This window comes from Ramlibacter albus (assembly GCF_014297445.1).
GTDB classification, from domain to species: domain Bacteria; phylum Pseudomonadota; class Gammaproteobacteria; order Burkholderiales; family Burkholderiaceae_C; genus Ramlibacter; species Ramlibacter albus.
In genome coordinates this window covers 224,251-334,826 of sequence record NZ_JACORU010000004.1, presented here as the reverse complement: position 1 = coordinate 334,826, position 110,576 = coordinate 224,251, and the positions used below count along the sequence as shown (strand labels likewise).

The following is a 110,576-nucleotide window of genomic DNA, read 5'->3' as shown; positions in this document are numbered from 1 at the left end:
CCTCCGCCGGCGTGCCCGCGATGTCGAAGCGCAGCGTGTCGCCGAGCTTCAGGCCCAGCGTGGTCGCAATGCCTTCTTCCACGCTGACCGCGCCGCTTTCTTCCGGCGTCCAGCGCCCCGCCACCACCTCGTTGTGCGGCGGCTTGTCGGCGGCGAACGAGAGGTTGAACTCGCGGTCCACGAGGCGCCGCGCCCGGTCCTCGGCGAAGTCGTCGGGCGTGACGGTGCGCCCGTTCACCGCGACGAGGCGGCCCCGGAACATCGGGTACCAGTCGAGGCGCTGCACGCCGGCCTCGCGCAGTGCCTTCACGAACGCCTCGCTCTGCTCGGGCATCACGTTGATCACGAAGCGGTTGGGCGCATCCGGCGGCGTGGCCTGCCGCCAGCTCGCGATGAGGTCGGTGCGCAGCAGCACGAGCAGCACCAGAGCGAGCAGGCCCACGGCCAGCGCGCTCGATTGCACGACGGTGTAGGAAGGCTTGGCCGAGACCTGGCGCGTGGCCAGCACCAGCCAGCGCGGCGCGGTCGACTCGTTCACCGACGCACGCAGCACTTTCACCGCGAGCCAGCTCAGTCCCGCGAACACCAGCACGGCCCCCGCGAAGCCGCCGACGGCGATGAGCCCCAGCTTCAAGTCGCTGCTCGCCGCGAGCAGCAGCGCGGCAAACCCGGCCACGCCGATCGCCAGCACCGCGATGGACGCCGGCTTGAGGTTGCCCACGTCGCGCCGGATGACGCGCAGCGGCGGAACCTGCGCCAGCTGCAGCACGGGCGGCAGGCCGAACGCCAGCAGCAGCGTGAGCCCCATGCCGAGCCCGAACAGCACCGGCCACGCGCTCGCGGCCGGCAGCGACGTCTCGACCAGGCTGCCCAGCAGCATGACAAACACGAAGTGCACGCCGAACCCGATCGCCACGCCGAGCAGGCTGGCGAACAGGCCCACCATCGTGAACTCGAACGCGTACGACCACGCGATCGTGCGCTGGCTCTGCCCCAGCACGCGCAGCATCGCGCAGTCGTCGAGGTGGTTGGCCGCGAAGCCGCGCGCCGCGAGCGCCACCGCAACGGCGCTGAGCAGCGCCGCGAGCAGCGCGACGAGGTTGAGGAATTTCTCCGCGCGGTCCAGCGTCTGCCGCATCTCGGGCCGGCCGCCTTCGAGCGATTCGATGCGCACGCCCCGCACGTCCGGCTTCTTCGCTTCCTGCACGGCCCAGTCGGCGAAGCGCGCGACGTCGCGGTCCGCGCCGGCGACCGCGAGGCGCCAGCTGATGCGGCTGGCGGGCTGCACGAGGCGCGTGGCCGGGATGTCGGCCTCGTTGAGCATCACGCGCGGCGCGAAGTTCATGAAGCCGGCGCCGCGGTCCGGCTCCAGCGTGATCACGCGCGCGATGCGCATTTGCGCGTCGCCCAGCAGCAGCGCGTCGCCCATGCCCAGGCCCAGCGCCTCCAGCAGGGGCGCCTCGACCCACGCTTCGCCGCGCGCCGGCACGTCGCGCGTGACGGCGCCCGTCGCTTCGGGTGACGCGGCCACCTGCAGGCTGCCGCGCAAGGGATAGCCGGGCGGCACGGCCTTCAATGCAACGAGCCGCGACGCGCCGCCTTGCGCATCGGGCGCGCGCGCCATCGTCGGGAAAACCATCGTCGACACGGTGGCCAGCCCGAGCGAACGGGCTTGCTGCGCGAAAGCCTTAGGCGTCGGGTTGTCGCTCACCACCACCGCGTCGCCCCCGAGCAGCTGGCGCGCATCCCGAGCGAGGCCGCCCTTCAGCCGGTCCGCGAAGAAGCCCACGGCCGTCAGCGCGGCCACCGCCAGCGTCACCGCGACGATCACGAGCCGCAGTTCGCCGGCGCGCAGGTCGCGCCACAGGCTGCGCCAGGCCAGGCGCGACACGGAGGTTTCCATGGTGGCGACGGTACCGCAGAAATGTGAGGGCGGAATGAGCATGGCACCCCACCGGGATGTAGACTTTCGCGTACACGAGGTTGGAAGGGGTCGACATGCCAGTCTTCAACGGCACGGCGCTCGCCGAGACGCTCACCGGCAGCACGGGCGACGACACACTGCTGGGCGCTGGCGGCAACGACCGCCTCATCACGCGCGACGGCAACGACTCGGTCGAAGGCGGCGACGGCGACGACGAGATCAACGGCTTCGGCACCATCGCCAGCTACAACTTCTTCAACTCCTCGGGCAACAAGATCGCCCGCGGCGGCAACGGCAACGACTTCGTCTTCGGCGGCCGCGGCAACGACACGCTGTACGGCGACGCGGGCAACGACGTGCTCGTGGGCGACTCGGGCGACGACACGCTCGATGGCGGCGCGGGCGTGGACGCGATGAGCGGCGGCGCGGGCAATGACACCTTCTACGTCCGCGACCTCACCGACTTCATCTCCGATACGTCCGGCACCGACCGCGCGATCGTGTCCGTGAATTTCGCGAAGCTGCCCACGAGCGTCGAGTCCGTCACCTATGTCGACGGCGCCCTGCCGATCCCGTACTGGCTCGATGCGCTGCTGCACGACAACTCCAACGGCGGGCGCTACCTCGACATCCTCGGCGCCGCGCGCACGCTGGGCTACGCCTTTCCGACCGCGATGCCCACGTACCTGACGGAGGCGCAGGACACGCGGGGCTGGACGCCGTTCACCGCGGCGGAACAGGCGGCGGCACGGCTGGCCCTGGACTACATCAGCACCGTGATCGACGTGCGGTTCGTGCCGGTGACCGACACCGACACCACCAACGTCATCTCGTTCAGCAACAACCTCCACGACGGCACCTTCGGCACCAACGGCCATGGCTACACGCCCGCGACGGTGCCGCGCGGCAACGACGTGTTCATGAACACGGGGCTCATCGCGGCGGCGCTGGCGGACAACACCTTCGGTGCAGTGGTGCTGATCCACGAACTCGGCCACGCGCTGGGCCTGAAGCATCCGCACGACGAGGGCTCCACGCCCTCCGAGCCGCCGTACCTGCCCGACGCCGAGGACACGCGGCTGTGGACGGTGATGTCGTACACCGACAACCGGGTCTCGTGGCACTACGCCTACCGCGACCTCGACATCGCGGCGCTGCAATACATGTACGGCCCCAGCCGCACGTCGCGCACCGGCAACGACACGTACACGCTCAGCGAGACGGCACCCAACTTCATCTGGGACGGCGCGGGCACGGACACGATCGACGGCTCCGGCCTGTCGCGCGGCCTGACGCTCTACCTCGCGCCCGGGTACTGGGGTTTCGTGGGCGCGTCGAAATCCTCGCTCATCACCTCGGCGGGGCAGGTCACGGTGAATTTCGGCACGACCATCGAGAACGCGACCGGCAGCGCGTTCGCGGACACGATCACCGGCAACGACGCCGCCAACGTTCTGCAAGGCCGCGGCGGGGACGACACGCTCTCGGGCGGCGCCGGCACGGACACGGCGGTGTACCGCGGCGCGCGCAGCGACTACACCATCACGTACAGCAACGCCGCGTCGGGCTACGTCGTGCAGGACAACGTGGCCGGCCGCGACGGGCGCGACCTCGTGCGGGACATCGAACAGCTGCAGTTTTTCGATCGCACCATCAACACCTCGGCCGGCGACGGCGCGGCGCGCGGCGACCTCCTGCTTGCCGTCGGCGTGTACCGCGGCTTGTACGGCGCCGCGCCGCCGCGTGCGGCCTTCGACGACGCGGTGCGCAGTGTCGCCATCTCGAGCGTGCCGGGCTATGCGTCGGCCGTCGCTTCGAGCTTCGTCGCGCAGGCCACCGACGCGTTCACCGGCAGCGTGATGTCGAACTTCGGCATCACCGCGAACGCGCTCGGCGGTGCGACGCCGTCGGCGAGTTTCGACGCACTGCGCGGGGCGCTGTCGCAGATCTTCGAGCTCTTCGCGCTCGCCCGCGGGCAGGTCGTGCTGAACATGGCGACGCTGCTGCGCGGGCTGGAGGCGGACGCCGTCTTCGGCGGCGTCGCACGCACATGGAATGCGCGCGTGGGCGCCGACCTGGACACGCTTGCGCCGCTTGCCCTTGTCGGCGTGCACGAAGATCCTCCACCAGTTTGAGGGCGCGCAAACCCTGAGCGTGCACGCGTGCGCGGGGCGGCTACACTCGGCCGCGCAACACGACAACAATGCAGTAGCAGTATGCCTTTGATCAACGGCACTGCCGGGGCGGACACGCTCACCGGCGGGCCCGGCGAGGACGTCATCGACGCCGGGGACGGGAACGACACCATCGATGCGGGCGCCGGCCCGGACAGCATCCGCACCGGGGACGGCATCGACACCGTGCAGGGCGGCGACGGCGACGACGACATCAACGGGTACTGGGGCGCGGACGGGCCCTACATGTACCCGGTCACCGGCTCCAAGGTCATCGACGGCGGCAACGGGGACGACCTGGTCGTCGGCGGGACGTCGGCCGACACGCTCCTGGGCGGCGCCGGCGACGACTACATCGTCGGGCGCGACGCCAACGACTCGATCTCCGGCGGCGCGGGCGACGACATGCTGGCGGGCGACGCCGGCGACGACACGCTGTCCGGCGGCGCCGGCGTCGACCTGGTCAGCGGCGGCCTCGGCAACGACACCTACTACATCACGGACCTCACCGACTTCGTGTGGGACACCGGGGGCACCGACCGCGCGATCGTCTCGGCCAGTTTCGTGAAAGTGCCGTCGATGATCGAGAGCGTCACGTATGTGGACGGGGCCCTGGCATTGCCGTACTGGATCGACGCACTGGTCGACGACCTGGGCAACGGCGGCCTGTTCGGCACGCTGCTCGAAGGGTCCGGGACCTACTCGTACGCCTTCCCCGCGTCGCAGCCTTCGTACGACACGCACCCGGAGAACGCGGTGGGCTGGCAGTCGTTCGGGCCGACGGAGATCGCATCGGCCACCGCGGCGCTCGCATACATCAGCAGCGTGGTCGACCTGCGGTTCTTGAGGACGGCGGACCCCGCGACGTACAACACGATCGCTTTCGCGAACAACTCGCAGCCCGACTCCAGCGGGTGGGCATCGCCGCCGAACACCCACTACCTCGGCAGCGACGTATTCATCAGCCTCGAAGCCGCGGCGACGGGCCTCACCGAGGGCACGGCCGCGGCCGCAACGCTGATCCACGAGCTGGGGCACGCGCTGGGCCTGAAGCATCCGCACGGCACCGGCACCGGGGCCGCCGAGCCGCCTTTCCTGGGTGCGACCGAGGACCTGCGCACGTGGACGATCATGTCGTACAACGGCCTCGCGGACCGCACGCTCTGGAAGGCGCAGTTCCGCGACCTCGACATCGCCGCGCTGCAGTACCTGTACGGGCCGAGCCGCACCGCGCGCGCCGGCAACGACACCTACACGCTGAGCGAGTCCCGCCCCAACTTCATCTGGGACGGCGCCGGCACCGACACCATCGACGCGTCGTCGCTCACCAAGTCGCTGACGCTTTATCTCGCGCCCGGCTACTGGGGCTACACCGGCGCCGCGAAGTCGTCGTTGATCACCGCTGCCGGCCAGGTGACGGTGAACTTCGGCACGACGATCGAGAACGCGATCGGCACCGCGCAGGCCGACACGATCACCGGCAACGAAGTGGCCAACGTCCTCGAAGGCCGCGGCGGCAACGACACGCTCGTCGGCGGCGCCGGTTCGGACACGGCGGCCTATCGCGGGGCGCGCGGCGACTACACGATCGCGTACGACACCGCGACTTCCTCGTTCACCGTCACCGACAGGACCGCGGGCCGCGACGGCGTCGACCAGCTGCGCGACATCGAGTCGCTTCGCTTCTCCGACCGCACGGTGTCCGCGACGACCCTTGCCGTCGAAGCGGGGCAGCGCAGCGACCTGCTGCTGGCGATGGGCGTTTACCGCGGCCTCAACGGCGCCGCGCCTTCGTCGTCCGCGTACACGCAAGTGGCCTCCAGCCTCGCGGGCAATACGCCCGCGTCCTATGCGGCCGGTGCGGCGGGAGGCTTTGCGTCGATGGGCGGCGAAGCCTTCACCACCGCGGTGATGGCCAACTTCGGCATCACCGCTTCGGCGCTCGCAGGCCCCAGCCCGGCGGCCAGCTACGACGCGCTGAAGGAGGCGCTCACGCTGATCTTCACGCTCTTCGCGCCCGCGCGCGGGCAGGTGGTGCTGAACATGACGACGCTGCTGCGCGGGCTCGAAAGCGACGCTGTGTTCGGCGGCATGGCGCGCACGTGGAATGCGCGCGTCACGTCGGACCTGGACCTGCTCTCCGGCTCCGCTTCCGCCGATGACGGCGGCCTGGTCGCGCTCGTGGGCGTGGCCGACGCCGCCTAGCGCTGCGCCAGTTCCGGCTGCAGCAGCAGCCGGTGCGGCGCGGTGTAGCAATAGAAATGCTTGCCCGTCGCGCGGCCGATCGCGCAGACGCCCACGCGCTGCGCGACGTCGAAACCCATCTGCGTGATGCCGCTGCGAGAGACCACGATGGGCACGCCCATCTGCGCCGACTTGATCACCATCTCGCTCGTGAGCCGGCCCGTCGTGTAGAACACCTTGTCGGCGCCCGCCTCGCCCTGCAGCCACATCCAGCCCGCGATGGTGTCGATGGCGTTGTGGCGGCCGACGTCCTCCACGAACAGCAGCATCTCCTGCCCGCGGAACAGCGCGCAGCCGTGCACCGAGCCGGCGGATTTGTACGTGGTCTCCTGCACGCGGATGGTGTTGACGATGCCGTAAAGGTCCGCCTGCGTGATGCACGCTTCGGGCAGTGCGACAGCATCGATCTCGTCCATCAGGTTGCCGAACACGCTGCCCTGCCCGCACCCGGTCGTGACCACGCGCTTCGCGGTGCGCTCCTCGATGCGGTCGATGCCGCCGCGCGTCTTCACGGCGGCCGCGCCGACCTCCCAGTCGACCGTGATCGACTCGACGTCATCGAGGGTTTGCACGAGGCGCTGGTTGCGCAGGTAGCCGAGCGCCAGCCACTCCGGGTGCGCGCCCAGCGTCATCAGCGTGACGAGCTCGCGCTTGTCGACGTAGATCGTGAGGTCCCGCTCCGCGGGGATAGCCAGCGGCTGCGCCTCGCCCTTCTCGTTGAGGGCGGTGACTTCGCGCGTGAGCGGGGCGCTGGCGTGGGAGAGTTGCGGAAGCGGCATCTTCGGTGGGGGTGTCGCGCGGACACCGCCACCCTACAGCAAAACTACTTCTTCGCGGCGGACGCCGGCGGCTTGCCGGAGGAGCCGGGCGTCATCTGCGCGGCTTCCGGGCGCACGCTCGGCGGGCTCGCGGCCGTGCCGGCGGGCGAGTGCGCGCCGGAGGTCTCCAGCGGCTTCTGCTCGGGCGGGCTGTAGGCGAACGGGCCGGGGTCCATGCAGGACGCCGGGGGCGCGTAAGCCACGGGCGTGGTGGGTGCCGCGCTCGCGGCTGCCGTCGCGGACATCGCCGTCGGAGTGGCCGCGGAAGCGGCCGCCACGGGCTTGGCCGCGGATGCCGCAGGCGCGGCCTTGCCGCCACCCTTGCGGTACGCGGCCGCCACCTTGTCCTGCGCCTTGCACAGCTGGAACGCGTCCACCTTGGCCTGCCACGCGGCCCTGGCGGTCGTCTCCGCGGCCTTGGCCTTGGCGGCATCGTCCAGAGGCGGCAGCTTCGCGCTGGCGGCGCCGCCGATTGCAAGTGCCGCCAGTGCGAGCAAGGTCTTCGTCATCTGCATGTCCTCCTCAGGCGGGCTTCACGGTTTCGGCGGGCGGCGCCATCCCGTCGCTGCTGCGCTGCGCGGGGATGCGGCCGGCCTGGATGTCCTCGAGCCAGTAGGCGTGGTGCTCTTTCGCCCACGCCTCGTCGACGTAGCCGTCGCGCATGGCGCGATACGCGCCCTTCACGCCGATGGTGCCGAGGTAGATGTGCAGGCCGGTGATGCAGAGCATCAGCACGCCCGCGGTCGCATGGACCATGTGCGACACCTGCATGGTCTCGCGCACGTACACGAGGCTTGGCACCAGCTTGTCCAGCACGAGGCCGGAGGCGACCAGCACCAGGCCCAGGACGAACGCGCCGATCCAGAACACCACCTTCTCGCCCGCGTTGAAGCGGTGCGTCGGGGGCTCATCGCCGGACTTGCTGAACACGCCGCCCAGCTTGAGCAGCCAGCCCAGGTCGCCCTTGCGCGGGAACTCGTCCTTGATGAAGGTCACGATGATGACCACCAGCGACACGGCGAACAGCGGCCCGAAGAAGTTGTGCAGGTTCTTCAGCACGTACGTGAGCCAGCCGTTCAGTTGCAGCCCGAGCACGGGCAGCAGGAAGTGGCGGCCGAACGCCATCACGATGCCCGAGATACCCAGCACGCAGAACGCCACCGCGTTGCTCCAGTGCGCCGCGCGCTCGAACGGCGTGAAGCGCTCGATGCGCCGCCCGCCGCCGCCCACCGCCGGGTTGTGGCCGATGGTGCCGCGCGTGAAGTAGAAGATCGCGAACGCGAGGATGGAGATGAGCAGCAGCGAGCCGCCGTAAGGCACGATCCAGTTGTTGCGCACCTGGCGCCACGCTTCACCGGCGGTGGTCATGCGCGAGCCGGGGTACTGCACCGGCCCCTGGATCAGCACGCCCGCTTCGGGCGCCTCGCTCTTCGGCAGGCTGGTGTAGCCTTCCACGCCCTTCTGCACGCCGCGCCACATCGGCGCGTTGTTGCCCGGCTGCACGCGGTTGCGCTGGCCGTTGTTCTGCTCCATGTACCCCGGGTCCGCGGGCGCATCGCGCTTGACCTCGGGCTTCACGTCGAAGATGTTCTGGCCCTGGATGCCGCCTTGCTGCTGCCCGGCAGGCGCCGGATCGTCCGGCACCTGGCGCATCGAGCCCGCTTGCGTGCTCGGGCTGCCCGGGCTGCTGCCCTGCACGGCCTGCGCCGCGGCGAAGCCCGCCGCGCCTGCGAGGACCAGCGCCGCGAGGGCCTTAGTTGACCTTGACATAGTCGTTCTGCCCCTGCTGCGCGCGCACCTTCAGCTGCTGCTCCCAGCTGTTGCGGTCGCCCTGCTTCCAGCCCGCGGCCTGGTACGGCTTGCCGGTGCCGGTGAAGTGCTGCGAGTCGCTCTTGATGCCGCTCGCGGTCTGCGGCGTGTCGCCGCATGCGGCGAGACCGCCCATGCAAGCGAGGATGATGACGATGCGGTGCGGCTTGTTCATCATGACTTCGCCTGGTTCGGTTGGCCGGCCTGCTTGGAGCCGTAAGCCGTGCCCCAGCCCCACACTTCGGCGCCCTTGCCGCGCTTGAGCACGCGGGTGCGGAAGATGTCCGCCACCACGTCGCCGTCGCCGCCCAGCAGGGCCTTGGTCGAGCACATCTCGGCGCACGCCGGCAGCTTGCCTTCGGCGAGGCGGTTGCGGCCGTACTTCTCGAACTCGGCCTGCGAGCCATTCGCTTCCGGGCCGCCGGCGCAGAAGGTGCACTTGTCCATCTTGCCGCGTACACCGAACGTGCCGGCGGACGGGAACTGCGGCGCGCCGAATGGGCAGGCATAGCTGCAGTAACCGCAGCCGATGCACACGTCCTTGTCGTGCAGCACCACACCCTCTTCGGTGCGGTAGAAGCAGTTGACCGGGCACACCGCCATGCAGGGCGCGTCGGAGCAGTGCATGCATGCCACCGACACCGAGCGCTCGCCCGGGATGCCGTCGTTGAGCGTGACCACGCGGCGGCGGTTCACGCCCCACGGGATCTCGTGCTCGTTCTTGCAGGCCGTCACGCAGCTGTTGCACTCGATGCAACGCTCCGTGTCGCAGATGAACTTCATTCTTGCCATCGTGTTCTCCTCAGGCCCGCTCGACTTGGCAAATCGTGGTCTTGGTCTCTTGCATCATCGTCACGCTGTCGTAGCCGTAGGTCGTGGCGGTGTTCACCGCCTCGCCGCGCACCACCGGCGCCGCGCCGTTGGGGTAGTAAGGCAGCATGTCGTTGCCCTGCCAGCGCCCCGCGAAGTGGAACGGCATCCAGCAGGTGTCCGGCCCCACGCGCTCGGTGACGAGCGCCTGCACGTTCAGCTGCGCGCCCGTGGGCGTCCTCAGCCACACGCGGTCGCCGTTGCGGATGTTGCGCTGCGCGGCGGCCTGCGGGTTGATCTCGACGAAGGCCTCCTGCTGCAGCTCGGCCAGCCACGGGTTGGACCGCGTCTCGTCGCCGCCGCCTTCGTACTCGGTCAGGCGCCCGGACGTGAGGATCAGCGGGAACTTCTCGTGCACCTTGTCGGCCACGTTCTTCTGCTGGATCGTCTTGTACAGCGTGGGCAGCCGCCAGAACGCCTTCTTGTCGTCGTGCGTCGGGTACTTGGCCACCAGGTCCGGCCGCGTGCTGTAGAGCGCCTCGCGGTGCTGCGGGATCGGGTCGGGGAAGTTCCACACCACCGCGCGCGCCTTCGCGTTGCCGAAGACGTGGCAGCCGTGGTTCTTCATCGTCACGCGGATGATGCCGCCCGACGGGTCGGTCTTCCAGTTCTTGCCTTCGGCCGCGGCCTTCTCGGTGTCGGTGAGCTCGTCCCACCAGCCGAGCTTCTTGAGCAGCACGTGGTCGAACTCGGGGTAGCCCGTCTGGATGTCGGCGCCCTTGGACGCGCTGCCGTCCTCGGCCAGCAGGTTCACGCCGTCCTTCTCCACGCCGAAGTTCGCGCGGAAGTTGCCGCCGCCGTCCATCACGTGCTTGCTCGTGTCGTACAGGTTGGGCGAGCCGGGGTGCTTGAGCTCCGGGTTGCCGAAGCAGGGCCACGGCAGGCCGAAGTAGTCGCCGGTGAGGTCGTAGCCGGTGGCCTTGTCCTTCACGCCGTCCTTGGCCTTGAGCGTCTTGACGTCGAAGGCGGCCATGTTCTTCATGTGCGCCTTCAGCCGCTCGGGGCTCTGGCCCGTGTAGCCGATGGTCCAGACCGACTTGTTGATCTCGCGCAGGATGTCCTCGGGGATGGGTTCGTCCCGCCCCTTGATCTTCTGCATCTTGAAGTTCTTGACCAGCTCCTTGCCGAAGCCGAGCTTGTCCGCCAGCTCGTACATGATCATGTGGTCGCTGCGGCTTTCCCACAGCGGGTCGATCACCTTCTCGCGCCACTGGATCGAACGGTTCGACGCCGTGCAGGAGCCGCTCGTCTCGAACTGGGTCGCGGCCGGCAGCAGGTAGACCGCACGGTTCGGGTTCGCGTCCTTCGGGTCACCGGGCATCGCGGCCATCGCCGCCGTGGCCGACGGATACGGGTCCACGACCACCAGCAGGTCCAGCTTGTCCATGGCCTTCTTCATCTCGAGGCCACGGGTCTGCGAGTTGGGCGCGTGGCCCCAGTAGAAGACGCCGCGCAGGTTGGGGTCCTGGTCGATCAGCTCGTTCTTCTCCAGCACGCCGTCGATCCAGCGCGACACGGTCATGCCGGGCTTGGTCATCATGCCCGGCGCGGAGAAGCGGCCCTTGATCCAGTCGTAATCGACGCCCCACACCTTGGCGAAGTGGCGCCACGAGCCTTCGACGATGCCGTAGTAGCCGGGCAGCGAGTCGGGGTTGGGGCCGACGTCGGTGGCGCCCTGCACGTTGTCGTGGCCGCGGAAGATGTTGGCGCCGCCGCCGGACACGCCGATGTTGCCCAGCGCCAGCTGCAGGATGCACGAGGCGCGCACCATCGCGTTGCCGATCGTGTGCTGCGTCTGGCCCATGCACCACACGATGGTGGAGGGGCGGTTCTTCGCCATCATCTCGGCGACCTTGGCCACCTGCGCCTCGGGCACGCCGCAGGCTTCCTGCACCTTGTCCGGCGTCCACTTGGCCATCACGTCGGCCTTGACCTTGTCCATGCCGTAGACGCGGTCGTTGATGTACTTCTTGTCCTCCCAGCCGTTCTTGAACACGTGGTAGAGGATGCCGAAGAGGAACGGGATGTCGCTGCCCGAGCGGATGCGGCAGTACTCGTCGGCCTTGGCGGCCGTGCGCGTGAAGCGCGGGTCGGCCACGATCATCTTGCAGCCGCCCTCCTTGCTGTGCAGCATGTGCAGCATGGAGACCGGGTGCGCCTCGGCGGCGTTGGAGCCGATGTACAACGCGCACTTGCTGTTCTGCATGTCGTTGTACGAGTTGGTCATGGCGCCGTAGCCCCACGTGTTCGCCACGCCGGCGACGGTGGTGCTGTGGCAGATGCGTGCCTGGTGGTCGCAGTTGTTGCTGCCCCAGAGGCTGACGAACTTGCGCATCAGGTACGACTGCTCGTTCGAGTGCTTGGACGAGCCGATCCAGAACACCGACTCGGGGCCGCTCGCCTTGCGCAGCTCCTGCAGGCGCGCGGCGATCTCGTTGTAGGCCGTGTCCCAGCTGATGCGCTCGTACTTGCCGCCCACCAGCTTCATCGGGTAACGCAGGCGGTACTCGCCGTGGCCGTGCTCGCGCACCGACGCGCCCTTGGCGCAGTGCGCGCCGAGGTTGATCGGCGAGTCGAACACCGGCTCCTGGCGCACCCACACGCCGTTCTCGACGACCGCGTCGATCGCGCAGCCCACCGAGCAATGCGTGCAGACGGTGCGCCTGACTTCGATCTTGCCGTCGCCGATGGCGGGGACGCGCTGGTCGGCGGCCTGCGCCTTCTTGACGAGCGACAGCTGCGACGCGGCAATGCCGACACCCACGCCGAGGCCGCTGCGGCGCAGGAACGCGCGGCGGTCCATGGTGGGGATGGCACCGGCCAGCCCGCGCTGCAGGCTGTGCACGAAAGGCGAACGGGCGGCCGTCTGGCCGCCTGCGGACTTCTTGGTCAGCAACATGGATGTCTCCTGCGCGCGCGCTTCAGATGCGCGTGGTCTTGTAGTAGTTCTGGACGTGTTCGCTCAGGCGGTAGCCGCCGCCGCGCTCGGGCTTGGGCAGCGGCTCGGCAACGGGGGCCTGGAGATCGGGCTGCACCTTCGGCAGCGTGGCGACCGCAGTGGCTGCGGCACCGGTGGCGGCGGCGCCCCAGAGGAAGCCGCGACGGGAGGACTTGGAGCGCTCTGACATGCTTGTCTCCTCGGTATGTACTTCTCTTCATACTGTAGACCAGCGACGCACCATTTGCATGCAAACGATGCCCGCCACCCCTCAGGGAAAACGCGAAGAGAGGTTGGACAAGGCTTTGTTCGTCTCAAATTGAGACGGCGGAAGTACTCAGTCCAGCATGTCGAAGCCTTGCGCTTCGACCGAGAAGAAGGCGCGCGTGAATGCGGCGAGCGCGGCGTAGAACTTCGCCGAAGGGTGCGCGCCGAGCGCGTCGCACAGGGCATTCACCCACGGCTGCAGGTGGGCGGCGAAGAACTCGCGCTGCTTCGTGAGGTTCGCGACCGCGACGTCGTCGCCGGCGATCAGATAGCGCATCACCTCGCACAGGTACGCGATGTGGTCTTCCGTTTCGGGCATGGCTTCGTCGCGGGCGAGGCCCAGCGCCGCGAGTTCGTCGCGCAGCCGCGCGAGCGGCTTTTCGTTCAGGAAGCCCGAGAGGTAATGCGATGCGAAAAGGTACACCTCCGGCTTACCTACGCCGCCGAAGAGCGCGTCGTACTCGTCCCGGATCTCGCCGTCGGACATCTCGCGCGCAACGCCGATGAACGCACGCCAGGGCTCCTCGAGGAACGCTCCCTGCGCCGGGGCGTCGGTGACCGCGACGCGCAACGCCACCATCAATTCCTCCGGCGGCGGCGCGTAGTAGAGCTGCGCCAGCAGGCCGTAGATCTCGGCCCGCGCGGTTTCCTCGTCGAGCGCGGAGGTCATGCGTCGGTGATCTTCCGTTCGTCGCTCGCCGTGTAGATGTCGACGACGCGGCAGTCGCCGCACATCTTCAGCCGCTCGAGCGCGGCGCCCTGGAACATCGCGTGGCCGGCGAGCTTGCCGATCATCGCCTCCACCGCCTTGAGCGTGCCGAACGGCTTGCCGCAGCGCACGCAGCCATAAGGCTTCGTTTCGTTCAGCACGCGCGGCTGCCTGCGCTCGGGCGCAACCAGGAAGCGCGGTTCGAGCGACATCGCCTTCTCGGGGCAGGTGCCGACGCAAAGGCCACACTGCACGCAGTTGCTTTCGATGAAGCGCAGCTGCGGCAGCTGCGGGTTGTCCTGCAGCGCGCTGGCCGGGCAGGCGCTCACGCAGCTCAGGCACAGCGTGCACTTGTCCTTGTCGACCGCGACAGCGCCGAAGGGCGAGCCCGCGGGCAGCGCGATCGACGCGGGTTTTGCCTTCGCCTGCTCGACGAGGTGGTCGATCGCGAGGTCGAGCGTCGCGCGCTTGTCGCGGGCCACGGCGAACTTCGCTGGCGCCACGGGCGTTGCGCCGCCGCGCGCGGCCAGCAGTTTCAGCTCCTGGTCGAGGTCCGTCGGGTGCTTGGCAGTGAACAGGCTGAAATGCGAGCCTTCGTAGCCGAGGCCGTTCAGCAGCGCCTGCGCGATCGCCATCTGCGCGCGCAACGCGTCCATGTACTGCGGCGCCTCGTCGCCGGCCGACAGCACTGCGACGTGGCCTGCGCCGCTCGCAACGGCCGTGAGCCACAGGTCGATGCCGGTGCTCGCCGTGTGCCACAGCGCCATCGGGAGGACGTTCGCGGGCACGCCTTGCGCCGCACCGACACGCGCCGCGCGGCCGAGCTCCTCCACCAGCACCTGCCCACGCTCCTGCGAGTGCAGCAGCAGCACGGGCTTCGCGCCCCCGGCGCGCGCGTAGGTGGAAAGGAGCGTGCGGATCTTGCGGCCCTGCTCCGGCGTTTGCGGGTAGCCGTAGCCGAGGGCGCCCGTGGGGCACACCGTCGTGCACGCGCCGCAGCCCACGCACAGGTGCGGGTTCACCTTGACCTGCTGGCGATGCTTGTCGCTGGAGATGGCCTCCGCCGAGCAGATGTCGATGCAAGCCGTGCAACCGGCCTTCTCGTTGCGGCTGTGCGCGCACAGCTTCTGCGTGTACGTGAAGAACTTCGGCTTCTCGAACTCACCGACCATCTCGCGCAGCTTGAGCAGCGTGTCGAGTGCATCGCGCCCGCCGGGCAGGTGGAAGTAACCCTGTGGCGGCGCGTGCTGCACGAACGCGGGTTGCTGGCGCAGGTCCAGCACGAGGTCGAAATCGTCGGTGTGCGCCACCGGCTCGCGCGTGAAGTCGATGGCGCCGACGTCGCACACCTTCACGCACGCGCGATGCGACTTGCACGCGGCCGCGTCCACCTGGTAATCGAAACCGATCGCATCCTCGGGGCAGGCGGCCAGGCAGGCATTGCAGCGCGTGCACAGGTCCAGGTCGATCGGGTTGTCCTTCAGCCACGTCAGCTTGAAGGCGCCGAACCAGCCGGTGATGCCGTCGATGCGCCCGCCGACGACCGGCCAGCGGCGCTCCTGCGCGCCGGAGCCGCCGCGCGAGAAGATGGTGACGTCGAGCACGTCGCCCACCACGGCGGCCATGCGCTCGGCGTCTTCGAGCGCGCCGACGATCAACAGACGGCCCGCGCTCTTGTAGGTGACGGTGGGCACCGGCTCCGGCTCGGGCAGCTTCGCCATCGCGAGCAGCGCGGCCAGTTTGGGCATCGCGCCCTTCGCATCGCGGCTCCAGCCGCCGGTTTCGCGGATGTTGACGAAGCGGATGGGCGCGACGGCGCCCTCGGTCTGCTCCGCGACTTCGGCGAACAGCCGCTTTTCCTGCGTGCACGCGACCACGACGTCGCCGCTGCCCTTGATGGCCTGCTGGAAGCTGCCGGCCTCGCGGCGGCACAGGGTGGAGTGGAGCTTCAGCTCCTCATTCAGGGCGCTCCCCAGGGCCTGCGGGTCCAGGGGCATCGTCTTGTTGCAATCGCAGATCAGGGTCGGCATCGGGGGGTACTGCTGTCTCGGCCTGCGGGGACTGTGCCACGGATTGGTCCGTGGGGTCATCGGCAGCTTCCCTGCCCTCTTCGTCTTCCTGTTCCTTTTTCTTCTTTTCGTCGAAGAGGTCGAGGAACTGCGCGCTCGCCAACTGCCTCAGCATCGCAGGCGGGATGGGGTCGGGTTTCGAGTAATCGTCGATGTAGACGTCCAGGCCGTCCTGCACGTTGAAGCGCGGGTCGGCGAAAAGCTTTTTCAGGGCGGTGTTCCTGACGTCGTGCGGCACGTCGCCGGCGACGAAGCGGCGGAAGTCGGACTCGGGGGTGAGGGCTTGCGCGTCGTCGAGCGTGGGTAGGGGTTCGGCGGGTGCGGGCAGTTCTTCGGCGATGGGCGCATTGGCCACGACGGGCGCGGCAGGTGGCGCTGTCGGCTCAGGCTCGACCTCGCGCCCGGCCTTCACCTCCTGCTTGCGCTTCGACCACCGGCTGAAGAAACCGTCGTCGCTCATTTCTTCTCGGTTGTGATGGTCACCGGGTTGCCGAAGCGGTCCTGCAAGCCCTTGAAGCTGTCCGGGCGCTTGCGGCGCCGCGGCTCGGGGACGTAATGTTCCTCGGCAAAGGTTCGCATCCACTCGATGACCTCGGCCGGCGCGGGCACCTGCTCCACCGTCTCCTGCGCGTCGAGCCAGCGCGCCGCTTCGTTGTAGCTCAGCGTCACGATCTCGGGCTTAGGCTTTTCGTCCTCGAGCCGCCAGAGCACGAACCACGCGGGGGCCGGCGTCGTCGCGTTGAGGTAGTAGCCTTCCGCCTCGTCACGGAACAGCTCCACCGTGAAGCCGGGGTAGAGCCAGCGCTCGTCGTCACCTTCCCGGAGCAGGAGGCGCGGCTCGCTGCCGAAGCCGGGCTCCTGCGCAACGACGTCGGCCAACTCCCAGCGCCACGGCTGCCACGGGCTGGCCTGCCTGACGCGGCGCATCACCACGGCGACTTCGATGCTGGGGCGCTGGACCATCCGCCGATCATCGCACCGAGGGCCCGAATCCTCGTTTTCCCTGATCACACGCGCCACAGGGAGATTCAGGATATTCGATATGAGTCATAACATTCTGCCGTTCGGCGAACCCGGCGCCCTCGCGCCGCGCGAGGTGCTGCGCGAAGACCTTCCCGGCGGCGGTTTCGTGCTGCGCCACCCCCGCCCGCTGCAGCCGCACGCGCGCTGCATCGGCGACTGGCTGGAGCACTGGGCGCGCACCACGCCCGACGCCGTGTTCCTGGCCGAGCGCGATGCCGCGGGCGCATGGCGCAAGCTCACTTACCGGCAAACGCGCGACGCTGTCGGGCGAATCGCGCAGTCGCTGCTGGACCTGCAATTGCCGGCCGCGCAGCCGGTGGTCACGCTCTCCGACAACTCGGTGGATTCGGCGCTGCTCGGCCTGGCCGCGATGCACGTGGGCCGCGCGAGCTGCACCGTATCGAGCGCGTACTGCCGGCTGACGAAGGACTACACCAAGATCAAGGGCATCCTCGACGCGCTCGGGCCGGCGCTCGTGTACGCAAGCGATGCGGCCGTGTACGGCCCCGCGGTGCAGGCGTGGAACGGCAAGGCGCCGGTCGTCTTCGGCAGCGGTTCGACCGCGGGTTCGCATGCGTTCTCGCTGCTGCTGGAGCCCGCCGAAACGCCCGCGGTCGCGCAGGCCTTCAGCCGGATCACGCCCGACGACCACGCCAAGTACCTGCTCACGAGCGGCTCGACGGGCCTGCCCAAGGTGGTGATCAACACGCACCGCATGCTCACCGCCAACCAGCAGCAGGTGGCGCAGGTGTGGCCCTTCCTCACGCGGCACCCGCTGACGCTGGTGGACTGGTTGCCCTGGAGCCACACCTTCGGCGCCAACCACAACTTCAACATGGTGCTGGCGCACGGCGGCTCGCTCTATGTCGACGAAGGGCGGCCTGCGCCGGGGCTGGTGGAGAAGACGCTGCGCAACCTGCGCGACGTGCAGCCCACGTTCTGGTTCAACGTCCCGCGCGGCTTCGACATGCTGCTGCCCTTCCTCGAAGCGGACGAAGCGGCGGCGCGCGACGTGTTCGCGCGGCTCGAAGGCGTGTTCTATGCGGGTGCCGCGTTGCCGCAAAGCCTGTGGCAGCGGCTCGATGCCGTCGCGGCGAAGGTGCGCGAGCGGCCGGTGTGGTTCACATCCGCGTGGGGCTCCACCGAGACGTCGCCCGCGGCAACCGAAGTTCACTGGGGCCTCGAACGCGCGGGCTGCATCGGGCTGCCGTTGCCGGGCGTCCATCTCAAGTTCGTGCCCAACGCCGGCAAGCTGGAGATGCGCGTGCGCGGGCCCAACGTGTTCCCGGGCTACCGCAACGCGCCGGAGCTGACCGCGAAGGCATTCGACGAAGACGGCTACTACCTGATCGGCGATGCCGGCAAGCTGGTGGATGCGGCCGATCCGTCGCAAGGCGTTGCCTTCGACGGCCGCGTGGCCGAGGACTTCAAGCTGATGTCCGGCACCTGGGTGAGCGTGGGCACTCTGCGCATCAAGGTGGTCACCGCCCTGGCGCCGCATGCGGCCGACGTCGTGATCACCGGGCATGACCGCGAGGAAGTCGGCCTGCTCGTGTTCCCCACGCCGCAGGCGAAGGCGCTGCCGGCGGACGAACTGCGTGCGCACATCCGCGGTGGATTGCAAAAGCTGGCTGCTGAAGGCCTCGGCTCGTCGCAGACACCGGCCTGCGCGATCGTGCAGGACGAGCCGCCGAGCGCCGATGCCGGCGAGATCACGGACAAGGGCTACATCAACCAGCGCGCTGTGCTCGTGCGGCGCAGCGCCGATGTCGAAGCGCTCCATTCGCGCGGCGATGCGCGCGTGATCCGCGCCTGAGGCCTCAGGCCGGCACGCCCGCGAGCTTGGCGAGCAGCTCCATCAGCATCGCCTGCTCGGCGCGCGACAGGCGCGCGAGCCACTCCTTGTCCATCGTCTTGCTCACCGCCGCGGCTTCGCGCACGACCTTGCGGCCCTTGGCGGTGAGCTCGATGAACTGCACGCGCCGGTCGGTCTCGGCGCGCACGCGCTCGACCAGGCCGCGGCCTTCGAGGCGATGCAGGATGCCCGTCATGTTGGGCGCCGCCACCCCCAGCGTCTGCGCGAGCTGGTTCTGCGCGACGTTCTCGTTCGTGTCCAGCAGGATGAGGATGGAGTACTCCACCGGCCGCAGCTCGTAGGGCCCGCCGATGTGCCGCGCGAAGTTGCGGAACGCCTGGAAGCGCGTGAGCGCGAGCAGGTACCCCGCGTGGCGGCGCAGCTCTTCCTGTTTCAGGGGTTCGGTGGGGCGTGGCATCGCGGATACTTATAGAGTATCAGCGTTCCGGCCGCAACCGGCTCAGGTGTTCTTGGAGATCGTGATCGTCGGGAACTTGGCCGAGAAGTCCTTCGCCCTCGACGCGATCTTCACCGCCACCTGGCGCGCAACGGCCATGTAGATGCCGGCTGCCTCGCCTTCGGGATCGGACACCACCGTGGGGCGGCCGCTGTCGGCCTGCTCGCGGATCCTGATGTCCAGCGGCAGCGCGCCGAGGTAGTCGATGCCCTTCTCGGCCGCGTAGCGCTTGCCGCCGCCCTCGCCGAAGATGTGCTCGGCGTGGCCGCAGTTGCTGCACACGTGCACGGCCATGTTCTCGACGATGCCGAGGATGGGCACGCCCACCTTCTCGAACATCGCCACGGCCTTGCGCGCGTCGAGCAGCGCGATGTCCTGCGGCGTGGTCACGATCACCGCGCCCGTCATCGGCACGCGCTGCGACAGCGTGAGCTGGATGTCGCCGGTGCCGGGCGGCAGGTCGACGATGAGGTAGTCGAGGTCCTGCCAGTTCGTTTGCCGCAGCAACTGCTCCAGCGCCTGCGTGGCCATCGGGCCGCGCCAGATCATCGCCTCGTCGGGATTGACGAGGAAACCGATCGACATGACCTGCACGCCGTGGTTCTCCAGCGGCTCCATGGTCTGGCCGTCCTCGCTTTCGGGGCGGCGCGAGATGCCCATCATCATGGGCTGGCTGGGGCCGTAGATGTCGGCGTCGAGCAGGCCGACCTTCGCGCCTTCGGCGGCCAGCGCCAGCGCGAGGTTGACGGCGGTGGTGCTCTTGCCGACGCCACCCTTGCCCGAAGCGACGGCGATGATGTTCTTGACGTTGGGCATCAGCTGCACGCCGCGCTGCACGGCGTGGGCGATGACCTTGCTGGTGATGTTCACCGACACGTTGCCCGCCCCGGCGTTCTTCGCCGCGGCGATCAGCGCCTGGCGCAGTTGCGGCACCTGGCTTTTCGCCGGGTAACCGAGCTCGACGTCGAAGGCGACGTCGTTGCCGGTGACCTGCACGTTGCGGACCGCCTTGGTGCTGACGAGGTCCTTGCCGGTGTTGGGGTCGGTGACGGCGGAAAGGGCGGCTAGAAGCTGGTCGGTGGTGGGCATGGGACTACTCTCTTGATGGGAGAGTGTAGCGACCGGCCCTTGCCCTTCAGGAACGCAGGCGTTCGTCGTCGGGGTCCAGTTCGAGAACCTCGCCGTTGTCGTAGATGACGAGCTTTGTTCCGGTCTGCCTGGCGACTTCGCGAGCACGCTGCGCCGCACGAAGCAAGGCAGCATAGGCACCCCGGACCGATTCGGGCGCGTCAGGCGGCAGGCCCGCGTATGCGGGCTGGTGCTCGCGGAGCAGGTTACGTGGCTCCATCGGGTCTTTCCAGTCGAGGACCTGGGGGGTGTCTCCGGAATTGTCGTAGAAGAACCATGCGTCCGCCAGGTCGCGATAAACCGTTTCGAAGAGGCGCAGCCCCGAAGTGAATCGACGGCGGATCACATCCTCGGGAATGTCGTGGCCCCCTTGCTGAACGCGCCGCGCAACCCGCCTGATGCATTCCTCGACCGCCGGGATCGACAGGAAGTGCAGGTCAACGCGATAGCCAGCGCCGCGCCAGCCTGCCATTTGCCTTGCGTACCCCAAGCCCGAGAGCGTCGTCTCTAACGCGAAGCTCTCGCGCCGCGCGACATGCTCATCGATCGCCTGCAGCATCAGCCGCCCCGCCCTCACCGCCGCCTTCTCCGGCGCGAACGGCGACAAGCCTGCCGCGATCAGGTCGGCATTCACGAATTGGCGGCAATCGCCCTCTCGCAGCAGGAACTCCCGCGCGAACGTGGTCTTCCCCGCCCCGTTGGGGCCCGCGATGATGATGATCTTCGGCTGGTCCAAGGCGCAACATTCTAGGCACCCCCGTCCCCGTAAAATGAACGGTTCCCCCTTGAGAAAACCATGACCCAGCGCAAGCTCTTCGTCACCACCGCCCTGCCGTACGCCAACGGCAAGTTCCACATCGGCCACATCATGGAATACATCCAGGCCGACATCTGGGTGCGGCACCAGCGCATGGGCGGGCACATGGTGCACTTCGTGGGCGCCGACGACGCGCACGGCGCGCCGATCATGATCGCGGCCGAGAAGGCCGGCAAGACGCCGCAGCAGTTCGTGGCCGAGATCGCCGCGGGCCGCAAGGAATACCTCGACGGCTTCCACATCCGCTTCGACAACTGGCACTCCACCGACAGCCCGGAGAACACCGAGCTTGCCCAGGGCATCTACAAGCGCCTGAAGGAAGGCGGCCTCGTCACCTCGCGCACCATCGAGCAGTTCTACGACCCGGTCAAGGGCATGTTCCTGCCCGACCGCTACATCAAGGGCGAATGCCCCAACTGCCACTCGCCGGACCAGTACGGCGACAGCTGCGAGAACTGCAGCGCGGTCTACTCGCCCACGCAGCTGATCAAGCCCTACTCCGTGCTCACGGGCGCGACGCCCGAGCTGCGCTCGTCCGAGCACTTCTTCTTCAAGCTCTCGGAGCCCAAGGTCGTCGACTTCCTCAAGTCGTGGACGCAGGACGGCAAGCTGCAGCCGGAGGTGGCCAACAAGGCCAGCGAATGGTTCGAGGCCGGCATGGCCGACTGGGACATCTCGCGCGACGCGCCCTACTTCGGCATCGAGATCCCGGACGCACCCGGCAAGTACTTCTACGTCTGGCTCGACGCGCCCATCGGCTACCTCGCCAGCCTGAAGAACCACTTCGACAAGGGCCAGGCGAAGAACCACTGGGACCCCGCGTCGCGCACCGACGCGAGCTTCGAGCAGTTCGTGGCCGACCCCGGCGTGGAGCAGGTGCACTTCATCGGCAAGGACATCGTGTACTTCCACACGCTGTTCTGGCCCGCGATGCTGCAGTTCAGCGGCCGCAAGGTGCCCAGCCAGGTCAACGTGCACGGCTTCATCACCGTCAGCGGCGCCAAGATGTCCAAGAGCCGCGGCACGGGCATCGACCCGCTGAAATACCTCTCGCTCGGCATGAACCCCGAGTGGCTGCGCTACTACATCGCGGCCAAGCTCAATGCCAAGGTGGAGGACGTCGACTTCAACCCGGAAGACTTCGTCGCCCGCGTCAACTCCGACCTCATCGGCAAGTACGTCAACATCGCCAGCCGCGCGGTGAAGTTCATCCCCGGCGGCAAGCTGGTGGCAAGCGACGTCTCGCGCTTCGCGCCGCAGAAGCTGCTCGAAAGCGTGAAGCTGCTGTACGAGACGCGGGAGTACGGCAAGGCGCTGCGCGAGGTGATGGCGTTTGCCGACGAGGTGAACCTGCGCTTCGACTCCGCCGCACCGTGGAAGCTGGTGAAGGAAGACAAGCGCGATGAAGCTGCCGCGGTGTGCTCGGAGTGCATCGAAGCGTTCAAGGTGCTCACGGCTTGCCTCAAGCCCGTTCTGCCCGAACTCGCCGCCCAGGCCGAGGCGTTCCTGAAGTGCCAGCCGCTGGCCTGGGACAACGCCGCCGCGCCGCTGGGCGCCGGCCACCAGGTGGGCGACTACAAGCACCTCATGCAGCGCGTGGACGCGAAGCAGCTGGAAGCGCTGCTCGAGGCGCCGGCCGAAGAAGCCGCGCCCGCCGCGGCGCCCGGTGGCGAAGAGATCGCCCCGTCGATCAACATCGACGAGTTCGCCAAAGTCGACATGCGCATCGCCAAGGTCGTCGACTGCAAGACCGTGGAAGGCTCCACCAAGCTGTTGCAGCTCACGCTCGACGTCGGCGAAGGCAAGACGCGCAACGTGTTCTCCGGTATCGCCTCGGCCTACAAGCCCGAGGACCTGAAGGACAAGTTGGTCGTCGTCGTGGCCAACCTGGCGCCGCGCAAGATGAAGTTCGGCGTGAGCGAGGGCATGGTGCTGTCGGCCAGCCACGGCGACGAGAAGGCCGAGCCCGGCATCTTCGTGCTGGGCGCGTGGCCCGGCGCGAAACCGGGCATGCGCGTGCGCTGAAGGGCGCGCTCAGTAGAAGCGCACTTCGCCGGTCTTCACGTCCAGCATCGCGCCCACCACGCGCAGCTGGCCCTTGTCGGCCATCTCGCGCAGCACGGCGCTGCGGTTGAGGATATCCAGCACCGTGCGGCGGACATTGGCCTCGGCGACCATCTCGACGAACTGCTCGTTCTTGCTGCTGCGCTCGCCGGCGTAGGCAACGCTCTGCACGGCGGGCTTGATCTTGCCCAGCATGCCGGTGAGGTTGCCCAGGGCCACGTCGTCGCATGCGCCCTTGATGGCGCCGCAGCTCGTGTGGCCGAGCACCACGATGAGCTTCGCGCCCGCGACCTTGGACGCGAATTCCAGGCTGCCCAGCATGTCCTCGTTGACGAAGTTGCCGGCGATGCGTACGCCGAACACGTCGCCGATGCCCTGGTCGAAGACGAGTTCCGGCGCCGAACGGGAGTCGATGCAGCTAACGATGGACGCCATCGGGTACTGGCCGTAGCCCGTCGCCTTGATCTGCATCTTCAGGTCACGCGGCGCCTGGCGGCCGGTGGTGAAGCGCTGGTTGCCCTCCTGCAGCCGCTGCAGCACGGCGTCGGGGGTGAGCGCAGCCTGGGCTTCGCGCGTGAGCGCGGCGGGCGCCGCGGGAACGGGCTGCGAGGCGCAGCCGCCAAGCAGGGCCGCGGCCAGGCCGAGCGCCGCGAGATGGGTCAGGTGTCGGTTCATGGGTTCTCCTCGCCCAGGCCATCCCGGGGCAGGCCCATGCTAGGCATTCAGGACGTGCCGGTAACCAGCCTTTCGGATAGTGCCGCCTGCCCTTTCCGCGAGACGAGATGCGCCGTCGCGCGTTCGTTGAAGCTTTACATGGGCTGGTTAGGATGCCGCGCATGAAGATCCTGGCCGCAGCCACCCTTGCTCTCCTCCTTTGCGGCTGCGCCGTCGTCACGGTGGCCGACATGGCCGTCGGCGCGGCGGTGGGCGCGGTCAAGCTCACCGGGGCCGCCGTCGGCGCCGTCGTCGACGTGGTCACCCCGTCGAAGGACGAGAAGAAGTAAGCCGGGTTTACACTGGGGCGATGGCGACACCGCCTATGCCCCTTTCGCGCCGCAAGCGCTTCATCACGCGCCTGCACCACTGCGGGCCTCCGGAGCCGGGCTGAACGTTCCCACGTTGCAGTTCATCCCGGAGAGTCCATGCCTTTTTCCCTCGTCTTCCGCCCGCGGCTCGTCGAAGCATTGCGCGGGTACGACCGCGACCGCTTCGTGCACGACGCCGGCGCGGGCATCACGGTCGGAATCGTCGCCCTGCCGCTGGCGATGGCGTTCGCCATCGCGTCGGGCCTCACCCCGCAGGCCGGCCTGTGGACCGCCATCATCGCCGGCCTGCTGATCGCGGGCCTCGGCGGCTCCAACGTGCAGATCGGCGGGCCGGCCGGCGCGTTCATCGTCATCGTCTACGGCATCCTGGAGCGCTACGGCCTGGCGAACCTGATGATCGCCACCAGCTGCGCGGGCGTGCTGCTGTTCGTGCTCGGCTTCCTCAAGCTCGGGCGGCTGGTGCGCTACGTGCCGGTGAGCATCGTCATCGGCTTCACCAACGGCATCGCGGTGCTCATCGCGGTATCGCAGCTGAAGGACTGGCTGGGGCTGGAGGTGGAGAAGATGCCCGCCGACTTCTTCACGCAGCTGAAGGTGATGGCGCAGCACCTGGACACGTTCAACCCGTACGCCTTCGCGCTCGGGACCCTGTGCTTCCTCGGGCTGTTCGCGTGGCCCCGGCTGTGGCACGAGCAGTCGCCGCTGAAGACCGCGGTGCCGCTGCCCGGCATGCACGCCACGGTGCGCCTGAACCGGCGCGTGCCGGCGCCGGTCGTGGCGCTGGTCACGCTGACGGCTCTCGCGTGGTTCCTGCAGCTGCCGGTGGAAACGATCGGCACGAAATTCGGGAGCATCCCGCAAGGGCTGCCCGCGTTCGTGCTGCCGGAGTTCTCGTGGGCGACGGTGAAGCTGCTGGTGACGCCGACGATCACCATCGCCCTGCTCGGCGCGATCGAGTCGCTGCTGTGCGCGCGCGTGGCCGACCAGCTGTCGACCCTGCCCCGGCACGACCCCAACCAGGAGCTGATGGCGCAGGGCGTCGCCAACTTCGTCGTGCCCTTCTTCGGCGGCATGCCGGCCACCGGCACGATCGCGCGCACCGTGACGAACATCCGCGCCGGTGCGACGACACCCGTCGCGGGCATCGTGCATGCGATCACGCTGGCGATCATCGTCCTCGCCGCGGCCCCGCTCGCGCTGCTCGTGCCCCTGTCGGTGCTGGCCGGCATCCTGCTGTTCGTCGCGTGGAACATGGGCGAGTGGTGCGAGTTCGCGCACATGAAGAAGTACAGCACGCACTACCGCGTGCTGATGCTGGGCACATTCCTGCTCACCGTGGTGTTCGACCTCACGGTCGCCGTGCAGGTGGGGCTGGTCACGGCGTGCGGCCTCTTCGTGCGCAAGATGAGCTCGCTGTTCTCGGTGGAGCTGGTCAAGCGCGAAGGCGCGCTCATCATGTTCAGCCTCTACGGCTCGCTGTTCTTCGGCGCTGTGGCGAAGATCGACGAGGTGGTGCAGGCCGTGGAGGCCGGGCCGGAGCAGCCGGTGGTGGTGCTGGACGCCTCGCGCCTCGTCCACCTCGACACCTCGGGCCTGGATTCGCTGCGGCAGCTGCACAAGGCGGTGCTGGGGCGCAAGGGCACGCTCTTCATCGAGAACCTGCACGAGCAGCCGCAGGAAGTGATCGAGCGGGCGGGGTTCGCCGCGGAGCTGGCGCACAACCAGGCCTCTCCCGAGGTGGCCGGGTAAAATCCGGGAATCATGTCGTTGCTCCGAATTTTCCGCCGCGAGGACTACGAGTCCGACGTCACCCAGTTCATCTCCGAGCTGAAGTCGCAGGACCCCAGCCTCGAATCGCGCCAGCGCGCCGGCCGCGCCATCTGGTGGGACAAGAACCTCGACCGCGAAGCGATCCGCGAGTGGCAGGAAGCCAAGGTCCCGCAGAAGCCGTACGTGTACGGCACCGACCCGTCGCAAGACTGAGTCGAGACGTGAGCGACTCCACGGTCGACACCGAGCTGCCCCAGCCGCCGCAGCCCGAGATCCCCGGCATCCCCGAGGTGGTCGACCAGGTGGCGCTCGCGCGCCTGTACGGCGAACCGCTGTTCGCCATGCCGCAGGACCTGTACATCCCGCCCGACGCGCTGGAGGTGTTCCTCGAGGCCTTCGAAGGCCCGCTGGACCTGCTGCTGTACCTGATCCGCAAGCAGAACTTCAACATCCTCGACATCCCGATGGCGGCGGTCACCCGCCAGTACCTCGTGTACGTCGACGAGATCCGCACACGCAACCTCGAGCTCGCCGCCGAGTACCTGCTGATGGCGGCGATGTTGATCGAGATCAAGAGCCGCATGCTGCTGCCGCCGAAAAAGACGGCGGAGGGCGAGGAGGCCGAGGACCCGCGCGCCGAGCTGGTGCGCCGCCTGCTCGAATACGAGCAGATGAAGCTGGCCGCCGCGCGCCTGAACGAGGTGCCGCAAATCGGCCGCGACGTGCTGCGCGCGCAGGTGTACATCGAGCAGTCGCTGCAGCCGCGTTTCCCCGACGTCAACGTGGTCGACCTGCAGGAGGCGTGGCGCGACATCGTGCGCCGTGCCAGGCTCGTGCAGCACCACAAGATCACGCGCGAGGAGCTGTCGGTGCGCGAGCACATGAGCATGGTGTTGAAGAAGCTGCAGGGCCGCAAGTTCGTGGAGTTCGAGCAACTTTTCGAGCTCACCAAGGGCGTGCCCGTGCTCATCGTCACCTTCATCGCGATGCTGGAGCTGGCGAAGGAGACCTTGATCGAAGTGACGCAGGCTGAAGCCTACGCACCGATTTACGTGCGCCTGGCGTACCAACCCGCATGAGCAACCCGGTCCCCCGCGATTTCGATGTGCTGATCGTCGGCAGCGGCCTCGCCGGCCTCTCCGCCGCGATGCACCTCGCCCCGACGCACCGCGTGGCCGTGCTCACCAAGCGCGCCATGAGCGACGGCTCCAGCGGCTGGGCGCAGGGCGGCATCGCCGCCGTGATGGCCGAGGGCGACACTTTCGACAGCCACGTGGACGACACGCTCGTCGCGGGCGCGGGCCTGTCGGACCCCGAGGCCACGCGCTTCGTCGTGGAGCACGCGCCCGAGAGCGTGGAATGGCTGCGCAAGCTGGGCGTGCCCTTCTCGCTGGAGAACGGCGAGCTGCACCTCACCCGCGAAGGCGGCCACAGCGCGCGCCGCATCGTGCACGTGACCGACGCCACCGGCGCCGCCGTGCAGCAGACGCTGATCGAGCACGTGCGCCGCACGCCGAACATCACGGTGTTCGAGCACCACATGCTGGTGGACCTGATCACCTCGCACAAGCTCGGCATCGACGGCCCGAACCGGTGCCTGGGCCTCTACGCGCTCGACGAGAAGCAGGACGAGGTCGTCACCTACCGCGCGCCGCACACGCTGCTGGCCACCGGCGGCGCGGGCAAGGTCTACCTGTACACGACGAACCCGGACACGGCCACCGGCGACGGCATCGCCGCCGCGTGGCGCGCGGGCTGCCGGGTGACGAACATGGAGTTCATCCAGTTCCACCCGACGTGCCTGTACCACCCGAACGTCAAGAACTTCCTGATCACCGAAGCCGTTCGTGGCGAGGGCGGCCGCTTGCTGCTGCCCGACGGTACGCGCTTCATGCCCAGCCACGACAAGCGCGCCGAGCTCGCGCCGCGCGACGTGGTGGCGCGCGCGATCGACTTCGAGATGAAGAAGCACGGCCTCGACTGCGTGTACCTCGACATCTCGCACCAGCCGCCCGAATTCGTCCGGGAGCACTTCCCGAACATCTACGCACGCTGCCTGGACCTCGGGATCGACATCACCAAGCAGCCGATTCCGGTGGTGCCCGCGGCGCACTACACGTGCGGTGGTGTGCACACGGACCTGAACGGCGCAACCGACCTGCAGGGCCTGCACGCCATCGGCGAGACAGCGTACACGGGGCTGCACGGCGCGAACCGGCTGGCGAGCAACTCGCTCGTGGAGTGCATGGTGTTCGCGAACTCCGCGTCCTCCGACGTTCGCGCGACACCGCTGCCGCCGCCGCCTGCCGTGCCCGCATGGGACGACAGCCGCGTGACCGACGCCGACGAATCCGTCGTCATCTCGCACAACTGGGACGAGCTGCGCCGCTTCATGTGGGACTACGTGGGCATCGTGCGCACCAACAAGCGCCTGGAGCGCGCCTCGCACCGCATCAAGCTGCTGCAGCAGGAGATCCAGGAGTTCTACAGCGCGTTCCACGTGAGCCGCGACCTGCTGGAGCTGCGCAACCTGGTGACGGTCGCCGAGCTGATCGTCAGGAGCGCGCAGGCGCGGCATGAAAGCCGCGGGCTGCATTTCAGCCGGGACTATCCGCAGTCGGTGCCCCACACGCGGCCGACCACGCTGGTGCCAGCGCGCTGATCAAGGCGCGACCGAGTCGCCCAGGAACCCGATCGCGGCTTCGACGCCGCCGGTGCCGTGCGGAATGCGCAGGGCCTTCAGGCCCATCTCGACGACGCCGAGGGTGCCCAGGATCATCGGCGCGTTCACATGCCCCATGTGGGCAATGCGGAAAGCCTTGCCCTGCAACGCGCCGATGCCGTTGCCGAGCACCACGCCGCATTTCTCCTTGCAGTACTGGCGCAGCGGGACGGGATCATCCATCAGCAAGGTTGTGACCGTGTCGGAACGCTGCGACGGCTCGCGGATGTTGAACTTCAGCGCACCGCCCTCGCACCACTGCGCGGCCGCACGGCGCACCGCCTCGGCCAGCAGCCTGTGGCGCAGGAAGATGTTCTCCAGCCCCTCCTCGAACAGCATGTCCACCGCGCGCCGCAGCCCGAACATCAGGTGCACGGGTGCCGTGCCGGCGTGCTTGCGGTAGTGCTCGGCGCCCTCGCGATCCGTCCAGTCCCAGTACGGTGTGCGCATGCCGGCGGTGCGATGGACCTCGCGCGCACGCTCGTTGACGGCGACGAAACCGAGTCCCGGCGGCGTCATCAGGCCCTTTTGCGACGCCGACATCGCAACGTCGATGCCCCACTTGTCCATCTCGAAGGGCATGCATGCGAGCGATGCAACGGCATCGACGACGTACAACGCAGGGTGCCCTGACGCGCGTATCGCCTTGCCGATGGCGGGCACGTCGTTCATGGCGCCCGATGCGGTGTCCACATGCGCGAGCAGCACCGCCTTGATCGTGTGGCCGCGGTCCGCACGCAACCGCGCCTCGACCTCCTCGGCGCGCACGGCACGCGACCAGTCGCCGGGCAGTACCTCGACTTCGGCGCCCATCGCGCGTGCGGCTTGCCCCCACGCCATCGCGAAGACGCCGCTTTCCAGCACCAGCACCTTGTCGCCGCGCGACAGCAGGTTCGACAGCACCGCCTCCCACGTGCCGTGGCCGTTGGCGATGTACATGTACGTGCGGCCCTGTGTCGCGAACAGCGTCGACAGGTCGCGCAGCAGGCCCGCCGTCAATTCGACCATCTCCTCGGAATAGATGTCCAGCGGCGCCCGGTGCATGGCGCCGAGCACCTCGTCGGGGATGGTGGTGGGGCCGGGAAGGGCCAGGAACTCCCGGCCGGCGCGCACGGTCATGACAACTCCTTGGCGTAGCGGCAGACCGCTGTTTACCACGAAGTGAAGGGCTAGCCGAGGGGCTTCACGACACCCGTGGCGGATGCGTACGCCGCCGTTGCATCGCCAAGGACGGCCTGCACGAAGCAAAGCCCGCGCGTCGTGCGCGTGGCCCATGCACGCCAAGCCAGCTCGGGCCCGGGCTTCGCCAGCGCAAGGAACTGCACCGAGAGATCCACCGTCACGATCGTGTCGGTCTCGTAGTGGCCGAGGCCCGTCATCACGACGGCCGCATCGAAGCCGGCCGCGATCACGCCGCCGTTGATGGCCTGCGTCCCGCCGCCGCCCTGCAGCCCTTCGTGCAACTCGCCGAAACGGATGGCAACGATGGCACCTTCCTCGAAGCGGCCCTCGAAGCCGAACCAGCGCACCTCCCCGCGTTCATTGAACAGGCGCTGCGCGCGTTCGAGCGCCTCCGCCTGCAGCCGGAAGGGCACGGCCGGCGCGGCGCGCTCGTTCATGCGGCGCCGATGTTCGGCACCAGCGCGCCGGCGGGCTGGCCGCTCTTGAGCGCGGCGGTGAACGCGAGCATGCGGTCGATCGGCAGCCGCGCGCGCTCGCCGACCTTCGGGTCCACGAAGATCTCGTTGGCGCCGTTCTCCAGCACGTTCGCGAGGCCTGCCAGCCCGTTCATGGCCATCCACGGGCAATGCGCGCAGCTCTTGCAGGTGGCGCTGTTGCCGGCCGTCGGTGCCTCGATGAACACCTTGCCGGGGTTGAGCGTGCGCAGCTTGTGCATCATGCCGTTGTCGGTGGCGACGATGAACTCCTTCGCCTTCATGTTGCGCGCGGCGTTCAGGATGGCCGACGTCGAGCCGACGGCATCGGCCAGCGCCACCACGTCGGCCGGCGACTCGGGGTGCACCAGCACCTTCGCGTTGGGGTACTGCTTCTTCAGGTCCGCGAGCTCGAAGGCCTTGAACTCGTCGTGCACGATGCACGAGCCGTTCCAGAAGACCATGTCGGCACCGGTCTCGCGCTGGATGTAGCCGCCCAGGTGACGGTCCGGTGCCCAGAGGATCTTGTGGCCCTTGTCCTTCAGCGCCCGCACGATGTCCAGCGCGCAGCTGGAGGTGACGAGCCAGTCGGAGCGCGCCTTCACCGCGGCGCTCGTGTTGGCGTAGACCACCACGGTGCGGTCCGGGTGCGCGTCGCAGAAGGCGCTGAACTCCTCGATCGGGCAGCCGAGGTCGAGCGAGCAGGTCGCGTCCAGGTCGGGCATCAGCACGCGCTTTTCGGGGGAGAGGATCTTGGCCGTCTCGCCCATGAAGCGCACGCCGGAGACGACGAGCGTCTGCGCAGGGTGGTCGCGGCCGAAGCGCGCCATCTCCAGCGAGTCGCTCACGATGCCGCCGGTTTCCTCGGCCAGGTCCTGCAGGTCGGGGTGCACGTAGTAGTGCGACACCATCACCGCGTTGCGCTCCTTCAGCAGGCGCTTGATCCTGTCCTTGAGCGCCGCGCGTTCGGCGGGCGACGGCTCCACGGGTACGCGAGCCCACGCGAACTTCGTGTCGCAGGTGGCGCCGTGCGGCTGCTCGTATTCGACGTTGACGATGGGGATCACTGCGCTCATAGCTCTTGCAGCCGCATCGAGAAATCGACGGCTTTCACGTCCTTGGTGAGGGTGCCGATGGAGATGCGGTCCACGCCCGTCTCCGCAAGGGCGCGCAACGTGTCCATGGTCACGCCGCCGGAGATCTCGAGGATGGCGCGGCCCGCGTTGATGCGCACCGCCTCGCGCAGCGTCGGCAGGTCCATGTTGTCCAGCAGGACCATCTTCGCGCCGGCCGACAGGGCCTCTTCGAGCTGGTCCAGCCGCTCGACCTCGATCTCGATGAAATCCGCCTGCGCCGCAACCTGTTGCGCCGCTTGCAGCACCGCCGTCACGCCGCCGGCCGCCGCGATGTGGTTCTCCTTCACCAGCACGGCGTCGTACAGGCCGATGCGGTGGTTGGTGCCGCCGCCGGTGCGCACCGCGTATTTCTGTGCGAGGCGCAGGCCGGGGATGGTCTTGCGCGTGTCGACGATGTGGGCCCGCGTGCCCTTCACGGCGTCGACGTACGTCGCGGTCTTCGTGGCGACGGCGCTGAGCAGTTGCAGGAAGTTGAGCGCCGTGCGCTCCGCGGTGAGCAGGCTGCGCGCGGGGCCTTCGGCTTCCAGCACGACCTGGTCTTTCGCGCAGCGGGCGCCCTCGGCCACTTGCCAGCGCACCTGCACGCTCGCGTCCACCTGGCGGAACGCCTCTTCCACCCAGGGGGCGCCGCAGATCACCGCGCTCTCGCGCGCCAGCACCCGCGCGCGCGCGCGGCGCTGCGCGGGCACGAGGGCCGCGGTGAGGTCGCCGTCACCCACGTCCTCGGCGAGCGCCCGCGCCACGTCGCGCGTGGCGAGCTCGCCCACCGCCTGGGGCGAGAAGTCGAAAGCTCTTGTCATGAGGCTTAGCATAGCGGCAACATCCAGCCCCTGCCCTGAGGAGCCGCAATGCCCGTTTACGACGTCGCAACCCTGCAGAAGATGGTCAACCCGCTGTTTCCCGGCCTGATGGGGGTGCGCGTGCGCGACGCCACGCCCGAAAAGGTGACGGCCACGCTCGAGGTGCGGCCGGACCTGTGCACGGCCGGCGGCATCATGCACGGCGGCGCCTACATGGCCTTCGCCGACACGCTGGGCGCCCTCGGCACGATCATGAATCTCGAGCCGGGCAAGCGCACCACCACCACCGACTCCAGCACCAAGTTCATCGGTGGCGCCAAGGTGGGCAGCATCGTCACCGGCGAAAGCGTCGCACTGCACCGCGGCCGCACCACCCAGGTCTGGCAGACGAGCATCCGCTCGGCCGAGGGCAAGCTCTGCGCGGTGGTGACGCAGACCCAATTGGTGCTGGACTGACCGGCGTGCTTGCCCCGGGCCTACGACGGGTTTTCCGCGCCCACGGGACAATGGCTGCATGAACACCAGCTATGCCACGGTCGAGCCCCCGCGTTCCGAGGTGGACGCCTGGGCCGGCGCCAGCGTGCTCGAATTCGGCACGCCCTGGTGCGGGTTCTGCCGCGCCGCGCAGCCGCTGATCGCGGGTGCCATGACCAACCACGCCGAAGTGCGGCACGTGAAGGTGGAGGACGGCCCCGGCCGCCCGCTCGGCCGCTCGTTCCGCGTGAAGCTGTGGCCCACGCTCGTCTTCCTGAAGGACGGGCAGGAGGTCGCGCGCGTGGTGCGGCCCCGGTCGATGGACGAGGTGCGCGAGGCGCTCGACAAGCTCGAGGCCTGATCGCGCACCGCGAACGTCAATCGGCGGCGAAGCAGTAGAACAAGCCCGCGCCGCCGGTTTCGCGCAGCCCGCCGGCGCTGCAGCTCCTCGACGAGTGCGCCGAGTTCCACGACGCCGAGCGCGGGTCGCTGCCGGTACCCTGGCGGTCATGGTGGCCCACCTGCGCGGAGCCCTCGCCGCTGCTCGTCCAGTTCTTGCAGGTGCGGTCGCGCTCGCCCCCATACGCCCGCCCCTGCTCGTTCGAGCCGGTCATGATGTCGTGGTTGTTCTGCCCGCGGTCGCCGCGGCCGGGCACCCAGCCGCCCTTTTCCGTCATGGCGGTCTCGCCGCTGATCTTGTTGGTGCCGTGCAGTTCGTCGACGTCGGCGGCGATCACCACCCCTTTGTAATTGGCCCAGGGCCCCTTGCCGATGCGGTCGCGCGCGTTGACCGCCGGCTGCCCCTCGGTCGCCTGCGTGCTCAGGTAGGCGCGCCACTGGCGCTGCCCCGCGCCCGCGGCCGTGGCGAGTGCCTGGCAGTGGGCGTCCGCACCGGCCAGCCCGCCCAGGTCGCCGCCGTTGCCGGGGCCCCTGCTGGTGATGAAGAAGGTCATGTCGGCGGCCGCGGCCAGCTGGCAGCAGCAGGCGAGCGCAAGCACCCGCACGGAACCCGGGATGGCCATGTCGAACCCCTCGTTGTTGTTGAAACGCTAGGGTAGGAAGCGCACTGCGGCGCTTCAATGCCGCCCGTCTAGCCGGCTTCGGCGGCGGGGTCGCGGCCCATCAGCTGCGCCACGGCCTCGGCGGGCTTCAGGCGCCCATCGAGCAGGGCCACCACGCCGCGGGAGATCGGCATGTCGACGCCCAGTTGCTGCGCCCGCGCCACCACGGTTCGCGCGGTGTACACGCCTTCGGCAACGTGGCCGAGCGAATCCACCGCCTGCCGCAGGCTGAGCCCTTGGGCTAGGAGCAGGCCGACGCGCCGGTTGCGGCTCAGGTCGCCGGTGGCGGTGAGCACGAGGTCGCCGAGACCGGAGAGGCCCATGAAGGTATCGGCGCGGGCACCGAGCGCCACGCCCAGGCGCGTCATTTCCGCAAGACCCCGGGTGATGAGCGCCGCCCGCGCATTGAGGCCCAGCGAGAGGCCGTCGCACAGGCCCGTGGCGATCGCGAGCACGTTCTTCACCGCGCCGCCCACTTCAACGCCCGCGAGATCGTCGTTGGCATAGACGCGCATCGACGGCCCGTGGAAAGCGGCAACGAGGGCATCGCGAACTTCGGCGTCGGTGCTGGCCGCCACGAGCGCGGTGGGCCGGCCTTGCGCCACCTCCTGCGCGAAGCTCGGGCCGCTGAGCGCGCCCGAGGCCAGCGTGGGCGCCACCTCGTTGCGGATCTCGTGCCCCAGCAGCCCCGTGCCCGATTCGAAGCCCTTGCACAGCCAGGCGACCGGCACGCCGCAGCCCGAGAGTGCCTGCAGCATGCCGCGCAGCCCCGCCATCGGCGTCGCGACGATCGCGATGTCGTGCGCCTGCGCGAGGGCGCACAGCGCGTCCTGCGCGTCCGCGCGCACGTCGATCGATGCGGGAACGGGCAGGCCCGGCAGGTAGCGCGTGTTCTCGCGCTGCTGCGCGATGGCGGCGGCCTGCGCCGCGTCGCGCGCCCACAAGGTCACGTCGTGCCGTGCCGCGGCGTTCGCGGCCAGCGCCGTGCCCCAGGCACCGGCGCCGAACACGACGATCTTCATGAGACCGCGTTTATGCCTGCGTGATGATCGGCGAGGGGCTGCCCTGCTCCGCCGCCAGCGCCGACTGCTGCTGCTCGTACATCGCCTGGAAGTTGATCTCGGCCAGGTGCACCGGCGGGAAGCCCGCGCGCGTGACGATGTCGGACACGTTGGCCCGCAGGTACGGGTACACGATCTGCGGGCAGGCGATGCCCAGGATGGGCTGCATCTGGTCGCCCGGGATGTTGCGGATCTCGAAAATGCCGGCCTGCTTGGCCTCCACCAGGAACACGGTCTTGTCCTTGATCTTCGTGGTGACGGTGGCCGTCACGCAGATCTCGTACATGCCGTCGGCGGGCTGCTGCGCTTCCACGCCCAGCTGGATGTCGACGGCGGGCTGCTCCTGCTCCAGCAGGATGGCCGGGGAGTTAGGCTGCTCGAGCGAGGCTTCCTTCAGGTAGACGCGCTGGATCTGGAAAACGGGGTCGTTGTTGGCTTCGGCCATGGGTGCCTCGGGATGAAACCGCCGATTATCTCAGGCGGCTTCCCCCTTGAGCAGCGGCACCAGGCCGCCGCGGCTGTCGAGCGCGATGAGGTCGTCGCAGCCGCCCACGTGCGTGTCGCCGATGAAGATCTGCGGCACCGTACGGCGCTGGGTGATCTCCATCATCTTCAGGCGCTCCTCGGGGTGCATGTCGACGCGGATCTCCTCGATGGCTTCGACGCCTTTGGCCTTGAGGATCTGCTTGGCGCGGATGCAGTAGGGGCAAACCGCTGTGGTGTACATCTTGACGGACTGCATGGTGACTTCTTCTTCAAGCCTTCTCGAGGGGCAGGTTAGCCTCTTTCCAGGCATTGAGCCCGCCGGACAAAGCCTGCACTTCGCCGTAGCCCAGTTTCTTCACGACCGGTACGGCCCGGTTGGCGCGCGCGCCGGTCGAGCACACCAGGATGAGCGGCAGCGCCTTGTTCTTGACCGAACCCTCCAGCTTCTGCTCGAGCTGGCCGAAGGGGATGTTGCGCGAGCCCACGACGTGGCCCTTGGCGAACTCTTCCGGCTCGCTCACGTCCACCACCACCGCCTTGCTGCGGTTCATGAGCTGGACGGCGGCCGGCGCCGTGAGGCTGCCCGGCCCGGCGCCGCGCAGCACCGGCCACAGCAGCATGCCGCCGGAGGAGATGGCGATCAGGATGAGCGCCCAGTTGTCGATGATGAACTTCATTCGTACCCGTTTCGTTCGGCGGCCAAAGCCTGCGATTCTAAAATGCCGGGTTTTCCCCTCCTTCCCGCAAGCCCGTCATGCACAAGCTCGTCCTCATCCGCCACGGCGAATCGACCTGGAACCTCGAAAACCGCTTCACCGGCTGGACGGACGTGGACCTCACGCCCACCGGCATCGCCCAGGCCGTCGCCGCCGGCAAGCTGCTCAAGGCGGAGGGCTGGGACTTCGACATCTGCCACACCAGCGTGCTCAAGCGCGCCACCCGCACGCTGTGGCACGTGCTGGACGAAATGGACCGCACCTGGCTGCCGGTCGCCCACTCCTGGCGGCTCAACGAGCGCCACTATGGTGCATTGCAGGGTTTGAACAAGGCCGAGACGGCCAAGAAGTTCGGTGACGAGCAGGTGCTCATCTGGCGCCGCAGCTACGACACGCCCCCGCCGGCGCTGGAGCCGAACGACCCGCGCTGCGAGCGCGGCGACCGCCGCTATTCCAACCTCAAGCCGGAGCAGATCCCGCTGACCGAGTGCCTGAAGGACACGGTGGCGCGCGTGCTGCCCTTCTGGAACGACTCCATCGCCCCCGCCATCCGCGCCGGCAAGCGGGTGCTGGTCTCGGCGCACGGCAACTCGATCCGCGCGCTGGTGAAGTACCTGGACGACGTGTCCGACGAGGCGATCGTCGGCCTGAACATCCCCAACGGCATCCCCCTCGTGTATGAGCTGGATGACAACCTGAAGCCCATCCGCCACTATTACCTCGGCGACGCCGAAGCCGCCGCCAGGGCCGCTGCCGCGGTGGCTGCCCAGGGCAAGGCGTAAACGGCGGGTAAAACGCAGCATATTTCACATCGGTATCGGCCACCCGGCGGGAACCGAGCGGCCAGCGCGGCGTCATATACGTCTTACAGGTGTATATTGAAGAAGCGAGAGGACTGGACAGATTTCATGAGCCACAAACTCAAGATTGCCGGCTGGATATCCGTAGGTGCGTTGGCCGGCGCACTGACCACCGTGTCGCTGCAGACCGTCGCGCGTGGCCAGCTGGCGCCCCTGCCGCTGGAGGAGCTGCAGCAGCTGGCAGCCGTCTTCAGCATGGTCAAGACGGACTACGTGGAGCCGGTGGACGAGAAGAAGCTCATCCAGGACGCCATCGCCGGCATGGTGGCCAGCCTCGACCCGCATTCGCAGTACTTCGACAAGAAGTCCTTCAAGGAATTCCGCGAGGGCACCACGGGCCGCTTCGTCGGCGTAGGCATCGAGATCTCGCAGGAAGACGGCCTGGTCAAGGTGGTGTCGCCCATCGAGGGCTCGCCCGCCTACCGCGCGGGCCTGAAGCCCGGTGACCTGATCACCAAGATCGACGACAGCGCCGTCAAGGGCCTGTCGCTGTCGGAAGCCGTCAAGAAGATGCGCGGCGAGCCGAACACCAAGGTCATGCTCACCATCTACCGCAAGGACGAGAACCGCTCGTTCCCGGTGACGATCACCCGCGAGGAGATCCGCACCCAGTCCGTCAAGGGCAAGGTGGTGGAGCCGGGCTATGCGTGGCTGCGCCTGTCGCAGTTCCAGGAGCGCACAGTCGACGATTTCGCCGCGAAGATCCAGGAGATCTACAAGCAGGAGCCCAACCTGAAGGGCCTGGTGCTCGACCTGCGCAACGACCCGGGTGGCCTGCTCGACGCGGCCGTGGCCGTGTCCGCCGCGTTCCTGCCCGAGAACGTCACCGTGGTGTCCACCAACGGCCAGCTGCCGGAGAGCAAGTTCATCTACAAGGCCGCGCCGGAGTTCTACCAGCGCCGTGCCGGTAGCGACCCGCTGCGCAGGCTGCCGGCCGGCATCAAGAACGTGCCGCTGGTGGTGCTGGTGAACGAAGGCTCCGCCTCCGCCAGCGAGATCGTGGCCGGCGCCCTGCAGGACCATGGCCGCGCCAAGATCCTGGGCAGCCAGACCTTCGGCAAGGGCTCGGTGCAGACCGTTCGCCCGCTGGGCCCCGACACCGGCCTGAAGCTGACCACGGCGCGCTACTACACGCCGACGGGCAAGTCGATCCAGGCCAAGGGCATCGTGCCGGACGTGCTGGTGGACGAGACCGAAGAGGGCAACGTGTTCGCCGTGCTGCGCACCCGCGAGGCCGACCTCGAGAAGCACCTTCAGAGCGGCCAGGGCCCCGAGGTGAAGGACCCCAACCGCGAGAAGGCTCGCGAAGAGGCGCGCAAGAAGGCCGAAGAGGAAGCCAAGAAGGGCCCGAACGACCGCAAGTTCCCGGAGTTCGGCTCCGACAAGGACTTCCAGCTCGTGCAGGCGCTCAACCAGCTCAAGGGCCGCCCGGTGCTCGTGTCCAAGACGCAGGTGGTCGAGGACAAGAGCGCGAAGAAGGACAACTGACGCAAAGTAACGTGTGCGTCATCCCCGCGCAGGCAGGGATCCAAAGGCCGGCGCAAGCCGGCTTTTTCCTTTGTGCGTGAGAATCGCGGCATGACCGACGAGCAGCTGCTTCGCTATTCGCGCCACATCCTGCTGGAGGAGATCGGCGTGGAGGGGCAGGAGCGCATCGCCGCTTCCCACGCGCTCGTCATCGGCGCGGGCGGGCTCGGGTCGCCGGTGGCGCTCTATCTCGGTACCGCGGGTGTCGGGTGCATCACGCTGGTGGACAACGACACGGTGGACCTGACGAACCTGCAGCGGCAGGTGGCGCACAACATGGCGCGCGTGGGTGCGCCGAAGGCCGAGTCGGCGCGCGAGGGCGTGCTGGCGATCAACCCCGAGGTGCAGGTGCAGCCCGTGATCGCGCGTGCGGACGAAGCGCTGCTGGGCGAGCTCGTGCCGCAAGCCGACGTGGTGATCGATTGCTGCGACAACTTCGCGACGCGGCAGGCGGTGAACGCGGCGTGCGTGAAGCATCGCAGGCCGCTGGTGGCGGGCGCGGCGATCCGCTTCGACGGGCAACTGAGCGTCTACGACATGCGCGATGCCGCTTCGCCGTGTTACGCGTGCGTATTCCCGCCGACGGACGACTTCGAGGAGACGCGCTGCGCCACGATGGGCGTTTTCGCGCCGCTGGTGGGGATCATCGGGACGATGCAGGCTGCGGAGGCGCTGAAGGTTCTCGCGGGCGTGGGCACATCGCTCGTGGGGCGGCTGCAGATGCTCGATGCGAGAACGATGGAGTGGACCGAGATGAAGGTCAGCCGTGACGCAGGCTGTCCGGTATGTCGACACCGTCCTGCCGCGCCTGGCGCTCCAGCTTGAGCCGCCGCGCGCCGGCGAGGCGCACGCCTTCGTCCACGAGCATCTCGCCGATGATCGCTTCCATGCGTTCGAAGTAGACCTCGCGGCCCGCCAGCGCGCCCGGATCGATGAGGATGAACGCCTGCCCGATACGCGGGCGGTTGCCTTCGTCGACGAAGAAGCTGGAAGCTTCGGAGCCGAACTGCGCTCCGGTTAGCGCGGTCACGAGCAGCTCCACGACCAGCGCAAGCATCGCACCCTTGGTGGACGACGCGGAGCCGAGCGGCAGCATCGAGCCATCCATCGCGGCTTTTGCATCCGTCGTCGGGTTGCCGTCCTTGTCGAGGGCCCAGCCGAGCGGGATCGCCCTGCCCTCTTTCGCGGCGACGGCGATCTTGCCGCGCGCGACTTCGGACAGCGACAGGTCGATCATCAGCGGGTCGGCATCGCGGCGGGGGAAGACCGCTGCCACAGGGTTCGTGCCGAAGACTGCGTGCTTGCCGCCGGCAGCCGGCATGGCCGCAGGCGAATTGGCAAAACCGAGCCCGACGAGCCCCGCCGCAGCAGCGGGACGCAAGTGATCGACGATCACGCCCGCATGGTGGCTGTTCGTCACGCCCGCGAAGCAAACTCCCAGCTTGCGTGCGATGTCGGTGCCGCGCTCGACGGCAAGATCGCACGCAGGAAACGCAAGCCCTTCCTTCGCATCGACCAGCAGCGCAGCCCCATGCTCGCGAGCAACGAGGGCAACCGCGTTGCCATCGGCCCGCCCATTGCGCAAATGCGTCGAGTACTGCGCCACCCGGCTCAGGCCATGCGACCCGATCCCCTGCGCCTCCGCGAGCACGAGCGCACGCGCCGTGCTCTGCGCCATCGCCTCGTTCGCCCCCGCCGCGCGAAGGGCCGCCGCCGCGAGGCGGACGGCCTCTTCGAACGGGACCTTCGCCATCAAGCCGACTCGTACAACCGCGTCAGTACGAATTCGCGGTGACCGAGAGCTTCAGCGGCCGTCAAGCGGCCGTTCGCCGTGCGAAGCATGCACTCCAGCAGCTTGTCCCCCGACTGGTCGAGGTTGATCTCGCGCTGCAGCAGCCCCGTCACGTCCACGTCGATGTGCTCGCTCATCAGGCGCACCGTGCGCGGGTTCGCGCAGATCTTGATCACCGGCAGGATCGGGTTGCCGATCACGTTGCCCTGCCCCGTCGGGAAGAAGTGCACCGCGTAGCCCGAAGCCGCGCACAGCGTCACCATCTCGGCCGCCGCGCTCGACGAATCCATGAACCACAGGCCGGGGTGCGTGGGCATCTCGGCCTTGTCGATCACGCCGTCCACCGTGCACTTCTTGCCGATCTTCTGGATGTTGCCCAGCGCCTTCTCCTCGATCGTCGTCAGGCCGCCGGCGATGTTGCCCTTGGTCGGCTGCGACTCGGAGAGGTCGGACGTCTTGTGCCGCTCCACCACCGCCTGGTAGCGGTTGAACATGTGCATGAACTTCTCGCGCACGGCGTCGTTCGCGCAGCGCGCCGCCACGATCTGCTCGCCGCCGGTGAGCTCCGTGGTCTCGCCGAAGCACAGGTAGTTGCCCAGGCCATGCAGCTTGTCGAAGGCATTGCCCACCGCCGGGTTGGCGCCGCAGCCCGACGTGGTGTCCGACTCGCCGCACTTGGTGGACACCCACAGCTCGCTGATCGGCGCTGCCTCGCGCTGCTTCTCGCTGGCCCACTGCACGTACTCGCGCGCGGCGCGGCTGGCGCGCATGATGGTTTCGTGGTCGCCGTGGCCCTCGATACCGAAGCCGCACACGGGCTTGCCGGTGGTCGCGATGCCGTCCACGACCTTCTTGGTCCAGCCGTCCTCGATGCCGATCACGACCACGGCCGCAACGTTCGGGTTGCAGCCCGTGCCGATCAGTGTGCGGAAGTGCAGCTCCAGGTCCGCGCCGAACTGCAGCCGCCCGTACGGGTGCGGGATGGCCAGCGTGCCCTTGATGTTGTGCGCGACCGCTTCGGCCGCCGCGTTGGACAAATCGTCCAGCGGCAGGATGATGACGTGGTTGCGCACGCCCACGCGGCCGTTCTCGCGGCGGTAGCCGAGGAAGGTGGTGTTCTTGTCGATGCTGAATGCCATGCCGCTTACCACCGCTGCGTCTTGATGTTGTGCACGTGCGCGTGCTCGCCGGCGGAGATCGGGTGGATCACCTTGCCGATCTCGATGCCGTACTTGATGGCCTTGTCGCCCTCGCGCATGTCCGCGAGCGCGATCTTGTGGCCGATGGGGATGGGTTGTTTCGCGCGCAGTTCGATCGTGCGGTCGTCGTCCATGATCCAGCCGGTGAGCGCGTCGCCGGCCTTCACACCCTCGACCACCACGACGGCGACGGTGTCGCGCGCGTCATGCAGGATGAAGTGAATCATGCGCGGCAGTGTCCGGGCACGCGGGCATGACGTCAACTGGGTCATTTAGATGACTCGGCCCCGGCGAAGACTAAACTATGCAGATGAGCCGCGCCCTGCCGCTTGCCGACGTCACCCCGCTGCCCGCCAGCGGCTCGGGGCCGCTGTACCGGCAGGTCAAGCGCGAGCTGCAGCGGCAGATCGAGACGGGCCGCTACACCCCCGGCGACACTCTGCCTTCGGAATCGGTGATCGCGGGCACGCTGGGCGTGAGCATTGGCACCTTGCGCCGCGCGGTGGACGAGCTGGTTCACGAGAACGTGCTGGTGCGCCGGCATGGCCGCGGCACGTTCGTGGCGCTGCACAGCACGGACAGCTTCCTCTTCCAGTTCTTCCACGTCGAGCCACGCGGCGACGCGTCGCAGGAGGCCACGCCGCACCGGCGCGAGTTGCCGGACGTCGACTTCATCGGCTTCGTGAAAGGCCGCGCGGACGAGACCGAAGCGGCCGCGCTGCGCATCAAGCCGGGCGACGCGGTGCTGCGCGCGACGAACCGGCTTTCGCTGCGTGGGCGTCCGGTCGTGCACGACCTGCTCGTCGTGGCGGCGGGCATGTTCCGCGGGCTCACGGAGAAGCGCTATCGCGAGCGGCCCAGCACGGTGTACCGGCTGTACCAGAGCGATTTCGGGATCAGCGTGCTGCGCGCGCGCGAACGCGTGAGGGCCGTGCCCGCCGGGAGCGAGACCGCGCGTGTGCTCGGCGTGGCGGCGGGCGTGCCGATCCTGGAAGTGCATCGCGTCGCGCTGACCTTCGGCGACCGTCCGATCGAGTACCGCGTGTCGCGCATCAACACCTCGGCGCACGACTACGTGAGCACGTTGTCGAAGTACGTGTGATCGGACGCATGGACCCCGGGTCGAGCCCGGGGTGACACGTTGGATCAGCGCTGCGGCGGCGGGTCCAGTGGGTAGTGCGCACCCGGCCGCCCGCGCGGGTCGCCCCAGCCGCTGAACCAGCGCTTGCGCGGCGGGCCGCCCATCGCGGTGGACGAGGCGGCGCTCGCGGGCAGTTGCGACGCCTTCGCGAGCCGGGCTTCGGCCGCAGGTCCCGTGGCTTCGCGCAGCACGGCACCGCAGTTCGCATCCTTGCCGGGCCCCGTTTCAATCGTGGCGGCCAACGCAAGCAGCGGGTTGATCGCACCCAACGCCAGCGCCGCACCCGCGCGCCCGACGATCGGGCCCATCTCCACGCCGGGCTTGGGCGCGGCGAACGTGCCGGTCAGCTTCAGCGGCGTGCGGAACGCCAGGATGCTCGCGTCCTTCGGGTACGGCCGCAGCATCAGGTCGATGGTCTCGTTCGCGAAGCTGAAGCCCCCCTCGCCGTAGATCACGGTGTCCGTCGTGTCCACCACCATCACGCGCGACGTCGCTCGGCCCTGGTTCACATCGAATGCCGCGCCGACGCAGCGCACCTGCACCGTCTGGTCGCCCTTGAGCAGGAACTTGATCACCTCGCCGAAATCGAGCCCCGCGAATTCGAGCAGCAGGTTGCTCACCTGGCCGCTGCCCATCGCGAGGCCGACGTCGCCCGACGAAGTCGCCAGCATCTGCGCGACAGAGTTGCCGCGGCCGCGCAACGCGATGTCGCCGTGGAACTGGCCGAGGCTCGCCTGCGCGAGCTTGAGCGTCGGGAACAGGCGCTGCACCTGGATGCCGCGCACGTCGAGCCGCGTGTCGACCGCGGCGACGTCGGTGCGCGCGTCGATGCTCAAGCGACCCGCGACACGGCCGCCCGCGATGCCGAGGTCCAGCGGGTCGAGCTTGAGCACGCCGCCCTTCATCGCGACATGCAGCTTCGCGCGCTCGAAGGGCAGGTGCCGCGGGTGGGTGATGACAGCGGCGTCGTAGCGCACGTCGGCGTCCATCGCGCGCAACCGCTGCGTGTCGAGCTTCGTCGTCGGCAGTACCTTGCGGTTCGGGTCGCGCGGCGGCTTGGCCGCCTTCGGCGCCTTCGCCACCGGCGCGCTGCCCGCCACGTGCGTCTTCGCCGCTTCGGGCGGCAAGGGCGGCAGGCCCACCATCGGCGCGAGGTCGTTGAAGTCGAGCACCTTCGAGTGCACGTCGCCCGTGAGCAGGCCCACCTTCGTGCCCGAGTCGTATTTCAGGTTGCCTGAGAGGTCCGAGTTGCCGATCTTCGCGGAGATGCCGCGGACGTCCCACGTGTCGCCCTGCCGCGTGAGGTGGAAGTTCGCGGTGTACGGTGGCGTCTCCGGCATCACCACGCCCATCGCGTGGTACAGGTCGGCGAGGTTGGCGCCCTGCAACCGCACCTGCGCATTCGCGCCGTCCATGGTCGCGATGCTCACCACTTCACCGCGCGCGACGAGCGTGGTGCGGCCCGCGGTGGCGCGCAGCTCGGCCGGGAAAGGCCGCTGCAAGTGATGCGCCAGGCGCAGCACGTTGCCCGCGCGGCCCTCTGCGTTGAAGTCCAGCCGCTTCCAGGCGCCGTGCGCCTTGAACGTGAGCGGCAAGGGTTTGGAAGGATCCTCGCGCACGGCCGCGGGTGCCGCACCTTGCAGACCGAAAGTCGCATGGATGTCCGCGCCATAGTGCGGCGCGACGAAGTGCAGCGAGCCGTCGTCGATCGCCAGTTCGCCGATCTCGGGGACGTTCGCCGGGTCACCGCTGTCGCGCCCCAGTGCCCAGCTCTTGCGCCCGTCCGCCTCCATCTGCAGACCGAGCTCGGGTTTGTGGAAGGCAACCAGCGGCATCTCGATGCGGCGGTGCAGCAGCGGCCAGAGTCTCAGCTGCACCTCGGCGCCTTGCGCCCGCACGAGGTACGGGTCCTTCGCCCACGCTGGGTTCGCGAACTCCAGGCCGTCGGCCAGGATGCGCGTGGTCGCCCCAAGCTTCACGTCGAGACGGCGCGTGATCGCGAAGTGGCGGCCGGTGTGCTCGCTCACATACCGGTTCAGCGGTTCACGCAGGACGTCCCACGGGAAGAACATCACGCCCAGCACAAGGAGCGCCGCGACCGCGAGGATGGCAAGCAGGATGCGAAGCCACAGTGAGTGCAGCGCGTTTCTCAAGGGAAGGGACTGCATGCTCCAGACAGTGACGCACTGCCGGGCTGCGCAAGGTCGGGCCCGTGCCGCCGGCTCGGGTAGGAAAGTTCCTACGTACCCCTCGAGGGGGCACTGGCAAAATCGATGCGGACTCGGAGCATGGGCATCCGTGCAATTGCGCACCTATATCGTCGAAGACAACGCCACGATCCGTGACAACCTGATCGGCACGCTGGAGGAGCTGGCGGCAGTGCAGGCCCTCGGGTGGGCCGAGACGGAAGCCGACGCGCGCGCGTGGCTTGCGGGGCACGCGCGCGACTGGGACCTGGCCATCATCGACCTTTTCCTCAAGCAGGGCAGCGGCCTGGGCGTGCTGCAGGCCATCCAGGACCGCGAGCCGCACCAGCGCGTGATCGTGCTCAGCAATTACGCGACGGCTGACATGCGCAAGCGGTGCGCGGACCTCGGGGCCGACGTCGTGTTCGACAAGTCCAACGAGATCGACGCGCTCGTCGACTACTGTCTGCAGTACGGCGAGCAGCCGTCGGTTTGAATCAATCGATCAGTTTGTTTTTAAGCGCGTAGTAAGTAAGGTCGCTGTTGGAGGAGAGGTTCATCTTCTCCATCAGGCGCGTGCGGTACGTGCTCACCGTCTTCACGGAAAGCGACAGCGCCTTGGCGATGTCGCCGGCAGTCTCGCCCTTCGCAAGCTTCAGGAACACCTGGAACTCGCGTTCGGACAGCTGCTCGTGCGGCGCGCCGCCTTCCTTGCGGTTGAGCTGCTGCGCCAGCAGCTCGGCCACGGCCGGGCTGATGTAGCGGCGGCCCAGCGCGATGGTGCGGATCGCGTTGACGATCTCCATCGGCTCGCACTCCTTATTGAGGTAGCCGCTCGCGCCCTGGCGGATGAGGTTCATCGCGTAGTGCTCTTCGGGGTAGCCCGAGAGGATCAGGATGCCGACGTCCGGGGCTTTCGCGCGGATCATGCCCAGCGCGTCGATGCCGCTCTGGCCCGGCATGGACAGGTCCATGACCAGCACGTCCATCTCGGTGGTGCGAACCAGGTCGATGGCTTCGCGGCCGCTGGCCGCCTCGCCGACGACCCGAAGGTCCACCTGTTCGGAAAAGAATTGCTTCAGCCCTGACCGCACGATGGCGTGGTCATCCACAATGCCGACTTTGATCATGCTATTCCACCTTCCGCGTCAAGCGCTAATTTTCATTGTGCCCCATTCCTACGTAGAAATGGACCGCCCGTTCTCGAACTCGCGCTGGAATTCTATGCACATCAATTGGTCATCGTGTTGAGCCAGCCTCGTCTTTTTCCGATGGGGCGTGTAGGCCTGAGCCTCATCCTTGCGACATTGGCAGCGTGTGTGCTCATCGGTATCAACGAGATTGGTTACAACCAGTCCGCCCAGGCGCTCGACGACATCGCCCAGTACACCCAGACGCGCAGCGCGCTCAGCCGGCTGCTGCAGCACGTGGTGGACGCCGAGACCGGCTCGCGCGGCTACCTGCTCACGGGCGACCCGCGCTACCTCGAGCCGTACAACGCGGCCGTGGCCGAGATCGGGCAGCACCTCGACGGTTTGCGGACCTCGTATGCGGGCAACCCCGCCGAATACAACACGCTCACGCAACTGACCTACAACGTGCAGCGCAAGCTCACCGAGATGGAGATGTCGGTGCGCATGCGCAAGCAGGGCAACGAGGACGCGTGGAAGTTCGTGCTGCTGTCCGACCTGGGCAAGGAGCACATGGACGCCATCCGCGAGCAGGCCGGCAAGCTGATCGACAGCGCCACGCGGCGCATGGACGTTGCGCAGGAGCAGGTGCGGCGCTCATTGCTGTTCTCGCGCATCGGCATCGCCGGCGTCACCGTCGCGGCGCTGCTGGCGTTCGCCCTCTACCTGAACCAGAGCAACCGGCTCAAGCGCTTCGGCGAGTTGCAGCAGGCCGCGCTGCAGCAGGAGCGCGACCTGCTCGAAGGGCAGGTGCGCGACCGCACGGCGTCGCTCGCCGAGCTCGCCACCCACCTGCAGCAGGTGCGCGAGGAAGAGCGCGGGCACCTCGCACGCGAGCTGCACGACGAGCTCGGCGCGCTGCTCACGGCGGCCAAGCTCGACGTGGCGCGGCTGAAGTCCAAGCTGGGTGCGCCCGCGGCACCCGAAATCACCGAGCGGCTGCAGCACCTGACGGAGACGCTGAACAGCGGCATCGCGCTGAAGCGCCGCATCATCGAGGACCTGCGGCCGTCGTCGCTGGCCAACCTGGGGCTCACCGCGTCGCTGGAGATCCTCGCCCGCGAGTTCTCGGAGCGCTCCGGCATCGAGGTGGCGACCAGCCTCGAGCCCACCGAGCTGGACGAGTCGCGCCAGCTCACGATCTACCGGCTGGTGCAGGAGTCGCTCACCAACGTGGGCAAGTACGCGGAGGCGAAGACGGTCGACGTGAGCCTGCGCAACTACAGCAACCACGTGGAAGTGGAGATCCGCGACGACGGCAAGGGCTTCGACACCCGCAGCGTGCGTGCGTCCACGCACGGCATCGCGGGCATGCGGCATCGCGTGGAAGCCGCGGGCGGCAAGTTGACTGTCGAGTCGCGGCCCGGCCAGGGCACGCGCATCGCGGCCGTGTTGCCCAAGCCGGCCGCGCCGCCTGACAAGGCCTGACGGACCACGCGTTGCGGACGTGTCGGTGCGCTCCTACACCGGGGGGCAGCGCACACCGACAAGCGCTCACGCCGCGAACTGATCAAAGCGCGGCCGCTTTCCTTCGACCATGCAAGTCGTGGCGCGACGATTCGCGCAGGACAGCCAAGACGAGAGGAACGAACATGAACAGCACCCCCGGTACCACTTCCCACCTCGACAACACGCGCCGCATGGCCAGCGATGCCATGGAGCGCGCCGGCGAACGCGTGCGCGAGATGCGCAGCGGCGTGAGCGACGCCGCGCAGCGCAGCCTCGGCGCGATGAGCGAGTCCGCCGCCGCCGCGCAGCGCCAGCTCGGCCAGTACGCGCAGGCCACCACGCGCTACGTGGGCGAGCACCCGATGAAGACGGCGCTCATCGCCGCCGGTGTGGGCGCGCTCGTGGCCGGGATCGTGCTGGCGCTGCGCCGCAACCGCGACGACTCGTTCTGAAGCGAGCCGCGATGATCCACCCGATCTTCTCGGTGCTGGTCCACAAGCCCGAGCTGGTGATCGACCACGTCTCGGGCTACGCGGCGCTGCTGCGCGAGGAGACATCGAGCGTCGGCCTGCAGGTCGCCAAGCGCGCGATCGCGTGGGCCGTCGTCGGCGTCGGCCTGCTGGTCTTCCTCGTGCTGCTCGGTTTGGCCGTGATGCTCGGCGCGATGCTGGACCGCTTCAGCTGGGCGCTGGTGCTCGTGCCGGCGATCCCGCTGGTGCTGGCCGTGATCGCGTGGACCGTCGCCCGGCAAAGGCTGCCCGAGAAGGCCTTCACCGAACTGAAGGCGCAGCTCGACGCCGACGCCCAGGCCCTGCGTGCCATCGGCGCGCGGTCCTGAACGACAACGAACAACGGGGGAGAGTGCATGTCGGATGCAGCGAACAGGCTTGCCGCAAGCCGCATGGCGATCGTGGACCAGGTCCACCGCCGCCAGCGGCGGCACGACCCGCGCCACGACGAGGCGCACCCGAACGAGGAGCCGGCGTGGATCGACGAGCCTCCGCCTGCCCCCGGTGCGGGCTGGTTGGGCCGCGTGCAGCACGCCCTGCGCATGTGGTGGCGCTACCATCCCGCGCACATGGCCGTGGACGTGGCCGCGCCCATCCTGCATGGCTACGCGCGCAGGAAACCGGTGCAACTGCTCGCCATCTCGGCCGGCGTCGGCGCCGCGATCATGTTCCTGCGGCCGTGGAAGCTCGTGTCGCTGACCACCATCGCGATCGCGATCGTCAAGTCGTCGCAGCTGTCGAACGTGGTGCTCTCCGCGCTGTCCGCCGCCGACTTCGAACATGACCAGCAACGCCCCGAGTGGGCCGACCCCAGGAGATAGGACATGAACAAAGCCACCCGCACCCTCGCCCTGGCCCTCGTCGCCGGCTTCACCTTCGCCGCCACCGGCTGCGCCGTGATCCGCGGCCAGGAGAGCGTTGGCGAATACGTCGACGACGCCGCCACCACGGCCGCCATCAAGGCCAAGTTCGTCGAGGACAAGACCGTGGACGCCGGCGCGATCAACGTGCAGACGCTCAACGGCAGCGTGGCCCTCAACGGCTTCGCCAAGTCCGGCGCCGAACGCACGCGCGCCGAGCAGATCGCGCGCACCACCAAGGGCGTGCGCGAGGTTCGCAACAACCTCGTGGTGCGCCCGTAACGAACGACGCCTTGAAGACCTTCCACTGCCAGTACTGCGGCCACCCGGTCTTCTTCGAGAACGTGCAGTGCCTGCAGTGCGGCAGCACGCTGGCCTTCCTGCCCGACCGCATGAACATGGCGGCGGTCGAGGAGGCCAAGCCCGGCTCGGGCCTGTGGCGCCCTCGCGTGCGCGGCCGGCGCGCGGCGGCGGCGGCCGCGCAGTACCGCATGTGCCGCAACAACGTGCAGTACCAGGCCTGCAACTTCATGGTGCCGCAGGCGGACCCCAACCCGTATTGCGCCGCCTGCCGCCTCACGCGCGTGCTGCCGGACCTCTCGCAGCCGGAGAACCAGCAGCGCTGGTACCGCATCGAGGTGGCCAAGCGCCGCATGTTCTACACGCTCGCGAAGCTCGGGCTGCTTTCGCCCGCGCCGAAGGACGGCGCCAGCGACGGCCCGGTGTTCGAGTTCCTCGCCGACCTGCCCGGCCAGCCGGTGATGACGGGCCACTGCAACGGCGTGATCACGCTCAACGTGGTGGAGGCCGACGACGCCGAGCGCGTTGCGCGCCGCGTCGCGCTGCACGAGCCGTATCGCACGCTGCTCGGCCACATGCGGCACGAGTCGGGCCACTACTACTGGGACCGCCTCGTGGCCGACGCCGGGCGCGAGGACAGCTTCCGTGAGCTGTTCGGCGACGAACGCCAGGACTACCCGCAATCATTGGAGGCCTATTACGCGAACGGCCCCAAGGCGGACTGGCGCGAGTGCTGCGTGAGCGCGTATGCCACGTCGCATCCGTGGGAGGACTGGGCGGAGACATGGGCCCACTACCTGCACATGGTCGACCTGCTGGAGACCGCGGCTTCGTACAACACGCACCTGAAAGTAGGCGGCGCCGACGACGAGCTCGAGGAAGTGACCAACCCGTTCGAGACCGGCATGCCCGACTTCCAGGCGCTGGTGGAGCAATGGGTGCCCGTCACGCTGCTGGTCAACAGCCTCAACCGCAGCCTGGGCCAGGAGGACGCCTACCCGTTCGCGCTCTCCCCGGCGGCGCTGGAAAAGCTGCGGTTCGTCCATGACCTGATCCGCGAGGTGAAGGCGCACGGCATGCCCGCCGCCGCCGAAGCCGCGACGGCTTGCACGCACGCCTAGCCGGCCAGCCGGGGCAGCACCGGCGCGTGGTACACCAGCGTCGAAGCGAGCGCCCAGAGCAGCACGAGCACGACCACCGAATGCGTGACGAACTGCGTGAACGTGAAACCGACGAGGTCCCGCGCCTTGAGGCCGAGGATGCCGAGCAAGGGCAGCATCCAGAATGGGTTGATCAGGTTCGGCAAGGCCTCGGCCGCGTTGTAGATCTGGACCGACCAGCCCAGGTGGACGTGCAGGGCGTTCGCGGCCGCCATCACGTAAGGCGCCTCGATCAGCCACTTGCCCCCGCCTGAAGGCACGAAGAAGCCGAGCACGGCGGAATACGCGCCGACCAGCAACGCGAACGTGTCCGCGGTCGCCACGTTCACCATCAGCGTGGAAAGGTGGTGCGTGAGCGTGGCGCCGTCCGCGCCCTTCACGCCGGTGAGGATCGCGGCGATCGCGCCATAGAAAGGGAACTGGACCAACACCCCCGACGTGACGGGCACGGCCCTGCCGACCGCGGCCAGGAAGCTGCGCGGCGTCCAGTGCAGCAGCATCCCGGCCAGCAGGAACAGGAGGTTGTAGGTGTTGAGCCCGGAGATGGCGACCATCGCCTCCTTGCTCGCGAATTCGTTCCACAGCCAGCCGAAGCCCAGGGCGACGATCGGCAGCGTCAGCAAGGGGCTGTACTCGAGCCATTCACCGGGCCGCCGCTGCGCCGGCACTTCGTCTTCGTCGCGCAGCAGGTGCACCCCCAGGTCTTCGGCGGTACGCGCCCGGCCGGGCCCGGGCGCCGTCCACCAGGCAACCAGGACCGAGAGCACGACGAGCGCCAGCGTCACGACGCCGCTTTGCCAGAGGAAGATGGTCTCGCTGAACGGGATGACGCCGGTGATGGGCAGGAGGCTCGCCGGAATGCTGCCGGGGTTGGCCTGCAACTGCGCGGCGGAGGAACTCAGGCCCATGGCCCAGGTGGCGCCCATGCCCAGGTAGGCCGCGGCGCCGGCCGCGCGGTAGTCCATGCGAAGCTCGCGGCGGCGCGCGAGATCCTTCGCCAGCAGGCCCGCGAAGACCAGGCTGATCGCCCAATGAAGCAGGGATGCGATGACGCTGACCAGCGCGACGTAGGCGACGGCGCCGCGGCCATCGCGCGGCACCTGGGCGGCGCGCCTGACCAGTCGCGTAACCGGCGGGGAACTGGCGACGACATAGCCGGTGATGGCGACCATGACCATCTGCATGGTGAACGGGATCAGGCTCCAGAACCCGGTGCCGAACGACACGGCGACGGCTTTCGGCGTGGCCCCCATCGCAAGCGCCGCCAGCGCAACCGCGCAGACGGTCAGCGCCACGAAGACGTAGGCGTCGGGGTACCACTTCTCGCACCACGCGGTGATGCGCAAGGCGACCCGCTCGATGGCCGGCGGCGAAGAGTCGTGCGTGGCGTGAAGCCGCGGCGACGGCGTGGAATCGTTGATACGCATGGTGGGTCTCCAGGTCGTTCCGTGGTTTCAGGACGGGCGGCGGGGCACGAGCGTGTCCATGCCGGCAAGTTGCTCCAGCACCCGCGCTGCGGCGAGCAACGGGCCGTCGCCGCGGGGCCGGCCCAGCAGCTGCAGGCCCACCGGCCGGCCGTCGGAGGTGAGGCCGACGGGCACGGAGATGGCGGGGCACCCGGTCAGCGTGAGCACGAACGTGAGGTACATCCAGTCGATGTACGAATGCAGCGCCTCGCCGTCGATGTGCGTCGGGAACCGCTGCGCCACCGGGTAAGGCGGCATGGCCACGGTGGGGCAGGCCAGCAGGTCGTGGTGCGCGAAGAACCGGTCCAGCCGCATGAACAGCTCGCCTCGCAGCCGCTCCGCACGCGCGACGTCCGCGCCGCCTTGCTGCAGGCCCTTCTCGATGTTCCAGACGATCTCGGGACAGATCGACTCGCGGTGCCGTTCCAGCAACGGCCCGCGCACGGCGGCAACCAGATTCGCGCGCAAGGTATGGAACGCCTCGAAGGCCCCGCTGAAGTCCGGGTGCTCGCCCGTCACGTCCGCGCCGGCCCCGGCGAAACGGCGGACCGCGGCTTCGCAGATCCGCGCAACTTCGGCGTCGACGCGGCCGACACCGAGGTCGGCAGAGAACCCGACCCGGCGCGGCGCCGCCGGCTGCAGGACCGCGTCGAGGAACGACGTCGCCGGGGCCGGCACCGACAGCGGGTCGCGACGATCGAAATGCGCCTGCGCGTCGAGCATGAGTGCCACATCCGCCACGCAGCGCCCCATCGGGCCTTCCACCCACAGGGGATCGAACGGGACGCAGGATTCGGGGCGCGGCACGCGGCCGACGCTCGGCCGCAGGCCCACCACGCCGCAGTAGCTGGCCGGGATGCGCAGGCTGCCGCCCAGGTCGTTGCCGGTGGCCAGCCACACCATGCCCGCGGCCAGCGCCGCGGCCGACCCGCCCGAGGAACCACCGACCGTGAGCTCGGGGTTCCAGGGGTTGCGAGTAGCGCCGAAGACCGTGTTGAACGTGTTGGCCCCCGCGAATTCGGGCACGTTGGACTTGGCGAGGGCGATGGCACCGCGCCGCTGCAGGCGCGCCACGGTGAGGTCCGACCGTTCGGCGACGGCGTCGGCGAGGATGGGCGAGCCGCACGTGGTCGGCATGCCTGCCACGTCGTTGTAGTCCTTCACTGCGATGGGAAGCCCGGCGAGCCAGCCCGGCGCCGCGGACTCGTCGCCGGCCGGTGCGCGAAAGTTGCGCGCTTCCTCGCGTGCAGCTTCGAAGCGGCGCAGCGGCAGCGCGTTGATGACGGGGTCGGCGGCCTCGATGCGGGCGATCGACGCGTCGACGAGATCGAGGGGCGAGAGCTCGTGGCTGCGAAGCAGGCGAACGGCTTCGACGGCCGTCAATGCGCACAGCTCGTCGGCGCTCGTCGCACGCGCCCGGGGCTCGGCGCAGGTAGAAGAATCCATGGTCTTTTCTCCGGAGGGTTGGAACGGGCTGAACGATAGGCAGGTGCGTTCACGTCCACAATTCACTTCTTCTGATGCACCCCATAACACCGGCTGCGGCCGGGAAAACCCGGAGCGGTGACCATGGACATCCGGCACTTGCGCACTTTCGCCACGGTTGCTCGCCTCGGTAGCGTGACGCGAGCCGCCGAAGCCCTGCACGTCACGCAGCCCGCCGTGAGCGGGCAACTCAGGACGCTCGAGGCGCACCTCGACGTGCGGCTGTTCACGCGCAGTACGACGGCCATTTCGCTCACGCCTGCCGGGCAGGCACTGCTTGGCAAGGCCGAGCGCGCACTCGAAGCCTTCGGCGACTTCATCCACTCGTCGCGCTCGCTGCGCGGCCGGCTCTCGGGGCAGGTCCGCATGGGCATCCCGATGATCGATGCCGGGATCATGCGAGTGGAGGAGTTCCTGCGCGCCATGGCGCAATCGCATCCCGCAGTGCGCGTGGACCTGCAGGCCGGCCGCATCAGCTGGCTGCTGGAGTCGCTTCGCAACGCGGACATCGACGCGTCGCTCTTCGTCTGCCGCTCGCTGCCGGCGGGCGTGAAGGGCCGTGTCCTGCGGCAATTGCGCTATTGCGTCGTCGCACCCGCCGCCTGGCGCGCCGCACTCGATGAACACGGCTGGAGCGAGGCGGCTCGCCGCCCGTGGGTGCGGATGACCCCGCACAGCGCCCATCGCGAATTGCAGGACGAGTTGCTGGCGCGCGTCGCCATCCACCCCGAAGAAACCGCGCAGGCGGACCATGAAGACCTGGTGAGCGCGATGGTCCGCGCCGGCATCGGCATGGGCCTCGTTCGCGAAGAAATCGCTGTCGAGGGCGAAGCACGAGGCGGGCTGGTCCGCTTCGGAAACGAGTCGGTGACGACCTCGCTGGCCCTCGTCTATCCCGGCGACCGGCTCGCCGACCCGCTGGTCCAGGCGGTTGACCAGGCGCTCGAGCAGTGCTGGCAGGGCACGCCGCGCTTGCCGGCTAACCCTGCTTGACCGTCAACTGGTTCGCGATCTCGCCCACCTGCGGAATGTGGCGCGCGATCTCGGTGGCGCGCTCGCGCGCCTGCTCGCTGGGCGCGACGCCGCTGAGCACGACGTAGCCGTCCTTGCTGTCGACGTCGATGACGAACTGCCCGAGCTCGCCGTCCGCGAGCAGCGCGCGCTTGATCGTGGTGACGATGCCGGTGTCGTCGATGGCGTCACGCAACTGCGGCGCGGCGCCCATCACCTGCGTGGGCTCCACCTTGGGCTGCGGCGCGCGCTCGCCGCAGCCCGCGAGCGCGGCGACGACGGCAAGCACGAGAACGGGCCTCATGCCTTCAATCTAGGCGCATCGTCACGGCCGCGCTGTAGGACTCCCCCTCAACCGCCCGTGTCGGCTTCCATGTCGCGCAGGATGCGGTCGAGCCGCTGCGACAGCTGTTCCGTGGTGAGCTTCTCCCGGAAGCGCTCGACCATGAGCGGCACGCTCATGGGGCTGGGGTGGCGCAGCGGCGCAAAGACGAGCTTCTTGCGCTGCATCTTCCTCAGCGTCTCGGCCAGGCGCGAGATCTCCAGCTCCTGGCTGAGCACCTCGTTGTCGGCCTGCGAGAGCAGCAGGTTGCCCTTGTCGTACTTGCGGAATACCTCGTAGAAGAGCGAACTCGATGCCTGGATCTGCCGCGCGCTCTTCGGCTGGCCGGGGTAGCCGGTGGTGACGAGGCCCGCCACGCGCGCGATCTCGCGAAAGCGCCGCTGCGACAGCTCCGACGAGTTGAGCGAGGCCAGCACGTCGGCCATCAGCTCGCGAGTGGTGAACACCTCGAGCGACGTGACCGGCTCCACGTCGAACGGCTCGGCGCTCACCAGCTCGAAGCCGTAGTCGTTGATGGAGATGCTGAAGGTGTTGGGCTTGTCTCGCGCGAGGCGCCACGCGATGAGGCTCGCCAGGCCCAGGTGCACGTTGCGGCCGGCGAAGGGGTAGATGTAGATGTGCTGGCCTTCGCGCGACTGGAAGCCCTCGACCAGCAGCGTGGAAGGCGTGGGGATCTTCGACAGCCGCGCCTGCGTCTGCAGCATCGGGCGCGCGGCTTCGAGCTCCGGCTCGAAGAAGTCGCCTTGCGCGGCGACCTGCATCGTCTCGAGGATCGCTTCGCTCATCTCGCTCGTGAAGGCCATCTTCGCGCCCTGCCACGTGGGCACCGTGCCCTTGTTGCGCGTGGCCTTCTTCACGTACGCCGCCATCTCGCGCACGCGGATGAATTCCAGCAGCTTGCCCGCGAAGAAGAAGCAGTCGCCGGGCTTCAGGCGCGCGACGAAGCCCTCTTCCATCGTGCCCAGCGTCACGCCGCTCATGTACTTGATGCTGATCGCGGCGTCGCTGACGATGGTGCCCACGCCGAGCCGGTGCCGCTTGGCCGTGCCGCGGTCGGGCACGCGCCAGACGCCCTCCTCGTCCTGCTTGATGCGGTGGTATTCGGGGTAGGCGGTGAGGCTTTCGCCGCCGCGTTCGCAGAAGGCGAGCGCCCAGTCGAACTCCTCGCGCGTGAGGTCGCGGTAGGCCCATGCGGTGGTGACTTCCTCGTAAAGTTCGTCGGCCACGAACCCGCCGCCGAGCGCCACGGTCACGATGTGCTGCACCAGCACGTCCAGCGGCTTGTGCGGCGACTGGCGCTTCTCGACCAGCCCCTTGCGGATGGCGCGGCGCGCCGCGGCACCGTCGAGGATTTCCAGCGTGTTGGTCGGCACGAGCGTCAGGCGGCTCGGCCGTCCGGGCGCGTGGCCGCTGCGGCCGGCGCGCTGCATCATGCGCGCGATGCCCTTCGCGCTGCCGACCTGCAGCACGCGTTCGACGGGCAGGAAGTCCACGCCGAGGTCGAGCGAGGAGGTGGCGACGACTGCGCGCAACGTGCCCTGCTTGAGGCCGTTCTCCACCCACTCGCGCGTGGCCTTGTCCAGCGAGCCGTGGTGCAGCGCCACCTCGCCGGCCCATTCGGGCTTCGCTTCCAGCAGCAGCTGGTACCAGATCTCCGCCTGCGAACGCACGTTGGTGAAGACGAGCGTGGTGCCGCTCGACTTCTCGATCTCCTGCACCACGGGCAACTGCATGCGCGCGCCGAGGTGGCCCGCCCACGAGTACTTGCCGGGGTCGGGCGGGATGAGCGTGTCGATGGTGAGGGTCTTGTCGATGCGGCCACGCACGAGTTTCGGCGGCGGGTCTTCATCGGGCCCGCACAGCACCTGCATGGCTTCCTCGAGGTTGCCCATCGTCGCGCTCAGGCCCCAGGTCACGAGCCGCGGGTTGAAGCGCCGCAGGCGCGCAAGCGCCAGCTGCGCTTGCACACCCCGCTTGCTGCCGATGAGCTCGTGCCACTCGTCCACCACCACGTACTCCACGCCCGTGAGCTCCGCGCGGCTGTTCTCGCGCGTGAGCATGAGCGTGAGCGACTCGGGCGTGGTGACCAGCACGGTGGGCATGCGCCTGTCCTGCCGGGCGCGCTCGGCGCTCGGCGTGTCGCCGGTGCGCATGCCCAGCGTCCACGCGGGCGCCAGGTCCATCATCGGCAGCGTGAGGGCTTTTGCCGTATCGGCGGCGAGCGCGCGCATGGGCGTGAGCCAGATCACCCGCAAGGGCTCGGCGGACCGGCCCGGTGGATGCCGCCGCACCAGTTCCTCCAGCATGCCCAGCCACACCGCGTACGTCTTGCCCGCGCCCGTGGTGGCGTGCAGCATGCCGCTGCGGCCCTCGGCCACGGCCTGCCACACCTCGCGCTGGAAATCGAAGGCCTGCCAGCCGCGCGACGCGAGCCAGCCCGTCACCCCCGGAAACGGTGGTTCCTGCATCCGGACGATGATAGATTTGCCCGGTCCCCCCGTGCGGAACTGGAGTACCCCATGCGACGAGCCTTTCTCGCCGGCCTGCTGGCCGCCTGCGCCAGCGCAGCATTCGCGCAGGACAAGCCCCCGCTGAAGATCCTGGTGGGCTTCCCGCCCGGCGGCTCGGCGGACGTGATCGCGCGGCTCGTGGCCGATGCCTTGCGCGACGACTTCAACCCCGTCGTCGTCGAGAACCGCCCCGGCGCGGGCGGGCGCATCGCACTCGCGGCGGTGAAGGCAGCCAGGCCCGACGGCCAGACCGTCGTCGTGCTGCCCAGCGGCCCGATGGTGCTGTTCCCGCACGTCTACAAGAAGCTCGAGTACGACCCGGTGAAGGACTTCACGCCGGTCTCGCTGATCGCGCACTTCCAGTTCGGCGTGGTCTCGGGGCCCGCGACCAACGTCAAAAGCGTGGCCGAGATGCTGGCCAGGGCCAAGGCCGACCCCAAGTCCGCGACCTACGGTTCGCCGGGCCTCGGGACGCTACCGCACTTCATGGGCGTGCTGCTCGAACAGAGCACCGGCGTCGCGATGCAGCACGTGCCCTTCCAGGGCGGCGGGCCGGCGAACACGGCGCTTCTGGGCGGGCACATCGGCTACAAGTTCGACGTGGTGTCGGAGACCGCGGAACTGCATCGCGGCGGCAAGGTGCGGATCATCGCCGTGACCGGCGAGACGCGCGACCCGCAGGTGCCCGAGGTGCCGACGCTCAAGGAGTCCGGCGTGAACATGGTGGCCACCGCGTGGTTCGCGATGTATGCGCCGGCCGGCGTACCCGCGGACGCGCTCGGGCGATTGGAGCGCGCGATGGCCAGGGCGATCCGCCACCCGGCGATGCAGGACAAGCTGGTCAAACTCGGCTACGAACCCGTGGGCTCGACATCGGCCGAGCTCGCGGCCGCGCAGCGCGCCGACCTCGCGCGCTGGGAAAAGCCGATCAAGGCCACGGGCGTGACACTGGACTGAAGAAGGACGCGCATATGAAGGACAAGCTGCTTTTCACCGTCTGCGCGTTGGCTTGCATGGCCGCAGCCGCACAGGCGCCCGTCTGGCCGACCAAGGCCGTGAAGATCCTCGTCGGCTCGCCGCCGGGGGGGCCCTCCGACATCACGTCGCGCCTGTTCGCGGACCAGCTGGGCAAGCGCACGAACCAGCCCGTCGTCGTGGAGAACCGGCCGGGCGCCGGCAACAACCTCGCCGCGGGCCTGGCCGCGAAAGCGGAGCCCGACGGCCACACGCTGGTGCTGAGCCCGGACACGGTGCTCACCGTCAACCCGCTCGTGTACCGCAACACGGGCTTCGATGCGCGCAACGACCTCGTCTCGGTCTCGGTACTCGCGAGCTTTTCGCAGATGCTGGTTTGCCACCCTTCCGTGGGCGTGGCAAGCGTTGGCGAACTGGCGGCAAAGGCCAGGTCGACGCGCATGACGTATGGCTCCGGCGGCCCCGGCGTGCCCGGCCACCTGGCCGCCGAGATGTTCCTGCAGGGCACCGGCGCGCGGATGGAACACATCCCGTATCGCGGCCCCGCGCCTGCGACGCAGGCCGTGCTGGCCGGCGAAGTGAACTGCGGCTTCCTGGCGACCCCGACAGTGATCCCGCACGTGAAGGCCGACAAGCTCAAGGCACTTGCGGTGTCTTCGGCTACTGCTTCGCCGATGGCGCCGGACGTGCCGACACTCGCGAAAGCGCTGAACCAGCCTGCGCTCGACGCGACCTTCCGCCTCGTGCTGCAGGTGGCCAAGGGCACGCCGGCGCCCGTGGTGGCGGAGATCGAGAAGGCCGCGATGGAGATCATGAAGCAGCCCGACGTGCGCACACGGCTGCAGAACACCGACCTCGTCGCGCAAGGCACGAGCCGCGCGCAGGCGGAGCAGCTGATGAAGGACGAGATCGTGCGCTGGGAACCGCTCGTCAAGCGCCTCGAGCTGAAGGCGGAGTGATGGCAAGGCCCAACTTCATCTTCATCGTCGCCGACGACCTGGGCTATGCGGACCTCGGCTGCTACGGCGGCCGCGAGGCGTCGTTCGGTGCCGTGTCGCCGGTGCTCGATTCGCTCGCGGCCGGCGGCATGCGCTTCACGCAGGGGTATGCGAATTCGCCCGTGTGCTCGCCCACGCGGTTCGCGCTCGCGACGGGACGCTACCAGTACCGCTTGCGCGGGGCAATGGACGAGCCGATGCGCATGAACTCGACGCATGGCCTGCCGCCGGAGCACCCGACGATCGCATCGCTGCTGCGCGATGCCGGCTGGCGCACGGCGCTGGTGGGCAAGTGGCACCTCGGCTTCGCGCCGCATTTCGGCCCGCTGAAATCCGGCTACGAGGAGTTCTTCGGGCCGATGTCGGGCGGCGTGGACTACTTCACCCACTGCGGCACGAGCGGGCAGCACGACCTGTGGGTGGGCGATGCGAAGCAGCGCGAAGAAGGCTACCTCACCGACCTGATCTCGCGCCGTGCGGTCGACTACGTGGAACGCATGGCGAAGCAGGACGCGCCCTTCTTCCTGAGCCTCCACTACACCGCGCCGCACTGGCCGTGGGAAACGCGGGAGTCGGCCGACGTGGCGCCGCGCGTGAAGGACAGCCTGTACCACCTCGACGGCGGCAACATCGACACCTATCGCCGCATGATCCACCACATGGACGAGGGCATCGGGTGGGTGATGGAGGCCCTGCGGCGCAACGGCCACGACGCGAACACCCTCGTGATCTTCACCAGCGACAACGGCGGCGAGCGCTTCAGCGACAACTGGCCGCTGGTGGGCGGCAAGATGGACCTCACCGAAGGCGGCATCCGCGTGCCGTGGATCGCGCACTGGCCGGATGCGATCGCACCGGGCGCTACGAGCGCGCAGCATTGCATGACGATGGACTGGTCGGCGACCGTGCTCGACGCGGCCGGCGTCGCTGCCGACCCTGCCTATCCGCTCGACGGCATCTCGCTGCTGCCGGTGCTTCGCGGTGCGTCGCATTCGTTCGAGCGCCCGATGCACTGGCGCATGAACCACCGCGGCCAGCGCGCGCTGCGCGACGGGCCGTGGAAGTACCTGCGGGTGGACGGGCACGACTACCTCTTCGACGTCTCGTCGGACGAGCGCGAACGCGCGAACCTCGCGGGGCGCGACCCCGCGCGACTGGTTTCGCTGCGCGATGCGTGGGAGACGTGGAACCTCACCATGCCCGCGATCCCCGAGGACGCGACCGTGAGCCCCGTGATCACGGCGGCCCACATGCCGCAGAGGTAAGCTCTGCCGATGCCTGATTTGAAAAGCTGGCTGCCGTTCCTGCGGTGGCCGCGCCCGAGCATGGGCTTGCTCCGCGGCGAAATGGCGGCCGCCCTCACGGTCGCCGTCGTCATGATCCCGCAGTCCGTCGCCTATGCCGGCCTGGCGGGCATGCCGCTCGTGACGGGCCTGTACGCCACCTTCCTGCCGATGCTGATGGCCGTCCTCTTCAGCAGTTCCACGCGGCTGTCGGTCGGCCCTTCGGCGTTGTCCGCGGTGCTGGTCGGCACCTCGCTGCTCGGGATGGCGCAGGCGTCGAGCCCCGAGTGGGTCGCACTCGCTGTGTGGCTGGCCCTGCTCTCCGGGGGCATCCAACTGCTCGTGGGCGCCACGCGGTCGGCGTGGTTGCTGAACCTCGTGAGCTCGCCCGTGCTCGCGGGCTTCAGCCAGGCGGCGGCGCTGCTGATCATCGCGTCGCAACTGCCCGCCTTGCTGGGCGTCACCGGCAACTGGCGCGAGGTTCTCGCAGGCACCGCGCGTTTCAACGCCGAGGCGGCGGCGTACGGCGTGGCGAGCCTCGCGCTCATGGTGCTGGGCAAGCGCTACGTGCCGCGCTGGCCCACCGTGCTGCTCGTGATCTGCGTGGCCGGCACGCTGTCGGCGGCCACGGGCTTTGTCGCGCGTGGCAACGTGATCGGCACGTTGCCGGCCGGCATGCCGTCGCTGTACGTGCCTTCGTGGCCGGGTTGGGACGGCCTCGCGAACCTCGTGTTGCCCGCGCTGGTGCTCGCGCTCGTGAGTTCGCTCGAGATGGCCTCCAGCGCCAAGATCGAGAGCCAGAAGGACGGCAAGCGCTGGGACGCGAGCCAGGACCTCGTCGGGCAGGGCATGGGCAAGCTCACGTCGGCGCTGTGCGGCAGCTTCGCCACCAGCACCTCCTTCTCGCGCTCGGCGATCACGCTCTATTCGGGCGCGAAGACGGGCTGGGCCACGGTGTGCGCCACCTTCGTCGTGCTCATCGTGCTGCTGTTCCTGACACCGGCTCTCGCGCCCGTTCCGCAGGCCGTGCTCGCCGCCGTGGTCGTCGCGGCGGTGTCGAGCCTCTTCAAGCCGCGGACGCTGCTGGACCTGCGCCGCATCGACAAGGTGGAAGCGGTGACCGCCTTGGTCACGTTCGCAGTGACGATCGTCTCCGCGCCGCGAATCTACTGGGGCGTGCTGACGGGCGTCCTGATGGGGCTCGCGCACTTCCTCTACCACCGCCTGCACCCGCGCATCATCGAGGTGGGGCTGCACCCGGACGGCAGCCTGCGCGACCGGCACCTGTGGAACCTGCCGCCGCTCGCCCCGCACCTCTATGCGCTGCGCATGGACAGCGGCCTGGACTTCGCGTCGGCGAGCGCTTTCGAGCGCGACGTCGTCGAACACGTGGCCGAGCCCGCCGATGTGCGCCACGTGTGCCTGTTCGCGCAGCCGATCAACCGCATCGATGCGACCGGCGTGGAGACGTTCATCCAGCTGCGCAAGATGCTCGGCGAACGCGGCATCGTGCTGCACATCAGCGGCATCAAGCTGCCAGTGGAGAACGTGCTCAAGCGGGCGGGGGCGCTGCATGAGTCGCCGTTGCTGCGGATGTATCGCACGGATGCGGAGGCGCTGGCGGCGCTGGGGCAACTGCGGGAATGAGCGCGGAGCCGGTGTTCTTCGAGTCGGCCGCGAAGTTCCGTGCTTGGCTGAAGCGAAATGCGGCGAGTGCCGGCGAGATCGTCGTTGGCTTCTACAAGGTGGGGACGGGCAGGCCGAGCATGACGTGGTCGGAGTCGGTCGACGAGGCGCTGTGCTTCGGCTGGATCGACGGCGTGCGCAAGGGCATCGACGCCGAGTCCTACCAGATCCGCTTCACGCCCCGCCGGCCGGGGTCGAACTGGAGCGCGATCAATGTGGAGAAGGTGCGCGTGTTGACGCAAGCGGGTCGCATGACGGAGGCGGGGTTGCGTGCGTTCGCCGACTACGACCCAGACCGGAGCCGCAATTATTCGTACGAGCAGCGCTCCGAGGCGAAGCTGTCGGCTGATGAGGAAGCGAGATTCCGACGTTCGCGCGAGGCGTGGGCGTTCTTCGAGAAGCAGCCGCCCGGATGGCGGCAGTTGCAGATTTATCGCGTGGTGAGTGCCAAACGCGTGGAGACGCGTGAGGGGCGGCTTGGGCGGTTGATCGAGGCATGCGCGCGCGGGGAGCGGCTTGCGTAGGTCATGGTGTCGCACAGCTGAACATTCAGCGGCGGTGATCGTGGCGCGCCGGAGATGTTCCGCAGCGGCGATCGTGGCGCGCCGGAGGTGTTCCGCGGCGGTGATCGTGGCGCGCTGGTCTGCGGCGGGTGGGGCCCCGCCCTGCGCTTAATCTTCCGCCGTCCGTCCTTCGGACGGAGCCCCTGGCGGCCGACGAGCAAGTCACGCGCCGGTTGGACATCGGCGGCCGCAACGGCGTCTCCACATGCGCGCCGGATCGAGGCCCCACCCACCGCAGACAACCGGAGGGCGCAACAAGTGCATGCGACCATCGTGACGCGTCGTGATGTCCGGGTCCGCGTCCGGTGATGCGCTACCTTGTGTAGACGTGGCGGATGGTATGCCGCCTGGACCGCATGTAGAGCCGCTGTTGCGGCCGCCGATGTTCAACCGGAGCGCTGGGTGTTCGCCGGCCGCCAGGGTCTCCGTCCGAAGGACGGACGGCGGCACCTTAAGGGCCAGGCGGCATACCGTCCGACGCGTCCGCGAGGTCTCACCCAGAGACCGCGCAAAGCGGCGAGAAATTGGAATCTGACCCCAATTACCCAATTACGCGGAGACGATCCAGCCTTCGAGCGGGTCCAGGTCCTCGGGCAATCCATAACGCGGCGCACCATGAGCCGCGGCCCACGCGGCCTGCACGAGGCACAGCACGGCGTCGAGCGAATCACCACTCGCGTCGTCGGCGAGCAGGTCGTGCTGGGCGTGAGTGAGCTTCAGGCGCAGGCCAAGCCGCGTTCGGCCTTGTTCGAGCGCAGCAAGGATGTCCTTGCGTGCGATGAGGCGATCGGAGGTCTGCTTCGCCTTCTCGTCACTCTTGTAGCTGCGGTTGCCAACCAACTCCCGCGCGAGCAGGCCGGGATACGCTTCGAGCGCGACACGAGAGGCATCGCCGTCGTGAAGACCGGGGATGTGCACGCCGGCTTCGAGCAGCAACGGCACCGCGGCGTGAAGCATGTACGCCACCGGCGGGTTCACCCACTTCATCGACGGGCTCGAACCGGCGCGACGGTCGAACCGCCGATGCGCGAACTTGGAGCCGACGGGACGCGCATCGCAGTAGGCGGCAAACGTCTCGCGGATCGTCGCGCGATCGAGCGTCGCGTAATGCGCCATGCACTCGCGCCACGTCGTGGGCCAGCCGAGATGCTCGACCAGTTCGCGCGGCAAGCCGAAAGGGAAATCGAACCCACCGATCCATGCGCGCGGCTGCGAAAGCCATTCCGAAAAGGCGGCAAGCGATTCGAGCTTCTCGAGGCGATCGAGGACGACACGCCCACCCGCCTCGCGCCCCACCGCCATCACGATCGGTTTGCGGCGCGTCGGGCTGCTGGAGAAATCGCAGCCGGCGAGCATCAGCCGCCGAGCGCCGCGCGCAGGTCGGCGGGCAAGGCCTCGCTCTTGAGCGGGCTGCCCGGGCCCGCCTCATAGCGGCACCAGACGCGTGACTCGGTACCGCGAGCCAGCGCACGGCCATCCGCTGCCATCACGAAGTCGTGCGTCACGGTGAACGAACTGCGGCCCCACTTGCTGATTTGCGAACGCACTTCCACCTCGTCCCCGAACTGCGGTGAGCTCTTGAAAGCACACTGCGAATCCACGAGCGGCATCGTGAAGTGCTCCTCGCGCATGCGCGCGGCCGGGTAGCCGGCCTGCGCCACCATGGCCCACGTGGCTGCGTCCATCCAGCGGTAGTAAGTGGGGTAGAAGATGATCCCGGCCGGGTCGCATTCGCCCCAGGCGAGCGTGCGACGGGACCGCATCAGCCGCCGCCGAGCCGCCTCAAGGCGGCTGAAGCCCCCTCGGGGGGCAGCGGACCTCGCGAAGCGGGGAAGCGTGGGGGCTCCATTCCTCAGGCACGGCCGCAGATATTGGCTGTGGCCATCAGGTCTTCGAGCAACGCGAACGACACCTTGCCGGAAACGGCATACGGGTCCAGCTCCGGCTTCTCGGAGTACTTCAGCAGGATCGAATGATTCAGCTTGGTGAGGTTCACCGTACCCATGCTCCAGCCGCCGAAGCGCCGCTCGAAGATCTCCTCGTACAGCAGCAGCGCGACGTCCTTGTGGCGCGGGTCCTTGGAGATCGTGGCGAAGAGCTCGCTCACCTGCATGCGGCCGCCTTCGATGGCCTGCAGGAAGATGTCGCCGCCGTAGCACAGGATGCCCGTGATGCCGGTGACGGGGTTGTGGTTGCGCGACTGCTGCAGGATGGACTCGATGGCTTCGGGGCTCGTGTCCACCGCGCGGCTGCAATAGAGGAGTCGGACGAGCATGGTGTTCAGCCCTTGTCGGGGATGAGGGCGAGGAATTCGCGGCGCAGCGCGGCGTTCTTGAGGAACACGCCGCGCATGACCGAGTTGATCATCTTGCTGTTCAGGTCCTTCACGCCGCGCCAGGCCATGCAGTAGTGGCTGGCTTCCATCACGACGGCCAGGCCGTCGGGCTGCGTGCGCTCCATGATCAGGTCGGCGAGCTGCACCACGGCCTCCTCCTGGATCTGCGGACGGCCCATCACCCACTCGGCCAGGCGCGCGTATTTCGACAGGCCGATGACGTTGGTGTGCTCGTTGGGCATGATGCCGACCCACAGCTTGCCGATGACGGGGCAGAAGTGGTGGCTGCAGGCCGAGCGCACGGTGATCGGGCCGACGATCATCAGCTCGTTCAGGTGCTCGGCGTTGGGGAACTCGGTGATGCCCGGCGCCTTGACATAACGGCCGCGGAACACCTCCTGCAGGTACATCTTCGCGATGCGGCGCGCGGTGTCGTTGGTGTTGTGGTCGCTGGCCGTGTCGATAACCATGCTGTCCAGCACGCCCTGCATCTTCACTTCCACTTCCTTGAGCAGCTCGTCGAGCTCACCCGGCTGGATGAACTCGGCGATGTTGTCGTTGGAGTGGAAACGCTTGCGCGCCGCCTGGATGCGCTCGCGGATCTTCACCGACATGGGCGTACCCTCGTCGGTGGGCTGCAGCTGCTGGGACGGGTCGGCTTTCATGAGCATTCGTTGAATGCTATCACTCTACAGATTCAGCAGTAATTCGAGGTCTTGCAGGGTATTCGCCTCGGCGACAGGCTTGTCGTGGCGGATGCGCAGCATGCGCGGGAAGCGCACCGCGATGCCGCTCCTGTGCCGGCCGCTGCGCTGGATGCCTTCGAACCCGAGTTCGAAGACCAGCATGGGCTTGACGCTGCGCACCGGGCCGAATTTTTCGACCGTGTTGCGGCGGATCAGGGCGTCGACCTGGCGGAACTCCTCATCGGTCAGGCCCGAGTAGGCCTTGGCGAAGGGCACGAGCTGCAGGGCGCCGGGTTGCGGCGGCTCCTTGCGCACGATCGCTTCGATCACGGCTTCGACTTCCTCCGGCCCTTCGGGTGCGCGGTTCCACACCGCAAACGTGTAGTCCGTGTGCACCGACGAGCGCCGCCCCGACCCCGGCTGCGCATAGACCAGCACGCAGTCGATGGTCATCGGGTCGATCTTCCACTTCCACCACAGGCCCTCGGCCTTGGTGCGGCCGGTGCCGTAGGCGGCGTCAAGCCTCTTGAGCATGAAGCCTTCGACGCCGAGCTCGCGCGACTGCTTGCGGCGCGCGGCGTATTCCAGCCACGAAGAGGCCTTCTCGACCGGCGAGATGCGCATCGGTGCGTCCTTCAGCAGCGCTTCGAGCCGCGCGCGGCGCTCGCGCTGCGGCAGGCCGCGGATGTCCTCGCCGTCCTGCTCCAGCAGGTCGTAGGCCATGAAGCTCACCGGCGCATCCGCGAGGATCTTCTTCGTGAGGTTCTTGCGGCCGATGCGCTGCTGCAGCAGAGCGAACGGCGCGGGGCGGTCGTCCGCTTCGTTCCACACGAGCACTTCGCCATCGACGACGGTGCCGTCGGGCAGCCCTTGCGCGGCGGCGACGATCTCGGGGAAGCGTTCGGTGACCAGTTCCTCGCCGCGCGACCAGATCCACACTTCGCCATTGCGCTTGACGACCTGGCCGCGGATGCCGTCGTACTTCCACTCCACCATCCAGTCGCTCACCGGCCCGAGGCGCGAGCTGAACACTTCGGGCGGCGCGTCGAGCTGGTGCGCAAGGAAGAACGGGAAAGGCTGCCCCGCGTCGCGCAACTCACCGGCCTCTTCTTCCGTCTTCGCGACGAGCGCCATGTAGCGTTCCGGCGAAGGCATGACCTTGCCGTCCGTGTAGCCCATCATGCGCTGCGCGACGCGCTTCGCATCCACCCCCGCGTGCGCGGCGAGCGCGCGCTGCACCAGCAGCTTGCTCACGCCGACGCGGAAGGCGCCGCCGATCAGCTTGGTCAGCAGGAAGCGGCCTTGCGAATCCAGCTCCTGCCAGTACGACTTGATGCGCGGCGCGACCTCTTCATAGGGCAGGCCGCGCAAGGGAAGCAGCCGCTGCTCGATCCACTGCGCGAGGCCGATGTCCGAGGTCTCCCCGCCCAGCGGCAGCACGAGCGAGATCGTCTCCGCGAGGTCGCCGACCTGCTGGTAGCACTCGTCGAACAGCCAGGGCTCGATGCGCGCCACCTCGCACGCCAGCACCCACAGCGAACCCATCGGCACCACCTGCCTCGGCTTGCCGCCGGCGAGGAAGTAGACGGCCCAAGCCGCGTCGTGCGCGGGTGCGCTGTCGAAATACCGCGTGAGCGCCTCCACCTTGGCGTTGGTGGAAGTGGTGGCATCGAGTTCGGCAAACAGCTGCGCGAACCGCCTCATGCGCCCGGCTCCGCTTCCGTCGCCGCGGCCGCGTCGGCTTCCACGACGTCGTCGCCGTACTCGGTCTCGAAGGCCTCGGCCTGCAGGCCCTGCTCGGTGAGGTAGCGCACCATCGCCGCCGAACTGCCATGCGTCACGATCACGCGTTGCGCGCCGGTCGCGCCGATCGCCTGCAGCAGGCCGGGCCAGTCGGCATGGTCCGACAGCACGAACCCGCGGTCATAGCCGCCACGCCGCCGGTTGCCGCGCACCTGCATCCAGCCGCTGGCGAAAGCCGCCTGCGCATCGGCGCCGAAGCGCCGCAGCCAGGGGCTGCCGACGGCGCTCGGCGGGCAGACGACCAGCGCGCGCCTGAGGTCCGCCTTGTCGCGGACCTCGGTCACCATCCGTGTTTCGGGCAGTTCGACGCCCGCGGCGCGATAAGCATCGTTCAGCGGCACGACGGCGCCATGCACGATCACCGGCCCGATCGACGGGTCGATGCCGGAGAGCAGCCGCTGCGCCTTGCCGAAGCTGTAGCAGGCCACCACGCTCGCGCGGTTGTGGTCGACGTTGCGTGCCCACCAGGTGTTGATCTGCGCGAACAGGTCCTCGTCCGGGCACCAGCGGTAGATCGGCAGGCCGAACGTCGACTCCGTGATGAACACGTCGCAACGCACCGGTTCGAAAGGTGCACAGGTGCGGTCCGGCGCCACCTTGTAGTCGCCGCTGGCCACCCACACCTGGCCGCCGTGTTCGACGCGCACCTGCGCCGAGCCGAGCACGTGGCCCGCCGGGTGCAGCGAGACCGTGACGCCGTGATGCACGATGCGCTCGCCGTACGCGAGCGTCTGCAGCGAGATCTCGCCCAGGCGCGCCCGCAGCACGCCTTCGGAGGGCGCGGCCGCGAGGTAGTGGCCATTGCCGTAGCGGGCGTGGTCCGAATGGGCATGCGTGATGACGGCGCGTGCGACGGGACGCCAAGGGTCGATGTAGAAGTCGCCGGGCGGGCAGTACAGGCCCTCGGGCCGCTGGACGACCAGGTCGGTCACAGGTAGTTTTTCCCCTGGATCGCCAGCGCTGCACGCATCACGCCCAGCGCCACCCATTCCTTCGCCCGCTGCAAACCCGAACGGTTCTCGTACTCCACGGCGTTCATGCGGGTGCCTTCGTGCTCCATCGCATACACGAGCCTCTCGCGCAGGCGCGCGGCGAAGAAGATGTCCTCCACCACCACGTTGGCCTCGCGCGCGAGCAGCAGGCTGAGCGGGTCGAGGTTGGACGAGCCCACGGTCGCCCACATGCCATCGACCACGGCGACTTTCGCATGCAGGAAGCTCGGCGAATACTCGTGGATCTCCACGCCGGCCTTCAGGAGCGCGCCGAACACGGGCCGGGCCGCGTAGTACTGCATGAAGTATTCGTACCTTCCCTGCAGCAGGAGTTTCACCTTCACGCCGCGCCGTGCGGCACGGATGAGCGCGCGGCGCATCTTGCGGCCGGGCACGAAGTAGGCATTGGCGATGATGATCTCGTTGCGCGCGCGGCCGATGGCGCGGCGGTAGGCGCGCTCGATGCCGGCACGGTTGCGGACGTTGTCGCGCAGGATCAGCGCGGCCTTGGCGCGGGGCATGCCCGTGGCCAGCGGCGCGGCGGGCGCCGACGGGACGCGCGCACGCGAGGCCCGCAAAGATTCGAGCGCACCGACGAGCTGTGCCCGCCGCGCGCGGCTCATCGCCTGCATGCGCAGCCACTGCCGGGCCATGGTCTGGTGCATCTGCGTCACGAGCGGACCCACGACACGCAACGCGAAGTCGAAGCGCGGCGACTGCAGCGCACCGTGGTTGGGGTCGTGGTAGTCGTCCAGGATGTTGATGCCGCCGCAGAACCCCACCTTGCCATCGACCACGCACAGCTTGCGGTGCAGGCGCCGCCACTGCCCCGGCACGAGCAGGCCGAGCGCGCCCAGCGGCGAGAACACGCGGAACTGCACGCCGGCCTGCTCGAGCCGCCAGCGCCACGAGTCTTCGAGTTCGGTGCCGGCCCCGTCGACCGTGACCTGCACGCTCACCCCGCGCCTGGCGGCGCGTTCGAGCGCATAGGCAACGTCGGCGCCCGACCCGGTGCAGTCGAAGATGTAGGTCTCCAGCAGCACCTGCGCCCGCGCTTCGTCGATGGCAGCGATCAACGCCGGAAAGAACTCGCGGCTGCCTTCGAGCAGCTGGATGCGATGGCCGCCGCGCAACGGTGGGATGCGCATCACCCGCCGCCGGGCCGCCCCAAGGCGGATGAAGCCCCCTCGGGGGGCAGCGCCGCACACGAAGTGGCAAGCGTGGGGGCCATATTTCTCTAGAGCTTGAACTCCGCGATCAGCGGCAGGTGGTCCGACATGCGCCACCAGATGCGCCCGCGCGGCACCTCGGCGCCGACGGGCTTCAACCCGCGCGCATAGATGTAGTCCAGCTGCGCCAGCGGCAGCCGCGAGGGATAGGTGCCGAGCTTGTCGCCGACGAAGTCCTTCAGCCCCAGCTCCTTCATCGCCGGCCGAAGCTTGCCGCCCCAGTCGTTGAGGTCGCCGCCCACGAGCAGGGGCGCGGTGCGCGGCACCTCGCGCTGGATGTAGCGGCCCAGCTGCTCCACCTGCCGCACCCGGCTGCCGGGAATGAGGCCCAGGTGCAGCACGATCACATGCACGTTGCGCCGGCCGACGAGCACTTCGACGTGCAGCAGCCCGCGCTGCTCGAAGCGGTGGTCGGACATGTCCTCGTGCGCGTGCGACACCACGGGCCAGCGCGACAGCAGCGCATTGCCGTGCTCGCCGTACTTGGTGCGCGCGTTGGTCTTGTAGATCGCCTCGTACCCTTCGGGGCACAGGAAGTCCGCCTGCGGCAGCTCGGGCCAGCGCGTGAAGTACTCCTGCTCGCGCGTGTGCACCATTCGCACTTCCTGCAGCAGCACCACGTCGGCGTCCAGCTGTTCGACGGCATGGCCGAGGTTGTGGATCTCCAGCCTGCGCACCGGGCCGATGCCTTGCACACCCTTGTGGATGTTGTACGTGGCGACGCGCAGCGTTGTCATGGCTTGGTGAATTGCGGCAGCAACAGTATCGCCTCGGCGTTGGACGGCGAGAAGCAGGCATCGGCCGCTTCGAGGTACGGCAGCCAGCGGTACGCGGTGTGCTCGCGCGGGTTCAGCGCCACGGGCGTACCCGCCGGCACGCACAGCCCGAACACGTGCTCGCGGTTGCGCGTCACGCCGGGGGCGTAGCGGTGCAGGTACTTCGGGTAGATGTCGTAGACGTTCTCGAGCTGCCAGTCGGTGAGCGTGCCGATGGCGCAGTCGATGCCGGTTTCCTCGCGCACTTCGCGAACTGCAGTTGCCTCGAGCGGTTCGTCTTCATGGTCCTTCGAGCCGGTCACCGATTGCCAGTAGCCGGGGCTGTCTGCCCGGTTGATCAGCAGGACCTCCAGCGCAGGCGTGTGGATCACCACCAAAACGGAGTGCGGGATTTTGAAGGGGCGGGTGTCGGCGGCCACTCAACCCTGCGATGGGTAGCTGTCTGGGGCATCTGGCTCCGCACTTGAAATGAGCGCCAGGTATTCCTCGTAGCTCAACATGACAACGTCAGGCCGACCGTCCTTCTCGACGATGATGGGCTCACTTTTGGCTTGGAAGCAGAAGTGGTCGAATCGGCTCTCGGCTTCCGCGGCAGTGACTTGCATGGGTCTTCCTCGTGGACGTATGTCGATCACTTCCACCGCCCTTGCGTCGCCCAAGTTCCTTTACTTGTTTTCTGGCGCTGGGCATCGCGGAGGACCGGCTCCAGGAAGTCATGGAGTAATTGGACGAAGTGTTCCTGCGGCCTCTCGGGGGCGTCCACTCCCGCGCGACGCGCGAACGCACGGACCTGTGGTTGTCGCGATGGATTTTGCCAATACGCGGCAGTCAGCCCTATGGGAGTTTCGGCGGGGATGGCTGTGTTCCGCCTTGAGAAGGTCCGACGCACTGCTTCTCCCAGAACCGCACGGTCGAATTCGAAATGCGTGGCAAGGTAGTGCAAGTCGAAGAAATCCTTGATGCGGCTGTTGCGTTCACCCAGGACGACGATCGCTTCCAGCTTTTCCGCGATCACCGCTTCGCGCGGGTACACGAGAACGTCGGGCGATGGAAAGTCCAGAAGCGTGGGATAGCTGCAGTCTTCCGGATCGGGCCACACCGCGTCGCCAACACCAATGTCGATCTGAAGCGGGATGCGCGCATTGCCGACAGCCGCGGGAAGAGTCACACGGATGCCGGCATATTCATCCTCAGCCCGGATCGACTCGCATTGGATCGCCGAGCCGTGGAACACGACCGCATCTTCCCCAACGGGAGTTTCCAGGATCGCGAGGATGTCCTGGCGGACGGCCTCCTGCTCGCCCGGACCGCGGCGAAGCAAGTCGAGGTCCCGCGTTGCACGATACGGCTGGTCGGACCACAGGCGCAGGAGCATCGCTCCCTTCAGGACAAAGTGGTTGCGCTTTTCCGAAGCGCCGACCCGGAAGAGGAATCGCTCGAGGCAATAGGCTGTCAACAACGCCTGGTAGTCGGAGCCTTCCTGCCTGGCCCGATTCAGCAGGCGTGCCGCGACCGAGGCAGCCAGGTTGAGTTTGGCGCTCATGCGATCGAGTCCAGGTAAGGCTGCATCACACGTGAAACCCGGCAGATGCGCGCGTACCTGGCCAACTCGTTCGCTTCGCCGCGGTACTTCCTGCTGAAGTCACGCAGTGCTTCGACCGCGACATCGATCCCGATCTTGTTGCGGTACTTGAAGCAGTCAGCCACGGTTTTCGCAGCCGAGTACACGCGGATCGGCACACCCTCCACTTTGTGCACCTCGACCCCCTCAGTCAGGGCCGGCCCGGAGAACCGGGCAACCCGCAGCCGTGGGTAATCGAATTGCGGCAGGCGCGCCTTTTCCGACAGGGCGATCCACACATCAGGCGCAGTCTGCGTGGTGAGTTCGTGAAATCGCAGTGCCGTGATCAGGCAGAAGGTTGCATCCGGCAGGCGCTTGGCAACCTGCGCAAGCGTGTGGACCGGCGTGGGCTCGTGGTCCGCGGCCGAATAGACCCCTCTCGCCCGACGAACGACAAAGCCCTGATCCACAAGCCTGCCAAGCTGAGCGCGCGTGATTCCGCGCGCCTCCAGTTCCTTGGGGCGTGCCAGTCCTATGCGCTGAATGGCTCGAAGTGCCTGGGCCGCTGTGGGTGCCACCCGGCGGATGATACGAAACGTCGGGGCTTATTTGCAACCCCCGACGTTTCGTACTCAGCGGTCAAGCCGCCTGGACGTTCCGCAGCTTGATATGCAGCTCCCGCAGCTGCTTCTCGTCCACCGGCCCCGGCGCCTGCGTGAGCAGGTCCTGCGCGCGTTGCGTCTTGGGGAACGCAATCACGTCGCGCAGGCTCTCGGCGCCCGTCATCAGCATGACGAAGCGGTCCAGGCCGATGGCGATGCCGCCGTGCGGGGGCGCGCCGTACTGCAGCGCGTCGAGCAGGAAGCCGAACTTGGCCTGCGCCTCCTCGGGGCCGATCTTGAGCGCGCGGAACACCTTGCTCTGCACCTCTTCGCGGTGGATACGGACGGACCCGCCACCGAGCTCGATGCCGTTCAGGACCGCGTCGTAGGCCTTCGCCACCGCCTTGCCGGGGTCGGTCTCGAGCAGGTCCTCGTGGCCGTCCTTGGGCGAGGTGAATGGGTGGTGCACGGCGTTCCAGCGCTGTGCGTCGTCGTCGTACTCGAACATCGGGAAGTCGATCACCCACAGCGGCCGCCACTCGCCGTCGATGAGGCCGTTCTTCTTGCCGAACTCGCTGTGGCCCACCTTCACGCGCAACGCGCCGATGGCGTCGTTGACCACCTTCTCGCGGTCCGCGCCGAAGAAGAGGATGTCGCCGTCCTTCGCACCGGTGCGCGAGAGGATTTCGGAGATCGCCCGGTCGTGCAGGTTCTTCACGATGGGCGACTGCAGGCCGTCGCGGCCCTTCGCCACTTCATTGACCTTGATCCACGCGAGGCCCTTGGCGCCGTAGATCTTGACGAACTCGGTGTACTGGTCGATCTCGCTGCGGCTGATCTCGCTGCCGCCGGGCACGCGCAGCGCGACGACGCGGCCGTCGGCCTGGTTGGCCGGGCCGGAGAACACCTTGAAGTCCACGTCCTTCATCACGTCGGTGAGCTCGGTGAACTCCAGCTTCACGCGCAGGTCGGGCTTGTCGCTGCCGTACAGGCGCATGGCGTCCGCGTGCTTCATCACCGGGAAGGCGCCGATGTCGACGCCCAGCACGTTCTGGAAGGTGCTGCGGATCATGCCTTCGAACATCGTGCGGATCTCCTCCTCCGTCATGAAGGAGGTCTCCACGTCGATCTGCGTGAACTCGGGCTGGCGGTCGGCGCGCAGGTCCTCGTCGCGGAAGCACTTGGTGATCTGGTAGTAGCGGTCGAAGCCGGACACCATCAGCAGCTGCTTGAACAGCTGCGGCGACTGCGGCAGCGCGAAGAACATGCCGTCGTGCACGCGCGAGGGCACGAGGTAGTCGCGCGCGCCCTCCGGCGTGCTCTTGGTGAGCATCGGCGTCTCGATGTCGATGAAGCCGTTGGCGTCGAGGAACTTGCGCACCTCCATGCTCACGCGGTAGCGCAGCATCAGGTTGTTCTGCATGTACGGCCGGCGCAGGTCCAGCACGCGGTGCATCAGGCGCGTGGTCTCCGAGAGGTTCTCGTCGTCCAGCTGGAACGGCGGCGTGACCGAGGGGTTGAGCACCGTGAGCTCATGGCACAGCACCTCGACCTTGCCGCTCTTGAGGTTCTCGTTGGCCGTGCCCTCGGGGCGCGCGCGCACCAGGCCCTTGACCTGGATGCAGAACTCGTTGCGCAGGCCTTCGGCCGCCTTGAACATCTCGGGGCGGTCGGGGTCGCACACCACCTGCACGTAGCCTTCGCGGTCGCGCAGGTCCACGAAGATCACGCCGCCGTGGTCGCGGCGGCGGTTGACCCAGCCGCACAGGGTCACGGTCTGGCCAAGCAGGGCCTCGGTCACGAGGCCGCAATATGTGGAACGCATCAACTGGGTCACGGGGATACCTTGGGGGCGACGACGCCCATCGAAACAACGTACTTGAGCGCTTCGTCCACGCTCATCTTCAACTCGATGCAGTCGCTTCGGCGCAGCATCACGAAATACCCGCCCGTGGGGTTGGGCGTGGTGGGGACATAGACGCTCAGCCACTCGCCCTCACCGGACAGGTGGTTGATGACGTCGCCGCCGGGCGCGCCGGTGACGAACGCGATGGTCCACACACCGGGGCGCGGCCACTCGATCAGCACCGCCGTGCGGAAAGCATTGCCGCTCTCCGAGAACAGCGTGTCGGAGACCTGCTTGACGCTCGAATAGATCGAGCGCACGACCGGGATGCGGTGGACGATGGCGTCGCCGATGCCCACCAGCTTCTTGCCGATGAAGTTGCTCGCCGCGGCGCCCATCACCAGGAGGATGGCCAGCGTGAGCAGCACGCCGAAGCCGGGGATGTGGTAGCCCAGCAGCTGGTCCGGGTGCCACGAGTGCGGCAGGATCAGCAGCGTCTGGTCGAGCGTGGAGACGATCCAGTTCAGCACCGCGACCGTGATGGCGACCGGGACGACGACCAGGAGGCCGGCGACCAGCCATTTGCGCAGTGCTGCCATGGCGGGCCTAGTGGCAGGCGCAGCTGGAGCCGCAGCCGCCGGCCGACGCGCTGGGCGCGTCGGACTTGGTCGTCGTCGTCGCCGTGGACGACTCGGCCGGCTTGGAATCGGCGGGCTTGGTATCCCCGGCCTTGTCCGCGGCAGTGGTGGAGGCGCCGCCACGGAAGTCGGTCGCATACCAGCCGGAGCCCTTGAGCTGGAAGCCGGCGGCCGTGATCTGCTTGGAGAACGAGGAGGCGCCGCAGGCCGGGCAGTCCGTCAACGGGGCATCCGAAAGCTTTTGCAGTACATCCTTGGCATGGCCACAGGACCCGCATTTGTAGGCGTAGATGGGCATGGCTCGCGAGGAGTAGTAGTGGGCAAAGCCCTCAATTATAGGCGGGGGTCCCGATCTCAACCCCGGCAAACCCGGCGGCGCGCTCAGGCCGCCGGCTGGATGTGGTGCGTGGCCTCGTGGCGGTTGCGCAGCACCTGCGGGGCGAGCGAGCCCGCGACCATGCCGATCATGGCCGCGATCAGCCCGGCCAGCTGGCCCGGGAAGGCCTTGCTCCACGCCTCGTTGACCTGCGGGAAGAACAGCAGCCAGGTGACGATGCCCAGCGCCAGCGAGACGATCGCGCCCTGCGTCGTCGCGCGCTTCCAGTACAGGCCCATCACCAGCGGCACGAAGGCGCCGACCAGCGTCACTTGGTACGCGGCCGAGACGAGATCGTAGATCGGCGTGCCCTTCATCGCGATGGCGTACGCCAGCACGAGGGCGGTGAACACCACGATGGTGATGCGCATCGCCTTGAGCTGCTCCTTGTCCGTCATGCGCGGCCGCAGGTTCTTCAGGATGTTCTCGACGAAGCTCGTCGAAGGCGCCAGCAGCGTGGCCGAAGACGTGCTCTTGATGGCCGAGAGCAGCGCGCCGAAGAACAGGATCTGCATGATGAGCGGCATCTTCGTGAGCACGAAGGTGGGCAGCAGGCGCTGGTAGTCGTTCTTGGCCATCTCGAGCGCGCTGTCGCCCATGACGACGACGGCGCAGGCCACCACGAACATCGGCACGAACGCGAAGAGGATGTAGCTGGCGCCGCCGATCATCGCGCCGTTGCGCGCCGTCTCGGCCGAGCGGGCCGACATCACGCGCTGGAACACGTCCTGCTGCGGGATGCTGCCCAGCATCATCGTCAGGCCCGCGCCGATGAACATCGCGATGTCGGTGAAGGTGGGCGGCGGCAGGAAATTGAACAGCTCCTTCGACTGGACCTTGCCGATCACGTTGCCGGCGCCGCCCGCGAGGTCCGCCGAGAAGATCGCGATGACCGACAGGCCGATCACCAGCACGATCATCTGGATGAAGTCGGTCCACGCGACCGCGAGGAAGCCACCGATGACGACGTAGACCAGCACCGCGAGCGTGCCCACGACCATGCCGGTGGTCTCGGACATCGCGCCGTCGGTGAGCACCGAGAACACCACGCCCAGCGCCGTGATCTGCGCCGCGACCCAGCCCAGGTAGCTCAGGATGATGGCGACGGAGCAGAACACCTCCACGCCCTTGCCGTAGCGCTGGCGGTAGAAGTCGCCGATGGTCAGCAGGTTCTGCTTGTACAGCTTCGCCGCGAAGAACGCGCCCACGAGGATCAGGCAGGTGCCGGCACCGAACGGGTCTTCGACGATGGCGTTCAGGCCGCCCTGGATGAACTTGGCCGGGATGCCCATCACAGTCTCGGCGCCGAACCACGTGGCGAAGGTGGTGGTCACCACCATGATCAGCGGCAGGTTGCGGCCCGCGATGGCGAAGTCGGCGGTGTTTTTGATGCGGGTGCCGGCCCAGACGCCCAGCGCCAGGGTCCCCAGCAGGTACAGGACCACGAAGGTGATCAGGGTGGTGTTCATCGCTCGGCTGCCCTCCTCGGCTGCGCGGGATTATGCCGCTCAGAAGAGGCGGTAGCGCACCAGCAGTTGCAGCACCACCAGGCCGACGACGAAGCCCACCCCGCCGTAGATGATGGCCTGCAGCAGCCGGTTGGTGCGCTGCAGTTCCTGCACCACGTCGCGCAGGTCGTCCCGGTGCTTCTCCTGCGTGCGCTCGTGCAGGTAGCGGTGCAGCAGGTGCGGCAGTTCCGGCAGCACCTTGGCGTAGCGCGGCGCCTGCGCCTTCAGCTCGTCGACCAGCTTGCGCGGGCCGACCTGGTCCACCATCCAGCGCTCGAGGAAGGGCTTGGCGGTGGACCACAGGTCCAGGTCCGGGTCGAGGTCGCGGCCCAGGCCCTCGATGTTCAGCAGCGTTTTCTGCAGCAGCACGAGTTGCGGCTGGATTTCCACGTGGAAGCGGCGCGAGGTCTGGAACAGGCGCATGAGCACCATGCCCAGCGAGATCTCCTTGAGCGGGCGGTCGAAGTACGGCTCGCACACGGTGCGGATCGCGCCCTCCAGCTCGTCCACGCGCGTCTCCGGCGGCACCCAGCCGGACTCGATGTGCAGTTCCGCCACGCGCTTGTAGTCGCGCCGGAAGAAGGCCGCGAAGTTCTGCGCGAGGTATTCCTTGTCGTTCTCGGTGAGCGTGCCGATGATCCCGAAGTCCAGCGAGATGTAGCGCCCGAACGTGCCCGGCTCCAGGCTGATCTGGATGTTGCCCGGGTGCATGTCCGCGTGGAAGAAACCATCGCGGAACACCTGCGTGAAGAAGATCGTGACGCCGTCGCGCGCGAGCTGGCGGACGTCGACGCCCGCCGAGCGCAGCCGCTCCGTCTGGCTGATGGGCACGCCGATCATGCGCTCCATCACGATCACCTCGGGGTGGCAGAAGTCCCAGTACATCTCCGGGATCAGCACCAGGTTCAGGCCCGCCATGTTGCGGCGCAGCTGCGCGGCGTTGGCGGCCTCGCGCACGAGGTCCAGCTCGTCGTGCAGGTACTTGTCGAACTCGCCCACCACCTCGCGCGTCTTCAGGCGGCGGCCGTCCTCGGAGAGGTTCTCCACCCAGCCGGCCATCATCGACATGAGGCTCAGGTCCTTCTCGATCACGTCGAGCATGCCGGGGCGCAGCACCTTGACGGCGACGTCCTTGAGCTCGCCGGTCTTCAGGCGCAGCGTGGCGAAGTGCACCTGCGCGATCGAGGCGCTGGCCACGGGCACGTGCTCGAAGTTCGCGAAGATCTCCGCGAGCGGCCTGCGGAAGGCGCGCTCGATGGTGGCCACCGCCACCTCGCTCGGAAACGGCGGCACGCGGTCCTGCAGCAGCGCCAGCTCTTCGGCGATGTCCGCTGGCAGCAGGTCGCGCCGCGTCGAGAGCACCTGGCCGAACTTGACGAAGATCGGCCCGAGGTGCTCCAGCGCCTGCCGCAGCCGGCGGCCGCGCGGCTCGTCGAGCGAGCGGCCGATGGTGACCACGCGGCGCAGCGAGCGCACCCACCCGCGCTTGAAGCCCGACAGCACCAGCTCGTCGAGCCCGTAGCGCAGGACGATCCAGAGGATGACCGCCGCGCGGAAGAAATGGGTCATTGTTTTCGTTCGCCGGCGAACTTGCGCAGCGCGTCCGCCATGGACCGCAGCGCATTGCCGACCGCATGCGCGGGCGCGTCGCCGACGATGCGGGAGAGGTCTTCCTCCATGTCCCAGCGCACGTGGTCGACCAGCCACTGCACCTCGGCCGCCAGCTGCACGTCGCCGGAGATGCGCACCGGCGGCTTGTCGCCGCGCAGCGCGGCCTGGGCGAGCGCGAAGGGCGAATCTTCCGTGACGGTGAGCGTGAGGTCGGGCACGGCTTCCGGCGGCGCCAGGTCGAGCAGCCCCGCGGGCGTGGCCTGCAGCCGCACCGTGAACACGCGCCACTGCGCTTCCACCGTGCGGCCCGCCTGGCGCTTCAGGCGCGCCATGGCTTCGGGCTCCTGCTGCAGCACGTGGTTGAGCGTGAGCACCAGGCGGCGCTGCACCTCCTGCACGACCCAGGGCGGCGGCTGGAGCTTGTCAACCAGGCCGCTGAAAAAGGAATCGGGGGATGGTGTGGTCGCCATCCCCCGATAGTAATGGAGCCCCCACGCTCCCCCGCTGCGCGAGGTCCGCTGCCCCCCGAGGGGGCTCTCGCGCCTTGGGGCGGCCCGGCGGCGCTCGGTCGCGCTGAAACTGCGCTTATTGCAGCGCCTGCAGCCCCGCCACCAGCCAGCCCATGCTGCCGTCCTTCGGCTTGGTCATGTTCCAGACCTCGCGGAAGGGGCTGGGGCCCGCGGACGCGTCCTCGCGGATCATCCCGGAGAACTCCACGCTGGCCATGTAGTCGTCGCCCAGGTCCTCGATGCCCAGCAGCTTGGCCTCGAGCATCACCACCTCGGTGTGGTTCGGCTGGCTGCCGCGCTCGGCGAGCTGCTTGCGGATTTCGGCGAGCATCTCGTCCGTCATCATCGAGCGCAGCGTGCCCAGGTCGCCCCGGTCCCACGCCTCCTGCAGGGTGATGAAGTTGCGCTTGGCGGCCGCGATGAAGCTTTCGGTGTCGAAGCCGGCCGGGATGTCCCACGAGCCCGCCGCGTTCTCCAGCGCCGAACCAATGCGGATGCCCGTGCCGCCGCCGGTGGGCGGCGCGACCTTGGCCGGCTCGAAAGCCATGCTGCTGCGCTCCCACGGGCGCGCCGAGGCGTCGTTGCCGATCTTGTCCGGGTTGTACTGCTTGGGCGCCGCGGCCACGTCGGCCGGTGCAGCGCCCGCGTACGCAGGCTGCTGCGTGCGACGGCGCATGACGGCCGCGACGACCGCGAACAGCACGACGGCGATCAGCGCGAACATCAGGAAGTTGGCGAAGCCGGCGCCGAAGCCCAGCGAGTGGGCCAGCCAGGCGAGGCCCAGGCCGGCGGCCACGCCGCCAAGGATGCCGCCCCAGCGCGAGGGTGTCGGTTGCTGCTGCGGCGGCGGCTGGTTGGGCCGTGCCTGCTGCGAAGGCGCGGCCTGCTGCTGCGGCGTGGCGGCGGGCGACTGCGACTGCTCGCGCTTGGTGACGTTGGACGACTGCTTGCCGACGGAGCCGCCGCCGCCCAGGCGGCGCGCCGCTTCGGCATCGGTGACGGCGGACAGGACGAGGGCGAGGGCGAGGAAGACGGACCCGATTTTCATATTGCTATCTCCTAGCACTTGATTCCAACATGCAAGGCCACCACACCGCCAGTCAAATTGTGATAGTCCACGTGGCCGAAACCACTTTTCTTCATCAGGGCTTTCAGCTCCTCCTGGCCGGGGTGCATGCGGATGGATTCGGCCAGGTAGCGGTAGCTCGCCTCGTCGCCGGCGACGAAGCGGCCCAGGCGCGGCAGCACGTTGAAGGAATACCAGTCGTACGCCTTCTCCAGCGGCCGCGCGACCTTGGAGAACTCCAGCACGAGCAGGCGGCCCCCCGGCTTGAGCACGCGGTTCATCTCGGCGAGCGCGGCGTCCTTGTGGGTCATGTTGCGCAGGCCGAAGCCCACGCTTGTCAGGTCGAAGCTCGCGTCCGCGAAGGGCAACTTCTCGGCGTCGCAGACGAGCGTGGGCAGCGCGACGCCAGCGTCGAGCAGCTTGTCGCGGCCGGTGCGCAGCATGGCCTCGTTGATGTCGGTATGCACGACCGAACCGGTGGGGCCGACCTTCTTCGCGAACGCGCGCGCCAGGTCGCCGGTGCCGCCGGCAATGTCCAGCACGCGCTGGCCCGGCTTGAGGTTGGCCACGAGCACGGTGTACGCCTTCCACGCCCGGTGCATGCCCATGGACATGAGGTCGTTCATCAGGTCGTAGCGCGGTGCGACGGAGTCGAACACGCCCCGGACGCGCCTGGCCTTCTCGCCTTCGTCGATGGTTTCGTAGCCGAAATGCGTGTTGCTCATGGATCGATTTTCTTTCAGTGGCCGCAGGCGTGGCCCGCCTTGGCGACCATCGGTGCGTCACGGTCGACGCCCGCCGCGGCGAGCCGCTTCTCGTAGTCGGCCCACAGCTCGTCCTGGCGCGAGCCGAGGAAGTAGAGGTAGTCCCAGGAGAAGATGCCGCTGTCGTGGCCGTCGGAGAACACGGGCTTGACCGCGTAGTTGCCGATGGGCTCGAGCTGCACGACATCGACGTCGCGCTTGCCCGTCTGCAGCACCTCCTGCCCCGGGCCATGGCCCTGCACCTCGGCCGAGGGCGAGTACACGCGCATCAGCTCGAAGGGGATGCGGAACACCTGGCCGTCGGAAAAGCCGATCTCCAGCACGCGCGACGCGCCGTGCACGGTGAGCGACTGCGGAGACGGGGTTTCTTGCGTGAGGCCTGCCATGCACCGAGTCTAGGGCATGGCAGGGTTCGCACTAGAAGCGGTACGAGACCGAGATGTAGAAGCGGTGGTCCCCGCGCTGCGGCGAGGACGAGTTGGCCGACAGCGGGATGCGGCTGCTATTGAGCAGGCGCCCGTAGTCCGCCGATACCGAGAACGCCGTGCCGTAGAAGTAGCGCAGCCCCAGGCCCACGCTGACGAGGTGGTCCGAGGACGGCTTGCTCAGGCTCGTCGCGACAGTGGGGTCGGTGGACACCACCACGTCGTTGTTGCTGATCCAGCCCGCGTCGATGAAGCCGAGGAAGCGCAGGCCGGTGGCGACCTCCGGCGTCGTCAGCTCGAACGTGACGGACACGCCCGAATCGCCCGAGACCGGCCGGTCGGTCGTGGTGCCGCGCACGGAGCCCAGGCCGCCCAGGCCGAACTGCTCGCCCGCGATCAGCGCGTCCGGGCTGTACTGGAACTGGCCGCGCGCGCTCCACAGCCACTCGCCGAACACCGGCGCGCTGTAGTTGACGCCGCCGCGCAGCGCCTTCCAGTGCGTGGTAGTCACGCGCGTGTCCTCGGTGCGGTACGACGCGAGGTCGTTGTGCTCGCCGCTGCCGGTGTTGAACGCCAGGTCGACGTTGTAGCCCCAGCTTGACGTGTCGCCCTCGGTGCGCGCCGTGTAGCCGACGCTCACGGGGCGGCTGCGGCGGTCGAGCGTGCCGGGCACCACCTGGTCGTTCACCTTGGAGGCGTTGAACAGCTTGTCGTCCAGCCCGACCGTCACGTAGCTGCGGCGGCCGCCCTCGGGGTGCAGGTAGTGGGTGTAGTTGATCCCGCTGGTCTGGCCGGCGCCCGTGCTGGTGAAGGTGCCGAAGTTACCCACCACGTCCGAGCGCGTGTAGCTCGCGCCCACCACGCCGCCCAGCTCGTAGAGCGGCGCCTTGTACGACAGGCCGAGCTGCTTGACGTCGGACGTGCGCTGCAGCGACGTCGTGTACGCGGCCACGAACTGGTGGTCGCGGTTCCACAGGTTGCTGTGGCCGCCGGTGAGCGTCAGGCGGTCCCGCCCGGACGACTTGGAGCCCGCATTGGACAGGCTCGCACCGAAGGACCACGGCTTGAGCTCCTTCACGCTGATGGTGGAGTCGATCTTGTCCGGCTCGTCCGCCTCGCGGATGCCCAGCTGCACCTGCTTGTTGGGGTTCTCGTTGGCGATCGCCGTCTGCACCGCCAGCTTCTTGAAATTGGGCGTCTTGCCGACCTGCAGCTCGGGGAGCGTGCGTCGGATGTTCTCGTCGTCGTAGATCGGCGTGGCGCCTTCGCCGCGGTCGATGGCCACCCGGCTGATCGTGAAGGTGACGATGTTCAGGGTGACGGTCTCGCCGACTTCCTGTGGCGGCAAAGCCACGCGGTGCAGGCCGAAACCGCGCTCGCGCAGTGCCTTTTCCAGCGCGGCCGTGGCTTCCTGCAGGGTTTCCATGGTCGCGTCGGTACGCAGGAAGGGCGCCAGGATGCGCGCGGTCTCGCCGTCGCCCAGCGGGTTGTCGCCGGTAACCGTGAAGCCGCGAATGGAGAACTTCGGCTGTGGGGCGGGTGCCGCCATGGCCGGTGCCGGGGCCTGCGCAGCAGGCTGCGGCGCTGGTGCGGTGGCCTGTGCGTGGGCGGCGCCGACCGTGGCCAGCGCGGCCCATGCCGCCAGCATGCGCGCCCCACCCGGCGCCCGCGCGCGCCGCGCGACTGCAGTTTCTTGGGTCATCTTGTTATCCGCCCCTCTTCTACCGGAAGGAGCGTAAATTCTCTCACCCGCCGGAACGTTTTGTCACGGGCGGCGGGCTGAATTCAAGCGCGAATCACTTGCACTGGTTGCTCGGCTTGATGCCGGCATCGGCCAGGACGGACTGCAGCAGCGGGTTCTTCGTGGTCGGCTGCGGCGTCTGGTCGTTCGTGATGAACTTCGGGATCGTGGCCGGCCGCTGGGTTTCGCCCTGCGGGTTGGCGAAGCCCGCCTCACCCTTGCCCAGGTGCAGCACTTCGCCCGTGTTCTGCGTCTGCACTTCGATGTGGCCGTCGCGCACGAACACGAAGAGGCCCTCCTGCGTGTCGGCGCCCGTGCTGGCCTTGGCGAACAGCTTCGGCGGCACGTTGACCTGGTCCGGGCGCGTGCCTTCGGCGGGCGGCTGCGTCGTCACGGGGCGGATGCCCTGGGGGCTGATGAAGATGCCCTGGCCGGCCTGCAAGACCTGCAGCGCGGTCTGGCCCTGCGGCGTGACGGCGATGGAGCCCAGCCACGTGAACAGCGTGAGCCCCGAGCCCGTCTGCCCCGCCGTCGGCGGCTCGCCCGCACACACGCCCGTGCACGAAACGTCGAAGCCGGTGCCGCGCACGCCGATGGTGGCCGTGGCGGTGGAGAAGCCCACGTTGCGCTGGTTGGCCTTGGCGATCAGGCCCGTGAGGGCGCGCACCGAGCCGCGCAGGATGGAGGCGAGCATGCGGCCTTCGCCGGCGTTCTGCTCGTCGTAGACGAAGTTGTCGATGCGAAAGCGGGTGTTGGCGCCCAGCGTCATGCGGCTGTCGTCGCGGAAAGCGAGCACGGCACGCGCGCCGGGGCCGGTTTCGATCACGTCGCCGGGGTAGACGCTGCCGCCGTCCACGAGGCGGCGGCGCTGGTTCTGCGCGTCGACCGCGTTGACGTCGCCGCCGGACTGGATCACCTTCGCGCTTGCCAGCACCGCGTTGGGCCGGGCGGCCTCGCTCACGGCGGCGGACTCGCGGCCGCAGTCGCGCGTGCACAGGCGCGCATCGAAGTCGGTGCCGCGGATGCCGATGGTGGCGGTGTTGGTCTGCACGCGGGCCGCATTCGGCGCGTTCTTGGAAATGGCGCCCGTCACGGCGCGGAAGCCCCCGCGAACCAGCTGCATCAGCATGCTGTTGTCGGGTGCGTTCTCCTTGAACTGGTACTGCGAGATGACCATCTCGGAGTTGGGCCGCACCGTCATGCGGGTGCCGTCCTGCAGCTTGATGATGGCCGAGGCGCCTTCGGAGGTGGTCAGGCGGTCGCCTTCGGACAGGGCCAGGCCCTTGCCGAGGGTGCGGGGCGTCTGGCCGCCCGTCTGGGCAAAGCCGACGCCGCGGGAGAATTCCACTTCGCCGACCACCTGGGCGTGCGCCGCGGCCGTGAACAGGCCGAGGCCCACCAGCAGGGCGGCGAACCGGGGGGTTCGGGTCAGTGGGGCACGCATGGGCAACCTCCGGAAACCGTTATTTCCTGGCGATCCAGGGATGTTTCACCGGTTTATACACGCTCGCCCGCCGGGCGCCTAAGACGCCCATCGCTGGCGGCCGCCCGCCGGCACCGAATTTGCCCCATCCGTGCAATATTGCGCCCCGGTGTTCAGACGAGGACGCGCTCGATGCCCCCGTTGTTGGCCGCGTGGACGTATTCGGGCATCCAGTTCTCGCCCAGGATGCGGTTGGCCATCTCGATGACGATGTAGTCGGCCTCGAGCAGCCCGTTCTGCAGGTCGTGGCTGTAACGCGACAGGCCTTGCAGGCAACTGGGGCAGCTGGTGAGGATCTTCAGGTTGTCCTTCGCGCCGACCGTGCCCGAGGCGCGCAGCGCCGCTTCGTCCTTGCGCAGCTCTTCTTCCTTGCGGAAGCGCACCTGCGTGGAGATGTCCGGCCGGGTGACGCCCAGCGTGCCCGACTCGCCGCAGCAGCGCTCGGACTTGCGGACGTTGTCGCCCACCAGCGCCTTGACGGTTTTCATCGGCTCCTGCAGCTTCATGGGGCTGTGGCAGGGGTCGTGGAACAGGTAGGCGCCGCCGCCGTCCAGTTTGATGCCTTTTTCAAGCAGGTATTCGTGGATGTCCACGATACGGCAGCCCGGGAAGATCTTGTCGAATTCGTAGCCCGAGAGCTGGTCGTAGCACGTGCCGCACGACACCACCACCGTCTTGATGTCGAGGTAGTTGAGCGTGTTGGCGACGCGGTGGAAAAGGACCCGGTTGTCCGTGATCATCTTCTCCGCCTTGTCGAACTGGCCCGAGCCGCGCTGCGGGTAGCCGCAGCACAGGTAGCCCGGCGGCAGCACCGTCTGCACACCCGCGTGCCACAGCATCGCCTGCGTCGCCAGCCCCACCTGCGAGAACAGGCGCTCCGAGCCGCAGCCTGGGAAGTAGAACACCGCCTCGGTCTCCGACGTGGTGGCCTTCGGGTTGCGGATGATCGGGACGTAGTCCTTGTCCTCGATGTCCAGCAGCGCCCGCGCCGTCTTCTTGGGCAGGCCGCCGGGCAGCTTCTTGTTGACGAAGTGGACCACCTGCTCCTTCACCGGCGCGCGCTCGTGCGTGGAGGGCGGCTGCGTCACCTGCTTGCGCGCGAGGCCGCGCAGCACGTCGTTGGCCAGGCGCTGGGCCTTGAAGCCGACATCGACCATCAGCGTGCGCGCGAGCTTGATCGTCTCCGGGTTGGTGGCGTTGAGCATGAACATCGCCGCGGCGTTGCCCGGCCGGAAACTCTTCTGCCCCATCTTGCGCAGCAGGTTGCGCATGTTCATCGACACGTCGCCGAAGTCGATCTTCACCGGGCACGGGTTGGCGCACTTGTGGCACACCGTGCAGTGGTCGGCGACGTCCTCGAACTCCTCCCAGTGCTTGATCGACACGCCGCGGCGCGTCTGCTCCTCGTACAGGAAGGCTTCCACCAGCAGCGAGGTGGCGAGGATCTTGTTGCGGGGGCTGTACAGCAGGTTGGCGCGCGGCACGTGCGTGGCGCACACCGGCTTGCACTTGCCGCAGCGCAGGCAGTCCTTCACGCTGTCGGCGATGGCGCCGATGTCGCTCTGCTGCATGATGAGCGACTCGTGGCCCATGAGGCCGAACGAGGGCGTGTAGGCGTTGGTGAGGTCGGCGTAGACCGGCATCGCCGCGTCGGCCTCCGCGTGGCGCAGCAGCTTGCCCTTGTTGAAGCGGCCCTCGGGGTCGACCTGCTTCTTGTAGTCGGCAAAGGGCTGCAGTTCCTCGTCGGTGAGGAACTCCAGCTTGGTGATGCCGATGCCGTGCTCGCCGGAGATCACGCCGTTGAGCGCGCGCGCCAGCACCATGATGCGCTTCACGGCTTCGTGCGCGGTCTGCAGCATCTCGTAGTCGTCGCTGTTGACGGGGATGTTGGTGTGCACGTTGCCGTCGCCGGCGTGCATGTGCAGCGCCACCCAGACGCGGCCCTTGAGCACGCGCTTGTGGATGTCGTTGACGGCCGCCAACAGCGGCACGAAGGCGTTGCCCGAGAAGATCTGCGCGAGCGGCGCGCGGATCTGCGTCTTCCAGCTTGCACGCAGGGTGTGATCCTGCAGCTGCGGGAACAGGCCGTCGACGTTGTCCAGCCAAGACTGCCAGAGGGCCCGCACTTCGCGGATGACGTCCTGCGCCTGCGCGACACGGTCTTCGAGCAGCTCCGCGGACGGGATCTCGCCCGCGTCGTCCAGCTTGCCCAGCGGCAGGTTGCCGCGCTCGAAGAAGGCCAGCAGCTCGTCGGCCAGCTTGAGCTTGTTGCGCAAGCTGAGCTCGATGTTGATGCGCTCGATGCCGTCGGTGTACTCCGCCATGCGCGGCAGCGGGATCACCACGTCCTCGTTGATCTTGAAAGCGTTGGTGTGGCGCGAGATGGCCGCGGTGCGCTTGCGGTCGAGCCAGAACTTCTTGCGCGCCTCGGGGCTGGTGGCGATGAATCCCTCGCCGCTGCGCGAGTTGGCCATGCGCACGACCTCGGAGGTCGCCCGCGCCACCGCGTCGGCGTCGTCACCGGCGATGTCGCCGATCAGCACCATCTTCGGCAGCACGCCGCGCTTGGACTTCGTTGCATAACCCACGGCGCGCAGGTAGCGGTCGTCCAGGTGTTCGAGGCCTGCCAGCACGGTGCCGGTGCGGCCCTGCTCGGCGAACATGAAGTCCTTGATCTCCACGATGCTGGGCACCGCGTCCTTGGCATTGCCGAAGAATTCGAGGCACACGGTTCGCGTGTGCTTCGGCATGCGGTGCACGACCCAGCGCGCGCTGGTGATCAGCCCGTCGCAGCCTTCCTTCTGGATGCCGGGCACGCCCGAGAGGAACTTGTCCGTGACGTCCTTGCCGAGGCCCACCTTGCGGAAACTCGCGCCGGGCACTTCGAGGCGCTCGGTGCGGATCGGCGTCTTGCCGTCCGCCTGGAAATAGCGGCACTCGAACGTCGCCACTTCGGCGTCGTGGATCTTGCCCATGTTGTGGTCGAGGCGCACGACCTCCAGCCACGTCGCCTCGGGCGTCACCATGCGCCACGACACGAGGTTGTCCAGCGCCGTGCCCCACAGCACGGCCTTCTTGCCGCCCGCGTTCATGGCGATGTTGCCGCCGATGCACGAGGCCTCGGCCGACGTAGGGTCCACGGCAAACACATAGCCCGCGCGCTCGGCCGCGTCGGACACGCGCTGCGTCACGACGCCCGCCTCGGTCCACACCGTCGGCACGGGTTGCTCATGGCCGGGGATCTGCACCAGCTCGACCTCGGTCATGGCCTCGAGCTTCTCGGTATTGATGACCGCGCTCTTCCACGACAGCGGCACGGCGCCGCCTGTGTAGCCGGTACCGCCCCCGCGCGGGATGATCGTGAGCCCCAGCTCGATGCAGCCCTTGACCAGCCCGGCCATCTCGGCCTCGGTGTCAGGCGTTAGCACCACGAACGGGTATTCGACGCGCCAGTCGGTGGCGTCGGTCACGTGCGACACGCGCGAGAGGCCGTCGAACTTGATGTTGTCCTTTGCCGTATAGCGGCGCAGCTGGCGCGCCGTGCGGCGGCGCAGCTCGGCGGCCTCGGTGAAGCTCGCATCGAAGGCTTTCACCGCCGCCTGCGCGGCCGTGAGCAGCTCGCCCACGAAAGCGTCGCGCTGCGGGTCGGAGTCCGTGCGGCGTTTCTCGATCTCGGCCAAACGGTGGCGCATCGCATCGACGAGCTGGCCACGGCGGCGCGGGTTGTCCAGCAGGTCGTCCTGCAGGTAGGGGTTGCGCTGCACGACCCAGATATCGCCCAGCACTTCGTACAGCATGCGGGCCGAGCGGCCCGTGCGCCTTTCCTCGCGCAGCTTGTTCAGGAGCTCCCAGGCCCGGGACCCCAGCAGGCGGATGACGATCTCGCGGTCGGAGAACGACGTGTAGTTGTACGGGATCTCGCGCAGGCGCGGCGCTTCGCCGCCCGCGGCGGCGACGAGTTGTTGGAGTTCGGTGGGAGCGTTCATCGGGGGAAAAGGCATGTTACCGCAGCGCAGCAATCCCTCAGGGGAACCCCGGCTTGTCGCACGCGGTACGCGCCGGTCTAATCGTCCGTCACAAAACAACGGTAGAGTCGCGCCCTTTGCGACCCGTCATCCAGGAGTTTCCGATGAAATTGAAGCTTTCCGCGCTCGTTGCGGCGGCCGCGTTCAGCGTGTCCGCCCACGCGCAGACCGAGATCCAATGGTGGCATTCCATGGGCGGTGCCCTCGGCGAGTGGGTCAACGACCTCGCCAAGGAGTTCAATGCCAGCCAGAAGGACTACAAGGTGGTGCCCACGTTCAAGGGCAGCTACACCGAGAACATGACGGCCTCGATCGCCGCCTTCCGCGCCGGCAACGCCCCGCACATCGTGCAGGTGTTCGAAGTGGGCACGGCCACCATGATGGCGTCCAAGGGCGCGATCGTGCCGGTGGCCAAGGTCATGAACGACGCCGGCCTGAAGTTCGACCCCAGCGTGTACGTGCCGGCCGTCGCCGGCTACTACACGGCCCCCAACGGGCAGATGCTGAGCTTCCCGTTCAACAGCTCCACGCCCGTCTTCCACTACAACAAGGACGCGTTCAAGGCCGCCGGCCTCGACCCCGAGAACCCGCCCAAGACGTGGCCTGAAGTCGCGCTGGCAGCCGCCAAGCTGAAGACCAGCGGCCACAAGTGCCCGTTCACCACCAGCTGGATCAGCTGGACGCAGCTGGAGAGCTTCTCGGCCTGGCACAACGTGCTTTACGCGACCAAGAACAACGGCTTCGGCGGCCTGGACACGCGCCTGGCGTTCAACAGCCCGCTGCACGTGCGCCACATCGAGAACCTGGCCAACATGGCCAAGAACGGCCTGTTCGTCTACAAGGGCCGCGACAACGGCGCGGACGCCACGTTCGTGTCGGGCGAGTGCGCCATGATCACCGGCTCGTCGGCGCTGGCCGGCAGCGTGAAGCGCAATTCCAAGTTCGCCTACGGCATCGGCACCCTGCCCTACTACCCGGACGTGCCGGGCGCACCGCAGAACACCGTGATCGGCGGCGCGAGCCTGTGGGTGATGTCGGGCAAGAAGCCCGAGGAGTACAAGGGCGTCGCGCAGTTCTTCCAGTTCCTGTCGCAGCCCGAAGTGGCGGCCAAGAGCCACCAGCGCACCGGCTACCTGCCGGTCACCAAGGCTTCGTTCGACCTGACCGAGAAGTCCGGCTTCTACAAGCAGAACCCCGGTTACGACGTGTCGGTGAACCAGATGATCCGCAAGACGACCGACAAGTCGCGCGGCGTGCGCCTGGGCAACTTCACGCAGATCCGCACGATCATCGACGAGGAGCTCGAAGGCGTGTGGCGCGGCGCGAAGCAGCCGAAGGAAGCGCTCGACGCCGCCGTCAAGCGCGGCAACGAGCAGCTCGAGCGCTTCGAAAAGGCGAACAAGTCGTAGTATGGCGAAGCAAATCCACTGAAGGACAAGGCCCCGTCAGGGGCCTTGTTATCGTCCGTGACTGAAAAAAGAGTCCTGTTCAAGTCCGCCTGGCTGCCCTGGGTGCTCATCGCGCCGCAGATGGCCGTCATCCTCGTGTTCTTCTTCTGGCCCGCGGGCCAGGCGCTCTACCAGAGCGTGCTGCAGCAGGACGCCTTCGGCGCGACGAGCGAATTCGTCGGCATGGAGAACTTCAAGCGGCTCTTCAACGACCCGAGTTACCTCGACTCGTTCAAGACCACCGCCATCTTCTCCGTGCTCGTCGCCGTGGGCGGCCTGGCCATCTCGCTGCTGCTGGCCGTGATGGCCAACCGCGTGATCCGCGGCTCGGGCATCTACAAGACGCTGCTGATCTGGCCCTACGCCGTGGCGCCGGTGGTGGCCGGCGTGCTGTGGCTGATGATGTTCGCCTCTCCCTACGGCGTGGTGCGCTACGCGCTGATCGAGATGGGGTTCGAGTGGAACCACCTGCTCAACGCCAACCACGCCATGGCGCTGATCGTCGTCGCGGCGATCTGGAAGCACCTCTCCTACAACTTCCTTTTCTTCCTGGCGGGCCTGCAGTCGATCCCGCAGTCGCTCATCGAGGCGGCCACCATCGACGGCGCCAGCCCCTGGAAGCGCTTCTGGACCATCGTGTTCCCGCTGCTGTCGCCCACCACCTTCTTCCTGCTGGTGATCAACATCATCTATGCGTTCTTCGAGACCTTCGCCATCGTGGACGCCGCGACGCACGGCGGGCCGGGCAAGGAGACCGCGATCCTGGTCTACAAGGTGTATTACGACGGCTTCAAGGCGCTGGACATCAACGGGTCGGCGGCGCAGTCCGTGGTGCTGATGGCCATCGTGACGGCGCTCACGGTCATCCAGTTCCGTTTCGTGGAAAAGAAAGTGCACTACTGAGATGGTCGAAAGAAAACCGGTCCTCACTTTCTTCTCGCACCTGATCCTGATCATCGGGGTGGTGATCGTCTTCTTCCCGATCTACGTCACCTTCATCGGGTCCACGCAGACGGCGCAGCAGATCTCGTCGGCCAACCCGATCTCGCTGCTGCCGGGCACCAACATGATCGAGAGCTACCGCTTCGCCCTCTTCGGCGGCAAGACGGAAGCCGGCGCAACGGTGGCACCGGCGTTCCCGATGATGATGATCAGCCTGGCCAGCGCGCTGATCATCTCCATCGGCAAGATCGCGATCTCGCTGCTGTCGGCGTTCGCCATCGTCTACTTCCGTTTCCCGGCCAAGAACATCGTCTTCTGGATGGTGTTCGTCACGCTGATGCTGCCGGTGGAGGTGCGCATCGGGCCGACATACCAGGTGGTGTCGGACCTGAAGATGCTCAACACGATGTCGGGCCTGACGATTCCGCTCATTGCTTCGGCCACCGCCACCTTCCTGTTCCGCCAGTTCTTCCTGACGGTGCCGGACGAGCTGGTGGAGGCGGCGCGCATCGACGGCGCCGGGCCGATGCGCTTCTTCAAGGACGTGCTGCTGCCGCTGTCGAAGACCTCGATCGCGGCCCTGTTCGTCATCCAGTTCATCTACGGCTGGAACCAGTACCTCTGGCCGCTGCTGGTGACCACCGACGAGAAGATGTACCCCATCGTCATGGGCATCAAGCGCCTGATCTTCGGCGAGGTCTACATCGAATGGAACGTGGTGATGGCCACGGCCATCCTCGCCATGCTGCCGCCGGCGGTGGTGGTGATCCTCATGCAGAAATGGTTCGTCAAGGGCCTGGTCGATACCGAGAAGTAAACAATGGCAGCTATCGCACTGAGAAACGTCGTCAAGAAGTACGGCAAGGGCAAGCAGGAACTGCAGGTGATCCACGGCGTGAACGCCGAGATCGCCAAGGGCGAGTTCATCGTCATCGTCGGGCCGTCCGGCTGCGGCAAGTCCACGCTGCTGCGCATGGTCGCTGGCCTGGAGGAGATCAGCGGCGGCGAGATTTCGATCGGCGACCGCGTGGTCAACAACGTCGAGCCGGCCGACCGCGACATCGCGATGGTGTTCCAGAACTACGCGCTCTACCCGCACATGAGCGTGTTCGAGAACATGGCCTACGGCCTGAAGATCCGCAAGGTGCCGGTGGACGAGATCAAGACACGCGTCGACAAGGCGGCGAAGATCCTCGAGCTGTCGCACCTGCTGGACCGCAAGCCGCGCCAGCTCTCGGGCGGCCAGCGCCAGCGCGTGGCCATGGGCCGCGCGATCGTGCGGCAGCCGCAGGTGTTCCTGTTCGACGAGCCGCTCTCCAACCTCGACGCCAAGCTGCGCGCGCAAACGCGCCTGGAGATCCAGAAGCTGCACCGCGAGCTGGGCATCACGTCGCTCTTCGTCACGCACGACCAGGTGGAGGCGATGACGCTCGCGCAGCGCATGCTGGTGATGAACGCCGGCAACATGGAACAGTTCGGCACGCCCGAGGAGGTCTACCACACGCCTGCGACGACGTTCGTCGCCAGCTTCATCGGCTCGCCGCCGATGAACCTGCTGAAGAACGCGCAGGGCGGTCGCGCGGGCGCGATCACGGGCATCCGGCCCGAGCACCTGGACATCGGCACCGATGGCTGGCAAGTGCGTGTGGAGACCATCGAACTGCTGGGCGCGGAGCGGCTGGTGTACGGGCGCCTGGGCGACGAGCAGATCATCGTGCGCATCGAGGAAGGCCAGCCTTCGCCGAAGCCCGACGAGACCATCCACGTGCGGCCGCGCGAAGGCCGCCTGCACTACTTCGACGCGCAGACCGGGCGCCGCATCTGACCCCATGAAGGACTGGCCCTACCCGCGCTGGGTGGCGCATCGCGGCGCCGGCAAGCTGGCGCCGGAGAACACGATGGCGGCCTTCCGCGTCGGCGCCGGCTACGGGTACCGCATGTTCGAGTGCGACGCCAAGCTGTCGGCCGATGGCGTGCCCTTCCTGATGCACGACGCGACGCTGGACCGCACCACCAACGGCACCGGTGTTGGCGGCGAGACGCCGTGGGCCGAGCTGTCGCAGCTGGACGCGGGCGGCTGGCACTCGCGTGCGTACGCGGGCGAGCCGCTGCCGACGCTGGAGAACCTGGCGCGCTTCTGCATCGCCAACGGGTACTTCCTGAACATCGAGATCAAGCCGACGCCCGGCGTCGAGGCGGAAACGGGCCGCGTGGTGGCGGACCATGCGGCGCGGCTGTGGCAAGGCCAGGCGGTGCCGCCGCTGCTCACGTCGTTCCGGCCGGAGTCGCTGCAGGCCGCCATGCAGGCGCAGCCGCAACTGCCGCGCGGGCTGCTGCTCGACACGCTGTGGAACGGGTGGTTCGACATCGCGCGGCAGCTGCAGTGCGTGGCGATCGTCTGCAACCACGCCTTGTGGGATGCAGCGACGGTCGCGCAGGCGAAGGGCGCCGGCATGCGCTGCCTGAGCTACACGCCCAACGACGCGTGGGCTGTCGAGCGGCTCATTGCGCTGGGTACGGATGCGGTCATCACCGACCGCGTGGACCTCTTCTCGCCTAGCTGAGATCCGAAGCCAGCGAAGCCAGCGCTTCCGGCGCGACCTGAACGTGCGCCGGGTAGTTCGTGTGGTCGCAACCCAGCTTCACCCCCGCACCGGCCTTCACCGCCGCGCGCATCGCGGGCGTGAGCTCGAAGCGCAGGAAGTGCACCGCGGAAGTCTTCTCGTCGTTCTCGCGGTCGAGGTCCTCGTCGGCGATCGCATACACACGGCCGTGGCCTTCGACCTCGACGAACATGCGGTCCTCGATGCCGATCAGCCGCGCGAGCTCGCGCTTGCGCTCGTTGACATCCGGGTACTCGATCATCATCGTCGCCTTCCAGTTCGTGCCTGAAGGCACGAGCGGGGCGTACGCGTCGATCTCCTGCTGGATGCCTTCTTCCTCGAAGATCTTCTCGATGCGCAGCATCTCCTGCACCTGGTAGCGCATCGACAGCTCGCTTTCGAACTGCACGCTGACGTGCTCGCCCAGCAGCACGGTGCGCAGCTTGCGGTGGGCGATGATTTCGCCCTTGTGCGCCTTGCGCCACTTGCTGTACGCCTCCAGCGTCATCAGCGAGTCGGGGGTGATCTTGCCGGTGATCTGCATGGTCATTTCAAGCCGTAGGCGATCCGCACCAGCGACAGCGGGTGTTCGAGCTTCGCATCCCCTAGCGCATTCACATCGAACCCCTGGTCGATGTGGTGCCCCGCCAGCGCGCAATCGGAGCTGATGTAATCGGGCTGCGTTTCCGCCATGCGCTTGAAGAGCGGCTTGCCGATCTTCATCGCGACCGGATGCGTCCCCACCTTCACGCCATAGGTACCGGCGTGGCCGGAGCACCGCTCCGTGGTGTTGACCGTGGTGCCCGGCACCATCTTCAGCACCTCTTCTGTCTTCTTGCCGATGTTCTGCACGCGCTGGTGGCAGGGCACGTGGTAACTGACCTTGCCCAGTGGCTGCGGGAACTCGGTCTTGAGCAGGCCGTCCCTGCGGCGTGCGGCGAGGTACTCGAATGGGTCCCACATCGCCTCCTTGACGGCCTGCACGTCGGCGTCGTCCGGGAACATCAGCGGGATCTCCTGCTTGAACATCAGCGTGCAGCTCGGCACCGCGGAGAGGATCGCGTACCCCTCCTTCGCGTACTTCGCCAGCACCAGGATGTTCGCTTCCTTGTCCTTCGCCACGGTCTCGAGGTCGCCCAGCTCCAGCTTGGGCATGCCGCAGCACTTCTCCTTGTTGACGACGACATAGGGAATGTCGTTGTGCGCGAGGATCTTCAGCAGGTCCAGGCCGATGCCCGGCTCGTTGTAGTTGACGTAGCAGGTGGAATACACGGCCACCTTGCCCGGCGTGCGCTCGCCGTTCTTCACCGGCAGCTCGGCCGACTTCGGCGCCGCGCTGCGGAACCTGCGTGTCGCGAGCGACGGCAGCCACGCGTTGCGGTCCACGTGCAGTGCGCTTTCCATCGCGGCGCGCGCCGGCTTCGTCTGGTTCACCGCATTGGCCACCTGCGTCACGATGGGGATGCCCGCGAACTGCCCATGCACGTCGGTGGACGACAGGAACTTCGCGCCGAAGTCGACGCCGCCCTTCTGGAACTTGATCGCCTTGGCCCGCAGCATCGTGTGCGGGAAGTCCAGGTTCCACTCGTGCGGAGGCACGTAGGGGCACTTGGTCATGTAGCACAGGTCGCACAGGTAGCAGTGGTCGACCACCTTCCAGTAGTCCTGCTTCTCGACCCCGTCGACCTCGCCCGTCTTGCCTTCGTCCACCAGGTCGAAGAGCGTAGGAAAGGAGTTGCACAGGCTGACGCAGCGGCGGCAGCCGTGGCAGATGTCGAAGATGCGCTCCAGCTCCTTGAAGCAGGCGCCTTCGTCGTAGTACTCGGGGTTCTTCCAGTCGATGGGATGGCGCGTGGGCGCCTCCAGGTTGCCTTCACGCGCCATCGTGTTCGCTTTCAGTCCTGCAGTTCGTTCAGCGCCTTCGTGTAGCGGTTCGCATGCGAGCGCTCGGCCTTGGCCAGCGTCTCGAACCAGTCGGCGATCTCGTCGAAGCCTTCGTCGCGCGCCGTCTTGGCCATGCCCGGGTACATGTCGGTGTACTCGTGCGTCTCGCCGGCCACGGCCGCCTTGAGGTTGTCGCGCGTGCCGCCGATGGGAAGGCCCGTTGCCGGGTCGCCGCACTGCTCGAGCCACTCCAGGTGGCCATGCGCATGGCCCGTCTCGCCTTCGGCCGTGGAGCGGAACAGCGCCGCCACGTCGTTCTGGCCTTCCACGTCCGCCTTGTTTGCGAAATACAGGTAGCGGCGGTTCGCCTGCGACTCGCCCGCGAACGCGGCCTTGAGGTTTTCTTCCGTCTTGGAACCCTTGAGAGCTGCCATGGAAATCTCCTTGGTTGGTGGGGAAAGCGGCACCCAGCGTACTGGGCTTGGCCTGCTGCGTCTAATAGCCAGCGGCAATCCACCCAATATAGCAGAGCTATGGACATGGTCGAGTTGATATTCATGCTCAACCGGCCGCTGGACGCCAAGAGGAATTCCGCTAAAGTTAACGCGTTATCCATTGTTGAATCAACCTGCCATGTCCCTGCCCGCCCCGCCCGCGATCCAGCAGCTGCACCACTACGCCTACCGCGCGCGCGACGCGGAGGAGACGCGCCGCTTCTACGAGGACATCCTCGGCCTGCCGCTCTACCACATCATCCAGAGCGACTACGTGCCGAGCACGGGCGAGTACTGCCCGTACACGCACTTCTTCTTCCGCCTGCAGGACGGCTCGTTCATCGCCTTCTTCGACCTGGGCGACGACCAGGCCGCCGAGCCTTCGCCCAACACGCCGAAGTGGGTGAACCATATCGCCTTCCGCGTGAACTCCGTGCAGGAGCTGAAGGACATGAAGGCCCGGCTGGAAGCGAACGGCGTGGAGGTGCTGGGCGTGACGGACCACCACATCTTCAACAGCATCTACTTCTTCGACCCCAACGGCGTGCGCCTCGAGCTGAGCGCGAACACGGTCGACGAGTTCCAGATGCTGCAGGAGAGCAAGACGGCCCACGCGCGGCTGGCCGAGTGGACGAAGCGCAAGGCGCAGTGGCGCGCGGACCGCGCCGCAGGCAAGGCGACAGCCCCGTTGAAACCCCAGCAGAACGACCGGCCGGAATTCGTGAAGAATCGCGAAACCACCGACTGAAGGGCTGCGCATGGCGGGTTACGCCGAGACCGCTTTCTCCAACAGCTACGAGTTCGCCCAGGGCAGCGGCTACCAGCTGCCCGAGTACCCGTTCCGGCGCCCGCCCGAGCTGGACGCGGGCGGCGTCGGCCATTCGCCCATCGTCATCGTGGGCGGAGGGCTCTCAGGGCTCACCCTGGCCTGCGCGCTCGCGAACTTCGGCGTGCGGGCCGTGCTGCTGGACGAGGACAACACGGTCGGCGTCAAGGGCGCGTCGTCGCGCGGCATCTGCTACACGCAGAAGTCGCTGGAGATCTTCCACCGCCTCGGCGTGTATGAGCGCATCGCGCGCAAGGGCATCCAGTGGAGCGTCGGACGCACCTTCGCGGGCGGCGACGAGGTGTACTCGTTCGACTTGCGCAAGCAGGGCGCCTACAACCTTTCCACGCAGCCGCCCTTCATCAACATCCAGCAGTTCTACATCGAGGGCTACCTCGTGGAGCGCATCCAGGCGCTCGGCCACGTGGAACTGCGCTGGAGCAACCGCGTGACCGCCTTTGCGCAGGACAGCGACGGTGCCGTGCTCACGGTGGAGACGCCGGCCGGCGAGTACCGGATGCGCGCCGACTACGTCATCGACGCGACCGGTTCGCACAGCCCGTTCCGGCAATGGGTGGGCGCGGCGGTGACCGCGAAGAAAGGCGACGACCGCTGGTGCATCGCCGACGTGCGCTTCACGAAGCACCCGCCGGTGGAGCGGCACACGTGGATCGAGGCACCCTTCAACGAGAACCGCGCCGTGTGGCAGCACCTGATGGGCGACGACGTCTGGCGCATCGACTACCAGATGGCGCCCGACAGCGACCCGGCCGAGGTGAGCCGCGAGGAGGTCGTGCGCGATCGGCTCACGCGGCAGTTCGGCGAAGACGCGCAGATCGAGATCGTCTGGGTCGGGCCCTACGCCTACCGCAGCGAGTGCGTGGACCGGATGCGCCACGGCCGCCTCTTCTTCATGGGCGACGCGGCGAAGGTGGTGAGCCCGTTCGGGGCGCGTGGCGGCAACACCGGCATCGCCGATGCTGACAACCTCGCGTGGAAGCTCGCTGCCGTGGTCGAGGGGCGCGCGCCCGAGGCCCTGCTCGACACTTACCACGAAGAGCGCCACGAAGCCGCGAAGCAGAACGTGCTGGTGACCAACCGCACCGCGCGCTTCCTGCGGCCTGCGTCCCCCGTGGAGAAGCTTTTCCGCACGGCCGCGCTGGGGCTGGCGCGGCAGCACGAGTTCGCGCGGCAGTTCGTCAATACGGGCCGCATGGCGGTCGCGAACCCGTACACGCGCTCGGCCGCGTGCTGCGAACGCACTGGCGGGCTGTCGGTGCAGAACGTGGCCTTCGAATGGGCCGACGGCAGCCCGGGCGTGCTCAATGACCTGCTCGGCTGGTGCGGCGGCGACCTGCTGCTGCTGGCGTTCGGCGCGGAAGGTCTCGGCGAGCTGCCGGCGCTCGCGCAGGCTGCGCCCGTCCGATGCGTGCAGGTGGTGGGCGCAGGCGAGCTGCCTGCTGCTGTGGAGTTCGTGCGCGACCCGGAGGCGCAGTTGCGGGCAGCCTGCCATGTCTTCGGCCACGCCTGGGCGCTGGTCAGGCCGGACGCCTACGTCGCCGCAACGGGCGACGAGGTCGATGCCGGGCTCGTCGACGCGGTCGCTCGTGCGCTCGGCGCCGCACTCGAGGAGGAAGCCGCATGAAAGCGAAGCTGGACCAGCCGGCGGCCGACGCGTTCTACGAGCAGTTGCTGGACGCGCACGAAGGGCTCACGCCCGAGGAGTCGGAGCTGCTCAATGCGCGGCTCATCCTGCTGCTGGCCAACGAGGTCGGCGACGCGCGGGCACTCTCCCGCTGCATCGAGGCTGCGAGGAACCTGCCAACGTAAAATCGGGCAGGTGAGCACCGACACCGACCAGCCCGGCCTGAACAGCCTTTCCAAGTCCTTCGAACCCGCCTCGATCGAGGCCCAGTGGGGCCCGCAATGGGAGCAGCGCGGCTATGCGCGCGCCGGCTACCGCGGCACGGGCGCGCCGAAGGACGGCGAACCCTCCTTCGCGATCCAGCTGCCGCCGCCCAACGTCACGGGCACGCTGCACATGGGGCACGCGTTCAACCAGACGATCATGGACAGCCTCACGCGCTACCACCGCATGCGGGGCTTCAACACGCTGTGGGTTCCGGGCACCGACCACGCCGGCATCGCGACGCAGATCGTCGTGGAGCGCCAGCTGCAGGAGCAGGGCCTGTCGCGCCACGACCTCGGCCGGGCGAAGTTCGTGGAGAAGGTGTGGGAATGGAAGGAGAAGTCCGGCAACACCATCACCACGCAGATGCGCCGCATGGGCGACAGCGTGGACTGGGCGCACGAGTACTTCACGATGGACGAGCGGCTGTCGAAGATCGTCACGTCCACCTTCGTGCAGCTCTATGAAGAGGGGCTCATCTACCGCGGCAAGCGGCTGGTGAACTGGGACCCGGAGCTCAAGACCGCCGTGAGCGACCTCGAAGTGGTGAGCGAGGAGGAAGAAGGCTTCCTCTGGATGATCCGCTACCCCTTGGCCGATGGCAGCGGCCACCTCACGGTGGCGACGACGCGGCCCGAGACGATGCTCGGCGACACGGCGGTGATGGTTCACCCCGAGGACGAGCGCTACAAGGCGCTGGTCGGCCGCAAGGTCAAGCTGCCCCTGTGCGACCGCGAGATCCCCATCATTGCCGACGAGTACGTGGACCGCGAGTTCGGCACGGGCGTGGTGAAGGTGACGCCCGCGCACGACTACAACGACTACGCCGTCGGCCAGCGCCACGGCCTGCCCATGATCGGCGTGCTGACGCTCGACGCGAAGATCAACGAGAACGCACCGGCGAAGTACCGCGGCATGGATCGCTTCGCCGCTCGCAAGGCGGTGGTCACCGACCTCGAGGCGCTGGGCCTGCTCGAGGAGACGAAGAAGCACAAGCTGATGGTGCCGCGCTGCGAGCGCACGGGCCAGGTGGTGGAGCCGATGCTCACGGACCAGTGGTTCGTGGCGATGACGAAGATGAGCACCAAGGAGCCGAGCGGCAAGTCGATAGCGCAGAAGGCCATCGACGCGGTGCAGACCGGCGCCGTGCGCTTCGTGCCCGAGAACTGGGTCAACACCTACAACCAGTGGATGAACAACATCCAGGACTGGTGCATCTCGCGCCAGCTCTGGTGGGGCCACCAGATCCCGGCGTGGTACGACGAAGACGGCAAGGTGTACGTCGCGCGCAACGAAGCCGAGGCGCAGGCGCAGGCCCCGGGCCGCAAGCTCACGCGCGACCCCGACGTGCTCGACACGTGGTACTCGTCGGCGCTGGTGCCCTTCTCCACGCTGGGCTGGCCGGAGAAGACGAAGGACCTGGACCTCTACCTGCCGTCGACCGTGCTCGTGACGGGCTACGACATCATCTTCTTCTGGGTCGCCCGGATGATCATGATGACGACGCACTTCACCGGGCAGGTGCCGTTCCGCCACGTGTACATCCACGGGCTGGTGCGCGACTCGCACGGCAAGAAGATGAGCAAGTCCGAGGGCAACGTGCTGGACCCGGTGGACCTCATCGACGGCATCGACCTGCCCACGCTGCTGGTCAAGCGCACGACCGGCCTGCGCAAGCCCGAGACGGCGCCGCAGATCCGCAAGAACACGGAGAAGGAATTCCCCGAAGGCATCCCCGCGTTCGGCGCGGATGCGCTGCGTTTCACCTTCGCGTCGCTCGCCACGCTGGGCCGCAACATCAACTTCGACGCGAAGCGCTGTGAGGGCTACCGCAATTTCTGCAACAAGCTCTGGAACGCGACGCGGTTCGTGCTGATGAATTGCGAGGGCAAGGACCTCGCCGAGGCCGGCGCGACGCTCACCGCCGCCGACCGCTGGATCGTCTCGCTGCTGCAGAAGGCCGAAGCGGATGTGGCGAAGGGCTTCGGCGAGTACCGCCTCGACAACGTCGCCGGCACGATCTACCAGTTCGTCTGGGACGAGTACTGCGACTGGTACCTCGAGATCGCGAAGGTGCAGATCCAGAGCGGCGACGCCGCGCAGCAGCGCGGCACGCGCCGCACGCTGATCCGCGTTCTGGAAGCGATCCTGCGCCTGGCGCACCCCGTCATCCCCTTCATCACCGAGGAGCTGTGGCAGAAGGTGGCGCCGGTCGCGGGCAAGTCGGGCGAGTCGGTCAGCGTCGCGCCTTACCCGGAGTCGAACCCGGCCAACGTGGACGCGGCCGCCGAAGCCGAAGTCGCGAAGCTCAAGGCCGTGGTGGATGCATGCCGCAACCTGCGCGGCGAAATGAACGTTTCGCCGGGTACGAAGTTGCCCGCGTACGTGGTGGGCGACGCCGCCTTCATCCGCGGCAATGCGGCCGTGCTGCAGGCGCTGGCCAAGTTGTCCGAGGTGAAGGTCTTCGACGACGAGGCCTCGTGGGCGGCCGCGGCGAAAGCCGCGCCGGTGGCCGTCGCCGGCGATGCGCGCGTGTGCCTCTACATGGAGATCGATGTCGCGGCGGAGAAGGCGCGCCTGGGCAAGGAAGCCGCGCGGCTGCAAGGCGAGCTGGCGAAGGCGAACGCGAAGCTCGCGAACGAAGCCTTCGTGGCCAAGGCGCCGCCGGCAGTGATCGAACAGGAGCGCAAGCGCATCGCCGACTTCAGCGCGACGCTGGCGAAGCTGCAGGAGCAGTTGAAGCGGCTGGGCTGATCAGCGGATGACGGGGTCCATGCGGTCCAGCGGGGCCGCATCGGTGCCCAGCGAGTCCAGCACGCCGTGCTGCGGCGCGGACAGCGTCTCGTGGATACGGTGCGCCACGTACCAGCTGGCGCGCAGCCGCGACTCGCGCGTGTGCGAGCCCAGGCGCGGCGTGAGGAACAGGTTGCCCAGCTCGTGCAGGGGCGAGCCGCGCGAGGCGAAGCCGGCCTCGGCGCCGTCGAACATCGCGGCCTCGATGCGGCCGTCGGTCAGCGCGCGCGCCAGCGCGTCGGGCTCGAACAGCAGCGAGCGGCTCGTGCCCACCCACACCTGCCCCGGCTTGCAGTGCGCGAGCACCTTGTCGTTCACGAAACCGTTGTAGCGCGAGGCGTACATCATCTGCACGGAGATGGCATCGGCCTGCGACATCATGTCGCGCAGGCTCACGGGCTGCACCTGCAGGCGGCCCCACAAGGGCGCCGTGTGGTGGACGGCGGGGTCGTAGCCGATCAACTTGGCCCCGAGTGAATGCAGCATCAGGGCGAGCGTGTGCGCAGTGGGCGCGAGACCGAAGATGCCCACCGTGCTGCCGTTCAGCTCGCGCCCGAGGCGGATGTCGGCGTGGCGGTCGCCGATCAGCGAGGAGCCGATGCCGCGCCGGTACAGCAGCAGCAGGCTGGCCAGAAGGTATTCGGCATTCGAACGAACGTTTGCGGTCGTCGCCTGGATCACGCGCACCTTGCGGTCGCGGCATGCTTCCAGGTCGGTGTTGTCCGTGCCCGCGTGCATGCGGGCCACCGCCTTGAGCATCGGCGCGAAGTCGAGGAACTCGCGAGTGACCACCACCTTGCGCGGCAGCACGACGGCGTGCGCCTTGTAGACCGACTTGCGCAGCAGGCTCGCATCTGTGGCAAGCTCGGGACGCACCTCGACCGAATGCCGCGCCTCGAGCCATGCGAGGGCTTCGGGCACCAGGCGTTCGAGCAGCAGGATGTCGGTTGCGGCCACAGGGGTGTGAAAAATTGGACGGACTTTATCCAGAAGGTGTTGGCACGTCGATGAAAAAAGTCACAAAGATTCACAAAGCGGTGTTCCCCGTGGCGGGGCTCGGCACGCGCTTCCTGCCGGCGACGAAGGCGCAGCCCAAGGAGATGCTGCCCGTTGTGGACAAACCGCTGATCCAGTACGCGGTAGAGGAGGCTTACGAGGCGGGCATCCGGCACATGATCTTCGTGACGGGGCGGAACAAGCGCGCGATCGAGGACCACTTCGACACCGCCTACGAGCTGGAGAGCGAGCTCTCGGCTTCGGGCAAGAACGAGCTGCTGGAGCTGGTGCGTTCGCTCGCGCCGGCGGACATGGACTGCGCGTACATCCGCCAGCCTCGGGCGCTCGGCCTCGGGCACGCGGTCCTGTGCGCACAACCGCTCGTGGGCGAAGAGCCCTTCGCGGTGCTGCTGGCCGACGACCTGATGACGGGCCCGGCCCCCGGCCGCGGCATCACCGCGCAGCTGGTGAAGACGTACGAGGAAACGGGCACGTCGGTGCTGGCCGTGCAGGAAGTGCCACTCGACCACGTGCAGCGTTACGGCATCGTGGCCGGCCCGCGCGCGGGCGAGCGCCTGCACCGCGTGGAGAAGTTCGTCGAGAAGCCGAAGCCGGAGGTCGCGCCCTCACGCATCGCGGTCGCGGGGCGCTATGTGCTCACGCCGGCGGTGTTCGAAGCCATCCGCAACCAGCCGCGCGGCGCGGGGGGCGAGATCCAGCTCACCGACGGCATCGCGCAGCTGATCCCCACCGAAGGCGTGCACGCGTACGAGTACGAAGGCAAGCGCTACGACTGCGGCAGCAAGCTGGGTTTCCTCGAAGCGACCGTGGAGCTCGGCATCGACCACCCGGAGGTGGGGCCCGGCTTCCAGGATTACCTGCTGCAGCTCGCGAAGGAGCGCCTGGGCACGCGCTAGGTGGCGGGCGCTCAGCGCCGCCTGAGGACGTGGATGAAGTCCTCGCCCGCCGTCTCCTGGTGGACGAGCTCGTTGCCCGTCTGCTTGGCGAACGCCTGGAAGTCGCGCACGGAGCCCGCGTCCGTGGACACGACCTTGAGCAGCTGGCCGCTTTGCATGTCGGTCAGCGCCTTCTTGGCCTTGAGGATGGGCAGCGGGCAATTGAGCCCTCGGGTGTCGATTTCCTTGTCGGTGTCCATCTCTATTCCATTTTAGGGTCGCGCCGCGGGATCTCGGTGAACACCGGCTCGAAGCCGCGGCTGCGCAGCCAATCCGCAAGCGCATAGCCAGTGCCCGCGGGCCAGCAGCGCACTTGGTCGTAGGCGAAGAGGCGCCAGTCCGCGAGCTCCGGCGACAGCTGCACCGTGCCATGCGCCACGGCATGGTAGGCAATGATCACCTGGTTCATGCGCTGGAAGTCGTAGACGCCGATCAGGTCGAGCTCGCTCGTGTCGAGGTTGGTCTCTTCCTTGATCTCGCGCGCGATGCCCGCCTGTGGCGTCTCCCCGGCTTCCATGAAGCCGGTGATCAGCGCATAGAACTTGCCGGGCCACGCCGCATTGCGCGCGAGCAGGATCTTGTCCTGGTACTGGATCACGGCCGCGAGCACGGGTGTCGGGTTGTTCCAGTGCGTCCACTTGCATTGCGGGCAGCGCAGCCGCTCCTTGCTCCCGCCGTCCTCCGCCTGCGCGATGAGCTCGAGCGGGGTCGCGCAGTTGGGGCAGAAGGTGTAGCGGTAATCCACTTTCGCTCTACGCCGGGAACACGCCGGTGGAGAGGTAGCGGTCCCCGCGGTCGCACACGACGAACACGATCGTGGCGTTCTCGACCTGCCTGGAGATCTCCAGCGCGACCCACAGCGCGCCGGCCGCCGAGATGCCCGCGAAGATGCCCTCCTCGCGCGCGAGGCGGCGGCACATCTCCTCGGCGTCCTCCTGGCTCACGTACACGAGGTCGTCGACACGCGACGGCTCGTAGATCTTCGGCAGGTATTCCTGCGGCCACTTGCGGATGCCGGGGATGCGCGAGCCTTCGCTGGGCTGCGCGCCGACGATCTTCACGGCCGGGTTCTTCTCCTTCAGGTAACGCGACACGCCCGTGATGGTGCCCGTCGTGCCCATGGCGCTCACGAAGTGCGTGATCTTGCCGCCGGTCTGCTCCCACAGCTCGGGGCCCGTGGTCTCGTAGTGAATGCGAGGGTTGTCCGCGTTGGCGAACTGGTCCAGCACGCGGCCCTTGCCTTCCTTCTGCATGTTCTCGGCGAGGTCGCGCGCGTATTCCATGCCGCCGCTCTTGGGCGTGAGCACGAGTTCGGCGCCGAACGCCTTCATCGTCTGCGCGCGCTCGACGGAGAGGTCCTCCGGCATGATGAGCACCATGCGGTAGCCACGGATGGCCGCGGCCATCGCGAGCGCGATGCCGGTGTTGCCGGACGTGGCTTCGATGAGCGTGTCGCCCGGCTTGATGTCGCCGCGCTCCTCGGCGCGCTTGATCATCGACAGCGCGGGGCGGTCCTTCACGGAGCCGGCGGGGTTGTTGCCTTCGAGCTTGCCGAGGATGACGTTGCCGCGCTTCGCGCCTTCTTGTGCGCCGATGCGCTGCAGGGCCACGAGCGGCGTGTTGCCGATGGCGTCCTCGATGGTGGGATATCGCATGGAGGGCACTGTGCCATAATTTCCCGCTCCGCTCTTTCCCCTTGCCGGAGTGGCGAAATCGGTAGACGCAGCAGACTCAAAATCTGCCGGTGGCAACACCGTGCCGGTTCGATTCCGGCCTCCGGCACCACGCACATTTGATGCAAAAGAAAAAGCCCGCTTGCGCGGGCTTTTTGTCGTCGTTGTGCGGTGTAAGGCTTCGATCAGCCCGAGACCGGCGTGAGCGTGACCTGGCCGACGCTCTGGCCGTTCAGCGTGAGCTGGCCGCCGGGGTTCACGTTGACCGTGGCAGATTGGCCGGAGGACGCAGCCGCACCCAGTAGCAGCGCAATACTGCGCGATGTCGCAACGCCGTTCGCCACGGCGCCGGTGGTGCCCACGCTCAAGTTGCAGGGGTTGACCGTGACGGTCTGGCCCAGAGCGAGCGGGTGCCCGGCAGGGAACGTGGACGCCGTCACCGCGAAGATGCACGAACCGAAGCTCGTGGTACCGGTCGCCGTGCGGCCACCGGCTTCCGAGATGTTGAACGCGGGTGCCGTCGACGTGCTGGTGAACGTAACGGTCGTCGCGGCCGTCGTGCCCAGCGCGGGAACGCCGCTCGGGAACGAGAACGGTGTGGCGACAACCGCCGCAGCGACCGTGCTGTTCGTCGCGAGCGTGGTGTTGCTCGCAACACCCAGGGGCTGGTCGCCCCCGCTGCCGCCGCATGCGTAAAGAAGTGCGGATGCACCGACAGCGACGATAAGACCAAGAAGTTTCTTCATTTGACCAACCCTTTCACTTGAAAATGGACTGAGGCCGAGCGCCTTTTCTCTCCTACGAACTGCACAGGGTACCGCAATTTATTTGTGTCGTAAATGCCGGCCAAAATCTTTTTTGCCTTCGTGCAACGCGGCCCTAAAACTACTCCGGCAAGCGGTCGCGAGCATACAGGTAGAACGCCTCGCGCATGCGATGCAGGCGCGAGATGAAGTATTTTTCGGAGACGTGCCCGCCGTTGAGCAGGCGCTGTTCGGCGTTGTACTGCAGCGGGAAATCCAGCACGCCACCGAGTTCGACAAAATTGACGCCCGAGCCCGAGACGATGCGAGTGCGCACGCCCTTCGTGAATTGCGGGGTGCCATTCAGGGTGAACCCTGCCAAGTCCGCCCCGCGGCGCGGCGTCAATGGAATCGTTAGTTCAAATCCGCCGAAGGTGCGCGTGCCCCCGCGGCGCACGAACAGGTTGGCGCCTACTTCGCCGAACCAGCGCGTCAGGACGATGGAAGGCCCGCGCGTACCGTCGGTGTACTGCTGCAGGCCGGCTTCGACCCACGTGTGCGGCGCCGGCGCCCACCGGTAGCTCGCGGACAGCGGCATCGCCTGCGCGCGGCTCTCGCCCGGGTTGCGCTCGTAGGTTGCGCCCTTGAGACGTATCACGTCGCGCCCACCCGGCATGAACATCGTCGACTCCACCTCGACGCCAAAATTGTCATATCGGTAGCGGCCGACGCCGGCACTTACCAGCACGTGCGACCCGAGCCAGAACGATTGCTGGAGCGCGGCGACCTTCAGGCCGTTGCGATGGCGGAAGGCACCGAAGAAATTGCCGGGCTCGAAGTTCTCCGTGCTGGACAACCGCTGCACGTAGCTCGTGTGGAACTCGGCGCCGCGCCAGAGCGGGAAGAAGGACTTGAGGTTGGCGGCCAGTGAATAGTCGAAGACGGCAAGCTCCGTCGCGACGGTATTCACGAGTTCGGGCTCGAGCTGGAAATGGGCGAAATTGCGGCGGCCCGGCAATGCGGCCTGCCAGCTCACGCGTTCGGCCTGGTGCGCCTTGAACCCGTCGACAGCCAGGCTGCCGCTGACGCTGCCCGAGTCGGCGCTGCGCAGGAAGGAGCGATATTCCGCAACCCCCGCCGACGTGACGTACATGGGCAAGCCGGCCTTCAGCGTCACGGCCCGCAGCCGCGATGTGCCGGCGGGAGCGAGCTCCGCCGCAAGGCCAAGGACCACGCCGAGAGCGTCGGCTTCGGTCTGCCCGAAGACGTGGTTCTCGTATTCGACGACGAGGTCGCGATCCAGCGTGCCGACGCGCACGCGCTCCATGCCGCTGGCCACGAGCGCGCGCTGAAGCGCCTCCAGGCGGTCTTCCGGAGTGGCACCCATCGCGCTCGACTGCGAGTCCGCTGCGCGCAACGCGCGCTCTGGGCGGAAGGTGCGCGGCCGCTCGGCTATCTGTTCGAGCGGCACGATCACCGACACGGCTGCGGATGTTCGGTCGACGTCGCGCCCAGCCGGGTCGCGCGCGCCGAACGAGCGCAGCACCGACAGTTCGAGCCTTGTCCCGGCAAGGTACTGGATCGACGGCGAGCGGTAGCGCACACCCGCAAACTTCTGCTGGCCATCGTATTCCGCGATGGCGGACAGCCCGCTCTCTCCTGCGCGCAACTGCAGGCCGCCGAAAACGCCGTCGAAAGTCTTTGGGTTGCGCGCCTCGCGCAGCAGCGCGCCGGCTCGCGCGTAACCCAGCGTCCAGTCAAGCCAGCCGAGGCGGTCGCTCGCAACGAAATAGGTCGAGCCGAAATTGGTCGCACCGCCGCCGAGGTCGGTGACACCGATGGCCAGGTCGGGCTGGTGACGCCAGAGCCTTGGCAGTTTCAGCTTGACGTTGGCCGAAATGTCCCTCAGCCCGTTGGCGGCCGTGGAGCCCGGGATCGGGTTTTCGTAGTTGGCGTAGCGGCCGAACAATTCGAAGTTTGGAGCGAGGCCGATGCCGAACGTGAGGTCGCGCCGGCGCGTGTTCGACCCGAGCGCGGGCTCCTGGAAGTCACTTGCGGTGAAGGCGGCGTCGCCATGCTGGAGCACGCTGCCAGAAGGGATCGTGAGCCCGCCGGTGGCACCGCGAGTTGCGATCCCGTCGCCGGCCGCCAAAGCGCAAGGAACGGGCAGCAATGCCGCCAGGACGACGGCTGCCACCCGCCTCATGCTGCCGAGGCCTCGGGTGCCAGCGTGGCCGCGCGGAAGCACCAGCGGAATTGCGTCAGGCGCGCATAGACGGCCGAGTAGCCGAACGCACAGAGCACGAACGAGGTGACAAGCGCCGCCGTATTGTCGAAGTACGTGACGGCGAGCAGCGCCGGCACGATCGCCGCGATCCACATCAGGGCGCCTGTCGCCGAATTGCGCGCGAGCATGGATGCGCCCGGCATGACGCGGTTGACCACGCGCCTGCGCACCAGGCTGTGCATATGCAGCCGATCCGCATCCCCGGGGCTGCGATCTCGGCGGCTGCGGCGCAGGATGCTGAAGCAGGTCTCGAGGATGGGATAGGCACACGCAAGCAGCGTTGCCCATACCGAGACGGACGGGTTGCGCATCGGCAGCACGATCGCCATCCACGCGACGAGGAAGCCCAGCGTGTAGGCGCCGCCATCACCCAGGAATATCTTGCCGAGCGGGAAATTGACGGCCAGGAAACCCAGCGTGACGGCCGCCAGGAGCAGGCATGCCTGGACGACGGCACCGTCACCGACCGACGCAGCGACCGCGGCGAGCGCCACGAGGCACACGATGGCCACGCCCGCCGCCAGCCCATTGAACCCGTCGATGATGTTGAAGGCGTTGGCCGCCCCACCGACGGCGAAAGCGGTGAAGACGACGGAAACGAGCGGCACGCTGGCCAGGACGAGATCCATGCCGACGACATTGACCCGGCTCAGGGCGATGCCTGACAGGGCGCAACCCAGCAGCCCCGCTCCGAAGGTGATGCACAGGCGTGCGCGAACACTCACGCGCTTCGTGAGGTCTTCCCAGAGCCCGACGGCAAACGCAGGCGCCGCCGCCGCGGTGAGCGGCAAGAGCACGTCGCGGGCCGCAGTGTCCATGTAGAGCAGGCCGATGATCAGGCCGCCGGCGATCGCGACACCGCCGACCCGGGGTGTGGGCGAGTCGTGGATCTTCTGGACACCCATCGTGCTGTCCAGGCTCAAGTGCCCGTGCCGGTCCTTCGTGGCGACCAGCAGCACGCAGATGGCGAAACTCGCCATCGCACCTGTCATGAGCATCCAGAACCCAGATTCCATATGACCCTCGCCTCCCACAGCATCCGATCACGAACCCCGGCGCAACGACCATGCGCGGGCGACTGCCTGCCATTCGCGCGCGCGCTCCGGATCCTGCTTCGCCGCGCGCACCGCGTTCCTCGCAAAAGCGAACGCCAGGCCGGCCAGCAGCCCGAACGCCGCGGAAAGGAGGACGATGATAGCCCGCCTCGGCTTGCTTTTACGCTCGGGCGGCTTTGCGACGTCCACTTGTTGGATGAGAGGCGCATCGCGCGCTTCGTCGGCGCGGGCCAACTGGAGCTGCTGCATCATGGCGGAGTAGACGGCTTCCTGGTATTTCATCTCTCGAAAAAGGCGGGCATTGGCAAGTGCCTGGCCGCTCTCACGGCCGGAGCCCGCAGCCGCATCGCCAACGCCTCCTTCGATCCGGCCGAGTTGCGTGCGCAGGCTTGCCAGCTCGGACTGCAGGCGCTTGATCTCCACGTTCTCCGGTCCAGCGTAGGGCTGCAAGGCACGCAACTGCACTTCGCGCGTCACCATCTGCGCTCGAATCTGCGCAGCGGCAGAAATCGTCGTCTGCGTCTGTGCATCGATGCTTGCCAGGCCGGTCCTGTCCTGCGCCTGTTTCAGTGCGAGCTCGGCCTTTGCGAGATCGTTCTTGGACTGCTCGATCTGCTGCTCGAAATAGATGCGGCGCTGCTGGGCCTCAGTAACGCCAATGCGGGTCATCAGCTTGCGAAGCTGGTCGGCGTAGGCATTGGCCAGTTGGGCGGCGAACGCGGGGTCGGGATCATCCACTTCGACGGTGACGAGCGTCGACTTCCGATCCACGGTGAACCGTGAATTCCCGGCAAGGGCCCGGCGCGCGTCCTGGGCAAGCTTGACTTCGTAGCGCTCGCGCAGCTTGAACTGCTCGACGAGTTCGTTCAAGACCGAATCGCTCTTCAGGAGCCCGACGTACAGTTCCTCGGGCGCCTTCACGGCGCCGCCTACACCTATGGTGGCTGCCAAGGCGCCAAGCGAAGCCAATGCTGCCGAAGACGCCCCTTGTCCCTGCGGCGGCAAGAGCACGGTACGGCCGGTGAAGATGGGTTGCAGAAGCAGTGCAACCGCCAGGCCGATTGCGGTGCAGGTCGCCGCCACGGACGCGATCAACTTCTTCTGTTCGCCCAGGATCGCCAGGATGTCCATCAGGCGAATCTCGCCATCGTCGTTGCCGGGCCCGTGATGGTGCGGGGCAGTGATGTCCACAGCGCTCATGCGATCAATCCCGCAACACCTTGATGGCGGCAATGCCAAGGCCGAACTGGTAGAAGATCGTGGTCCAGTCCTTCACCCCTTCGATGAAACGCGTGTAGGGACTGCGCTTGTCGAACTTTTCGGGCACGAAAACGGTATCGCCCGGATTCACGCGCCGGTCCAGCACGCTGCTGCCGAACCACGTGAACGGGCCGCGCCCGCCCGA

The 110,576-nt window shown here is 67.9% G+C and carries 108 protein-coding genes and 1 tRNA gene (2 of these 109 only partly in view); 39 read left to right on the top strand and 70 right to left on the bottom strand.

Annotated features, from left to right (window positions below; all coding sequences use genetic code 11):
• Positions 1-1,903, bottom strand: the 5' portion of a protein-coding gene (locus H8R02_RS13335) for an ABC transporter permease (protein WP_187081917.1). Its footprint begins 617 nt before the window's first position; the window shows 1,903 of its 2,520 coding nt (coding positions 1-1,903); it begins with the start codon at positions 1,901-1,903; its stop codon lies off the left edge, out of view.
• 95 nt (positions 1,904-1,998) lie between these two features.
• On the opposite strand from H8R02_RS13335, the gene H8R02_RS13330 reads away from it, so the two are divergent.
• On the top strand, positions 1,999-4,059 hold the full coding sequence (locus H8R02_RS13330) for a matrixin family metalloprotease (protein ID WP_187081916.1): 2,061 nt from the start codon (positions 1,999-2,001) through the stop codon (positions 4,057-4,059).
• Between the two features lie 81 nt (positions 4,060-4,140).
• Positions 4,141-6,303: a M10 family metallopeptidase C-terminal domain-containing protein gene (locus H8R02_RS13325; RefSeq protein ID WP_187081915.1), complete on the top strand. Its 2,163-nt coding sequence runs from the start codon at positions 4,141-4,143 to the stop codon at positions 6,301-6,303.
• Here the strand turns inward: H8R02_RS13325 and H8R02_RS13320 are convergent.
• The 11 genes from H8R02_RS13320 to H8R02_RS13270 all read right to left on the bottom strand — a co-directional run bounded on the left by H8R02_RS13320 (position 6,300) and on the right by H8R02_RS13270 (position 16,785).
• A complete protein-coding gene (locus tag H8R02_RS13320; RefSeq protein ID WP_187081914.1) occupies positions 6,300-7,121 on the bottom strand; it encodes a formate dehydrogenase accessory sulfurtransferase FdhD in 822 nt (273 codons plus the stop codon). The genes H8R02_RS13325 and H8R02_RS13320 overlap by 4 nt on opposite strands.
• A gap of 44 nt (positions 7,122-7,165) precedes the next feature.
• The gene (locus tag H8R02_RS13315; RefSeq protein WP_187081913.1) at positions 7,166-7,669 is read right to left on the bottom strand and encodes a hypothetical protein; all 504 of its coding nucleotides are present in this window, start codon (positions 7,667-7,669) and stop codon (positions 7,166-7,168) included.
• 13 nt (positions 7,670-7,682) lie between these two features.
• A complete protein-coding gene (locus tag H8R02_RS13310) occupies positions 7,683-8,930 on the bottom strand; it encodes a formate dehydrogenase subunit gamma (protein WP_187081912.1) in 1,248 nt (415 codons plus the stop codon).
• Positions 8,914-9,144 carry a hypothetical protein gene (locus tag H8R02_RS13305; protein ID WP_187081911.1) on the bottom strand — a complete coding sequence of 77 codons (231 nt, stop codon included), beginning with the start codon at positions 9,142-9,144 and terminating at the stop codon, positions 8,914-8,916. The genes H8R02_RS13310 and H8R02_RS13305 overlap by 17 nt, the downstream gene beginning before the upstream one ends.
• Entirely contained in the window at positions 9,144-9,761 is a 618-nt protein-coding gene (fdh3B, locus tag H8R02_RS13300) for a formate dehydrogenase FDH3 subunit beta (protein ID WP_187081910.1), read from the bottom strand. The genes H8R02_RS13305 and fdh3B overlap by 1 nt, the downstream gene beginning before the upstream one ends.
• Before the next feature lie 10 nt (positions 9,762-9,771).
• Positions 9,772-12,738 (bottom strand): formate dehydrogenase subunit alpha, encoded by a 2,967-nt coding sequence (locus H8R02_RS13295; protein ID WP_187081909.1) that lies wholly within the window; start codon positions 12,736-12,738, stop codon positions 9,772-9,774.
• 22 nt (positions 12,739-12,760) lie between these two features.
• Positions 12,761-12,967, bottom strand: coding sequence for a twin-arginine translocation signal domain-containing protein (locus tag H8R02_RS13290; RefSeq protein ID WP_187081908.1), 207 nt, complete (start codon positions 12,965-12,967; stop codon positions 12,761-12,763).
• A gap of 147 nt (positions 12,968-13,114) precedes the next feature.
• On the bottom strand, positions 13,115-13,714 hold the full coding sequence (locus H8R02_RS13285; RefSeq protein WP_187081907.1) for a TorD/DmsD family molecular chaperone: 600 nt from the start codon (positions 13,712-13,714) through the stop codon (positions 13,115-13,117).
• Positions 13,711-15,783, bottom strand: a complete 2,073-nt coding sequence (locus tag H8R02_RS13280) for a 4Fe-4S binding protein (protein WP_187081906.1) — start codon at positions 15,781-15,783, stop codon at positions 13,711-13,713. Before H8R02_RS13280 ends, H8R02_RS13285 begins: the two co-directional genes overlap by 4 nt.
• Positions 15,710-16,282, bottom strand: coding sequence for a DUF3306 domain-containing protein (locus H8R02_RS13275; protein ID WP_187081905.1), 573 nt, complete (start codon positions 16,280-16,282; stop codon positions 15,710-15,712). The genes H8R02_RS13280 and H8R02_RS13275 overlap by 74 nt, the downstream gene beginning before the upstream one ends.
• Positions 16,279-16,785, bottom strand: a complete 507-nt coding sequence (locus H8R02_RS13270) for a DUF3305 domain-containing protein (protein WP_187081904.1) — start codon at positions 16,783-16,785, stop codon at positions 16,279-16,281. The genes H8R02_RS13275 and H8R02_RS13270 overlap by 4 nt, the downstream gene beginning before the upstream one ends.
• 79 nt (positions 16,786-16,864) lie before the next feature.
• Here H8R02_RS13270 and H8R02_RS13265 point away from each other — a divergent pair, with 79 nt between their 5' ends.
• Positions 16,865-18,661, top strand: a complete 1,797-nt coding sequence (locus H8R02_RS13265) for a feruloyl-CoA synthase (RefSeq protein ID WP_187081903.1) — start codon at positions 16,865-16,867, stop codon at positions 18,659-18,661.
• Between the two features lie 4 nt (positions 18,662-18,665).
• Here the strand turns inward: H8R02_RS13265 and H8R02_RS13260 are convergent, their stop codons facing one another.
• From H8R02_RS13260 to H8R02_RS30785, 3 genes are read right to left on the bottom strand one after another with little or no spacing between them, the layout of a single operon-like run.
• On the bottom strand, positions 18,666-19,118 hold the full coding sequence (locus H8R02_RS13260) for a MarR family winged helix-turn-helix transcriptional regulator (protein WP_187081902.1): 453 nt from the start codon (positions 19,116-19,118) through the stop codon (positions 18,666-18,668).
• Between the two features lie 42 nt (positions 19,119-19,160).
• Positions 19,161-20,393 carry an iron-sulfur cluster carrier protein ApbC gene (gene apbC / locus H8R02_RS13255; RefSeq protein ID WP_354004922.1) on the bottom strand — a complete coding sequence of 411 codons (1,233 nt, stop codon included), beginning with the start codon at positions 20,391-20,393 and terminating at the stop codon, positions 19,161-19,163.
• Positions 20,293-21,021, bottom strand: a complete 729-nt coding sequence (locus H8R02_RS30785) for an ATPase (protein WP_187081900.1) — start codon at positions 21,019-21,021, stop codon at positions 20,293-20,295. The genes apbC and H8R02_RS30785 overlap by 101 nt, the downstream gene beginning before the upstream one ends.
• A gap of 60 nt (positions 21,022-21,081) precedes the next feature.
• Between H8R02_RS30785 and metG the strand changes: the two genes are divergently transcribed.
• Entirely contained in the window at positions 21,082-23,127 is a 2,046-nt protein-coding gene (gene metG / locus H8R02_RS13245) for a methionine--tRNA ligase (protein WP_187081899.1), read from the top strand.
• A gap of 9 nt (positions 23,128-23,136) precedes the next feature.
• Here metG and H8R02_RS13240 read toward each other — a convergent pair whose 3' ends face one another.
• Positions 23,137-23,841 (bottom strand): carbonic anhydrase family protein, encoded by a 705-nt coding sequence (locus tag H8R02_RS13240; protein ID WP_187081898.1) that lies wholly within the window; start codon positions 23,839-23,841, stop codon positions 23,137-23,139.
• A gap of 161 nt (positions 23,842-24,002) precedes the next feature.
• Between H8R02_RS13240 and H8R02_RS13235 the strand changes: the two genes are divergently transcribed.
• The 5 genes from H8R02_RS13235 to nadB all read left to right on the top strand — a co-directional run bounded on the left by H8R02_RS13235 (position 24,003) and on the right by nadB (position 28,644).
• Positions 24,003-24,170: a hypothetical protein gene (locus H8R02_RS13235; RefSeq protein WP_187082072.1), complete on the top strand. Its 168-nt coding sequence runs from the start codon at positions 24,003-24,005 to the stop codon at positions 24,168-24,170.
• 138 nt (positions 24,171-24,308) lie between these two features.
• On the top strand, positions 24,309-25,961 hold the full coding sequence (locus tag H8R02_RS13230; protein ID WP_187081897.1) for a SulP family inorganic anion transporter: 1,653 nt from the start codon (positions 24,309-24,311) through the stop codon (positions 25,959-25,961).
• 12 nt (positions 25,962-25,973) lie between these two features.
• Positions 25,974-26,195 (top strand): DUF3460 family protein, encoded by a 222-nt coding sequence (locus H8R02_RS13225; protein ID WP_187081896.1) that lies wholly within the window; start codon positions 25,974-25,976, stop codon positions 26,193-26,195.
• Between the two features lie 35 nt (positions 26,196-26,230).
• Positions 26,231-27,061: a segregation and condensation protein A gene (locus H8R02_RS13220; protein WP_222622480.1), complete on the top strand. Its 831-nt coding sequence runs from the start codon at positions 26,231-26,233 to the stop codon at positions 27,059-27,061.
• Entirely contained in the window at positions 27,058-28,644 is a 1,587-nt protein-coding gene (gene nadB / locus H8R02_RS13215) for an L-aspartate oxidase (protein WP_187081894.1), read from the top strand. Before H8R02_RS13220 ends, nadB begins: the two co-directional genes overlap by 4 nt.
• On the opposite strand, the gene H8R02_RS13210 is transcribed toward nadB, so the two are convergent.
• The 4 genes from H8R02_RS13210 to nadC are packed head-to-tail and all read right to left on the bottom strand — an operon-like array spanning position 28,645 to position 32,295.
• Positions 28,645-29,823: a pyridoxal-phosphate-dependent aminotransferase family protein gene (locus H8R02_RS13210; RefSeq protein ID WP_187081893.1), complete on the bottom strand. Its 1,179-nt coding sequence runs from the start codon at positions 29,821-29,823 to the stop codon at positions 28,645-28,647. It lies immediately after the preceding gene.
• A 50-nt stretch (positions 29,824-29,873) separates the two neighbouring features.
• Positions 29,874-30,323 (bottom strand): PaaI family thioesterase, encoded by a 450-nt coding sequence (locus H8R02_RS13205; RefSeq protein WP_187081892.1) that lies wholly within the window; start codon positions 30,321-30,323, stop codon positions 29,874-29,876.
• The gene (nadA, locus tag H8R02_RS13200) at positions 30,320-31,435 is read right to left on the bottom strand and encodes a quinolinate synthase NadA (RefSeq protein WP_187081891.1); all 1,116 of its coding nucleotides are present in this window, start codon (positions 31,433-31,435) and stop codon (positions 30,320-30,322) included. The genes H8R02_RS13205 and nadA overlap by 4 nt, the downstream gene beginning before the upstream one ends.
• Complete coding sequence (gene nadC, locus H8R02_RS13195; RefSeq protein WP_187081890.1) at positions 31,432-32,295, bottom strand: carboxylating nicotinate-nucleotide diphosphorylase; 864 nt, start codon at positions 32,293-32,295, stop codon at positions 31,432-31,434. The genes nadA and nadC overlap by 4 nt, the downstream gene beginning before the upstream one ends.
• A 48-nt stretch (positions 32,296-32,343) precedes the next feature.
• On the opposite strand from nadC, the gene H8R02_RS13190 reads away from it, so the two are divergent.
• Positions 32,344-32,751: a PaaI family thioesterase gene (locus H8R02_RS13190; protein ID WP_187081889.1), complete on the top strand. Its 408-nt coding sequence runs from the start codon at positions 32,344-32,346 to the stop codon at positions 32,749-32,751.
• Positions 32,752-32,809: 58 nt separating this feature from the next.
• Complete coding sequence (locus H8R02_RS13185; RefSeq protein ID WP_187081888.1) at positions 32,810-33,130, top strand: thioredoxin family protein; 321 nt, start codon at positions 32,810-32,812, stop codon at positions 33,128-33,130.
• 16 nt (positions 33,131-33,146) lie between these two features.
• Here the strand turns inward: H8R02_RS13185 and H8R02_RS13180 are convergent, their stop codons facing one another.
• The 5 genes from H8R02_RS13180 to H8R02_RS13160 all read right to left on the bottom strand — a co-directional run bounded on the left by H8R02_RS13180 (position 33,147) and on the right by H8R02_RS13160 (position 36,054).
• The gene (locus H8R02_RS13180) at positions 33,147-33,791 is read right to left on the bottom strand and encodes a hypothetical protein (RefSeq protein WP_187081887.1); all 645 of its coding nucleotides are present in this window, start codon (positions 33,789-33,791) and stop codon (positions 33,147-33,149) included.
• A gap of 68 nt (positions 33,792-33,859) precedes the next feature.
• Positions 33,860-34,852 carry an NAD(P)H-dependent glycerol-3-phosphate dehydrogenase gene (locus tag H8R02_RS13175; protein WP_187081886.1) on the bottom strand — a complete coding sequence of 331 codons (993 nt, stop codon included), beginning with the start codon at positions 34,850-34,852 and terminating at the stop codon, positions 33,860-33,862.
• A gap of 10 nt (positions 34,853-34,862) precedes the next feature.
• Positions 34,863-35,336 carry a protein-export chaperone SecB gene (secB, locus tag H8R02_RS13170; protein WP_187081885.1) on the bottom strand — a complete coding sequence of 158 codons (474 nt, stop codon included), beginning with the start codon at positions 35,334-35,336 and terminating at the stop codon, positions 34,863-34,865.
• A 30-nt stretch (positions 35,337-35,366) separates the two neighbouring features.
• A complete protein-coding gene (gene grxC / locus H8R02_RS13165; RefSeq protein WP_187081884.1) occupies positions 35,367-35,633 on the bottom strand; it encodes a glutaredoxin 3 in 267 nt (88 codons plus the stop codon).
• A gap of 13 nt (positions 35,634-35,646) precedes the next feature.
• Positions 35,647-36,054, bottom strand: a complete 408-nt coding sequence (locus H8R02_RS13160) for a rhodanese-like domain-containing protein (RefSeq protein WP_187081883.1) — start codon at positions 36,052-36,054, stop codon at positions 35,647-35,649.
• Positions 36,055-36,131: 77 nt separating this feature from the next.
• On the opposite strand from H8R02_RS13160, the gene gpmA reads away from it, so the two are divergent.
• The 3 genes from gpmA to H8R02_RS13145 all read left to right on the top strand — a co-directional run bounded on the left by gpmA (position 36,132) and on the right by H8R02_RS13145 (position 39,305).
• The gene (gene gpmA / locus H8R02_RS13155; RefSeq protein ID WP_187081882.1) at positions 36,132-36,875 is read left to right on the top strand and encodes a 2,3-diphosphoglycerate-dependent phosphoglycerate mutase; all 744 of its coding nucleotides are present in this window, start codon (positions 36,132-36,134) and stop codon (positions 36,873-36,875) included.
• A gap of 126 nt (positions 36,876-37,001) precedes the next feature.
• The gene (locus H8R02_RS13150) at positions 37,002-38,441 is read left to right on the top strand and encodes a S41 family peptidase (RefSeq protein WP_187081881.1); all 1,440 of its coding nucleotides are present in this window, start codon (positions 37,002-37,004) and stop codon (positions 38,439-38,441) included.
• Positions 38,442-38,531: 90 nt separating this feature from the next.
• Positions 38,532-39,305 carry a HesA/MoeB/ThiF family protein gene (locus H8R02_RS13145; protein WP_187081880.1) on the top strand — a complete coding sequence of 258 codons (774 nt, stop codon included), beginning with the start codon at positions 38,532-38,534 and terminating at the stop codon, positions 39,303-39,305.
• On the opposite strand, the gene H8R02_RS13140 is transcribed toward H8R02_RS13145, so the two are convergent.
• Genes H8R02_RS13140 through H8R02_RS13130 form a run of 3 tightly spaced genes read right to left on the bottom strand, consistent with a single transcriptional unit; the run spans position 39,241 to position 41,698 of the window.
• Complete coding sequence (locus H8R02_RS13140; RefSeq protein WP_187081879.1) at positions 39,241-40,233, bottom strand: Ldh family oxidoreductase; 993 nt, start codon at positions 40,231-40,233, stop codon at positions 39,241-39,243. The two genes, H8R02_RS13145 and H8R02_RS13140, sit on opposite strands and share 65 nt — an antisense overlap.
• Entirely contained in the window at positions 40,233-41,411 is a 1,179-nt protein-coding gene (locus H8R02_RS13135; protein WP_187081878.1) for a UxaA family hydrolase, read from the bottom strand. Before H8R02_RS13135 ends, H8R02_RS13140 begins: the two co-directional genes overlap by 1 nt.
• Before the next feature lie 5 nt (positions 41,412-41,416).
• On the bottom strand, positions 41,417-41,698 hold the full coding sequence (locus tag H8R02_RS13130; RefSeq protein ID WP_187081877.1) for an SAF domain-containing protein: 282 nt from the start codon (positions 41,696-41,698) through the stop codon (positions 41,417-41,419).
• Positions 41,699-41,781: 83 nt separating this feature from the next.
• On the opposite strand from H8R02_RS13130, the gene H8R02_RS13125 reads away from it, so the two are divergent.
• Positions 41,782-42,573: a GntR family transcriptional regulator gene (locus H8R02_RS13125; RefSeq protein ID WP_187081876.1), complete on the top strand. Its 792-nt coding sequence runs from the start codon at positions 41,782-41,784 to the stop codon at positions 42,571-42,573.
• Positions 42,574-42,617: 44 nt separating this feature from the next.
• On the opposite strand, the gene H8R02_RS13120 is transcribed toward H8R02_RS13125, so the two are convergent.
• A complete protein-coding gene (locus tag H8R02_RS13120) occupies positions 42,618-44,780 on the bottom strand; it encodes an AsmA family protein (protein ID WP_187081875.1) in 2,163 nt (720 codons plus the stop codon).
• A 130-nt stretch (positions 44,781-44,910) separates the two neighbouring features.
• On the opposite strand from H8R02_RS13120, the gene H8R02_RS13115 reads away from it, so the two are divergent.
• On the top strand, positions 44,911-45,294 hold the full coding sequence (locus tag H8R02_RS13115) for a response regulator (protein WP_187081874.1): 384 nt from the start codon (positions 44,911-44,913) through the stop codon (positions 45,292-45,294).
• 1 nt (position 45,295) lies between these two features.
• Here the strand turns inward: H8R02_RS13115 and H8R02_RS13110 are convergent, their stop codons facing one another.
• Positions 45,296-45,928: a response regulator gene (locus H8R02_RS13110; RefSeq protein ID WP_169418000.1), complete on the bottom strand. Its 633-nt coding sequence runs from the start codon at positions 45,926-45,928 to the stop codon at positions 45,296-45,298.
• A gap of 141 nt (positions 45,929-46,069) precedes the next feature.
• Between H8R02_RS13110 and H8R02_RS13105 the strand changes: the two genes are divergently transcribed.
• The 6 genes from H8R02_RS13105 (at position 46,070) to H8R02_RS13080 (ending at position 50,227) form a co-directional block, all read left to right on the top strand.
• Positions 46,070-47,416, top strand: coding sequence for a CHASE3 domain-containing protein (locus H8R02_RS13105; RefSeq protein WP_187081873.1), 1,347 nt, complete (start codon positions 46,070-46,072; stop codon positions 47,414-47,416).
• A 164-nt stretch (positions 47,417-47,580) separates the two neighbouring features.
• On the top strand, positions 47,581-47,889 hold the full coding sequence (locus H8R02_RS13100; protein WP_187081872.1) for a glycine zipper domain-containing protein: 309 nt from the start codon (positions 47,581-47,583) through the stop codon (positions 47,887-47,889).
• 11 nt (positions 47,890-47,900) lie between these two features.
• The gene (locus H8R02_RS13095) at positions 47,901-48,275 is read left to right on the top strand and encodes a hypothetical protein (RefSeq protein WP_187081871.1); all 375 of its coding nucleotides are present in this window, start codon (positions 47,901-47,903) and stop codon (positions 48,273-48,275) included.
• Positions 48,276-48,302: 27 nt separating this feature from the next.
• Positions 48,303-48,767 carry a hypothetical protein gene (locus H8R02_RS13090; RefSeq protein ID WP_187081870.1) on the top strand — a complete coding sequence of 155 codons (465 nt, stop codon included), beginning with the start codon at positions 48,303-48,305 and terminating at the stop codon, positions 48,765-48,767.
• Between the two features lie 3 nt (positions 48,768-48,770).
• Complete coding sequence (locus H8R02_RS13085; protein WP_187081869.1) at positions 48,771-49,088, top strand: BON domain-containing protein; 318 nt, start codon at positions 48,771-48,773, stop codon at positions 49,086-49,088.
• Positions 49,089-49,099: 11 nt separating this feature from the next.
• Positions 49,100-50,227 (top strand): zinc-binding metallopeptidase family protein, encoded by a 1,128-nt coding sequence (locus H8R02_RS13080; protein ID WP_187081868.1) that lies wholly within the window; start codon positions 49,100-49,102, stop codon positions 50,225-50,227.
• On the opposite strand, the gene H8R02_RS13075 is transcribed toward H8R02_RS13080, so the two are convergent.
• Both H8R02_RS13075 and H8R02_RS13070 read right to left on the bottom strand, forming a co-directional pair.
• Positions 50,224-51,693, bottom strand: coding sequence for a short-chain fatty acid transporter (locus H8R02_RS13075; protein ID WP_187081867.1), 1,470 nt, complete (start codon positions 51,691-51,693; stop codon positions 50,224-50,226). The two genes, H8R02_RS13080 and H8R02_RS13075, sit on opposite strands and share 4 nt — an antisense overlap.
• Positions 51,694-51,720: 27 nt before the next feature.
• Positions 51,721-53,178 (bottom strand): amidase, encoded by a 1,458-nt coding sequence (locus tag H8R02_RS13070; protein ID WP_255429322.1) that lies wholly within the window; start codon positions 53,176-53,178, stop codon positions 51,721-51,723.
• Between the two features lie 123 nt (positions 53,179-53,301).
• Here H8R02_RS13070 and H8R02_RS13065 point away from each other — a divergent pair, with 123 nt between their 5' ends.
• The gene (locus H8R02_RS13065) at positions 53,302-54,210 is read left to right on the top strand and encodes a LysR family transcriptional regulator (RefSeq protein ID WP_187081866.1); all 909 of its coding nucleotides are present in this window, start codon (positions 53,302-53,304) and stop codon (positions 54,208-54,210) included.
• Here the strand turns inward: H8R02_RS13065 and H8R02_RS13060 are convergent.
• Together H8R02_RS13060 and H8R02_RS13055 are read right to left on the bottom strand one after the other, a co-directional pair.
• Complete coding sequence (locus H8R02_RS13060) at positions 54,197-54,532, bottom strand: BON domain-containing protein (protein WP_187081865.1); 336 nt, start codon at positions 54,530-54,532, stop codon at positions 54,197-54,199. The genes H8R02_RS13065 and H8R02_RS13060 overlap by 14 nt on opposite strands.
• A gap of 47 nt (positions 54,533-54,579) precedes the next feature.
• Positions 54,580-57,039, bottom strand: coding sequence for a ligase-associated DNA damage response DEXH box helicase (locus tag H8R02_RS13055; RefSeq protein ID WP_187081864.1), 2,460 nt, complete (start codon positions 57,037-57,039; stop codon positions 54,580-54,582).
• Positions 57,040-57,090: 51 nt separating this feature from the next.
• Between H8R02_RS13055 and H8R02_RS13050 the strand changes: the two genes are divergently transcribed.
• The 5 genes from H8R02_RS13050 to H8R02_RS13030 are packed head-to-tail and all read left to right on the top strand — an operon-like array spanning position 57,091 to position 62,547.
• Entirely contained in the window at positions 57,091-58,038 is a 948-nt protein-coding gene (locus H8R02_RS13050; RefSeq protein ID WP_187081863.1) for a Bug family tripartite tricarboxylate transporter substrate binding protein, read from the top strand.
• A gap of 14 nt (positions 58,039-58,052) precedes the next feature.
• A complete protein-coding gene (locus tag H8R02_RS13045; protein WP_187081862.1) occupies positions 58,053-59,015 on the top strand; it encodes a Bug family tripartite tricarboxylate transporter substrate binding protein in 963 nt (320 codons plus the stop codon).
• On the top strand, positions 59,015-60,319 hold the full coding sequence (locus H8R02_RS13040; protein ID WP_187081861.1) for a sulfatase family protein: 1,305 nt from the start codon (positions 59,015-59,017) through the stop codon (positions 60,317-60,319). Before H8R02_RS13045 ends, H8R02_RS13040 begins: the two co-directional genes overlap by 1 nt.
• Before the next feature lie 9 nt (positions 60,320-60,328).
• Positions 60,329-61,984, top strand: coding sequence for a SulP family inorganic anion transporter (locus H8R02_RS13035; RefSeq protein WP_187081860.1), 1,656 nt, complete (start codon positions 60,329-60,331; stop codon positions 61,982-61,984).
• Positions 61,981-62,547, top strand: coding sequence for a YdeI/OmpD-associated family protein (locus H8R02_RS13030; RefSeq protein WP_187081859.1), 567 nt, complete (start codon positions 61,981-61,983; stop codon positions 62,545-62,547). The genes H8R02_RS13035 and H8R02_RS13030 overlap by 4 nt, the downstream gene beginning before the upstream one ends.
• A 588-nt stretch (positions 62,548-63,135) precedes the next feature.
• On the opposite strand, the gene H8R02_RS13025 is transcribed toward H8R02_RS13030, so the two are convergent.
• From H8R02_RS13025 to H8R02_RS12910, 24 genes are all read right to left on the bottom strand, one after another.
• A complete protein-coding gene (locus H8R02_RS13025; protein ID WP_187081858.1) occupies positions 63,136-63,942 on the bottom strand; it encodes a DUF429 domain-containing protein in 807 nt (268 codons plus the stop codon).
• Positions 63,942-64,349, bottom strand: coding sequence for an acyl-CoA thioesterase (locus H8R02_RS13020; protein ID WP_187081857.1), 408 nt, complete (start codon positions 64,347-64,349; stop codon positions 63,942-63,944). The genes H8R02_RS13025 and H8R02_RS13020 overlap by 1 nt, the downstream gene beginning before the upstream one ends.
• Positions 64,350-64,438: 89 nt before the next feature.
• Positions 64,439-64,861, bottom strand: a complete 423-nt coding sequence (locus tag H8R02_RS13015; RefSeq protein ID WP_187081856.1) for a BLUF domain-containing protein — start codon at positions 64,859-64,861, stop codon at positions 64,439-64,441.
• Positions 64,862-64,866: 5 nt separating this feature from the next.
• Positions 64,867-65,592 carry a GTP cyclohydrolase I gene (gene folE, locus H8R02_RS13010; protein ID WP_187081855.1) on the bottom strand — a complete coding sequence of 242 codons (726 nt, stop codon included), beginning with the start codon at positions 65,590-65,592 and terminating at the stop codon, positions 64,867-64,869.
• 18 nt (positions 65,593-65,610) lie between these two features.
• Entirely contained in the window at positions 65,611-67,311 is a 1,701-nt protein-coding gene (locus H8R02_RS13005; RefSeq protein WP_187081854.1) for an ATP-dependent DNA ligase, read from the bottom strand.
• On the bottom strand, positions 67,308-68,342 hold the full coding sequence (locus H8R02_RS13000) for a ligase-associated DNA damage response exonuclease (protein WP_354004914.1): 1,035 nt from the start codon (positions 68,340-68,342) through the stop codon (positions 67,308-67,310). The genes H8R02_RS13005 and H8R02_RS13000 overlap by 4 nt, the downstream gene beginning before the upstream one ends.
• Positions 68,339-69,550, bottom strand: a complete 1,212-nt coding sequence (gene clsB, locus H8R02_RS12995; RefSeq protein ID WP_187081852.1) for a cardiolipin synthase ClsB — start codon at positions 69,548-69,550, stop codon at positions 68,339-68,341. Before clsB ends, H8R02_RS13000 begins: the two co-directional genes overlap by 4 nt.
• 89 nt (positions 69,551-69,639) lie before the next feature.
• Positions 69,640-70,368 (bottom strand): endonuclease/exonuclease/phosphatase family protein, encoded by a 729-nt coding sequence (locus tag H8R02_RS12990; RefSeq protein ID WP_187081851.1) that lies wholly within the window; start codon positions 70,366-70,368, stop codon positions 69,640-69,642.
• Positions 70,365-70,826, bottom strand: coding sequence for a dihydroneopterin triphosphate diphosphatase (nudB, locus tag H8R02_RS12985; protein WP_187081850.1), 462 nt, complete (start codon positions 70,824-70,826; stop codon positions 70,365-70,367). The genes H8R02_RS12990 and nudB overlap by 4 nt, the downstream gene beginning before the upstream one ends.
• A complete protein-coding gene (locus tag H8R02_RS12980) occupies positions 70,827-71,012 on the bottom strand; it encodes a type II toxin-antitoxin system Phd/YefM family antitoxin (RefSeq protein ID WP_187081849.1) in 186 nt (61 codons plus the stop codon).
• Positions 71,013-71,038: 26 nt separating this feature from the next.
• Positions 71,039-71,950 (bottom strand): nucleotidyl transferase AbiEii/AbiGii toxin family protein, encoded by a 912-nt coding sequence (locus H8R02_RS12975; RefSeq protein WP_187081848.1) that lies wholly within the window; start codon positions 71,948-71,950, stop codon positions 71,039-71,041.
• On the bottom strand, positions 71,947-72,546 hold the full coding sequence (locus tag H8R02_RS12970) for a type IV toxin-antitoxin system AbiEi family antitoxin domain-containing protein (RefSeq protein ID WP_187081847.1): 600 nt from the start codon (positions 72,544-72,546) through the stop codon (positions 71,947-71,949). Before H8R02_RS12970 ends, H8R02_RS12975 begins: the two co-directional genes overlap by 4 nt.
• Before the next feature lie 61 nt (positions 72,547-72,607).
• Positions 72,608-74,395: an aspartate--tRNA ligase gene (gene aspS / locus H8R02_RS12965; protein WP_187082054.1), complete on the bottom strand. Its 1,788-nt coding sequence runs from the start codon at positions 74,393-74,395 to the stop codon at positions 72,608-72,610.
• Between the two features lie 8 nt (positions 74,396-74,403).
• Positions 74,404-75,015, bottom strand: a complete 612-nt coding sequence (locus H8R02_RS12960) for a DUF502 domain-containing protein (protein WP_187081846.1) — start codon at positions 75,013-75,015, stop codon at positions 74,404-74,406.
• A gap of 7 nt (positions 75,016-75,022) precedes the next feature.
• On the bottom strand, positions 75,023-75,352 hold the full coding sequence (locus H8R02_RS12955; protein WP_187081845.1) for an FmdB family zinc ribbon protein: 330 nt from the start codon (positions 75,350-75,352) through the stop codon (positions 75,023-75,025).
• A gap of 83 nt (positions 75,353-75,435) precedes the next feature.
• Positions 75,436-76,899, bottom strand: a complete 1,464-nt coding sequence (locus tag H8R02_RS12950) for a high affinity choline transporter 1 (RefSeq protein ID WP_187081844.1) — start codon at positions 76,897-76,899, stop codon at positions 75,436-75,438.
• 39 nt (positions 76,900-76,938) lie between these two features.
• The gene (gene ubiB / locus H8R02_RS12945; RefSeq protein WP_187081843.1) at positions 76,939-78,507 is read right to left on the bottom strand and encodes a ubiquinone biosynthesis regulatory protein kinase UbiB; all 1,569 of its coding nucleotides are present in this window, start codon (positions 78,505-78,507) and stop codon (positions 76,939-76,941) included.
• Positions 78,504-79,019, bottom strand: a complete 516-nt coding sequence (locus H8R02_RS12940; RefSeq protein ID WP_187081842.1) for a ubiquinone biosynthesis accessory factor UbiJ — start codon at positions 79,017-79,019, stop codon at positions 78,504-78,506. The genes ubiB and H8R02_RS12940 overlap by 4 nt, the downstream gene beginning before the upstream one ends.
• 115 nt (positions 79,020-79,134) lie before the next feature.
• Positions 79,135-80,106 carry a Tim44 domain-containing protein gene (locus H8R02_RS12935; RefSeq protein WP_187081841.1) on the bottom strand — a complete coding sequence of 324 codons (972 nt, stop codon included), beginning with the start codon at positions 80,104-80,106 and terminating at the stop codon, positions 79,135-79,137.
• A gap of 11 nt (positions 80,107-80,117) precedes the next feature.
• Complete coding sequence (ubiE, locus tag H8R02_RS12930) at positions 80,118-80,849, bottom strand: bifunctional demethylmenaquinone methyltransferase/2-methoxy-6-polyprenyl-1,4-benzoquinol methylase UbiE (protein ID WP_187081840.1); 732 nt, start codon at positions 80,847-80,849, stop codon at positions 80,118-80,120.
• A 14-nt stretch (positions 80,850-80,863) separates the two neighbouring features.
• Positions 80,864-81,274 (bottom strand): gamma-butyrobetaine hydroxylase family protein, encoded by a 411-nt coding sequence (locus tag H8R02_RS12925; RefSeq protein WP_187081839.1) that lies wholly within the window; start codon positions 81,272-81,274, stop codon positions 80,864-80,866.
• A 31-nt stretch (positions 81,275-81,305) separates the two neighbouring features.
• On the bottom strand, positions 81,306-83,015 hold the full coding sequence (locus tag H8R02_RS12920) for a ShlB/FhaC/HecB family hemolysin secretion/activation protein (protein ID WP_187081838.1): 1,710 nt from the start codon (positions 83,013-83,015) through the stop codon (positions 81,306-81,308).
• 94 nt (positions 83,016-83,109) lie between these two features.
• Entirely contained in the window at positions 83,110-84,498 is a 1,389-nt protein-coding gene (locus H8R02_RS12915) for a FecR family protein (protein WP_187081837.1), read from the bottom strand.
• Between the two features lie 152 nt (positions 84,499-84,650).
• Positions 84,651-88,523, bottom strand: coding sequence for a DUF3683 domain-containing protein (locus H8R02_RS12910; protein ID WP_187081836.1), 3,873 nt, complete (start codon positions 88,521-88,523; stop codon positions 84,651-84,653).
• 143 nt (positions 88,524-88,666) lie between these two features.
• Here H8R02_RS12910 and ugpB point away from each other — a divergent pair, with 143 nt between their 5' ends.
• The 5 genes from ugpB to ugpQ are packed head-to-tail and all read left to right on the top strand — an operon-like array spanning position 88,667 to position 93,516.
• Entirely contained in the window at positions 88,667-89,971 is a 1,305-nt protein-coding gene (ugpB, locus tag H8R02_RS12905) for a sn-glycerol-3-phosphate ABC transporter substrate-binding protein UgpB (RefSeq protein ID WP_187081835.1), read from the top strand.
• 57 nt (positions 89,972-90,028) lie between these two features.
• On the top strand, positions 90,029-90,913 hold the full coding sequence (gene ugpA / locus H8R02_RS12900; protein ID WP_187081834.1) for a sn-glycerol-3-phosphate ABC transporter permease UgpA: 885 nt from the start codon (positions 90,029-90,031) through the stop codon (positions 90,911-90,913).
• A 1-nt stretch (position 90,914) separates the two neighbouring features.
• Entirely contained in the window at positions 90,915-91,769 is an 855-nt protein-coding gene (ugpE, locus tag H8R02_RS12895) for a sn-glycerol-3-phosphate ABC transporter permease UgpE (RefSeq protein ID WP_187081833.1), read from the top strand.
• 3 nt (positions 91,770-91,772) lie between these two features.
• The gene (locus H8R02_RS12890; RefSeq protein WP_187081832.1) at positions 91,773-92,777 is read left to right on the top strand and encodes a sn-glycerol-3-phosphate import ATP-binding protein UgpC; all 1,005 of its coding nucleotides are present in this window, start codon (positions 91,773-91,775) and stop codon (positions 92,775-92,777) included.
• Between the two features lie 4 nt (positions 92,778-92,781).
• On the top strand, positions 92,782-93,516 hold the full coding sequence (ugpQ, locus tag H8R02_RS12885; protein ID WP_187081831.1) for a glycerophosphodiester phosphodiesterase: 735 nt from the start codon (positions 92,782-92,784) through the stop codon (positions 93,514-93,516).
• On the opposite strand, the gene H8R02_RS12880 is transcribed toward ugpQ, so the two are convergent.
• Genes H8R02_RS12880 through H8R02_RS12870 form a run of 3 tightly spaced genes read right to left on the bottom strand, consistent with a single transcriptional unit; the run spans position 93,509 to position 95,873 of the window.
• The gene (locus H8R02_RS12880; protein WP_187082053.1) at positions 93,509-94,099 is read right to left on the bottom strand and encodes a DUF3501 family protein; all 591 of its coding nucleotides are present in this window, start codon (positions 94,097-94,099) and stop codon (positions 93,509-93,511) included. The genes ugpQ and H8R02_RS12880 overlap by 8 nt on opposite strands.
• Before the next feature lie 2 nt (positions 94,100-94,101).
• Positions 94,102-95,439: a heterodisulfide reductase-related iron-sulfur binding cluster gene (locus tag H8R02_RS12875; RefSeq protein ID WP_187081830.1), complete on the bottom strand. Its 1,338-nt coding sequence runs from the start codon at positions 95,437-95,439 to the stop codon at positions 94,102-94,104.
• 11 nt (positions 95,440-95,450) lie between these two features.
• Positions 95,451-95,873 (bottom strand): rubrerythrin family protein, encoded by a 423-nt coding sequence (locus H8R02_RS12870; protein ID WP_187081829.1) that lies wholly within the window; start codon positions 95,871-95,873, stop codon positions 95,451-95,453.
• Positions 95,874-96,072: 199 nt separating this feature from the next.
• Between H8R02_RS12870 and H8R02_RS12865 the strand changes: the two genes are divergently transcribed.
• Genes H8R02_RS12865 through H8R02_RS12850 form a run of 4 tightly spaced genes read left to right on the top strand, consistent with a single transcriptional unit; the run spans position 96,073 to position 101,422 of the window.
• Positions 96,073-96,681 (top strand): VOC family protein, encoded by a 609-nt coding sequence (locus tag H8R02_RS12865; RefSeq protein ID WP_187081828.1) that lies wholly within the window; start codon positions 96,073-96,075, stop codon positions 96,679-96,681.
• A 10-nt stretch (positions 96,682-96,691) separates the two neighbouring features.
• Positions 96,692-98,404, top strand: a complete 1,713-nt coding sequence (locus tag H8R02_RS12860) for an FAD-dependent monooxygenase (RefSeq protein ID WP_187081827.1) — start codon at positions 96,692-96,694, stop codon at positions 98,402-98,404.
• Positions 98,401-98,589, top strand: a complete 189-nt coding sequence (locus H8R02_RS12855) for a DUF2783 domain-containing protein (RefSeq protein ID WP_187081826.1) — start codon at positions 98,401-98,403, stop codon at positions 98,587-98,589. The genes H8R02_RS12860 and H8R02_RS12855 overlap by 4 nt, the downstream gene beginning before the upstream one ends.
• Before the next feature lie 10 nt (positions 98,590-98,599).
• A complete protein-coding gene (locus H8R02_RS12850; protein ID WP_354004913.1) occupies positions 98,600-101,422 on the top strand; it encodes a valine--tRNA ligase in 2,823 nt (940 codons plus the stop codon).
• Here H8R02_RS12850 and H8R02_RS12845 read toward each other — a convergent pair whose 3' ends face one another.
• Positions 101,423-102,418 (bottom strand): NAD(P)-dependent oxidoreductase, encoded by a 996-nt coding sequence (locus tag H8R02_RS12845; RefSeq protein WP_354004912.1) that lies wholly within the window; start codon positions 102,416-102,418, stop codon positions 101,423-101,425.
• A 50-nt stretch (positions 102,419-102,468) separates the two neighbouring features.
• Here H8R02_RS12845 and galU point away from each other — a divergent pair, with 50 nt between their 5' ends.
• A complete protein-coding gene (gene galU / locus H8R02_RS12840; protein ID WP_187081824.1) occupies positions 102,469-103,374 on the top strand; it encodes a UTP--glucose-1-phosphate uridylyltransferase GalU in 906 nt (301 codons plus the stop codon).
• A gap of 11 nt (positions 103,375-103,385) precedes the next feature.
• Here galU and H8R02_RS12835 read toward each other — a convergent pair whose 3' ends face one another.
• The 3 genes from H8R02_RS12835 to cysM are packed head-to-tail and all read right to left on the bottom strand — an operon-like array spanning position 103,386 to position 105,068.
• Positions 103,386-103,613 (bottom strand): sulfurtransferase TusA family protein, encoded by a 228-nt coding sequence (locus H8R02_RS12835; RefSeq protein ID WP_187081823.1) that lies wholly within the window; start codon positions 103,611-103,613, stop codon positions 103,386-103,388.
• 2 nt (positions 103,614-103,615) lie between these two features.
• Positions 103,616-104,158: an NUDIX domain-containing protein gene (locus tag H8R02_RS12830; protein ID WP_187081822.1), complete on the bottom strand. Its 543-nt coding sequence runs from the start codon at positions 104,156-104,158 to the stop codon at positions 103,616-103,618.
• Positions 104,159-104,165: 7 nt separating this feature from the next.
• A complete protein-coding gene (gene cysM, locus H8R02_RS12825) occupies positions 104,166-105,068 on the bottom strand; it encodes a cysteine synthase CysM (RefSeq protein WP_187081821.1) in 903 nt (300 codons plus the stop codon).
• 43 nt (positions 105,069-105,111) lie between these two features.
• Here cysM and H8R02_RS12820 point away from each other — a divergent pair.
• Positions 105,112-105,198 (top strand) — tRNA-Leu (locus tag H8R02_RS12820).
• 73 nt (positions 105,199-105,271) lie between these two features.
• On the opposite strand, the gene H8R02_RS12815 is transcribed toward H8R02_RS12820, so the two are convergent.
• From H8R02_RS12815 to H8R02_RS12795, 5 genes are all read right to left on the bottom strand, one after another.
• Complete coding sequence (locus H8R02_RS12815; protein WP_187081820.1) at positions 105,272-105,832, bottom strand: hypothetical protein; 561 nt, start codon at positions 105,830-105,832, stop codon at positions 105,272-105,274.
• Positions 105,833-105,971: 139 nt separating this feature from the next.
• Positions 105,972-108,026: a YjbH domain-containing protein gene (locus H8R02_RS12810; RefSeq protein ID WP_187081819.1), complete on the bottom strand. Its 2,055-nt coding sequence runs from the start codon at positions 108,024-108,026 to the stop codon at positions 105,972-105,974.
• A gap of 5 nt (positions 108,027-108,031) precedes the next feature.
• Entirely contained in the window at positions 108,032-109,132 is a 1,101-nt protein-coding gene (locus H8R02_RS12805; protein WP_187081818.1) for an MraY family glycosyltransferase, read from the bottom strand.
• Positions 109,133-109,159: 27 nt separating this feature from the next.
• Positions 109,160-110,371 (bottom strand): GumC family protein, encoded by a 1,212-nt coding sequence (locus H8R02_RS12800; RefSeq protein ID WP_187081817.1) that lies wholly within the window; start codon positions 110,369-110,371, stop codon positions 109,160-109,162.
• A 4-nt stretch (positions 110,372-110,375) separates the two neighbouring features.
• A protein-coding gene (locus H8R02_RS12795; RefSeq protein WP_187081816.1) for a polysaccharide biosynthesis/export family protein crosses the window boundary here: on the bottom strand, positions 110,376-110,576 show its final stretch. 2,127 nt of this gene lie beyond the right edge of the window; 201 of the gene's 2,328 nt are visible here — the last part of the coding sequence; the start codon falls outside the window, past its right edge; the stop codon is at positions 110,376-110,378.

What these genes read in the sequence shown, in the direction of transcription:
- H8R02_RS13330 (WP_187081916.1), top strand. Translation starts at nt 1,999, where the DNA reads ATGCCAGTCTTCAACGGCACGGCGCTCGCCGAGACGCTCACCGGCAGC.
- H8R02_RS13325 (WP_187081915.1), top strand. Translation starts at nt 4,141, where the DNA reads ATGCCTTTGATCAACGGCACTGCCGGGGCGGACACGCTCACCGGCGGG.
- H8R02_RS13320 (WP_187081914.1), bottom strand. Translation starts at nt 7,121, where the DNA reads ATGCCGCTTCCGCAACTCTCCCACGCCAGCGCCCCGCTCACGCGCGAA.
- H8R02_RS13315 (WP_187081913.1), bottom strand. Translation starts at nt 7,669, where the DNA reads ATGACGAAGACCTTGCTCGCACTGGCGGCACTTGCAATCGGCGGCGCC.
- H8R02_RS13310 (WP_187081912.1), bottom strand. Translation starts at nt 8,930, where the DNA reads ATGTCAAGGTCAACTAAGGCCCTCGCGGCGCTGGTCCTCGCAGGCGCG.
- H8R02_RS13305 (WP_187081911.1), bottom strand. Translation starts at nt 9,144, where the DNA reads ATGAACAAGCCGCACCGCATCGTCATCATCCTCGCTTGCATGGGCGGT.
- fdh3B (WP_187081910.1), bottom strand. Translation starts at nt 9,761, where the DNA reads ATGGCAAGAATGAAGTTCATCTGCGACACGGAGCGTTGCATCGAGTGC.
- H8R02_RS13295 (WP_187081909.1), bottom strand. Translation starts at nt 12,738, where the DNA reads ATGTTGCTGACCAAGAAGTCCGCAGGCGGCCAGACGGCCGCCCGTTCG.
- H8R02_RS13290 (WP_187081908.1), bottom strand. Translation starts at nt 12,967, where the DNA reads ATGTCAGAGCGCTCCAAGTCCTCCCGTCGCGGCTTCCTCTGGGGCGCC.
- H8R02_RS13285 (WP_187081907.1), bottom strand. Translation starts at nt 13,714, where the DNA reads ATGACCTCCGCGCTCGACGAGGAAACCGCGCGGGCCGAGATCTACGGC.
- H8R02_RS13280 (WP_187081906.1), bottom strand. Translation starts at nt 15,783, where the DNA reads ATGCCGACCCTGATCTGCGATTGCAACAAGACGATGCCCCTGGACCCG.
- H8R02_RS13275 (WP_187081905.1), bottom strand. Translation starts at nt 16,282, where the DNA reads ATGAGCGACGACGGTTTCTTCAGCCGGTGGTCGAAGCGCAAGCAGGAG.
- H8R02_RS13270 (WP_187081904.1), bottom strand. Translation starts at nt 16,785, where the DNA reads ATGGTCCAGCGCCCCAGCATCGAAGTCGCCGTGGTGATGCGCCGCGTC.
- H8R02_RS13265 (WP_187081903.1), top strand. Translation starts at nt 16,865, where the DNA reads ATGAGTCATAACATTCTGCCGTTCGGCGAACCCGGCGCCCTCGCGCCG.
- H8R02_RS13260 (WP_187081902.1), bottom strand. Translation starts at nt 19,118, where the DNA reads ATGCCACGCCCCACCGAACCCCTGAAACAGGAAGAGCTGCGCCGCCAC.
- metG (WP_187081899.1), top strand. Translation starts at nt 21,082, where the DNA reads ATGACCCAGCGCAAGCTCTTCGTCACCACCGCCCTGCCGTACGCCAAC.
- H8R02_RS13240 (WP_187081898.1), bottom strand. Translation starts at nt 23,841, where the DNA reads ATGAACCGACACCTGACCCATCTCGCGGCGCTCGGCCTGGCCGCGGCC.
- H8R02_RS13235 (WP_187082072.1), top strand. Translation starts at nt 24,003, where the DNA reads ATGAAGATCCTGGCCGCAGCCACCCTTGCTCTCCTCCTTTGCGGCTGC.
- H8R02_RS13230 (WP_187081897.1), top strand. Translation starts at nt 24,309, where the DNA reads ATGCCTTTTTCCCTCGTCTTCCGCCCGCGGCTCGTCGAAGCATTGCGC.
- H8R02_RS13225 (WP_187081896.1), top strand. Translation starts at nt 25,974, where the DNA reads ATGTCGTTGCTCCGAATTTTCCGCCGCGAGGACTACGAGTCCGACGTC.
- nadB (WP_187081894.1), top strand. Translation starts at nt 27,058, where the DNA reads ATGAGCAACCCGGTCCCCCGCGATTTCGATGTGCTGATCGTCGGCAGC.
- H8R02_RS13210 (WP_187081893.1), bottom strand. Translation starts at nt 29,823, where the DNA reads ATGACCGTGCGCGCCGGCCGGGAGTTCCTGGCCCTTCCCGGCCCCACC.
- H8R02_RS13205 (WP_187081892.1), bottom strand. Translation starts at nt 30,323, where the DNA reads ATGAACGAGCGCGCCGCGCCGGCCGTGCCCTTCCGGCTGCAGGCGGAG.
- nadA (WP_187081891.1), bottom strand. Translation starts at nt 31,435, where the DNA reads ATGAGCGCAGTGATCCCCATCGTCAACGTCGAATACGAGCAGCCGCAC.
- nadC (WP_187081890.1), bottom strand. Translation starts at nt 32,295, where the DNA reads ATGACAAGAGCTTTCGACTTCTCGCCCCAGGCGGTGGGCGAGCTCGCC.
- H8R02_RS13190 (WP_187081889.1), top strand. Translation starts at nt 32,344, where the DNA reads ATGCCCGTTTACGACGTCGCAACCCTGCAGAAGATGGTCAACCCGCTG.
- H8R02_RS13185 (WP_187081888.1), top strand. Translation starts at nt 32,810, where the DNA reads ATGAACACCAGCTATGCCACGGTCGAGCCCCCGCGTTCCGAGGTGGAC.
- H8R02_RS13180 (WP_187081887.1), bottom strand. Translation starts at nt 33,791, where the DNA reads ATGGCCATCCCGGGTTCCGTGCGGGTGCTTGCGCTCGCCTGCTGCTGC.
- H8R02_RS13175 (WP_187081886.1), bottom strand. Translation starts at nt 34,852, where the DNA reads ATGAAGATCGTCGTGTTCGGCGCCGGTGCCTGGGGCACGGCGCTGGCC.
- secB (WP_187081885.1), bottom strand. Translation starts at nt 35,336, where the DNA reads ATGGCCGAAGCCAACAACGACCCCGTTTTCCAGATCCAGCGCGTCTAC.
- grxC (WP_187081884.1), bottom strand. Translation starts at nt 35,633, where the DNA reads ATGCAGTCCGTCAAGATGTACACCACAGCGGTTTGCCCCTACTGCATC.
- H8R02_RS13160 (WP_187081883.1), bottom strand. Translation starts at nt 36,054, where the DNA reads ATGAAGTTCATCATCGACAACTGGGCGCTCATCCTGATCGCCATCTCC.
- gpmA (WP_187081882.1), top strand. Translation starts at nt 36,132, where the DNA reads ATGCACAAGCTCGTCCTCATCCGCCACGGCGAATCGACCTGGAACCTC.
- H8R02_RS13150 (WP_187081881.1), top strand. Translation starts at nt 37,002, where the DNA reads ATGAGCCACAAACTCAAGATTGCCGGCTGGATATCCGTAGGTGCGTTG.
- H8R02_RS13145 (WP_187081880.1), top strand. Translation starts at nt 38,532, where the DNA reads ATGACCGACGAGCAGCTGCTTCGCTATTCGCGCCACATCCTGCTGGAG.
- H8R02_RS13140 (WP_187081879.1), bottom strand. Translation starts at nt 40,233, where the DNA reads ATGGCGAAGGTCCCGTTCGAAGAGGCCGTCCGCCTCGCGGCGGCGGCC.
- H8R02_RS13135 (WP_187081878.1), bottom strand. Translation starts at nt 41,411, where the DNA reads ATGGCATTCAGCATCGACAAGAACACCACCTTCCTCGGCTACCGCCGC.
- H8R02_RS13130 (WP_187081877.1), bottom strand. Translation starts at nt 41,698, where the DNA reads ATGATTCACTTCATCCTGCATGACGCGCGCGACACCGTCGCCGTCGTG.
- H8R02_RS13125 (WP_187081876.1), top strand. Translation starts at nt 41,782, where the DNA reads ATGAGCCGCGCCCTGCCGCTTGCCGACGTCACCCCGCTGCCCGCCAGC.
- H8R02_RS13120 (WP_187081875.1), bottom strand. Translation starts at nt 44,780, where the DNA reads ATGCAGTCCCTTCCCTTGAGAAACGCGCTGCACTCACTGTGGCTTCGC.
- H8R02_RS13110 (WP_169418000.1), bottom strand. Translation starts at nt 45,928, where the DNA reads ATGATCAAAGTCGGCATTGTGGATGACCACGCCATCGTGCGGTCAGGG.
- H8R02_RS13105 (WP_187081873.1), top strand. Translation starts at nt 46,070, where the DNA reads ATGGGGCGTGTAGGCCTGAGCCTCATCCTTGCGACATTGGCAGCGTGT.
- H8R02_RS13100 (WP_187081872.1), top strand. Translation starts at nt 47,581, where the DNA reads ATGAACAGCACCCCCGGTACCACTTCCCACCTCGACAACACGCGCCGC.
- H8R02_RS13095 (WP_187081871.1), top strand. Translation starts at nt 47,901, where the DNA reads ATGATCCACCCGATCTTCTCGGTGCTGGTCCACAAGCCCGAGCTGGTG.
- H8R02_RS13090 (WP_187081870.1), top strand. Translation starts at nt 48,303, where the DNA reads ATGTCGGATGCAGCGAACAGGCTTGCCGCAAGCCGCATGGCGATCGTG.
- H8R02_RS13085 (WP_187081869.1), top strand. Translation starts at nt 48,771, where the DNA reads ATGAACAAAGCCACCCGCACCCTCGCCCTGGCCCTCGTCGCCGGCTTC.
- H8R02_RS13075 (WP_187081867.1), bottom strand. Translation starts at nt 51,693, where the DNA reads ATGCGTATCAACGATTCCACGCCGTCGCCGCGGCTTCACGCCACGCAC.
- H8R02_RS13070 (WP_255429322.1), bottom strand. Translation starts at nt 53,178, where the DNA reads ATGGATTCTTCTACCTGCGCCGAGCCCCGGGCGCGTGCGACGAGCGCC.
- H8R02_RS13065 (WP_187081866.1), top strand. Translation starts at nt 53,302, where the DNA reads ATGGACATCCGGCACTTGCGCACTTTCGCCACGGTTGCTCGCCTCGGT.
- H8R02_RS13060 (WP_187081865.1), bottom strand. Translation starts at nt 54,532, where the DNA reads ATGAGGCCCGTTCTCGTGCTTGCCGTCGTCGCCGCGCTCGCGGGCTGC.
- H8R02_RS13055 (WP_187081864.1), bottom strand. Translation starts at nt 57,039, where the DNA reads ATGCAGGAACCACCGTTTCCGGGGGTGACGGGCTGGCTCGCGTCGCGC.
- H8R02_RS13050 (WP_187081863.1), top strand. Translation starts at nt 57,091, where the DNA reads ATGCGACGAGCCTTTCTCGCCGGCCTGCTGGCCGCCTGCGCCAGCGCA.
- H8R02_RS13045 (WP_187081862.1), top strand. Translation starts at nt 58,053, where the DNA reads ATGAAGGACAAGCTGCTTTTCACCGTCTGCGCGTTGGCTTGCATGGCC.
- H8R02_RS13040 (WP_187081861.1), top strand. Translation starts at nt 59,015, where the DNA reads ATGGCAAGGCCCAACTTCATCTTCATCGTCGCCGACGACCTGGGCTAT.
- H8R02_RS13035 (WP_187081860.1), top strand. Translation starts at nt 60,329, where the DNA reads ATGCCTGATTTGAAAAGCTGGCTGCCGTTCCTGCGGTGGCCGCGCCCG.
- H8R02_RS13030 (WP_187081859.1), top strand. Translation starts at nt 61,981, where the DNA reads ATGAGCGCGGAGCCGGTGTTCTTCGAGTCGGCCGCGAAGTTCCGTGCT.
- H8R02_RS13025 (WP_187081858.1), bottom strand. Translation starts at nt 63,942, where the DNA reads ATGCTCGCCGGCTGCGATTTCTCCAGCAGCCCGACGCGCCGCAAACCG.
- H8R02_RS13020 (WP_187081857.1), bottom strand. Translation starts at nt 64,349, where the DNA reads ATGCGGTCCCGTCGCACGCTCGCCTGGGGCGAATGCGACCCGGCCGGG.
- H8R02_RS13015 (WP_187081856.1), bottom strand. Translation starts at nt 64,861, where the DNA reads ATGCTCGTCCGACTCCTCTATTGCAGCCGCGCGGTGGACACGAGCCCC.
- folE (WP_187081855.1), bottom strand. Translation starts at nt 65,592, where the DNA reads ATGCTCATGAAAGCCGACCCGTCCCAGCAGCTGCAGCCCACCGACGAG.
- H8R02_RS13005 (WP_187081854.1), bottom strand. Translation starts at nt 67,311, where the DNA reads ATGAGGCGGTTCGCGCAGCTGTTTGCCGAACTCGATGCCACCACTTCC.
- clsB (WP_187081852.1), bottom strand. Translation starts at nt 69,550, where the DNA reads ATGCGCATCCCACCGTTGCGCGGCGGCCATCGCATCCAGCTGCTCGAA.
- H8R02_RS12990 (WP_187081851.1), bottom strand. Translation starts at nt 70,368, where the DNA reads ATGACAACGCTGCGCGTCGCCACGTACAACATCCACAAGGGTGTGCAA.
- H8R02_RS12980 (WP_187081849.1), bottom strand. Translation starts at nt 71,012, where the DNA reads ATGCAAGTCACTGCCGCGGAAGCCGAGAGCCGATTCGACCACTTCTGC.
- H8R02_RS12975 (WP_187081848.1), bottom strand. Translation starts at nt 71,950, where the DNA reads ATGAGCGCCAAACTCAACCTGGCTGCCTCGGTCGCGGCACGCCTGCTG.
- aspS (WP_187082054.1), bottom strand. Translation starts at nt 74,395, where the DNA reads ATGCGTTCCACATATTGCGGCCTCGTGACCGAGGCCCTGCTTGGCCAG.
- H8R02_RS12960 (WP_187081846.1), bottom strand. Translation starts at nt 75,015, where the DNA reads ATGGCAGCACTGCGCAAATGGCTGGTCGCCGGCCTCCTGGTCGTCGTC.
- H8R02_RS12955 (WP_187081845.1), bottom strand. Translation starts at nt 75,352, where the DNA reads ATGCCCATCTACGCCTACAAATGCGGGTCCTGTGGCCATGCCAAGGAT.
- H8R02_RS12950 (WP_187081844.1), bottom strand. Translation starts at nt 76,899, where the DNA reads ATGAACACCACCCTGATCACCTTCGTGGTCCTGTACCTGCTGGGGACC.
- ubiB (WP_187081843.1), bottom strand. Translation starts at nt 78,507, where the DNA reads ATGACCCATTTCTTCCGCGCGGCGGTCATCCTCTGGATCGTCCTGCGC.
- H8R02_RS12940 (WP_187081842.1), bottom strand. Translation starts at nt 79,019, where the DNA reads ATGGCGACCACACCATCCCCCGATTCCTTTTTCAGCGGCCTGGTTGAC.
- H8R02_RS12935 (WP_187081841.1), bottom strand. Translation starts at nt 80,106, where the DNA reads ATGAAAATCGGGTCCGTCTTCCTCGCCCTCGCCCTCGTCCTGTCCGCC.
- ubiE (WP_187081840.1), bottom strand. Translation starts at nt 80,849, where the DNA reads ATGAGCAACACGCATTTCGGCTACGAAACCATCGACGAAGGCGAGAAG.
- H8R02_RS12925 (WP_187081839.1), bottom strand. Translation starts at nt 81,274, where the DNA reads ATGGCAGGCCTCACGCAAGAAACCCCGTCTCCGCAGTCGCTCACCGTG.
- H8R02_RS12920 (WP_187081838.1), bottom strand. Translation starts at nt 83,015, where the DNA reads ATGACCCAAGAAACTGCAGTCGCGCGGCGCGCGCGGGCGCCGGGTGGG.
- H8R02_RS12915 (WP_187081837.1), bottom strand. Translation starts at nt 84,498, where the DNA reads ATGCGTGCCCCACTGACCCGAACCCCCCGGTTCGCCGCCCTGCTGGTG.
- H8R02_RS12910 (WP_187081836.1), bottom strand. Translation starts at nt 88,523, where the DNA reads ATGAACGCTCCCACCGAACTCCAACAACTCGTCGCCGCCGCGGGCGGC.
- ugpB (WP_187081835.1), top strand. Translation starts at nt 88,667, where the DNA reads ATGAAATTGAAGCTTTCCGCGCTCGTTGCGGCGGCCGCGTTCAGCGTG.
- ugpE (WP_187081833.1), top strand. Translation starts at nt 90,915, where the DNA reads ATGGTCGAAAGAAAACCGGTCCTCACTTTCTTCTCGCACCTGATCCTG.
- H8R02_RS12890 (WP_187081832.1), top strand. Translation starts at nt 91,773, where the DNA reads ATGGCAGCTATCGCACTGAGAAACGTCGTCAAGAAGTACGGCAAGGGC.
- ugpQ (WP_187081831.1), top strand. Translation starts at nt 92,782, where the DNA reads ATGAAGGACTGGCCCTACCCGCGCTGGGTGGCGCATCGCGGCGCCGGC.
- H8R02_RS12880 (WP_187082053.1), bottom strand. Translation starts at nt 94,099, where the DNA reads ATGCAGATCACCGGCAAGATCACCCCCGACTCGCTGATGACGCTGGAG.
- H8R02_RS12875 (WP_187081830.1), bottom strand. Translation starts at nt 95,439, where the DNA reads ATGGCGCGTGAAGGCAACCTGGAGGCGCCCACGCGCCATCCCATCGAC.
- H8R02_RS12870 (WP_187081829.1), bottom strand. Translation starts at nt 95,873, where the DNA reads ATGGCAGCTCTCAAGGGTTCCAAGACGGAAGAAAACCTCAAGGCCGCG.
- H8R02_RS12865 (WP_187081828.1), top strand. Translation starts at nt 96,073, where the DNA reads ATGTCCCTGCCCGCCCCGCCCGCGATCCAGCAGCTGCACCACTACGCC.
- H8R02_RS12860 (WP_187081827.1), top strand. Translation starts at nt 96,692, where the DNA reads ATGGCGGGTTACGCCGAGACCGCTTTCTCCAACAGCTACGAGTTCGCC.
- H8R02_RS12855 (WP_187081826.1), top strand. Translation starts at nt 98,401, where the DNA reads ATGAAAGCGAAGCTGGACCAGCCGGCGGCCGACGCGTTCTACGAGCAG.
- galU (WP_187081824.1), top strand. Translation starts at nt 102,469, where the DNA reads ATGAAAAAAGTCACAAAGATTCACAAAGCGGTGTTCCCCGTGGCGGGG.
- H8R02_RS12835 (WP_187081823.1), bottom strand. Translation starts at nt 103,613, where the DNA reads ATGGACACCGACAAGGAAATCGACACCCGAGGGCTCAATTGCCCGCTG.
- cysM (WP_187081821.1), bottom strand. Translation starts at nt 105,068, where the DNA reads ATGCGATATCCCACCATCGAGGACGCCATCGGCAACACGCCGCTCGTG.
- H8R02_RS12815 (WP_187081820.1), bottom strand. Translation starts at nt 105,832, where the DNA reads ATGAAGAAACTTCTTGGTCTTATCGTCGCTGTCGGTGCATCCGCACTT.
- H8R02_RS12805 (WP_187081818.1), bottom strand. Translation starts at nt 109,132, where the DNA reads ATGGAATCTGGGTTCTGGATGCTCATGACAGGTGCGATGGCGAGTTTC.
- H8R02_RS12800 (WP_187081817.1), bottom strand. Translation starts at nt 110,371, where the DNA reads ATGAGCGCTGTGGACATCACTGCCCCGCACCATCACGGGCCCGGCAAC.